The 115,343-nt window shown below is 49.6% G+C and carries 94 protein-coding genes; 65 read left to right on the top strand and 29 right to left on the bottom strand.

What is annotated here, in order from left to right:
- Positions 1–118 precede the first annotated feature (118 nt).
- Both chrA and AC6R03_RS17290 read right to left on the bottom strand, forming a co-directional pair.
- Positions 119–1,267 carry a chromate efflux transporter gene (gene chrA / locus AC6R03_RS17295; RefSeq protein WP_500631707.1) on the bottom strand — a complete coding sequence of 383 codons (1,149 nt, stop codon included), beginning with the start codon at positions 1,265–1,267 and terminating at the stop codon, positions 119–121.
- A gap of 232 nt (positions 1,268–1,499) precedes the next feature.
- The gene (locus AC6R03_RS17290) at positions 1,500–2,582 is read right to left on the bottom strand and encodes an ABC transporter ATP-binding protein (RefSeq protein WP_500631708.1); all 1,083 of its coding nucleotides are present in this window, start codon (positions 2,580–2,582) and stop codon (positions 1,500–1,502) included.
- A 344-nt stretch (positions 2,583–2,926) separates the two neighbouring features.
- Between AC6R03_RS17290 and AC6R03_RS17285 the strand changes: the two genes are divergently transcribed.
- The 4 genes from AC6R03_RS17285 (at position 2,927) to AC6R03_RS17270 (ending at position 9,328) form a co-directional block, all read left to right on the top strand.
- Positions 2,927–3,847 (top strand): carbohydrate ABC transporter permease, encoded by a 921-nt coding sequence (locus AC6R03_RS17285; RefSeq protein WP_487901735.1) that lies wholly within the window; start codon positions 2,927–2,929, stop codon positions 3,845–3,847.
- Positions 3,847–4,698, top strand: coding sequence for a carbohydrate ABC transporter permease (locus tag AC6R03_RS17280; protein ID WP_334551427.1), 852 nt, complete (start codon positions 3,847–3,849; stop codon positions 4,696–4,698). The genes AC6R03_RS17285 and AC6R03_RS17280 overlap by 1 nt, the downstream gene beginning before the upstream one ends.
- A 133-nt stretch (positions 4,699–4,831) precedes the next feature.
- Positions 4,832–6,058 carry an ABC transporter substrate-binding protein gene (locus AC6R03_RS17275; protein WP_487901734.1) on the top strand — a complete coding sequence of 409 codons (1,227 nt, stop codon included), beginning with the start codon at positions 4,832–4,834 and terminating at the stop codon, positions 6,056–6,058.
- Positions 6,059–6,193: 135 nt separating this feature from the next.
- Positions 6,194–9,328, top strand: a complete 3,135-nt coding sequence (locus tag AC6R03_RS17270) for a beta-galactosidase (RefSeq protein WP_500631709.1) — start codon at positions 6,194–6,196, stop codon at positions 9,326–9,328.
- Between the two features lie 81 nt (positions 9,329–9,409).
- Here AC6R03_RS17270 and AC6R03_RS17265 read toward each other — a convergent pair whose 3' ends face one another.
- Positions 9,410–10,741, bottom strand: a complete 1,332-nt coding sequence (locus tag AC6R03_RS17265; protein WP_500631710.1) for an MATE family efflux transporter — start codon at positions 10,739–10,741, stop codon at positions 9,410–9,412.
- 421 nt (positions 10,742–11,162) lie between these two features.
- Between AC6R03_RS17265 and galE the strand changes: the two genes are divergently transcribed.
- The 4 genes from galE to galM all read left to right on the top strand — a co-directional run bounded on the left by galE (position 11,163) and on the right by galM (position 15,625).
- Positions 11,163–12,182 (top strand): UDP-glucose 4-epimerase GalE, encoded by a 1,020-nt coding sequence (gene galE / locus AC6R03_RS17260; RefSeq protein ID WP_500633719.1) that lies wholly within the window; start codon positions 11,163–11,165, stop codon positions 12,180–12,182.
- An 85-nt stretch (positions 12,183–12,267) separates the two neighbouring features.
- On the top strand, positions 12,268–13,320 hold the full coding sequence (locus AC6R03_RS17255) for a UDP-glucose--hexose-1-phosphate uridylyltransferase (RefSeq protein WP_500631544.1): 1,053 nt from the start codon (positions 12,268–12,270) through the stop codon (positions 13,318–13,320).
- Positions 13,321–13,393: 73 nt separating this feature from the next.
- A complete protein-coding gene (gene galK / locus AC6R03_RS17250; protein WP_500631543.1) occupies positions 13,394–14,554 on the top strand; it encodes a galactokinase in 1,161 nt (386 codons plus the stop codon).
- A 9-nt stretch (positions 14,555–14,563) separates the two neighbouring features.
- Positions 14,564–15,625 (top strand): galactose-1-epimerase, encoded by a 1,062-nt coding sequence (gene galM / locus AC6R03_RS17245; RefSeq protein WP_500631542.1) that lies wholly within the window; start codon positions 14,564–14,566, stop codon positions 15,623–15,625.
- Between the two features lie 59 nt (positions 15,626–15,684).
- On the opposite strand, the gene AC6R03_RS17240 is transcribed toward galM, so the two are convergent.
- Positions 15,685–16,686 carry a substrate-binding domain-containing protein gene (locus AC6R03_RS17240; protein WP_500631541.1) on the bottom strand — a complete coding sequence of 334 codons (1,002 nt, stop codon included), beginning with the start codon at positions 16,684–16,686 and terminating at the stop codon, positions 15,685–15,687.
- Between the two features lie 150 nt (positions 16,687–16,836).
- Positions 16,837–17,394 (bottom strand): gamma-glutamylcyclotransferase family protein, encoded by a 558-nt coding sequence (locus tag AC6R03_RS17235; RefSeq protein ID WP_500631540.1) that lies wholly within the window; start codon positions 17,392–17,394, stop codon positions 16,837–16,839.
- A 236-nt stretch (positions 17,395–17,630) separates the two neighbouring features.
- Between AC6R03_RS17235 and AC6R03_RS17230 the strand changes: the two genes are divergently transcribed.
- Positions 17,631–18,815, top strand: a complete 1,185-nt coding sequence (locus AC6R03_RS17230; protein WP_500631539.1) for an NnrS family protein — start codon at positions 17,631–17,633, stop codon at positions 18,813–18,815.
- A gap of 101 nt (positions 18,816–18,916) precedes the next feature.
- Here the strand turns inward: AC6R03_RS17230 and dapD are convergent, their stop codons facing one another.
- Both dapD and AC6R03_RS17220 read right to left on the bottom strand, forming a co-directional pair.
- Positions 18,917–19,948, bottom strand: a complete 1,032-nt coding sequence (dapD, locus tag AC6R03_RS17225) for a 2,3,4,5-tetrahydropyridine-2,6-dicarboxylate N-succinyltransferase (protein ID WP_500631538.1) — start codon at positions 19,946–19,948, stop codon at positions 18,917–18,919.
- A 333-nt stretch (positions 19,949–20,281) separates the two neighbouring features.
- Positions 20,282–20,893 (bottom strand): peroxiredoxin C, encoded by a 612-nt coding sequence (locus AC6R03_RS17220; RefSeq protein ID WP_487901725.1) that lies wholly within the window; start codon positions 20,891–20,893, stop codon positions 20,282–20,284.
- A 200-nt stretch (positions 20,894–21,093) separates the two neighbouring features.
- On the opposite strand from AC6R03_RS17220, the gene AC6R03_RS17215 reads away from it, so the two are divergent.
- The 4 genes from AC6R03_RS17215 (at position 21,094) to AC6R03_RS17200 (ending at position 26,766) form a co-directional block, all read left to right on the top strand.
- Positions 21,094–21,999: a hydrogen peroxide-inducible genes activator gene (locus tag AC6R03_RS17215; RefSeq protein WP_500631537.1), complete on the top strand. Its 906-nt coding sequence runs from the start codon at positions 21,094–21,096 to the stop codon at positions 21,997–21,999.
- Between the two features lie 639 nt (positions 22,000–22,638).
- Positions 22,639–24,303: a malate synthase A gene (gene aceB, locus AC6R03_RS17210; protein WP_500631536.1), complete on the top strand. Its 1,665-nt coding sequence runs from the start codon at positions 22,639–22,641 to the stop codon at positions 24,301–24,303.
- Between the two features lie 187 nt (positions 24,304–24,490).
- Complete coding sequence (aceA, locus tag AC6R03_RS17205; protein ID WP_487901723.1) at positions 24,491–25,804, top strand: isocitrate lyase; 1,314 nt, start codon at positions 24,491–24,493, stop codon at positions 25,802–25,804.
- Positions 25,805–25,986: 182 nt separating this feature from the next.
- Positions 25,987–26,766, top strand: a complete 780-nt coding sequence (locus AC6R03_RS17200; RefSeq protein WP_500631535.1) for a TSUP family transporter — start codon at positions 25,987–25,989, stop codon at positions 26,764–26,766.
- Positions 26,767–26,873: 107 nt separating this feature from the next.
- Here the strand turns inward: AC6R03_RS17200 and grcA are convergent, their stop codons facing one another.
- Positions 26,874–27,251, bottom strand: a complete 378-nt coding sequence (gene grcA / locus AC6R03_RS17195) for an autonomous glycyl radical cofactor GrcA (protein WP_334551405.1) — start codon at positions 27,249–27,251, stop codon at positions 26,874–26,876.
- A 324-nt stretch (positions 27,252–27,575) separates the two neighbouring features.
- Here grcA and nfo point away from each other — a divergent pair, with 324 nt between their 5' ends.
- From nfo to AC6R03_RS17180, 3 genes are all read left to right on the top strand, one after another.
- Positions 27,576–28,469 carry a deoxyribonuclease IV gene (gene nfo / locus AC6R03_RS17190; protein ID WP_500631534.1) on the top strand — a complete coding sequence of 298 codons (894 nt, stop codon included), beginning with the start codon at positions 27,576–27,578 and terminating at the stop codon, positions 28,467–28,469.
- 256 nt (positions 28,470–28,725) lie between these two features.
- A complete protein-coding gene (gene ung, locus AC6R03_RS17185; protein WP_500631533.1) occupies positions 28,726–29,412 on the top strand; it encodes a uracil-DNA glycosylase in 687 nt (228 codons plus the stop codon).
- Positions 29,413–29,519: 107 nt separating this feature from the next.
- On the top strand, positions 29,520–30,071 hold the full coding sequence (locus AC6R03_RS17180) for a hemerythrin domain-containing protein (protein WP_500631532.1): 552 nt from the start codon (positions 29,520–29,522) through the stop codon (positions 30,069–30,071).
- A 64-nt stretch (positions 30,072–30,135) separates the two neighbouring features.
- On the opposite strand, the gene AC6R03_RS17175 is transcribed toward AC6R03_RS17180, so the two are convergent.
- Positions 30,136–30,318, bottom strand: a complete 183-nt coding sequence (locus AC6R03_RS17175; RefSeq protein WP_500626993.1) for a DUF3545 family protein — start codon at positions 30,316–30,318, stop codon at positions 30,136–30,138.
- A 707-nt stretch (positions 30,319–31,025) separates the two neighbouring features.
- Between AC6R03_RS17175 and AC6R03_RS17170 the strand changes: the two genes are divergently transcribed.
- The 10 genes from AC6R03_RS17170 (at position 31,026) to deoD (ending at position 40,778) form a co-directional block, all read left to right on the top strand.
- Positions 31,026–32,459 carry an alanine/glycine:cation symporter family protein gene (locus AC6R03_RS17170; RefSeq protein ID WP_500631531.1) on the top strand — a complete coding sequence of 478 codons (1,434 nt, stop codon included), beginning with the start codon at positions 31,026–31,028 and terminating at the stop codon, positions 32,457–32,459.
- A gap of 93 nt (positions 32,460–32,552) precedes the next feature.
- Positions 32,553–33,326, top strand: a complete 774-nt coding sequence (yaaA, locus tag AC6R03_RS17165; protein ID WP_500631530.1) for a peroxide stress protein YaaA — start codon at positions 32,553–32,555, stop codon at positions 33,324–33,326.
- 49 nt (positions 33,327–33,375) lie between these two features.
- Positions 33,376–33,543 carry a DUF5363 family protein gene (locus AC6R03_RS17160; protein WP_334568323.1) on the top strand — a complete coding sequence of 56 codons (168 nt, stop codon included), beginning with the start codon at positions 33,376–33,378 and terminating at the stop codon, positions 33,541–33,543.
- Entirely contained in the window at positions 33,543–34,316 is a 774-nt protein-coding gene (locus AC6R03_RS17155; RefSeq protein ID WP_500631529.1) for a TatD family hydrolase, read from the top strand. Before AC6R03_RS17160 ends, AC6R03_RS17155 begins: the two co-directional genes overlap by 1 nt.
- 205 nt (positions 34,317–34,521) lie before the next feature.
- Positions 34,522–35,784, top strand: coding sequence for a NupC/NupG family nucleoside CNT transporter (locus tag AC6R03_RS17150; RefSeq protein WP_334551393.1), 1,263 nt, complete (start codon positions 34,522–34,524; stop codon positions 35,782–35,784).
- Positions 35,785–36,049: 265 nt separating this feature from the next.
- Positions 36,050–36,220 (top strand): XapX domain-containing protein, encoded by a 171-nt coding sequence (locus AC6R03_RS17145; protein ID WP_334551391.1) that lies wholly within the window; start codon positions 36,050–36,052, stop codon positions 36,218–36,220.
- Positions 36,221–36,482: 262 nt separating this feature from the next.
- Positions 36,483–37,259, top strand: coding sequence for a deoxyribose-phosphate aldolase (gene deoC / locus AC6R03_RS17140; protein ID WP_500631528.1), 777 nt, complete (start codon positions 36,483–36,485; stop codon positions 37,257–37,259).
- Between the two features lie 87 nt (positions 37,260–37,346).
- On the top strand, positions 37,347–38,675 hold the full coding sequence (gene deoA / locus AC6R03_RS17135; RefSeq protein ID WP_500631527.1) for a thymidine phosphorylase: 1,329 nt from the start codon (positions 37,347–37,349) through the stop codon (positions 38,673–38,675).
- A gap of 66 nt (positions 38,676–38,741) precedes the next feature.
- Positions 38,742–39,962 carry a phosphopentomutase gene (locus tag AC6R03_RS17130; RefSeq protein ID WP_500631526.1) on the top strand — a complete coding sequence of 407 codons (1,221 nt, stop codon included), beginning with the start codon at positions 38,742–38,744 and terminating at the stop codon, positions 39,960–39,962.
- Between the two features lie 96 nt (positions 39,963–40,058).
- The gene (gene deoD, locus AC6R03_RS17125; RefSeq protein ID WP_334551387.1) at positions 40,059–40,778 is read left to right on the top strand and encodes a purine-nucleoside phosphorylase; all 720 of its coding nucleotides are present in this window, start codon (positions 40,059–40,061) and stop codon (positions 40,776–40,778) included.
- Positions 40,779–40,868: 90 nt separating this feature from the next.
- On the opposite strand, the gene AC6R03_RS17120 is transcribed toward deoD, so the two are convergent.
- Positions 40,869–41,474, bottom strand: coding sequence for a YtjB family periplasmic protein (locus AC6R03_RS17120; RefSeq protein WP_500626999.1), 606 nt, complete (start codon positions 41,472–41,474; stop codon positions 40,869–40,871).
- A 101-nt stretch (positions 41,475–41,575) separates the two neighbouring features.
- Here AC6R03_RS17120 and serB point away from each other — a divergent pair, with 101 nt between their 5' ends.
- Positions 41,576–42,577 carry a phosphoserine phosphatase gene (gene serB / locus AC6R03_RS17115; RefSeq protein ID WP_500631525.1) on the top strand — a complete coding sequence of 334 codons (1,002 nt, stop codon included), beginning with the start codon at positions 41,576–41,578 and terminating at the stop codon, positions 42,575–42,577.
- 107 nt (positions 42,578–42,684) lie between these two features.
- On the opposite strand, the gene AC6R03_RS17110 is transcribed toward serB, so the two are convergent.
- Positions 42,685–43,125, bottom strand: a complete 441-nt coding sequence (locus tag AC6R03_RS17110) for a CBS domain-containing protein (protein WP_334551382.1) — start codon at positions 43,123–43,125, stop codon at positions 42,685–42,687.
- 337 nt (positions 43,126–43,462) lie between these two features.
- On the opposite strand from AC6R03_RS17110, the gene queA reads away from it, so the two are divergent.
- The 10 genes from queA to AC6R03_RS17060 all read left to right on the top strand — a co-directional run bounded on the left by queA (position 43,463) and on the right by AC6R03_RS17060 (position 53,452).
- On the top strand, positions 43,463–44,527 hold the full coding sequence (gene queA, locus AC6R03_RS17105) for a tRNA preQ1(34) S-adenosylmethionine ribosyltransferase-isomerase QueA (RefSeq protein ID WP_500631524.1): 1,065 nt from the start codon (positions 43,463–43,465) through the stop codon (positions 44,525–44,527).
- A 55-nt stretch (positions 44,528–44,582) separates the two neighbouring features.
- Entirely contained in the window at positions 44,583–45,716 is a 1,134-nt protein-coding gene (tgt, locus tag AC6R03_RS17100; protein ID WP_334551378.1) for a tRNA guanosine(34) transglycosylase Tgt, read from the top strand.
- Between the two features lie 163 nt (positions 45,717–45,879).
- Entirely contained in the window at positions 45,880–46,209 is a 330-nt protein-coding gene (gene yajC, locus AC6R03_RS17095; protein ID WP_334568317.1) for a preprotein translocase subunit YajC, read from the top strand.
- A 20-nt stretch (positions 46,210–46,229) separates the two neighbouring features.
- Positions 46,230–48,086, top strand: coding sequence for a protein translocase subunit SecD (gene secD, locus AC6R03_RS17090; RefSeq protein ID WP_334551376.1), 1,857 nt, complete (start codon positions 46,230–46,232; stop codon positions 48,084–48,086).
- A gap of 14 nt (positions 48,087–48,100) precedes the next feature.
- The gene (secF, locus tag AC6R03_RS17085) at positions 48,101–49,048 is read left to right on the top strand and encodes a protein translocase subunit SecF (protein ID WP_334551374.1); all 948 of its coding nucleotides are present in this window, start codon (positions 48,101–48,103) and stop codon (positions 49,046–49,048) included.
- 100 nt (positions 49,049–49,148) lie between these two features.
- Complete coding sequence (locus tag AC6R03_RS17080) at positions 49,149–49,643, top strand: hypothetical protein (RefSeq protein ID WP_500631523.1); 495 nt, start codon at positions 49,149–49,151, stop codon at positions 49,641–49,643.
- 87 nt (positions 49,644–49,730) lie between these two features.
- Positions 49,731–50,063 (top strand): DUF1904 domain-containing protein, encoded by a 333-nt coding sequence (locus AC6R03_RS17075; protein WP_334551370.1) that lies wholly within the window; start codon positions 49,731–49,733, stop codon positions 50,061–50,063.
- 40 nt (positions 50,064–50,103) lie between these two features.
- Complete coding sequence (gene mepA / locus AC6R03_RS17070) at positions 50,104–50,967, top strand: penicillin-insensitive murein endopeptidase (RefSeq protein WP_500631522.1); 864 nt, start codon at positions 50,104–50,106, stop codon at positions 50,965–50,967.
- 155 nt (positions 50,968–51,122) lie between these two features.
- On the top strand, positions 51,123–52,460 hold the full coding sequence (locus AC6R03_RS17065; protein ID WP_500631521.1) for a cytochrome ubiquinol oxidase subunit I: 1,338 nt from the start codon (positions 51,123–51,125) through the stop codon (positions 52,458–52,460).
- The gene (locus AC6R03_RS17060; RefSeq protein ID WP_500631520.1) at positions 52,460–53,452 is read left to right on the top strand and encodes a cytochrome d ubiquinol oxidase subunit II; all 993 of its coding nucleotides are present in this window, start codon (positions 52,460–52,462) and stop codon (positions 53,450–53,452) included. Before AC6R03_RS17065 ends, AC6R03_RS17060 begins: the two co-directional genes overlap by 1 nt.
- Before the next feature lie 50 nt (positions 53,453–53,502).
- Here AC6R03_RS17060 and AC6R03_RS17055 read toward each other — a convergent pair whose 3' ends face one another.
- From AC6R03_RS17055 to rdgC, 3 genes are all read right to left on the bottom strand, one after another.
- Entirely contained in the window at positions 53,503–53,757 is a 255-nt protein-coding gene (locus tag AC6R03_RS17055; protein ID WP_334551367.1) for a YfhL family 4Fe-4S dicluster ferredoxin, read from the bottom strand.
- Between the two features lie 2 nt (positions 53,758–53,759).
- A complete protein-coding gene (trhP, locus tag AC6R03_RS17050) occupies positions 53,760–55,160 on the bottom strand; it encodes a prephenate-dependent tRNA uridine(34) hydroxylase TrhP (RefSeq protein WP_334551365.1) in 1,401 nt (466 codons plus the stop codon).
- Between the two features lie 162 nt (positions 55,161–55,322).
- Entirely contained in the window at positions 55,323–56,237 is a 915-nt protein-coding gene (gene rdgC / locus AC6R03_RS17045; RefSeq protein ID WP_500631519.1) for a recombination-associated protein RdgC, read from the bottom strand.
- Between the two features lie 232 nt (positions 56,238–56,469).
- Between rdgC and phoB the strand changes: the two genes are divergently transcribed.
- From phoB to AC6R03_RS17030, 3 genes are read left to right on the top strand one after another with little or no spacing between them, the layout of a single operon-like run.
- The gene (phoB, locus tag AC6R03_RS17040; RefSeq protein ID WP_334551363.1) at positions 56,470–57,159 is read left to right on the top strand and encodes a phosphate regulon transcriptional regulator PhoB; all 690 of its coding nucleotides are present in this window, start codon (positions 56,470–56,472) and stop codon (positions 57,157–57,159) included.
- 47 nt (positions 57,160–57,206) lie between these two features.
- Positions 57,207–58,505: a phosphate regulon sensor histidine kinase PhoR gene (gene phoR, locus AC6R03_RS17035; RefSeq protein WP_500631518.1), complete on the top strand. Its 1,299-nt coding sequence runs from the start codon at positions 57,207–57,209 to the stop codon at positions 58,503–58,505.
- Positions 58,505–59,485, top strand: coding sequence for a PstS family phosphate ABC transporter substrate-binding protein (locus tag AC6R03_RS17030; RefSeq protein ID WP_500631517.1), 981 nt, complete (start codon positions 58,505–58,507; stop codon positions 59,483–59,485). Before phoR ends, AC6R03_RS17030 begins: the two co-directional genes overlap by 1 nt.
- Positions 59,486–59,574: 89 nt before the next feature.
- Here the strand turns inward: AC6R03_RS17030 and ppx are convergent, their stop codons facing one another.
- Together ppx and ppk1 are read right to left on the bottom strand one after the other, a co-directional pair.
- Entirely contained in the window at positions 59,575–61,074 is a 1,500-nt protein-coding gene (ppx, locus tag AC6R03_RS17025) for an exopolyphosphatase (protein ID WP_500631516.1), read from the bottom strand.
- Positions 61,049–63,160, bottom strand: a complete 2,112-nt coding sequence (ppk1, locus tag AC6R03_RS17020) for a polyphosphate kinase 1 (protein ID WP_500627008.1) — start codon at positions 63,158–63,160, stop codon at positions 61,049–61,051. Before ppk1 ends, ppx begins: the two co-directional genes overlap by 26 nt.
- A 209-nt stretch (positions 63,161–63,369) precedes the next feature.
- Between ppk1 and AC6R03_RS17015 the strand changes: the two genes are divergently transcribed.
- Genes AC6R03_RS17015 through phoU form a run of 4 tightly spaced genes read left to right on the top strand, consistent with a single transcriptional unit; the run spans position 63,370 to position 68,836 of the window.
- Positions 63,370–65,583 (top strand): ABC transporter permease subunit, encoded by a 2,214-nt coding sequence (locus tag AC6R03_RS17015; RefSeq protein ID WP_500631515.1) that lies wholly within the window; start codon positions 63,370–63,372, stop codon positions 65,581–65,583.
- A 29-nt stretch (positions 65,584–65,612) separates the two neighbouring features.
- Positions 65,613–67,277 carry a phosphate ABC transporter permease PstA gene (gene pstA / locus AC6R03_RS17010; protein ID WP_500631514.1) on the top strand — a complete coding sequence of 555 codons (1,665 nt, stop codon included), beginning with the start codon at positions 65,613–65,615 and terminating at the stop codon, positions 67,275–67,277.
- Positions 67,278–67,279: 2 nt separating this feature from the next.
- The gene (gene pstB / locus AC6R03_RS17005) at positions 67,280–68,098 is read left to right on the top strand and encodes a phosphate ABC transporter ATP-binding protein PstB (RefSeq protein ID WP_334551352.1); all 819 of its coding nucleotides are present in this window, start codon (positions 67,280–67,282) and stop codon (positions 68,096–68,098) included.
- A gap of 24 nt (positions 68,099–68,122) precedes the next feature.
- Complete coding sequence (gene phoU / locus AC6R03_RS17000) at positions 68,123–68,836, top strand: phosphate signaling complex protein PhoU (RefSeq protein ID WP_500631513.1); 714 nt, start codon at positions 68,123–68,125, stop codon at positions 68,834–68,836.
- Here the strand turns inward: phoU and ppk2 are convergent.
- From ppk2 to AC6R03_RS16980, 4 genes are all read right to left on the bottom strand, one after another.
- Entirely contained in the window at positions 68,833–69,615 is a 783-nt protein-coding gene (gene ppk2 / locus AC6R03_RS16995; protein ID WP_500629225.1) for a polyphosphate kinase 2, read from the bottom strand. The genes phoU and ppk2 overlap by 4 nt on opposite strands.
- 36 nt (positions 69,616–69,651) lie before the next feature.
- Positions 69,652–70,482, bottom strand: coding sequence for a copper homeostasis protein CutC (locus AC6R03_RS16990; protein ID WP_500631512.1), 831 nt, complete (start codon positions 70,480–70,482; stop codon positions 69,652–69,654).
- A gap of 202 nt (positions 70,483–70,684) precedes the next feature.
- Positions 70,685–70,990: a YebG family protein gene (locus AC6R03_RS16985; protein ID WP_334551342.1), complete on the bottom strand. Its 306-nt coding sequence runs from the start codon at positions 70,988–70,990 to the stop codon at positions 70,685–70,687.
- A gap of 103 nt (positions 70,991–71,093) precedes the next feature.
- The gene (locus AC6R03_RS16980) at positions 71,094–71,984 is read right to left on the bottom strand and encodes a LysR substrate-binding domain-containing protein (protein WP_500631511.1); all 891 of its coding nucleotides are present in this window, start codon (positions 71,982–71,984) and stop codon (positions 71,094–71,096) included.
- A 160-nt stretch (positions 71,985–72,144) separates the two neighbouring features.
- Between AC6R03_RS16980 and recC the strand changes: the two genes are divergently transcribed.
- From recC to recD, 3 genes are all read left to right on the top strand, one after another.
- Positions 72,145–75,603: an exodeoxyribonuclease V subunit gamma gene (gene recC, locus AC6R03_RS16975; RefSeq protein ID WP_500631510.1), complete on the top strand. Its 3,459-nt coding sequence runs from the start codon at positions 72,145–72,147 to the stop codon at positions 75,601–75,603.
- Between the two features lie 373 nt (positions 75,604–75,976).
- Entirely contained in the window at positions 75,977–79,624 is a 3,648-nt protein-coding gene (gene recB / locus AC6R03_RS16970; RefSeq protein ID WP_500631509.1) for an exodeoxyribonuclease V subunit beta, read from the top strand.
- Between the two features lie 2 nt (positions 79,625–79,626).
- Entirely contained in the window at positions 79,627–81,726 is a 2,100-nt protein-coding gene (gene recD / locus AC6R03_RS16965) for an exodeoxyribonuclease V subunit alpha (RefSeq protein ID WP_500631508.1), read from the top strand.
- Between the two features lie 68 nt (positions 81,727–81,794).
- On the opposite strand, the gene AC6R03_RS16960 is transcribed toward recD, so the two are convergent.
- Entirely contained in the window at positions 81,795–81,971 is a 177-nt protein-coding gene (locus AC6R03_RS16960; protein WP_334551325.1) for a hypothetical protein, read from the bottom strand.
- A 274-nt stretch (positions 81,972–82,245) separates the two neighbouring features.
- Positions 82,246–83,583 (bottom strand): amino-acid N-acetyltransferase, encoded by a 1,338-nt coding sequence (gene argA, locus AC6R03_RS16955; protein WP_500631507.1) that lies wholly within the window; start codon positions 83,581–83,583, stop codon positions 82,246–82,248.
- Positions 83,584–83,773: 190 nt separating this feature from the next.
- Here argA and AC6R03_RS16950 point away from each other — a divergent pair, with 190 nt between their 5' ends.
- The 12 genes from AC6R03_RS16950 to AC6R03_RS16895 all read left to right on the top strand — a co-directional run bounded on the left by AC6R03_RS16950 (position 83,774) and on the right by AC6R03_RS16895 (position 95,925).
- The gene (locus tag AC6R03_RS16950; protein ID WP_334551322.1) at positions 83,774–84,190 is read left to right on the top strand and encodes a DUF2850 domain-containing protein; all 417 of its coding nucleotides are present in this window, start codon (positions 83,774–83,776) and stop codon (positions 84,188–84,190) included.
- 69 nt (positions 84,191–84,259) lie between these two features.
- The gene (mltA, locus tag AC6R03_RS16945) at positions 84,260–85,363 is read left to right on the top strand and encodes a murein transglycosylase A (protein WP_500631506.1); all 1,104 of its coding nucleotides are present in this window, start codon (positions 84,260–84,262) and stop codon (positions 85,361–85,363) included.
- Positions 85,364–85,503: 140 nt separating this feature from the next.
- On the top strand, positions 85,504–86,310 hold the full coding sequence (gene tcdA / locus AC6R03_RS16940) for a tRNA cyclic N6-threonylcarbamoyladenosine(37) synthase TcdA (protein ID WP_500631505.1): 807 nt from the start codon (positions 85,504–85,506) through the stop codon (positions 86,308–86,310).
- A gap of 14 nt (positions 86,311–86,324) precedes the next feature.
- On the top strand, positions 86,325–86,756 hold the full coding sequence (gene csdE, locus AC6R03_RS16935) for a cysteine desulfurase sulfur acceptor subunit CsdE (protein ID WP_500631504.1): 432 nt from the start codon (positions 86,325–86,327) through the stop codon (positions 86,754–86,756).
- A 133-nt stretch (positions 86,757–86,889) separates the two neighbouring features.
- A complete protein-coding gene (gene rlmN / locus AC6R03_RS16930; RefSeq protein WP_487901679.1) occupies positions 86,890–88,014 on the top strand; it encodes a dual-specificity RNA methyltransferase RlmN in 1,125 nt (374 codons plus the stop codon).
- A 345-nt stretch (positions 88,015–88,359) separates the two neighbouring features.
- Positions 88,360–89,358: a cytoskeleton protein RodZ gene (rodZ, locus tag AC6R03_RS16925; RefSeq protein WP_500631503.1), complete on the top strand. Its 999-nt coding sequence runs from the start codon at positions 88,360–88,362 to the stop codon at positions 89,356–89,358.
- A gap of 8 nt (positions 89,359–89,366) precedes the next feature.
- On the top strand, positions 89,367–90,485 hold the full coding sequence (ispG, locus tag AC6R03_RS16920; protein ID WP_334551312.1) for a flavodoxin-dependent (E)-4-hydroxy-3-methylbut-2-enyl-diphosphate synthase: 1,119 nt from the start codon (positions 89,367–89,369) through the stop codon (positions 90,483–90,485).
- Between the two features lie 31 nt (positions 90,486–90,516).
- Entirely contained in the window at positions 90,517–91,785 is a 1,269-nt protein-coding gene (gene hisS, locus AC6R03_RS16915; RefSeq protein WP_500631502.1) for a histidine--tRNA ligase, read from the top strand.
- Positions 91,786–91,846: 61 nt separating this feature from the next.
- Positions 91,847–92,461, top strand: a complete 615-nt coding sequence (locus AC6R03_RS16910) for a YfgM family protein (protein WP_500631501.1) — start codon at positions 91,847–91,849, stop codon at positions 92,459–92,461.
- Between the two features lie 8 nt (positions 92,462–92,469).
- Positions 92,470–93,630, top strand: a complete 1,161-nt coding sequence (gene bamB / locus AC6R03_RS16905; RefSeq protein ID WP_500631500.1) for an outer membrane protein assembly factor BamB — start codon at positions 92,470–92,472, stop codon at positions 93,628–93,630.
- A 149-nt stretch (positions 93,631–93,779) separates the two neighbouring features.
- The gene (gene der, locus AC6R03_RS16900; RefSeq protein WP_500631499.1) at positions 93,780–95,264 is read left to right on the top strand and encodes a ribosome biogenesis GTPase Der; all 1,485 of its coding nucleotides are present in this window, start codon (positions 93,780–93,782) and stop codon (positions 95,262–95,264) included.
- Between the two features lie 424 nt (positions 95,265–95,688).
- Entirely contained in the window at positions 95,689–95,925 is a 237-nt protein-coding gene (locus AC6R03_RS16895) for a zinc ribbon domain-containing protein (RefSeq protein WP_334551304.1), read from the top strand.
- Here AC6R03_RS16895 and xseA read toward each other — a convergent pair.
- Complete coding sequence (xseA, locus tag AC6R03_RS16890; RefSeq protein ID WP_500631498.1) at positions 95,912–97,243, bottom strand: exodeoxyribonuclease VII large subunit; 1,332 nt, start codon at positions 97,241–97,243, stop codon at positions 95,912–95,914. The genes AC6R03_RS16895 and xseA overlap by 14 nt on opposite strands.
- Positions 97,244–97,488: 245 nt before the next feature.
- On the opposite strand from xseA, the gene guaB reads away from it, so the two are divergent.
- On the top strand, positions 97,489–98,952 hold the full coding sequence (guaB, locus tag AC6R03_RS16885; protein WP_500631497.1) for an IMP dehydrogenase: 1,464 nt from the start codon (positions 97,489–97,491) through the stop codon (positions 98,950–98,952).
- A 110-nt stretch (positions 98,953–99,062) separates the two neighbouring features.
- Positions 99,063–100,616, top strand: a complete 1,554-nt coding sequence (guaA, locus tag AC6R03_RS16880) for a glutamine-hydrolyzing GMP synthase (protein ID WP_500631496.1) — start codon at positions 99,063–99,065, stop codon at positions 100,614–100,616.
- Positions 100,617–100,759: 143 nt separating this feature from the next.
- Here the strand turns inward: guaA and AC6R03_RS16875 are convergent, their stop codons facing one another.
- Together AC6R03_RS16875 and AC6R03_RS16870 are read right to left on the bottom strand one after the other, a co-directional pair.
- Positions 100,760–102,304 (bottom strand): alanine/glycine:cation symporter family protein, encoded by a 1,545-nt coding sequence (locus AC6R03_RS16875; protein WP_500629239.1) that lies wholly within the window; start codon positions 102,302–102,304, stop codon positions 100,760–100,762.
- Between the two features lie 323 nt (positions 102,305–102,627).
- The gene (locus AC6R03_RS16870) at positions 102,628–103,878 is read right to left on the bottom strand and encodes a D-amino acid dehydrogenase (protein WP_500631495.1); all 1,251 of its coding nucleotides are present in this window, start codon (positions 103,876–103,878) and stop codon (positions 102,628–102,630) included.
- Positions 103,879–103,981: 103 nt separating this feature from the next.
- Here AC6R03_RS16870 and AC6R03_RS16865 point away from each other — a divergent pair, with 103 nt between their 5' ends.
- Together AC6R03_RS16865 and AC6R03_RS16860 are read left to right on the top strand one after the other, a co-directional pair.
- The gene (locus AC6R03_RS16865; protein WP_500631494.1) at positions 103,982–104,875 is read left to right on the top strand and encodes a LysR substrate-binding domain-containing protein; all 894 of its coding nucleotides are present in this window, start codon (positions 103,982–103,984) and stop codon (positions 104,873–104,875) included.
- 111 nt (positions 104,876–104,986) lie between these two features.
- Positions 104,987–105,964, top strand: a complete 978-nt coding sequence (locus tag AC6R03_RS16860; protein WP_500631493.1) for an ion channel — start codon at positions 104,987–104,989, stop codon at positions 105,962–105,964.
- Between the two features lie 15 nt (positions 105,965–105,979).
- Here the strand turns inward: AC6R03_RS16860 and AC6R03_RS16855 are convergent, their stop codons facing one another.
- Both AC6R03_RS16855 and AC6R03_RS16850 read right to left on the bottom strand, forming a co-directional pair.
- Positions 105,980–106,936: an L-threonylcarbamoyladenylate synthase gene (locus tag AC6R03_RS16855; RefSeq protein WP_500631492.1), complete on the bottom strand. Its 957-nt coding sequence runs from the start codon at positions 106,934–106,936 to the stop codon at positions 105,980–105,982.
- Positions 106,937–107,222: 286 nt separating this feature from the next.
- On the bottom strand, positions 107,223–108,956 hold the full coding sequence (locus AC6R03_RS16850; protein ID WP_500631491.1) for a sodium:solute symporter family transporter: 1,734 nt from the start codon (positions 108,954–108,956) through the stop codon (positions 107,223–107,225).
- 217 nt (positions 108,957–109,173) lie between these two features.
- Between AC6R03_RS16850 and recQ the strand changes: the two genes are divergently transcribed.
- Positions 109,174–111,354 carry a DNA helicase RecQ gene (recQ, locus tag AC6R03_RS16845; RefSeq protein WP_500631490.1) on the top strand — a complete coding sequence of 727 codons (2,181 nt, stop codon included), beginning with the start codon at positions 109,174–109,176 and terminating at the stop codon, positions 111,352–111,354.
- A gap of 16 nt (positions 111,355–111,370) precedes the next feature.
- Here the strand turns inward: recQ and AC6R03_RS16840 are convergent, their stop codons facing one another.
- Both AC6R03_RS16840 and AC6R03_RS16835 read right to left on the bottom strand, forming a co-directional pair.
- Positions 111,371–111,853, bottom strand: a complete 483-nt coding sequence (locus tag AC6R03_RS16840) for a helix-turn-helix transcriptional regulator (RefSeq protein ID WP_500631489.1) — start codon at positions 111,851–111,853, stop codon at positions 111,371–111,373.
- Positions 111,838–113,199: a type II toxin-antitoxin system HipA family toxin gene (locus AC6R03_RS16835; RefSeq protein ID WP_500631488.1), complete on the bottom strand. Its 1,362-nt coding sequence runs from the start codon at positions 113,197–113,199 to the stop codon at positions 111,838–111,840. The genes AC6R03_RS16840 and AC6R03_RS16835 overlap by 16 nt, the downstream gene beginning before the upstream one ends.
- Before the next feature lie 979 nt (positions 113,200–114,178).
- On the opposite strand from AC6R03_RS16835, the gene AC6R03_RS16830 reads away from it, so the two are divergent.
- Positions 114,179–115,343, top strand: a 1,165-nt coding sequence (locus tag AC6R03_RS16830) for a competence protein CoiA family protein (RefSeq protein ID WP_500653678.1), incomplete at its 3' end; no start/stop codon positions are given.

Here is a 115,343-nt window from a genome sequence, read left to right as displayed (position 1 = left end):
ATGAAACAGAGGATTTCAAGGTGAAGCGAACGGTGTAGATGTGAGCCGTCTGGCATTGTGTTGTATGTAGCGATACATTTGCGAGCGCTTTGCACGCTCGCAAACCCTGTGAGAACGACTAGAGGGTCAGGTGGCCGACCACCGCGCCTAAAAGCATAAAGAGCACCACCATCCATACAATCGGTAGTTTGTATTGTTTCATCAAGTAAATACCGAGCACGACGAGCGCCAGATCCACCGAAGATAAAACCGCGCTACTAAACACAGGTTGATACAAGGCCGCCAACAATAATCCCACCACGGCGGCATTCACGCCTTGCAACGCGCCTGACACGGCGGGCCTTTGCGCCAACGATTGCCAGTTTTTCAGTACGCCTAAGAGCAGCAGAAACCCGGGTAAGAAGACCGCGAGGGTGGCCAGTAGAGCCCCAAAAATCGGCGCGTTCGGCAGTAAGGCGTAGCCGATGTAAGTGGCAAACGTGAACATCGGACCCGGGACGGCTTGTGCGGCGGCGTACCCGGTGAGGAAGAGATCTTGTGACAGCCTATCACCGACCAACTCTTGCAGCAGTGGCAGAACCACATGACCGCCACCAAAAACCAAACTACCCGCTTGGAAAAAGTCATTAAATAGCTGCAATGCATCAGAACGTGCTGCGACTAACGGTAAACCCATGAACAGCACAGCAAAAAATGCGAGAGGCCATAGGCTTGGAGTAAAGGCACTCGGCGGCGTTGACGTTTCGCGGCCTAAGAACTTTACGCCAATCGCAGCGGCCAGCAACAAAACCATCACTTGGGTGACAATGCTCGGCATAACGAGCAGTGCGATCGCAGTCGCCACGCAGAGGCTGACGCTTAGGCGAGTTTGGCAGAAGTTCTTGTACATCCCTAAGGTGGCATCGGCGACCACAACCACTGCCAGTAACTTCAGTCCGTGGACGATATGTTGAAACAACGTGGCATCGGTGACTTGGCTGCTGACCAATGCGAGCGCCAACATGATCACGATAGAGGGGGTGGTAAAGCCGATAAAGGCGGCAAGGGCACCAAGCAATCCGCCTTTTTTGTAGCCTAACGCGAAGCCGACTTGGCTTGAACCTGGGCCGGGTAGAAACTGACTGAGCGCGACGATTTGCGCGTATTCCTCATCACTGAGCCATCGGCGTTTTTCTACAAAGGTATGACGAAAATAACCGATATGGGCGGCAGGGCCACCAAAGCTAATCCAGCCTAGCCAAAAGAAGGTTTTGAAAATCGCTAGCATTGCTCAACGCATCCTTAGTGTGATTGAAAAACAAGGCATTATAGAGAGAGGAAGGTTGGCCTTGTCAGTAAGGGCGTCATGGTCTCAATGGAATATGTCACTTTTATGACAAAGATTGGCACTGAAAAGCTCAGTAACAAATTGGGTGAGTGAATACGAGTGACAAAGAGAGGGGATAACAAACAAGGCCAGCCAAAGGGCTGACCTGTTCAACGTGAGGAGTTAAAACGCCTTACTCTATGCGAATGCCTTGGCCATCGAATAGGTGACAATCGCTCTGTTTGCAGCTTAGCGCCATAGTTTGGAATTTAGTGACCTCTTGATCGCCAGGTAGGTGTACTTTGAACCCATCAACGCCACAAGATTGACCAAACATGTAGGTGCTGTTGCCCAACCGTTCGACTACTTCACTTTGGAACTCAATCTGCACTGGGTTGTCATTGTTGATCTCTAAATGTTCAGGACGAATACCGAGAGTGACTTTATCGCCAGCGTGCAGTGCGCGCTGCACCGCGGGCAGATGGAATACCTTGCCGTCTTGACTTACCAAGGTCAGGCCAGAGCTATTGGCTTGCTCGACTTGGGTTGGAATGAAGTTCATTTTCGGTGAGCCGATGAAGCCAGCAACAAATTCGTTTTGCGGTTTGTGGTAGAGCTCTAGCGGCGAGCCCACCTGCTCAACACGACCATCGCGCAGGACGACGATTTTATCGGCGAGCGTCATGGCTTCGACTTGATCGTGCGTTACGTAGATCATGGTGTTTTGCAGATCTTGATGCAGCTTGGCGATTTGCAGACGCATGTCGACGCGCAGTTCTGCATCGAGGTTGGAGAGGGGCTCATCAAAAAGGAACACTTTGGGGTTACGTACAATGGCGCGGCCAATAGCGACACGCTGACGCTGACCGCCAGAGAGCTCTTTTGGTTTACGCTGCAACAAGTGATCAAGCTGTAGCGTTTTCGCCGCGCCGTTCACTTGCTTGTCGATGTACTCTTTAGGGTGACCGTTCATTTTCAGGCCAAAGCCCATATTCTCTTCAACAGTCATATGAGGGTAGAGGGCGTAAGATTGGAATACCATCGCCACGCCTCGCTCGGCAGGATCAACGTCATTGACGATGTGGTTGTCGATACTGATTTCGCCTTCGGTGATCTCTTCTAAACCAGCCACAAGACGAAGCAGGGTCGATTTACCACAACCGGATGGTCCAACAAAAACCACAAACTCACCATTGTCGATCTCAAGATCCACACCATGGATGGTTTGAACGTCACCGAAACGCTTGATGACTTTCTTTAAGCTGATGTCAGCCATAAATACTCCTTGCCCATATGGCTTAAAAATTTCGTTTTATGAGCGAATGCGCTCGTTTAACGTGAGTTGTTTTTTGTTTCTGTCTAAAACATACGCTTTTCCGCGATTTTTGTTAGTTGCTCAATGGCAATAGTTGATCCTTGTCATGGTTTTTGGAGGAAAATAGGTGAATTTTGTGGAAACGTTTACAAAATCAATTTCTCTCCCTATATAAAATAAAGTGGATGGCTAATATGTATTCGTAGATGCGATAAAACTTCATCTTTTGGTTTCTTTTTGTCTACTTTATATAAGTGAAACTTTAACGAACAGAAACGACGAGATGTGACAAGGAGTCACACAAAATGGAGCAATCTGTGAAAACGATATACCCAGAAAATCGTCTCCCCTCAGCCAGACGTAAATCTCGGGTGAGTGCCAAGCTCTCCCCTTGGCTGTTCTTAGCGCCTGCGATGGCGATTTTTGCCGTTTATGTTATCTATCCGATTCTAGACAGTATTTGGCTCAGTTTCTTTGAATGGGATGGGCTAGGTGAAAAAACATGGGTCGGCCTAGACAACTATCGTGAGTTGTTTGATTCCGATGCGTTTTACACCTCATTGAAAAACAACTTCCTTTGGCTAGTGTTCTTTATGCTCGCCCCGCCGATTGGTTTAGCGATCGCGCTCTTTCTTAACCAACAGGTGAGAGGGATTCGTGTTGTTAAATCGCTGTTCTTCTTCCCCTTTGTTATTTCGCAAGTGGTCGTCGGTTTGGTGTTTGCTTGGTTCTATGACCCGTCGTTTGGCTTGTTCAATATTGTGTTGGGTGGTCTCGGTTTCGAGCCGGTTTCTATTTTGGCCAACGAAGATTACGTCACCTACGGCATCATTGCCGCCGGTCTGTGGCCGCAGATTTCTTACTGCATGATTTTGTACCTCACGGGGTTGAACAACTTGGACCCTGAGCAGCTTGAAGCGGCGCGTCTTGACGGTGCGAAAAAGTGGCGCATGTTGTGGTACGTGGTGTTGCCGCAGCTTCGCCCTGCGACCTTCATTGCGATTGTGGTCACCGTGATTGGTGCGCTGCGCTCATTTGACTTGGTTGCCACCATGACAGCCGGTGGCCCGTGGGGCAGCTCGACGGTATTGGCTTACCAGATGTATGAAGAGTCCATTTTTAACTACCGAATGGGTTATGGCGCGGCAGTTTCCGTTGTGTTGTTCCTCATCATGGATGTGTATATCGCGTACTTCTTATGGCGTATGTTGAGGAGTGAAAAATAATGTACCCACAACCGATTCAAAAATCTGGCCGTTTTGTCAATATCAGCTATCGCGTCGCGTTGCCACTGTCGATCGTGATGTGGTTACTGCCATTGATTGCGGTGATGATGACCTCGATTCGCTCGATAGAAGACATCAACACTGGTAATTACTGGGGCTGGCCAAGCGAAATCCAGTTTCTCGAAAACTACACTCAAGTCTTTACCTCAACCGCAATGGGCCAATACCTGATCAACAGTTTGATGATCACTTTGCCTGCGGTTGCTGGGGCGGTGGCGCTGTCGACATTAGCGGGCTTTGCCTTAGCGAAGTACAACTTCAAGGCAAACATCTGGATCTTCGCGATGTTCATCGCGGGTAACTTTGTACCCTTCCAGATCCTGATGATCCCAGTGCGCGATTTGACCATCAGCTTTGGTCTCTACGACACCCATTGGGCGCTTATTTTCTTCCATATCGCGTTTCAAGCCGGATTTTGTACCTTGTTTATGCGCAATTTCATCGTCGGTATTCCGGATGCCTTGATTGAAGCCGCGCGCGTGGAAGGGGTCACCGAATGGAAGATCTTCTGGCACGTAGTATTGCCCTTGGTTCGCCCAGCATTAGCGGCGTTGGCGGTGCTGGTTTTCACCTTCATCTGGAACGACTTCTTCTGGGCATTGGTCTTAGTGCAAAGTGATGAAGTCCGTCCGGTTACTGCGGGGCTTAGCTCACTGCAAGGTCAGTGGCTGGCGTCTTGGCAGCTGATGTCGGCAGGCGCGATCGTTGCGGCGATTCCACCTGTGGTGCTGTTTTTTACCATGCAGCGTCATTTCATCGCCGGCTTAACCCTAGGTGCGACCAAAGGATAATAGGATCAACAAATTGCTGGTGGGCGAAACCCCCATTTGGCTCACCAGCAGGTCTATGCAGTAACAGACTCTACACAGCAACAAAACAATAAATTGGACCAAGAGCCTTAGGCTCAATAACAAGGACCTGAATATGAAATACGTGAAACACCTTGCTGCTACCGCAATACTCGGTGCAACTCTTTCGACATCCGCATGGGCAGGCACTTTGGTGATCAACTCTGACGCCTCAGACCCTGCACCTAAAGAGGCGTGGGCTGAAATCATCAAGCGATTTGAGCAAGAGTACCCGGATGTCACAGTCAAATATAACCTCTACGATCATGAAGCGTACAAAACGACCATCCGCAACTGGTTGGTCACTTCGCCGCCGGATGTGGTGTTCTGGTATGCGGGTAACCGTATGAAAACCTTCGTTGATCGTGGCCTGTTTGAAGATGTGAGTGACATCTGGACAGACAACAACATGAAGCAAGACTTCACCGCTTCGGCGCCCGCGATGACGGTCAACGGCAAGCAATACGGTGTGCCTTACACTTATTACCAATGGGGTATCTACTACCGCCAAGACATCTTTGAGCAGTACGGTATTGCTGAGCCAAAAACGTGGGACGATCTACTTAAAGCCTCGGCGACATTGAAAGAGAATGGCGTGGCACCGTTCACCATCGGTACTAAATATCTTTGGACGGCGGCGGGTTGGTTTGATTACATCAACTTACGTACCAACGGCCTCGATTTCCATATCCAGTTGATGGACGGCAAAGTGCCTTACACCGATGAGCGAGTGAAGAAAACCTTCGCGAACTGGGCACAGTTGGTGGAGCCTGGTTATTTCCTAGAAAACCATGCGTCTTACTCTTGGCAAGAGGCGCAGCCGTTCCTCTACAACGGTCAGGCGGCGATGTATCTGATGGGTAACTTCATTACCCCTAACTTCCCGAAAGAGTTGGATGGCAAAATGGGCTTCTTCCAATTCCCGGTGATCGACCCTTCCGTTCCGATGGCGGAAGACGCGCCGATGGATACGATTCACATCCCATCAAAAGCGAAAAACAAAGAAGACGCACGTAAGTTCCTTCAGTTTGTTGCTCGTGCGGAAAACCAGCAATTGATCAACGAGATGTTGTTGCAGATCCCAACTAACAACAAAGCGAAAGCGAAAGCGGATCCGTTCCTAGACAAAGGGGTGGAAATGCTGGCGAACGCGGAAGGTACGGCGCAGTTCTATGACCGAGATACCGATCCTGCAATGGCGAAAGAAGGGATGAAGGGTTTCCAAGAGTTCATGGTTCACCCTGATCGCATCGACGACATTTTGCAAAAACTGGATAAGGTCAGCAAACGCACCTTCAAATAAGGTTTTGATACGCTGACGGCGAGTCTATTCCCCTGTACATAGACCTGCCAGAGTCAGCCGACTGAGCGCACTGCTCCACTCGTGGCCTCTCGAGTCAGTGCGCTCTTTTTTATCACTGAGATTAAGAGTGTTGTTATGAGAACTTTTGCCGATATTCTGGCAGCGCGAGAGTGGGAAAATCATCACGTCACCCACCATCATGTTCTGCCCGCACATGCCCCTTTCCATGCTTACCAAAACGAAGACGATGCCTTGCAAGGGAGAGGGTCTGCCCAGCAAATGTGCTTGAATGGTCAATGGCAGTTTATGCTGTTCTCGGCGCCGAGTGAGGTGCCAGAAGCGTGTATTGAGAAAAGTTTTGATGACAGCGCTTGGTCGCCAATCACGGTGCCATCCAACTGGCAGTTACAGCCGCAGGTTGACGATCGGCCAATTTACACCAATGTGAAATATCCGTTTGCGGACACGCCGCCAATCGTACCTAAGCACAATCCGACCGGCGTTTATCGCACCACGTTTGAGGTGTCGCCACAGCCCAATGAGTTAACGTGGATCACCTTTGATGGCGTTAACAGTGCCTTTCACCTGTGGTGCAATGGTGTGTGGGTCGGTTATTCGCAAGATGCCCGTTTGCCCGCCGAATTTGATTTAACGCCTTATCTTCAGGAGGGGCGCAACCAGTTGACGGTCATGGTGATGCGTTGGTGCGACGGTTCCTACTTGGAAGATCAAGATATGTGGTGGCTAAGCGGCATTTTCCGTGATGTCACCTTAACCCGAAAACCGCGACTGCACATTCAAGATGTGGAGATTCGCACTGAGTTGGCGCTAGGGTTTCACCAGGCCACGGTTGGTGTGACGACCACTTTATCGCAAAAAGAGGTCGCCAATCGCGTACGTGTGCGTCTGTTTGATGCTGAACAGCAGCTGGTCGCAGAGCAAGTCAGCACGGTGGGATTACAGTTTGTCGATGAAAAAGGGCCGTGGAGCGATAAAGCGCAGCATGCCCTTGACGTTCAAGCGCCGATACTGTGGAGCGCAGAGCGCCCTTACTTGTATCGCGCTGTTGTCAGCTTGCTTGATGAGCATGACACGGTGATAGATTGTGAGGCGTATTCGGTCGGTTTTCGTGAGGTACGTATTGAGCACGGTCAGCTGAAAGTGAATGGCGAAGCGCTGCTGATCCGCGGCGTCAATCGTCATGAGCATCATCCAGAGCTTGGTCATGTGATGACAAGAGAAGATATGCTCCGCGACATCCAGCTGCTCAAGCAGAACAATTTCAATGCGGTACGTACCGCGCACTATCCAAACCATCCTCTGTGGTATCAACTTTGCGATGAGTATGGTCTCTATGTGGTGGATGAAGCCAACCTTGAAACCCACGGCCAGTTTCCGATGTGCCGCTTGTCCGACGACAGTGAATGGCTACCGGCCTACCTGCGCCGTATCACTCGGCTGGTGGAGCGCGATAAGAACCATGCGTGTGTCATCATTTGGTCGCTTGGCAACGAGTCGGGGATCGGGAATAACCATCATGCGATGTATCAATGGGTCAAACAGCGTGACCCTTCTCGACCTGTCCAATATGAAGGCGGCGGCGCGATGACCGCCGCGACCGATATCCTATGTCCGATGTACGCACGGGTCGATTGGGATCTGCCAGTCGTCAAGCATCAGCCACAGGTCACGCCGCGTGTCGGGATTCGTAAATCGATTGCACTGCCTGATGAGACGCGTCCCCTGATTTTATGTGAATACGCTCATGCGATGGGCAACAGCCTCGGCAGCTTTACCCACTACTGGCAAGCGTTTCGAGATAACCCGCGCTTGCAAGGGGGATTCATTTGGGATTGGGTCGATCAAGGTCTAACTAAAATAGCGCCGGATGGCCAAACGTATTGGGCCTATGGCGGGGATTTTGGTGATGAAATTAATGATCGTCAGTTTTGCATCAATGGTCTGCTATTCCCGGATAGAAGCGCGCATCCCACCCTGCAGGAAGTCAAAAAAGCGCAGCAGTTTTACCAGTTCCGCCTGCTATCGACTCAGCCACTAGTGATCGAGGTAGAGAGTGAGTACCTGTTTAGCGCCAGTGACAACGAGATACTTGATTGGAGTGTCACTTGTGAAGGAGAGGTGCTGCACCGTGGTCAGCTTGATCTCAATTTGGCGGCAAAATCGATGCAAAGCTTAACCTTGAGCGAGCAGCCCATCAGAAGTGGTCGCTGCGCTCCGTATTACCTCAACCTAGAGGTGAGCCTTCGTCAAGAGACCGCTTGGGCAAGCGCCGGCCATGTGACGGCCATCGAGCAACTGGAACTCTCAGTAGAGACGGCGCTACCTAGCCCGAACATCAAGCCTGTTGGCGCTATCAATACCTCTGACAGCGCAAAAGCCTTGCTGGTCTATAGTGATGATTTTGCGCTCGAGTTTGACAAATCAATAGGCGCGATCGGCAGTTGGAAAGTCAACGACAGCGAAAAGCTGACCGCACCGATTATCGATAACTTCTACCGGGCTCCGCTTGATAATGATATTGGCACCAGTGAGGCCAACAAGCTCGACCCCAACTCTTGGTTTGCGCGTTGGCAGTCGATAGGGCTCGATTCCTTGACCCGAGAGCTTGAGCAGTTTGAATGGTATCAAGCTGAGCAAGGAGTTGTGGTGGTGAGTCAGCAGCGTTATTCCCATCAAGGTAAGGCGCTGATCCGCTCGACGTGGCGCTATACGGTGGCCAGTGATGGCAGTGTGAGTTTGGATGTCGATGTGACGCTTGCTCAGCATCTACCCCCACTGCCGCGTATCGGTTTAGAGCTGGCGTTGTACGATGGCGAGCATCACGAGTCTATAGAACAGGTCTCTTGGCTGGGCCGCGGCCCACATGAGAACTATCCGGACCGATTAGCCTCTGCGCACATCGGACGCTATCAACAATCGCTGGATGCGATGCACACGCCGTACATTTTCCCAAGCGATAACGGCTTGCGCTGTGATGTCACGCAGGCCAAAGTAGGTGAGTTGCTCATCGAGGGGCAATTTCATTTTGCCGTCAGTCGCTACAGTTTGCGCAACTTAGCCAGTGCCAAACATACGCACGAGTTAACCAAAGGGGACACCTGTTACGTGCGAATTGATGGTGCGCATATGGGCGTGGGCGGTGACGATTCGTGGACGCCTAGCGTGCATCAGGCTTATCTTCTGAGTGATAAACGCTATCGCTATCAGGTGACACTGTCGTTGAGCAACGCTCAAGCTGACGAGGTGTAGGGGATAAATATGAATAGGGATAGCGAGCGCTATCCCTGTTGTTTAACGACGGTCTGGTTACTGATGACAAATGGTCGATCACTAAAGGGTGTAGCGTGTCCACACTTTTGAGCGCCAGCGCCTTGCCATGATGATGCCGCGAAACCACTCGTCGAGTGCAATCGCCATCCAGGCACCGAGCACGCCATAGCCCCAGTAGACGCCAAACACATAGCTCATACCGACCCCGAATCCCCACATACTGATGATGCCCATTTTGACTGGGAATTTGATATCGCCAGCCGCTTTGAGCGCCGAGATAAAGATGAGGTTAAAGACTCGCCCCGCTTCGAGCACGATCGAACCGGCAATCAAGGTCGCGGTTAGGGCGGCGATCTCCGGCTCTGTGGTAAAGAGGGCGATGATGGGATCGCTCAGCAAGTAGACGATGACCGTCAACAGCGTGGAGACGCAAAAGCCAACCACAAAATACTTTTGCACTAGAGACAAAATCGAGTCAATCCAACCGCGGCCTATGTAGTAGCCCGCTTGAATCTGACTGCCTTGCCCGAGGGCAAGCGCAAAGGCAAAGGAGAGGCGAGCGATGTTCTGTGCGTAGGTGAAGGCGGCCAATGAGGCAGTACCCATCTGGACGATAAAAAAGGTGATGCAGATTTGCGCCATGTTGTAAGAGAGCACTTCTCCGGCATTCATGGCACCAATTTTGATGATGCGTGAGTAGATAACGCGAGGGATGGCTCGGTACTCGGCAAAAGGTATCTCGATGCCAGAGCGTTTAACCGCCGCCCAGAGGATCACGGTGCTGAGCACCTGACTAACGACAGTGGCAATTGCCACCCCTTGCACCCCATAGACCGGCAAGCCAAAAGGCTGATAGAGGGCGATGTAGTTACCGATGATATTGAGCACGCCGCACACCAAGTTGACCACCATCGGAGAGCGGGAAAAGCCGTTACTGCGCAAAATAGTGGTCAGCACGATGCCGAGGGTGACGTTAAAAGTCATCGCGCCGCTGATCAGCAGGTACTCTTGGGCGTATTGTTCGACCTGAGCTTCTAATCCATAGAGCGGCAGAAACGCGTAAGCGCCCCAGATAGACAGTCCACTCAGGCAGATACCGACCAGGGCAGAAAGAAAAATACTGGCGACGCTAACATGGGCGGAATCTTGTACACGGCCTGAACCATTGTATTGCGCAATCAAAATACCCGTGCCGCTGCTGACCATCGACGAGACGATGATCAAAAAGAACGACAGTTGAGAGATGACGCCTACCGCCGAAACGGCTTTATCAGAGAAACCACTGAGCATGAAGACATCGCTGGTATTGAGCGCTGTTCGCAGCAAGATCTCGACAAATAGCGGCCAAGTGAGTGCAACGATCTTCATGCGTTTATCTATCGTATTTGGCATGGGTGGTCCTAACTGTGGTGCCCCGGTGGCGAGTTTGCAGGGTGCGGTAGGGCTGGCAAAGGCAAAGTCGCAAATTGTCCGGTGCTGGGCTGGATATGCAAATCAGTTTCTTCGTTATGATTCTTACTTGATGAGAAAATGTCCATAATTTTTCGCTTCTGTGAAAACGTTTCACAAAGTTTAGCCAGGGATTGTGACCTTGATAGAGATATTGATGGCTTTGGCTTCCTTAGCCTGCTGCCCTCTTTCTGATGGGCTAAAGAAAAGGGTCGGATAGCAGTCAAATCCATTATCGGTGAGTAATTTGTGGAAACGTTTACACAATGAGAAATTGATCACGGAAACTAGGCGCAAATGATTGCTAGACTTTTGAGCAAGCAGAGTCATTTCTGAGCGATTGCGAACCAGAGCGAGGCAAACAGTGAAAGTATTAGTAACGGGTGGAATGGGTTACATCGGTAGCCATACATGTGTACAGATGATCGAAGCAGGCATGGAGCCTGTGATTATCGACAACCTCTGCAATGCCAATCAAGAAGTGTTGAACCGTATTGAAGCACTCACCAAGGTGAAGCCGATTTTTCATCAAGGTGATGTGCGCGATGAGGCGTTTCTCGATGGTGTTTTTGCTCAGCATGACATTGCCGCCGTGATTCATTTTGCCGGATTGAAAGCGGTCGGGGAGTCGGTAGCCAAGCCACTCGAATACTATGACAACAACGTGAATGGCTCCTTGGTGTTGGCGCGCTGCATGCGTAAAGCGGGCGTGAAAAGCTTAGTGTTTAGCTCTTCCGCGACAGTGTATGGCGACCCGGCTAGCGTTCCGATCACCGAAGAGTCACCGACAGGCGCGACGACCAACCCATACGGTCGCAGTAAGTACATGGTCGAGCAGTGCTTATCGGATCTCTTTGCGGCGGAAAACGATTGGAGCATTACCTTGCTGCGCTATTTCAATCCGGTCGGCGCCCATCCATCAGGCTCAATGGGAGAGGACCCACAAGGCATTCCAAATAATTTGATGCCTTTCATCGCTCAAGTTGCGGTGGGGCGGCGAGAGAAATTGTCGGTCTTTGGCAGTGACTACCCAACACCCGATGGCACCGGAGTGCGTGACTACATTCATGTGATGGATTTAGCGGATGGGCACATCGCAGCGTTGAAATCGGTAGGCGCGCGCGCTGGGTTGCACATTTTTAATTTGGGGACCGGCCAAGGCTCCAGTGTGCTTGAGATGGTCAATGCCTTTAGCCAAGCCTGCGGTCAGCCGATTGCGTATGAGCTGTGCCCAAGACGCCCAGGAGATATTGCCCAGTGCTTTGCCAGCACCGAGAAAGCAGAGCGAGAGCTGGGTTGGAAAGCGAGCCGCAGCGTCGCGGATATGACGGCCGATACATGGAAATGGCAGTCCACAAACCCTCAAGGTTACGGCGCGTCATAACGCGCAGCGAGCCGAGCTGGGCATGAGTTAGGCAAAGGTTAAGCAAACAGTTAAGAGTTTTTGTGTTTAAGGTTGAGTAAGTAAGATGTCGAATATTGAATTTAATCCTGTGGATCACCCACATCGTCGCTATAACCCATTGACTGGGCAGTGGATATTAGTCTCGCCTCATCGAGCAAAACGCCCTTGGAGTGGCGCGGATGAAAAGCCCGCGCAGGATGCATTGCCTCGTTACGATGCGCACTGTTTTCTTTGTCCTACCAACACTCGTATCTCTGGCGATGTGAATCCTGATTACCGCGGCACCTACGTGTTCAATAACGACTTTGCCGCTCTGATGGTTGATTCTCCTGACGCACCAGAATCTGAAAATCCGCTATTTAAAACCCAAGGTGTGCGAGGCTTGAGCCGCGTGATCTGCTTCTCTCCCGATCACAGCAAAACCTTGCCGGAATTACCCGTGGCTCAAATTCGTGGGGTGATTGACACTTGGAATGAACAGATTGAAGAGTTAGGCCAAGAGTACCTCTGGGTTCAGGCGTTTGAAAACAAAGGCGAGACCATGGGCTGCTCTCAGCCACACCCACATGGTCAAATCTGGGCCAACAGCTTTCTGCCGAATGAAATTGAACGCAAAGAGCGCCACCTTAAAGCCTACTTCGAAGAGCACGGGCGCAACTTGTTGGTTGATTATGTCCAAGCCGAGTTGAAAGACGGATCGCGCATTGTGGTCGATACTGAGCATTGGATCGCCGTAGTGCCTTACTGGGCCGCTTGGCCGTTTGAGACCATGCTGTTACCCAAAGCGCACATCCGCCGCATGAGTGAACTCAGTGATGTTCAGCGTGATGATCTCGCGCTGGCGATCAAAAAGTTAACCAGTCGCTATGATAACTTGTTCCAGTGCTCTTTCCCTTATTCGATGGGCTGGCATTACGCGCCATTTTTTGAACAAGGGACGGACATTGAGCACTGGCAACTGCACGCACTCTTCTACCCACCGTTGCTGCGCAGCGCCACGGTAAGAAAATTTATGGTCGGCTATGAGATGCTGGCAGAAAGCCAGCGTGACTTAACTGCAGAGCAAGCCGCGCAGCGTCTAAGAGACGTCAGTGACGTGCATTACAAAGAGGCCTAAGCCGAGTCTGTTAAGCGTGAACGCCGCACGTGGCGTTGACCCACCGAATGCTATTTTTTAAGAGAAGAACCTTATGTCTGAACTGATCCAAAATGTGAAGAGCTCGTTCGAGAAGGTGCTAGGCTATGCGCCATCGCACATTATTCAAGCGCCGGGGCGCGTCAACTTGATTGGTGAGCACACCGACTACAACGACGGCTTTGTTCTCCCTTGTGCGATTAACTATCAAACGGTGGTGGCGGCGTCAAAGCGTGACGATAACCTCGTGCGCGTGGTGTCGGTTGATTACGGCAACGCCGTGGATGAGTTCGATATCACCCAAGCCATCACCTTTACGCAAGACAAAATGTGGGCCAACTACATTCGCGGTGTGGTCAAGTGTCTGTTGGCGCGAGGGTACACCTTCAACGGCGCGGACATTTCGGTCAGTGGTAATGTACCTCAAGGTGCGGGTCTCAGCTCTTCAGCCGCGTTGGAAGTGGTCATTGGTCAGACGTTTAAAGAGTTGTACAAGCTTGATATTTCTCAAGCCGAAATCGCACTCAACGGTCAGCAGGCGGAGAATGAGTTTGTGGGGTGTAACTGCGGCATCATGGATCAAATGATCTCCGCTGAAGGGCAAGAAAATCATGCGATGTTGCTAGATTGCCGTACGCTAGAGACTCAATCAGTATCGATGCCTGCAGAGATGGCGGTGGTGATCATCAACTCGAATAAAAAACGCGGGCTAGTCGATAGTGAATACAACACTCGCCGCGAGCAGTGTGAAGATGCCGCACGTATTTTCGGTGTGCCTGCGCTGCGCGATGTCACTATTGAGGAGTTCAATGCCAAAGCATCCGAGCTCGATGCCATGGTGGCCAAACGTGCACGTCATGTCATTACCGAAAACGATCGCACTTTAGAAGCGGCACAAGCGCTGAGAAACAATGACATCAAACGCATGGGTGAGCTGATGGCCAAATCGCACGCCTCGATGCGTGACGATTTTGAAATCACCGTCAAAGAGATCGATGTGTTAGTCGAGATGGTCAAAAAGGTCATCGGTGACCAAGGCGGCGTACGGATGACCGGCGGTGGTTTTGGTGGCTGTATTGTAGCGCTTGTTCCGCCCGCGCTGGTGGGAGATGTTCGCGCCGTCGTTGAGGCGCAATACGAAGCGCAAACGGGGCTCAAAGCGTCGATCTATGTTTGCCAAGCCAAGCAAGGCGCTGGCCTGGTTACAGCAGAATAAGGAAAACCCATGACTCATGCTCTATTTGAGACCATGACGGCGCAGCCAGCCTATGATGGTGAGGCAGCGCAGTTGGTCGAATTGAACAACGCAGTGGGGACTCGCGTTGTGCTGATGGACATCGGAGCCACTTGGCTCAGTTGTCGTTTGCCTTTGGCGAGCGGGGAGCAACGTGAAGTGTTACTTGGTGTAGGGGCCATGGAAGACTTCCAGCGCCAACAAGGTTACTTGGGGGTAACCGTTGGACGTTATGCGAACCGTATCGCCAATGGTTTTTTTCAGATAGAGGGTGAGTCCTATCAAGTGTCGACCAATCAAGCGGGTAATTGTCTGCATGGCGGTGCCGAAGGGTTTGATAAGCGACGCTGGCAGATCGTTGAGCGCAGCGAACAGCACGTTTTGTTTGCGTTGCACTCGAAAGATGGCGATCAAGGCTTTCCCGGCAATGTCACTGTTTCGGTGCGTTATCTGCTCAGCGACGACAATGCGCTGCACATTGACTATTTGGCGACCAGTGATAAAACCACGCCAATCAATCTCACCAATCACGGTTACTTCAATCTCAATGGCACCACTAGCGGGCTGGATGCGCGCGCGCATACCCTCTCTATTGAAGCCGACTACTACCTACCTACCACCGAGGTCGGGATTCCTTTGGGTGATCTGGTGAGCGTCGAAGGCACCAGTTTCGATTTTCACCAACCTAAATCGGTTGCGGCAGACCTACTGGCTGACACGCAGCAGCAGCAAGCCAAAGGCTACGATCACAGCTTCTTTCTCGCCCCAGAACGAGAGGTAAAGGCGCCGATCGCAACCTTAACAAGCCAAGATGAGCGCGTCAGCGTCAGTGTCATCACCACGCAGCCGGCGATTCAACTTTATACTGGCAACTGGTTAGGCGGTGCGCCAAGACGAGAAGGGGGCGAATATCAAGATTATGCGGGCATTGCGCTAGAAACCCAGTTTTTGCCTGACTCGCCCAACCACCCAGAGTGGCCGCAACCAAGTTGCTTGTTAAAGCCGAAAGAGCAGTATCGTCAGCAGACCATTTATCAGTTTATGTGTCATTAATACAACCGCCCTCAATGGAGGGCGGTCTCATAAGGTTTATCTCGCGGACAAGGTGCTGCTTATGACAGCCGCTCTACGGAATTTCTGCGCACCACCGTGGGCGAAAAAATGATGGTGTCGCTCTCTTCCGGTTCACCTTTGGCGAGTGCAAGGGCGAGCCTTGCGGCCTTCTCGGCCATCATCTGAATGGGGTAACGCACTGTCGTCAGCCTTGGATGAACATAGCGAGCAATCAAGCCATCATCGAACCCCATCATCGAAACCTGCTGCGGCACAGCAATGCCATTTTCATCGAGTACCGACAATGCGCCCGCCGCCATGTAATCGTTGTAAGCGACGACGCCAGTGATGGTCAACGACTTGGTGAGTAGGTTGGTCATTGCGATTTCACCGCCATCACTATTGGGCTCACCGTACTCAATATACGCCTTGGAGAGATCGATCTTATGGTCTTTGAGCGCCGCTAAATACCCTTCAATACGTTGGCCCGAGTCTTCAATTTGATGCGAGGAGGCGATGCAGGCGATGTGTTTGTGGCCGTTACGAATCAGGTATTCCGTTGCGAGGTAGGCGCCTTTGTGGTTATCCAAAGAGATGCAACGTTCTGCGAGCGCAGGGATATGACGATTGATGATCACCATGCCTTTCACTTCTTTGGCATAGCCCTGAAGCTCTTCATCAGATAAGGCTTTTGAGTGGATGACTAACGCATCGCAGCGGTTATTGATCAAAAGCTCAATGGCTCGGCGCTCATCCTCTAAGCTGTGGTAGCCGTTGCCGACCAAGATATGCTTGCCATGCTCATGAGCAACGTTGTCGACCGCTTTGACTAACGTACCGAAAAACGGATCAGAGACATCCCCCACCAAAACGCCGACCGTATTGGTGCTTTGGCTCACTAAGGCTCTGGCTGCCGCGTTTGGGCGATAGCCCAGTTTGCTCATTGCTTGCGTGACGGCCGCGATGGAGGACTTGCTTGCTTTGGGGGATTTATTAATGACGCGTGATACCGTGGCGACCGACACACCGGCTTCTTTTGCGACGTCTTTGATTGTTGCCATCTTGAACCTCGTTTTCTGATGCGTTCATTAAACACCCATTGTGAAAATGACGCAATCATTGCGCGGTTTTAACGATGCAAATACGAGCCCTAGCGCTTGTTTTTACTGCTTTTAGGCTAGGTGTAAACGTTTCAAAATATCGCGCTTATTTCACCTGACGATAGCCACCAACGCATCGATATGCGGATGGTGCGCTTGGGTGACGCCCGCTAGGTTGCCATACTTCGGCTGGTGGCGATCATTTTCCAGTGGATGATGCCAGCCAAACGTTGAGTGGATAAACTGCTCGGCAAAGTTCTCGGAGATCTCCAAACAACCAGCCAACACGGTATCGACGTAGGTTTGCATGATGGGCATCAGTGAGCAAGGGGGGGCGGGCGCGTCTTTTATGTAGACCCAAACGCTGTCTTCGCGAGTAAGCGGTTGCGTCGTTTCAATATTGGCGTGGTGGATCGCCACGCGATGATAGCCGCGCTCACGGCGATCAAATTCGCTTATCTCGCCCGGTGAGATGGCGAGCAAAACGCCATTCACTAAGCCTTCCCCTCGATCAACCACCAAGGGGGAGAGGGTGTAACTGTCGTCCACTTTTCCCCAATAGCGTTTAAACCCGTGCACGACACTGGGAATAGCTGGAGCGGTTTTGCCTGTGAGTTGGCGTGAGGCGGAATTCATCAAACTGCCGTAACCGAAAATGTAGTGCGCCATGACTTTCTCCTCTGTTTTTTCTTTTAAGCTACCTTGCTCGCATACAAATGAAAAGCATCAATGTTGCGCATGTCCAGTTCGAGTTGATGTAACTAAGACATCGATATGTGTGTCATTTAGACATCAAAGATTGAGCTGATTACGTTTATCTTATTGATTCTATTAGATTGATTAAATGGTCTAATTATTGCTGTTAGTGGAGTCTTACTGATAGGGCCGCGTGTGGAGATTTAGGCTTGATTACGATTACAGATAAACAGCAGGAAGAGCGCATTACGCCCATTTGGCGCTTAGGGTTTCGTCCATTTTTTCTACTCGGCAGCGTCTACGCCATCGTGGCAATCGTTGGCTGGGTGTGGATGTTTCAGACTGGCCAGCCAGAAGCTCTGCAAGTGCTAGCTTTGTGGTGGCATGTGCATGAAATGGTGTTTGGCTTTGCAATAGCGATTGTGGCCGGTTTTCTGCTCACCGCGGTGCAAAACTGGACGGGAATCCAAGGTACAAAAGGTCCCTGCTTGATGCTACTGAGCCTACTTTGGCTTGTGCCGCGTGGCCTGTTTTGGGCGCCTGTGCCTCTGTGGATCACTGCCACTATTGAAGCGCTATTTTTGCTGCTATTGGCCTATGAGGTCGGAAGGCGAGTGGTCAAAGCGAAAGGGTGGCGAAACTTGTTCTTTGTGCCGCTTATTGTGTTGGCGCTGGTGGCGAACTTTGCAAGTTATGCCGTAGTCAAAGGCGTTGCGCCATTTGCGCCAAGTAGCGTCTGGCAGGCGATGCTGTGGTGGTTCACCTTGCTGTTATCGGTCATGGGCGGCAGAGTGATCCCTTTCTTTACGGCGCGGCGTTTTGAGTTTACGCAAAGTGAACGTCTAGTGTGGCTAGAGTGGTGTGCCAATGGGCCACTCATAGCCCTGTTCATATTGAGCTTCTTCCCTTTAACTATGGCGCAAGTTGGTGCGCTGCTGATGGGGTTGGCCGGAGCTGCGCAGTCGATTCGGTTATACCGCTGGCGACCTTGGCGCACGTTTAGTGAGCCCTTGGTGTGGTCGCTGCATGCTAGCTACGCGTGCATACCGCTGAGCTTGTTACTGCGCGCCGCAATGGACGACCCTTTTGCCACCCATACGCTGCTGCATTTGTTTGCCATTGGCGCGCTTGGCGGCGTCATTCTGGCAATGATTGCACGCGTTACCATGGGGCATACCGGTCGCTCGATTTATCAAGGGCCCAATATGTGCTGGGCTTTTTCTGCGCTGTTGTGCGCGGCGTTAGTGCGTGCGGTGCTGGTCGTGATATGGCCGGAGCATATGATCGGTTGGGTTAACCTCAGCGCAGGGTTATGGGTATTCGCCTTTGGGCTTTATGTGGTGAAGTTTGTGCCGATGTTACTCAAACCAAGAGTCGATGGTCACCCCGGTTGAGCGCATTCATACAAAGAGTGTGAGAATAAACAGAAGAGACGAATAGAAAAAGGGTTGGCATGGTGCCAACCCTTAATTGTCGTTGATGACCTAGTGCATCATTAGTTGTTGCTGTGCAGTTCTGAGTTAAGCTCTACCGCCGTTTTGTTGGCAAGGCACTCGATTTGACCGGTCACCGAGTTGCGGCGGAACAGCAGATCCGAAACGCCTGCGAGGTCACGAGCTTTCACCACTTCGACTTCGTTACCTTGTGAATCAAGCATGCGCACTTTAGAACCCGCCGTCACGTAAAGACCAGACTCAACCGTACAACGATCGCCCAGTGGGAAACCAAGACCCGCGTTCGCGCCAAGTAGCGAGTTCTCACCAATCGAGACCACGACAGTACCGCCGCCTGATAGGGTACCCATGATAGACGCACCGCCACCGATATCCGAACCGTCACCCACAACCACACCCGCAGAGATACGGCCTTCTACCATGCTCACACCTGTGGTACCGGCGTTGAAGTTAATAAAGCCTTCGTGCATCACGGTGGTGCCTTCACCGACGTGTGCGCCAAGACGAACGCGTGAGGTGTCTGCAATACGAACGCCCGCAGGCACAACGTAATCCACCATTTTCGGGAACTTGTCGACACAATCGACCGTCAAAGTACGACCTGCTAGGCGTGCATCCATTTGACGCTCAGCCAATTCTGGTAGATCGATTGGGCCTTCGTTGGTCCATGCGATGTTGTGCAGTAGGCCAAAGATGCCATCCAGCACCGTGCCATGTGGCTTAACTAGGCGGTGGGAAATCAGCTGTAGCTTGAGGAAACCTTCCGCTACGGATGCTGGTTTGTCATCTGTCGCAAGTACCACAAGGACTAATGGTTGAGCAGACTGCGCCGCTTTTTCTGCAAACGAGGCGTTCGCCACATCACCGTGAGCAGCAAAGGCAATGGCAAGCTCTGCACTTTGCGCCGCAGAGATTTCGATGGCCTGGTTACCTTGCTCGTAACCTGCCACGGTCGCTACTGCGTCAATCAGCGCATCCGCTGGGTTGAGCACTGGGTTTGGAAAAAACGCTTCGATGATTTTTCCGTCACGGTTTTTAGTCGCGCTACCAAACGCAAGTGAGAAGTAAGCCATGTTGAATCTCCATTGTCTAAATTAGGCATTAGCGGGGGTGCCGCTATCAATTGAATTCATCATAAAGAGACCGCCCCAGAACTTAAAGACCGAGGATCGATAAAGTCCGTAAGTCGATATTTTTTGTCTCTTTAGCGATATGTAGTCTCTTTAGCGATATATGGCTTCTTTAGCCATATAAGCTAATCCTGAATGTAAAAAGCCCACACCGAAGTGTGGGCTTACTTTGAGACTTTACTAAACTGATTGGCGTTGCGCTTATTGCGCATTATGCGTTGTCGCTTTATATCGTCCAACCATAGCGTCCAGTGAGCTTGGACGCCGGAGGCAAAATTACTTTTTGCCTAGGTCTGAAGAGTGCTCAGATAGGAATGCTGCCACACCTTTTGGTGATGCATCCATACCTGCTTTACCTTCTTCCCATTGTGCTGGGCATACTTCACCGTGTGTTTGGTGGAAGTTTAGTGCGTCTACCATACGTAGCATTTCGTCGATGTTACGACCTAGAGGAAGATCGTTCACAACTTGGTGACGAACAAGACCGTCTTCATCGATTAGGAACGAACCACGGAAAGCCACACCTGCTTCTGGGTGCTCTACGTCGTACGCTTTACAGATTTCGTGTTTCACGTCTGCAATCAGTGGGTATTTCACCTGACCGATACCGCCATCTTCGATAGCAGTGTTACGCCATGCGTTGTGAGAGAATTGAGAATCGATAGAAACACCGATCACTTCAACGCCTTTCGCTTTGAAATCTTCGTAGCGGTTATCAAAAGCGATCAGCTCAGATGGGCAAACGAATGTGAAGTCTAGCGGGTAGAAGAAAACAACCGCTTTCTTACCTTTTGTAAACTCTGCAAAGTTGAAGTTTTCAACGATTTCACCGTTACCTAGAACAGCTGCTGCAGTAAAATCAGGGGCTTGACGACCTACTAGTACCATTTTTATTGCTCCTAAAAGTATGGTTTGTTCCAAGCATTGGAGTGGTCTCCTTTGCTTAGTCCGTGTTTTTGCGAGACAAAGTGTAGTACAAATTGTAGTATTGAAATAAATGAATTAATTAGATTAAGTTAATCGAAAAAAGCGATAATGCCAAAAGGGTTAACTGGATCAATGCCTAGCTAGAAGTTATCAATAAATCTATGAATAAGTGGCCTAGCCTCAAGCAGTTACATTATTTGGTGACTCTGCATGAAACCCGTCATTTTAGCGATGCCGCTGAAAAATGCTTCGTCAGTCAATCAACCCTAAGTAAAGGCATTCAGAATTTAGAAGATCTGATTGGCTGCCCCCTCTACGAAAAGAAAGACAAAAAAAGCCCGTTAGTGTTCACCCATGTTGGCGAGCAAGTGGTCAAGCATGCACGTGAATTGCTTGCTCGTGGCCAAGATCTCGCGGAGCTTGGCCGTCTTTGCCAAGAAGATGAGATGCATGGGCAGTTAAAAGTGGGCTGCATACCGACGATTGCGCCCTTTCTTCTCTGTGACTTGGTGCAAGAGGTCAACACACGCTTTCCCAACTTGCATCTTCTATTACGTGAAGATACCACGACCAATTTGCTTGCCGCGCTGCGTCAGGGAGAGTTGGATGTGCTGATTCTCGCCATGCCAGTGGACATCGGTGAGATGGAAAGCAAAATTGTGGGCAGCGATCCATTTCGTATGATCATCAGCCGCCATCAAGCGGACGCGATCCGCATTCCGATTAAGTACGCTGATCTGCCGGACGAATCGGTCTTCTTACTAGAACGAGAGCACTGCCTGACCGAACATGCTGTCTCTGCCTGTCAATTAACCGACAAAGAGAAGATCAATCCGTTCTCTGCCACCAGTCTACATACGTTAGTGCAGATGGTGGCGAATGGACTCGGTACTACTTTTATTCCACAAATGGCCATCGACCACGGTCTTATCGACAACCAAAACTTGGTGGTGGTGGATGCCCCTGGGCAGCAAGCCCATCGTCATATCGGGCTGGTTTGGCGCCCAAGTTCGTCACGTGTGGCGACTTTTCATCGTCTAGCTGATGTGGTTTCACAACTGCTCTAGCAAATAGTCGTAAGGCTATTGCGTTCTGTTGTTGCGATTTCTCGCTAAAATGCACACTGCTTTTTCGGGTAAAGTTAGCATTTTATTCTGTTCGTAAACTTTGACGTGTAAAATTTCACAACAAAACTTTGATGAAGCTTTCATTAAATTGTGAAATTTCACACTGTCAATTTTACAGTCCAAACAAAAGGGGCTGTTTAATCTTTGTCCTTCTAGGGCGCTCAAAGTCATCTGAGACAGGCGTTACCCCTTTCTATAAAAAATCAAACGTTCGTTTGAAACGCGTTCACATGCCTAATTTTACTGTAATTAAATTACGTAACTTGTTACGAGTTTGACACAGAAATAGGGCCTTTATCTCGATCGGGATAAAACTTTGAATTTAACGTTTTGTTTACTTTAGGTCTTTTACTCTATCCAGGTTTGGTATAGCTTAAATGCAGGCCTAGTAAGACTTATGTCTAGATTGCAAACCCAGAGAAGGTTAGTGAAAGTAGAGCCGGACAAGAAAAAATAAGCGGATAAAAACAGCAGCGACACTGAGCAAGTCGGAATGCAAAAGTGTTGTTTAATAGTTACAAATGAACATTCGCTAAGAAACGTGAATCATACAAGAGAGCAAAAATAAGGGACATCACTATGCTTGCAAACACACCAGACAGAGACACCCTATCACAGGACCCAAATGGTCAAGCTCGTCGCAATAAAATGAGCGCCCAAGAAGGCATGCTTGAGGTTACTGGCTCCCTTTCGCCACAACATCAGGCAATTTTCCCTGTTGAAGCCCAAACCCTATTATCTCTGTTGTGTGAGCAGTTTGCGCCGCGTGTGGATGAGCTGCTGGCGGCACGTGAAGTACGCCAAGCGGCCATCGATGGTGGGCAACTCCCAGACTTTTTGCCTGAGACGCAAGACATCCGTGAAGGCAGTTGGAAGATCTTAGGGATTCCTGACGATCTGCAAGATCGCCGAGTAGAAATTACCGGCCCGACAGACAGAAAAATGGTCATTAACGCTTTGAATGCCAACGTTAAAGTGTTCATGGCCGACTTCGAAGACTCTATGTCACCTGCTTGGGATAAAGTGTTGGACGGACAAATTAACTTGCGCGACGCGGTAAGAGGGGAGATCAGTTACACCAACCCTGACAATGGCAAGCACTACCAATTGAATGACGATCCAGCGGTGTTGATTTGTCGTGTACGTGGTCTCCATTTAAAAGAGAAACACGTGACGTTTAACGGCCAAATTATCCCCGGAGCTCTGTTTGATTTCGCGCTCTACTTCTACAACAACTACCAAGCGCTTCTTAAAAAAGGCAGCGGCCCTTACTTCTACATTCCCAAGTTGCAATCCCACAAAGAAGCGCAGTGGTGGAGTGAGGTGTTCCATTTCACCGAAGATTACTTTGGTCTGGATACGGGCACCATTAAGGCTACCGTTTTGATTGAAACCTTGCCTGCGGTATTCGAAATGGACGAGATCCTCTTTGTGCTCAAAGAGCACATTGTTGGCCTCAACTGTGGCCGTTGGGACTACATCTTCAGTTACATCAAAACATTGAAAAAGCACCCAGATCGCGTGTTGCCAGACCGCCAAGTGGTCACGATGGACAAGCCGTTTTTGAACGCCTACTCACGCTTGTTAGTGCGCACTTGTCACAAACGCGGTGCCTTTGCGATGGGGGGAATGGCGGCCTTTATTCCAGCCAAAGATCCAGTACAAAACCAGCGCGTGCTAGACAAAATTCAAAACGACAAATCGCTAGAGGCGAATAATGGTCACGATGGCACTTGGGTCGCTCACCCAGGTCTTGCGGATACCGCAATGGCGGTGTTTAGCCAAGTGCTTGGCGAGCGCCGAAATCAATTGGATGTCACACGAGAAGACGATGCGCCTATCACGGCAGAGCAGCTACTTGCCCCGTGTGAAGGCGAGCGCACCGAAGAAGGGATGCGACACAATATTCGCGTCGCGCTGCAATACATCGAGGCGTGGATCTCGGGCAACGGCTGCGTTCCCATCTACGGCTTAATGGAAGATGCCGCGACCGCTGAGATCTCTCGCGCCTCTATTTGGCAATGGATAGCGCACGGCAAAACCCTTGATAACGGTCAAGTGGTCACCAAAGCCTTGTTTGAACAATACCTCTCTCAAGAGATCGAGGTGGTGAAACAGGAAGTGGGCGAAGCGCGTTATCAAGCGGGGCGCTTTACCGAGGCGGCTGACTTGATGGCCAAGATGACCACCAGTGATGAGTTGGGGAATTTCCTCACCATCCCAGGCTATGACTACTTAGATTAACCACGGATTTACCCATAACAATCGTTTACCTATAAGTATCGTTTACCGGTAACTATCGTTTTATTAATAACAATAACGTGAATGCAGATGGCGGGTAAGGTTGTACCGCCACACCATCTAATAAAAGAAACAAAAGGATCGTGCGCCGCCCCTACCGGCAAGCACTCTAAACAAGAGGGATAGACCAATGACAAACTTAACTCGTCGCCAACAAATCGAAGCTCTAGAAAAAGACTGGGCAACCAATCCACGCTGGAAGCATGTGAAACGTCCATACACGGCTGAAGAAGTGGTCGAACTACGCGGCTCTATGGTGCCGGCTAACACCATCGCTCAGCGCGGTGCAGATAAATTGTGGTCATTGGTCAATGGCAGCGCCAAAAAAGGCTACGTGAACTGTTTGGGTGCACTGACCGGTGGTCAAGCAGTACAACAAGCCAAAGCTGGGATTGAAGCGATTTATCTCTCAGGTTGGCAGGTGGCAGCGGACAACAACACCGCGTCTACCATGTACCCAGACCAATCGCTCTACCCGGTAGATTCGGTCCCTTCAGTGGTGAAACGCATCAATAACTCGTTCCGTCGCGCTGACCAGATCCAGTGGTCAAACGGTAAATCACCCGAAGATGAAGGCGGCATTGATTACTTCTTGCCTATCGTTGCTGATGCAGAAGCTGGTTTTGGTGGTGTACTCAACGCGTATGAGTTGATGAAGTCGATGATCGATGCGGGCGCCGCGGGGGTGCACTTTGAAGACCAGCTAGCGTCAGTGAAAAAATGTGGCCATATGGGCGGTAAAGTATTAGTACCGACTCAAGAAGCGGTGCAGAAATTAGTGGCAGCGCGCCTGGCCGCCGACGTCTCGGGCACGACTACCTTAGTGATTGCACGTACCGATGCGAACGCCGCCGATTTATTGACCTCTGACTGTGACCCATACGATGCGGACTTTATTGTTGGAGAACGTACACAAGAAGGCTTCTACCGAGTACGCGCTGGCATCGACCAAGCGATTGCGCGTGGTCTTGCTTACGCTCCGTATGCGGATCTCATCTGGTGTGAAACCGCTACGCCGTGTCTTGAAGAAGCGCGTAAGTTTGCTGAAGCGATTCATGCCGAGTACCCAGATCAACTGTTGGCGTACAACTGCTCGCCATCATTCAACTGGGAGAAAAACTTGGATGCAGAGACCATCGCCAAGTTCCAACAAGAACTGTCGGATATGGGCTACAAGTACCAGTTCATCACTCTAGCGGGTATCCACAACATGTGGTTCAACATGTTCGAACTGGCGCACGACTATGCGAAAGGCGAAGGCATGCGCCACTACGTGGAGAAAGTGCAGCGTCCTGAGTTCCAAGCGGCAGAAAAAGGCTATACCTTCGTTGCGCACCAACAAGAAGTGGGCACCGGGTACTTTGATAAGATGACCAACACCATCCAAGGTGGTCAATCATCAGTGACTGCATTAACCGGTTCAACCGAAGAAGATCAATTCTAGTAGTCCCCACCCTTATGAGTCTTATGTGGGATAACAAAATGCAGGCTGTTATCCCCATGACTCAACTGTTTAGGCATTTGTATTGACATGCTTTTGAGCGGCCATCGGTCGCTCTTTTTTGTTTTCCATCATCAAGTCACCAGTGGTACTCTGCGCATCTTACCCCTTATCAACTGATCGTCATGGAACTCACCTTAGATGTTTTCACCCTGCTGTTTTTTGTCGCGGCATTCGCTGGCTTTATTGATGCGATGGCAGGGGGAGGCGGGCTTATTACGCTTCCGGCTTTGTTGGCCGTAGGCATCACGCCAGCACAGGCGTTGGCGACCAATAAGCTACAAAGCTCATTTGGGAGCTTCTCCGCAACTTGGTATTTTGTTCGGCGCGGCATTGTTAATTTGAAAGCGATGCGCCTTGCGATTCTCTGCACCTTTGTCGGCGCTGCACTTGGCGCCCAAGTCGTGCAATACATTGATGCTGGCGTCTTAACCAGCTTGATTCCGCTGCTGCTGGTGGCGATCTCGCTCTATTTTCTTTTGATGCCAAAGACTAAGGAGCAATCGGGCGAGCCTCGACTCTCTGAAGCGATGTTTGCACTCTCGGTCGGTGGGGGCGTGGGGTTCTACGACGGTTTTTTTGGGCCGGGGACAGGTTCGATTTTTACGGTTTGCTTTGTCGCGTTAGGCCACTACTCCTTAGTGGATGCGACGGCAAGAACCAAAGTACTGAACTTTACGTCAAACATCGCCGCGCTGTTACTGTTCGTTCTGGCAGGTTTACCGATTTGGGAGCTAGGGCTAGTGATGGCGGTCGGCGGTTTTCTCGGCGCTAGATTGGGGGCGAAAGTGGTGATCGCGCAAGGTCAGAAGTGGATTCGCCCGCTGGTCATTATTATGTCGATGTTGATGGCGCTGAAGTTACTCTGGGAACAGCATCAGAGTACCATTTTGGCTTGGTTTTAGAGCGCAGAATTCAATCAAAGCACTGTGAATAGATTAGAAAAAAAAACAGTCGATTAGAGAATAAAAAACGGCGCGAGATGCGCCGTTTTTTTATGATGGTGTCGAGCTTACAAAGACTCGGTAAATGTACGAGCAATAACGTCGCGCTGCTGTTCAGGCGTCAGTGAGTTGAAACGCACTGCGTAACCAGAAACACGAATGGTTAGCTGAGGGTATTTCTCAGGGTGAGCAACGGCGTCTTCAAGGGTTTCACGCTTAAGAACGTTGACGTTTAGGTGCTGACCACCTTCGATCTTTGGTGCCGTTTCAATGGCTACTTCACGGCTTTCGTACTCACCCAATTCGTTAATCGCTACGACTTGGTCTGCTTCGTAGCCAGTGTTTGCCGCTACGCAGCGTGCTTCATTTTTCTCGCTGTCTAGTAGCCAGATTGAGTTAAGTAGTGCGTCGTTTGCTGCTTTAGTAATCTGAATGCCTTGAATCATTACTGTCTCCTAGTCCACTCTTGGGTGGTGAGTTGGTGTTAACTTTCGAATTTCGTTGAGCTACGTATTATATAGCGAATGTCCCTTATGATAGTATTGATTTAGGTCAAAAAACAACTAAAAGCATTAATTATTTTAAGGTTAATTCTTTGCGGTAAATCAATAAAACCTTTAAAAATAGTACTTTAAAAAATATTTTATAATATTAACTATTTTTGAATGTTATAAATGTTGTAAATTTACTACATTTTGCATGTGTTGATTGAGACGCAGACGATAAGTTGTTGTAATTCCATCCCCGAACTGAAAGTGTAAAGTGATTAAATGACAATCTCATCATCGAACAGTGATAGAAAATGGGTCGGCGCGCATGTTTCCGCCGCGGGTGGTGTCGATATGGCACCGATTCGCGCTCATGATATTGGCGCCAACGCCTTTGCTTTGTTCACCAAAAATCAACGCCAGTGGGCGGCGAAGCCACTCGACGCAGAGACCATCGCGCGTTTTAAAGCCAACTGCAAAAAGTACGGCTTTACACATGAGCAAATCTTACCGCATGACTCCTACCTGATTAATCTTGGTGCGCCTGAAGAGGAAAAGCTCGAAAAATCTAGAGTGGCATTTATTGATGAAATGTGGAGATGTCAGCAGTTAGGACTGAGCTTGTTGAATTTTCATCCTGGGAGTCATTTAAAGAAGCTTTCTGAGCAAGCGTGTTTAGCGAGGATCGCCGAGTCGATCAATCTCGCCCATCAAGCGGTGCCAGATGTTGTCGCAGTGATCGAAAATACAGCAGGCCAAGGCACGAACCTTGGTTGGCGCTTTGAGCATTTGGCGCAGATCATTGAACAGGTGGACGATAAAACTCGGGTGGGCGTTTGCCTCGATACTTGCCACACCTTTGCCGCTGGCTATGATCTTCGCAGTGTTGAGGCATGTGAAGCGACGTTTTCCGAGTTTGATCAAGTGGTCGGCATGCACTATTTACGGGCGATGCACATCAATGATTCAAAGTCGGCCTTGGGCAGCAAAGTGGATCGCCACCATGCGCTGGGCGAGGGGGAGATTGGCTGGCCATGTTTTGACTATATCGCCAATGATGCACGGTTTGATTCTATCCCTTTGATATTAGAAACAATTAAGCCTGATCTTTGGCCTGATGAAATTGCGCGTTTGCGCCGCATCGATCAAAAATCATCGGTAAATGTCTCAGCGTAACTAAAATTGGCACCAATCTTTCATAGTAAATAGTGATGTTACTCACAAGAGGGTGCCTATTATGCCTCATTCAGTTGTTACACCTGCGATCCGTTTTGCACGTTTACCTATGCCCAACCGTCATGTGAATGGTCAAGGACATCATCGTTCGCCGCAACCTAAGCGTTAAGTGGGGTTAGCTCGCCTAACAGAGGGCTTTGCTCTTATTATAACTTTTGCGACAATCCGCTGACTGATTGGACAAAAGGAACAGACAATGATCCCTTCACTCACGTGGCAAGATGTGATTGGTGAGCAAAAGCAGCAGACCTATTTTCAAGACACTCTCGCGTTTGTTGACGCAGAGCGTGCGGCGGGCAAAGCGATTTTCCCGCCAGCGAAAGATGTCTTTAACGCGTTTCGAGCGACCGAGTTTGGCGATGTGAAAGTCGTGATCTTGGGCCAAGATCCCTATCATGGTCCTAATCAGGCGCACGGGCTGTGTTTTTCTGTCCTGCCGGGTATCAAGACGCCGCCATCGCTCGCCAATATGTACAAAGAGTTGGCGCAAGACATCGATGGCTTTCAGATTCCTCAACACGGTTATTTGCAACGCTGGGCAGAGCAAGGGGTACTGCTTCTGAATACGGTTCTGACCGTGGAGCAAGGTAAAGCGCATTCGCACGCCAAAACCGGGTGGGAGACCTTTACGGATGCCGTGATTGATGCGATCAACCGCCATCAACAAGGCGTTGTTTTCTTGTTGTGGGGCGCGCATGCGCAAAAGAAAGGCCGTTTTATTGACCGTAACCAACATCATGTATTGACGGCGCCGCACCCTTCACCGTTATCGGCGCATCGTGGCTTTTTGGGCTGTGGGCACTTTTCGGCGACCAACGAACGGCTTGTCGCGCAAGGAAAAACACCGATTGATTGGCAGCTGCCTCAAACTGTTGAGGTATAAAGCCATACAAAAATAATGGTAAAGATGTTGTTTTTTCGAACAGCATCAAAATACGCTTTGCGTTTCTCTAATACACTGTTTACGTGTCGGTGTTAAGGAGAAACGCTATGATGATTGAACGGATAAGGCGAGAGCATGGATACATGGTGCGTTTGCTCGCCATACTTCGCCATAAATTGAACCAGTTAAAAGACGAGCGTCCCGTTAATTACGCGGTTCTGCGTGAAATCGTCGATTATCTGGCGACCCACTCTGAACGGGTCCATCACCCGAAAGAAGACATTCTCTATCACTACTACCAATCGCATTATGGTCAACACCATAAGATTGATGATCTTGAATACGATCATCAGGCGCTATCAGAAAAGACCCATGATTTTTTGCAAACGGTGGATATGGTCTTGCAAGATGCAGTGATCCCGCAGCAGGTCTTCATTGACCAGTTAGAGTCGTTCCTCAATATGCAAAAACAGCACCTCGAAATGGAAGAAAAGCAGGTCTTCCCGTACTTAATGGATGTCTTTACGGTAGAGGATTGGCAGGCAGTCGAAGCTCAGTGGAGTGTGTGCGAAGACGACCCAGTGTTTGGTGAGACGATAGCAGAGCAATACCAACAGTTGGCAGAGCGCATTCATCAAACTGAGCACGAGTGTACGTGATCCTTTGCTGTTCCTAGCGCGTGAAAAGCAGAAAGAGAGGCTCAAGGCCTCTCTTTCTTAATTCTTAGTATTCGATGCTCTCCACATCGTCAAAACCGATATCCATATCCATCAGCTCTTTCTTTAGCCGTTGACGATCTTTGATTGCTTCGATTTCTCGCCACTTACGTTTAACGGGTTTAGAGCGCGCTGCTCGTGCGCGCGGCGCCTCATAGTCCATAAAGTCATCAAAATTTAAGCCTTCCATAAGCTACCTCATTTTATCGTTATGACCGTCCTAAACGGGGTAAATTCTTAATACCACTCAACGTGGAGACTAACCATGATTCGTTTCTCATTTGTTACGTTTCGATGAAGTTTTTTCTGACTTTTCTTCACTGAATCACAAAAAACCGTGCTTGAGGTGGTTGAAATTTGTTCAAATGAGTTCACGCAAACGATTAAATGCGAAAAAAGTGGATGTTAAAGGCTTGTGGAGGTGATTAGGGTTGTGCGTGTCTCTTGCCATACAAGAGTGGCATTAAACCATACTTCATTTTTTATCTTGATGCTCAGTGCATCGAGAGCCTCGCAAGCTATGCGGAGTAAGGGGTTGTCTGTTGCTTTGGCGGCATTAATAGGTCGTCATTGGCAAGACTCTGTGCGTTGTTAATTTTTTATTGAGTTGTTTTGTTGTTGTGTGGTTTTTGTGCTTGTTTGTGTTAACTGTTGGTGATTTTACGGTGAAAAATAACAAGCTTAGTCTCACTGTTGCGTATTGATTTTTGTTTGCTCAGGTTGCATTATCGCGCCGTCAAAATTTCCGCTGAGATGTAAAGGACGTGCCTTTGGGGCGTGACACGCTGAGGTTGCAGACAATGATAATATTTAGTTTGAGCTACACTTTGACACTCAACAGCGCAACCCAACGTAGGCTCGGATGCCTAGCCAGCGAACACTCACTATGAGGATCCTATGACAGACTTAATTAATTTGATGAATGACCTGCTGTGGGGGTCTATTCTCGTTTATCTACTGGTTGGTGTCGGCGTTTACTTCACCGTAAGACTGGGCTTTATCCAGTTCCGCCACTTTGGCCACATGTTCTCAGTGCTGAAAAACAGCCGTAAAGCCGACCAAGCGGGTATCTCCTCTTTCCAAGCCCTTTGTACCAGTTTGGCGGCGCGTGTCGGCACGGGTAACATGGCGGGTGTGGCTGTTGCACTGACCGTTGGCGGCCCTGGCGCTATTTTTTGGATGTGGTTGATTGCCATGCTAGGTATGGCCACGTCATTTGCAGAGAGCACGTTGGCACAGCTATACAAAACGAGAGACGATGACGGTAACTACCGTGGTGGTCCTGCTTATTACATGGAAAAAGGCTTGGGCATGCGCTGGATGGGCGTGATGTTCTCCATCTTCCTTATTATTGCCTTTGGTTTGGTCTTCAATGCCGTGCAAGCAAACTCGATTGCTAGCGCGATGAATACCGCGTTTGGTTGGGATACCAAAGTCGTTGGCATTGCAGTGGTATTGCTGTCTGCTGTGGTTATCTTTGGCGGTATTAAGCGTATTGCAAAAGTGGCTGAGCTTATTGTACCGGTTATGGCGCTGGCTTACTTGCTATTGGCGATGTTTATCATGCTGACCAACCTTGAGAAGTTGCCAGGCGTGCTTTCACTGATTATTAAGAGCGCATTTGGTCTGCAAGAAGCGGCGGCTGGTGGCCTAGGTTATGCGATTGCTCAAGCGATGATCAACGGAATCAAGCGTGGCCTGTTCTCAAATGAAGCGGGTATGGGTTCTGCGCCTAATGCAGCAGCTTCTGCAACGCCTTATCCACCACACCCAGCGTCACAAGGTTACGTGCAAATGTTGGGCGTATTCATGGACACCATTGTGATCTGTTCAGCAACGGTAGCGATCATCTTGATGTCGGGTGAGTACCTAGGTACTGAAACGGCGGTGACAGGTATCGAGCTGACTCAGCGCGCGCTAAGCTCACAAGTGGGTGATTGGGGTGGGATCTTTGTTGCTGTAGCAATCTTCTTCTTCGCGTTTACCTCGATCATTGCAAACTACTCATACGCAGAAACTAACCTGATCTTCCTAGAGCACAATCACAAGGCGGGCCTTGGCCTGTTCCGTATCGTGGTTCTGGGTATGGTGATGTTTGGCTCTGTGGCAGCGCTGCCAGTGGTTTGGGATATGGCCGATGCATCAATGGGCTTAATGGCACTGGTGAACCTAGTAGCGATTATCTTGCTCTCTGGTACTGTGGTTAAGCTAGCAAAAGACTACAATCGTCAGCTTAATGAAGGCAAAGTTCCGACCTTTGATGCCAATGATTTCCCAGAGTTGAAATCTCAGCTTGAAGATGGCATCTGGGATCAAAAAGAAAAGAATTGATAGCTGAATACTATTGAAATGATTCATAAAGCCGTGCAGACATTGCACGGCTTTTTTTGTACCCTAAGTTAAACAATCAATAAGAGTAAAGTCATGTTAATCGTCGTTTCTCCAGCGAAAACCTTAGATTACGAATCACCCTTGGTGACCGAAACCTACACACAGCCTGAGTTAATTGACTACTCCAAGCAGTTGATTGAGGTGTGCCGTAAACTGACGCCAGCCGATGTGGCGAGTTTGATGAAGGTCAGTGACAAAATCGCCGATCTGAACGTTGGCCGCTTCCAAGAGTGGAGCGAGACATTCACACTCGACAATGCCCGCCAAGCGATTCTGGCGTTCAAAGGCGATGTCTATACAGGTCTTGATGCCCAGACACTCACTGAGGCGGATTTCGAGTACGCTCAGCTCCATTTACGTATGCTGTCTGGCCTTTATGGTCTGCTTAAGCCGCTTGACCTGATGCAACCATACCGTCTTGAAATGGGTACTAAGCTTGCCAATGAGAAAGGCAGCAACTTGTATCAGTTCTGGGGGAATGTGATTACCGACAAGCTCAATCAAGCGATCACCGAACAAGGGGACAACGTCTTGGTCAACCTGGCCTCCAATGAGTATTTTAAGGCGGTTAAGCAAAAGAACTTGGATGCGCAGGTGATTACGCCGGTGTTTAAAGACTGCAAAAACGGCCAATATAAAGTGATCAGCTTTTATGCCAAAAAAGCGCGCGGCATGATGGCGCGTTTTATTATCGAAAACCGCATCGAGAGTGTCGCGGATTTGACCCAGTTCAACACGGCGGGGTACACCTTTGCTGAGGATGAGTCGAGCGCGACTGAGTTAGTCTTCAAACGTGAAGAGCAGTAGTGAAGGCGAGTGGTCATCGTTGCTAGCATCGGGCAGGGGAGTCATGCACATGTGGAAGAGATTAAAACATTGGCTTGAGCGCTACGACGCTTGGTGCCACTCTATGGGCCTTACTCCTGGGCAAAAGCGCAGTTGCGTGCCGTACCGCTCTGATGATGCAAGGCAGAGCGACGCTGCCACTTCGTCCTCATCACCCACTTCAAAGGCGCAGCAGTAATGCGCCTTTTTGATACTCACTGTCACCTCGATTTTGCCCCCTTTAAGGCTCAATTAGGGGCAACATTGCAAGAAGCCAGTGAGCAAGGAGTCGAGCGTTTTCTGGTTCCTGCGATTGGCGAAAGCAATTGGAGCGATCTTATTGCGCTATCCCAACAGCACACGAACTTGTACATCAGTTTGGGGTGCCATCCCTATTTTGTTCACACCGACTCATTGATTGAGGTCAGTCGCCTCGAAGCTCAATGTGAGTCGGCAGGCTCAGTGTGTGTCGCGGTCGGAGAGTGCGGCTTAGACGCCATGATCGATGTCGACGCTCTGCGACAAGAAGCGGTGCTTGAGGCGCAGATCAGCGTGGCCAAGAACCTGCGGCGGCCCTTGATTCTTCACGGGCGAAAAACCTATCACCGCTTGTTGCAACTGCTTAAGCAGCACCGTTTTCACTACGGTGGGATTTTGCATGGGTTTTCCGGCAGCTATCAACAAGCGATGCAATTTGTTGAGCTCGGTTTCTACATCGGTGTGGGCGGAGTGATTACCTACCCAAGAGCGAATAAGACGCGTCAAGCGGTGACGCAGGTGCCCATCGACCATCTTGTTTTGGAAACCGACGCGCCCGACATGCCGTTGTCAGGGTATCAAGGCCAAGCCAATCATCCTAAGCGTTTACCCCAAGTGTTAACGACATTGGCGCAACTGAAGCAGAGTTGTGAGCAAACGGTTGCGGAAAACGTTTGGAAAAACAGCTTATTGGCACTGTCTATTTGTGAATGAATTCTAAATAAAATGTGCTTTTTATGATTTCTGTAAACTTTGGTTGTGACTATTGTCACACTTACGAGTGAATGAGTGGTGAATCTTATCAGAAACTGTGAAGGCGGCATTACTTTATCGGTGGACGGATGAGTATAATTGCCCGTGCTTTTGAGCTCCATTTTGTAACACGCCAACAAATAACTTAATAAGGAAGTCATAAACTATGAGCCTGTTTATGAGCCTAGTCGGTATGGCAGTTTTGATCGCTATCGCGCTTCTACTGTCTGATAACCGCAAAGCTATCAATCTAAGAACTGTGGGTGGCGCTTTTGCTATCCAATTCATCATCGGTGGTTTCGTTCTGTACGTACCATGGGGTCGTGATCTTCTAGCTGGTTTCTCAGCTGGTGTACAAAACGTGATCGACTACGGTAAAGACGGTACTGGTTTCCTATTCGGCAGCCTAGTTAACTTCTCAGTTGACGGTATCGGTTTCATCTTTGCTTTCCAAGTACTACCAACGCTAATCTTCTTCTCTGCGCTAATTTCTGTACTTTACTACATCGGTGTGATGCAGTGGGTTATCAAGATTCTTGGTGGCGGTCTACAAAAAGCACTGGGTACATCACGTGCCGAGTCTATGTCTGCAGCAGCGAACATTTTCGTAGGTCAAACTGAGGCACCACTTGTGGTTCGTCCGTTTGTACCTAAAATGACTCAGTCTGAGCTATTTGCAGTGATGTGTGGTGGTCTAGCGTCTGTAGCAGGTGGTGTACTTGCTGGTTACGCTTCAATGGGTGTACCTCTAGAGTACCTTGTTGCTGCATCATTCATGGCAGCACCAGGTGGTCTACTGTTCGCTAAAATCATCAAACCTGAAACTGACACGCCAAATGACGATCTAGGCGCGGACATCGACGGTGGTGACGACAAGCCTGCTAACGTTATCGATGCAGCAGCTGGCGGTGCGTCTGTCGGTCTACAGCTTGCGCTTAACGTTGGTGCAATGCTACTTGCGTTCATCGGCCTTATTGCTCTTATCAACGGCATCCTAGGTGGCGTTGGCGGTTGGTTCGGTATGCCTGAACTGACACTAGAAATTCTTCTAGGTTACATCTTCTCACCACTTGCATTCCTAATTGGTGTGCCTTGGGAAGAAGCGACGCTAGCGGGTTCATTCATCGGTCAGAAACTGGTGGTGAACGAATTCGTTGCTTACCTAAACTTCGTTCCTTACGTTGGTGATGCAGCTCAAGTTGTACCAGCAACCGGTGAAGTGATGTCTACTAAGACAGCCGCTATCATCTCGTTCGCGCTATGTGGTTTCGCAAACCTTTCTTCAATTGCGATTCTACTAGGTGGTCTAGGTGGTCTAGCGCCAAACCGTCGTCACGACATCGCTCGTATGGGTGTGAAAGCGGTCGCAGCAGGTACTCTGTCTAACTTGATGGCAGCAACCATCGCTGGCTTCTTCCTATCTTTCTAATTTAAGAAGCGATAGATTATATAGACGCCGTTTTATAAGACCCCGTAGTTGCATAGCTTGCTATGTACTACGGGGTTTTTTCGTTGTTTAAAGGTCTGGAGTGTGCCCAGACAACAAGATTCATAACGTTTGTGCAGTGGATAAAACTCAGCAATCGTTAAGCCGGATCTTTTTTGAGATACAAACCGTTTGCGCTCTGTGTGCGACTACAGTTTTGCGATAAATATCTATACTGTATAGGTGTAAAGAAAATAGGCCTAAACTGATGAATGATGTGATTCTCGCGACCTTAGCGGGCTTTGTTGTCGGAATCCTGTTTTCCGCCATCAAGCTGCCCATTCCAGCACCTCCAGTATTACCGGGAGTGATGGGAATTGTGGGCGTTTATCTTGGTGGTGTAACCTTTCAATGGATCATTGAAAGGTTTTTTAGTTAACGCTAATTAATACAAGGAGTATGATTAGCGCGGCAACATCGGTTGCCTGAGGCGTCACAAAGCGCCTATACACGTTAGACACCGCAATCGCAGATTGTTGTGCCATAGACCAAATTGGTACTGTGCGGTGACAAGGATAGCAATTGGTACATGTTCGCTGTATGTAGCAAGTCTTCAAGGAACCAAGTCCGTTCATTAATGATTACACCTTAATCATAGGGATTAAGGCGGTGAAATTTTTGAATATTGATCGGAGATAGAAATGAGCGATTTAAAAGCAGCTGCACTACGTGCACTAAAACTTATGGACCTAACTACGCTGAATGACGATGACACTGACGCGAAAGTTATTTCACTGTGTCATGATGCAAAATCAGCGGTAGGTAACACAGCTGCCATCTGTATTTACCCTCGCTTTATTCCTATTGCTAAGAAGACCCTTCGTGAGCAAGGCACACCTGACGTTCGTATCGCAACGGTAACGAACTTCCCACACGGCAATGACGATATCGAGATTGCGGTAGCGGAAACCAAAGCTGCTGTGGCTTATGGTGCTGATGAGGTCGATGTGGTATTCCCATACCGCGCACTAATGGCGGGCAATGAGGAAGTGGGCTTCGATTTGGTTAAGCAATGTAAAGCAGCGTGTGGCGATATCTTGCTAAAAGTGATCATCGAAACCGGTGAGCTGAAAGAAGAAGCGCTAATCAAGAAAGCGTCAGAAATCTGCATCAAAGCAGGCGCTGATTTTATTAAAACCTCAACAGGCAAAGTGCCGGTGAACGCAACACCTGAATACGCTCGCATGATGCTCGAAGTTATCCGCGATATGGGTGTGTCTGAGACCGTTGGCTTCAAACCTGCAGGCGGCGTACGTACCGCAGAAGATGCTGCCGCGTACCTAGCGATGGCCGATGAGATCCTAGGCGACAATTGGGTCGATGCGCGTCACTACCGCTTTGGTGCGTCTAGCCTGCTGACAAACCTACTCAATACATTAGAAGTAACAGACGAAACGGCGGATCCAAGCGCTTACTAAGCGACGTCGGTTTGTTCGGTGGCGCGTTGTTGCGCCACCTTACCTCTTTACCTTATTACCACCGCATTCAATGCGTGGGAGGCTCTAATGTACTTACCACAAGAAATTATTCGTAAAAAACGTGACGGTGAAGTGCTCACCGCAGACGAAATTAACTTTTTTATCCAAGGCGTTGCAAACGACAGCGTATCTGAAGGTCAGATAGCGGCGTTTGCGATGGCGGTTTTCTTCAATGAAATGACCATGCCCGAGCGCATTGCACTGACTTGTGCGATGCGTGACTCTGGCATGGTGATCGACTGGAGCCACATGAACTTTGATGGCCCGATTGTCGATAAGCATTCCACCGGTGGTGTGGGTGATGTGACCTCGCTGATGTTAGGGCCAATGGTCGCTGCCTGTGGCGGTTTTGTTCCTATGATCTCGGGGCGAGGCCTCGGTCATACCGGTGGCACACTGGACAAACTGGAATCGATTCCCGGCTACAACATCACGCCAAGCAATGAGGTGTTTGGTCAAGTGACCAAAGAGGCGGGTGTGGCGATCATCGGTCAAACCGGCGATCTAGCACCGGCTGATAAGCGTGTTTACGCGACGCGTGACATCACTGCGACGGTCGATAACATCTCCTTGATCACAGCCTCCATCCTGTCTAAGAAACTCGCAGCGGGTCTTGAGTCTTTGGTGATGGACGTGAAAGTTGGCTCGGGCGCCTTTATGCCAACGTATGAAGCGTCAGAAGAGTTGGCTAAGTCTATTGTCGCGGTGGCCAATGGTGCGGGCACCAAAACCACCGCAATTTTGACGGACATGAACCAGGTCCTCGCCTCGTCTGCTGGCAACGCCGTGGAAGTGCGCGAAGCGGTGCGCTTCCTAACGGGTGAATATCGTAATCCACGCCTTCTTGAAGTGACGCTGGCCTCTTGTGCAGAAATGCTGGTGCTCGGCAAATTAGCCGACGATACACAAGACGCGCGCGCTAAATTAATGAAGGTACTCGATAACGGCAAAGCGGCAGAGTGTTTTGGCAAAATGGTGGCAGGCCTGGGTGGCCCAGCGGATTTTGTTGAGAACTATGAGCAATACCTAGAAAAAGCGGACATCATTAAACCGGTTTACGCGCAAGAGTCCGGTGTCGTTTCGGCGATGGATACGCGCGCGATTGGAATGGCGGTGGTTGCCATGGGCGGCGGACGCCGCGTGGCCAGCGACAAGATTGATTACGCCGTGGGCTTTGATCAATTCATTCGCCTAGGTGAGATCGCTAGCAGCGAACAACCTCTTGCCGTCATTCATGCACGCAATGAGGCTCAGTGGGAAGAGGCCGCGCAGGCGCTGCGCAGTGCAATCAAAATTGGTGGTGAATACACCCCAACCCCTGAGGTTTACCGTCAGATTCGCGCAGAAGACATTTAATCGACGACATCATTACATTAGGCCCATTCAGGCACACAGTGGCTGAGTGGGCGAAAGGAATACGCAATGAAAAGAGCATTTATTTTAGTCCTAGACTCATTCGGTATCGGCGCGACGGCGGATGCGGATAAGTTTGGCGATGTGGGCTCCGACACACTGGGTCATATTGCGGAACAGTGTGAGCAAGGCCTAGCGGACAACGAGCAACGCCAAGGTGCGTTGCGCCTGCCGAACCTGTCTAAGCTTGGCTTGGCGATGGCGCATAAAGAATCAACCGGACGCTTTGCTCCGGGGCTTGATGATAACGCAGAGATTATCGGTGCCTACGGTCATGCGGCAGAGCTCTCTTCCGGTAAAGATACCCCATCGGGTCACTGGGAGATCGCAGGTGTACCCGTTCTGTTTGATTGGGGCTACTTTAGCGACAAATCGAGCAGCTTCCCGTCAGCGCTGACGGATCGCATTCTTGAGCGTGCGGGTTTAGATGGATTTCTTGGCAACTGCCATGCATCAGGCACGCAAGTGCTCGATGATCTTGGTGAAGAGCACATGAAAACCGGCAAACCTATCTTCTATACGTCGGCTGATTCGGTATTCCAAATCGCCTGCCATGAAGAGACGTTTGGTCTTGATAGATTACTTGAGCTTTGCCAAATCGCTCGTGAAGAGCTTGAAGACTACAACATTGGTCGCGTCATTGCGCGTCCATTTATTGGTCCGGGTAAAGGTCAATTTGAGCGTACGGGTAATCGTCGCGATCTCTCTGTTGAACCGCCATCTGCGACCGTGTTGCAAAAACTGGTTGAAGAGAAGCAAGGAGAAGTGGTCTCGATTGGTAAGATTGCCGACATCTACGCCAACTGTGGCATCACCAAAAAAGTGAAAGCCACGGGTATTCCTGCTTTGTTTGAAGCGACTCTTGAGCAAATCAAAGCCGCACAGGACAACACCATAGTGTTCACCAACTTCGTTGACTTTGATTCTGCCTACGGCCACCGCCGTGATGTTGCAGGTTATGCGGCGGCATTGGAATACTTTGATGGTCGCATCAACGAAGTGATGGCGCTGATGCAGGAAGACGATGTGCTGATTCTGACGGCGGACCACGGCTGCGATCCCACTTGGCCAGGAACCGATCATACCCGTGAGCACATTCCTGTGATTGTCTACGGGCAAAAAGTGCCGGCTGGGTCATTGGGTCGCCGCGAGTCATTTGCCGATATCGGCCAAACGCTTGCGAGCTATTTTGGCACTTCGCCAATGGATTACGGTAAGAACTTCCTCTAAAAGAGGCGGTTTTTCCCTGACTCTCACGCAGAGGTTGCAAGCGATAGCTGCTCACCTCTGCTTTATTTCATTCGTTTCAACTAAGGACATTGAATTATGGCAACTCCACATATTAACGCAGAAATGGGGGCATTTGCTGACGTCGTATTGATGCCAGGTGACCCACTACGTGCAAAATACATCGCGGAAACCTTCCTCGATGATGTCGTTCAAGTGTGTGATGTGCGTAATATGTTCGGTTACACGGGCACGTATAAAGGCCGCAAAGTTTCAGTAATGGGACACGGCATGGGCATTCCTTCTTGCTCCATTTACGCCACTGAGCTTATCAAAGACTTCGGTGTGAAAAAGATCATTCGTGTGGGTAGCTGCGGCGCGGTGAGCACAGATATCAAAGTGCGTGACGTCGTGATCGGCATGGGAGCTTGTACCGATTCGAAAGTGAACCGCATCCGCTTCAAAGGTCATGACTTCGCAGCGATTGCAGATTACAAAATGGTGCGCGCGGCAGAAGAAGCTGCAAAGGCACGTGGTATTGACGTTAAAGTCGGTAACCTGTTCTCGGCTGAGTTGTTCTACACGCCAGATCCAGAGATGTTTGATGTGATGGATAAGTACGGCATCGTGGGTGTGGAAATGGAAGCGGCAGGCATCTACGGTGTGTGTGCCGAGTACGGCGCGAAAGCACTGACCATCTGTACCGTTTCTGACCACATCAAAACTGGCGAGCAAACCACATCCGATGAGCGTCAAACGACCTTCAATGACATGATGGTGGTCGCACTCGATTCTGTACTGATTGGCGATACTCTGTAAGTATTCTTGCTTTGTTGTACAAAGAGCCCCGCAATCGCGGGGCTCTTTTTTTGAATGCTTACTTGTGGCTTAGCGTGTGGGTGAGGAGGGTTAACTCATCTCTTTGAGCAGTAAATTCTCTTGTTTCACTTTTGGCTTTCTGCGGATGATGAGCGCAAGCAGGAGGCCGGCAATAAAGCTCATCGCAACCATGGTGACCATGTAGCGGTCACTTTTTCGGTAGTAGTGATCGGAAAACGCTGTTAAGCGCCCTGTTTCGAACGTGATGCGCACAAAGCCAATCACCACACCGTCGTTGTAGATAGGCTCGACCAGTTGCTGTTTGCCAATGCTGGCGGTTTGCAGTGGGGTGTCCAGCCCCAATGTTTCCCGCACCGATTTGGCTTGATCGCTGGCCGCAAGACGAATGCCTTCGGCATCATAAATGGTCGCATCATACACCAAACGGTCGTTGGCCAATTGGTTAGCCAGTGCCAACAGCCGCTCTTGGTCGTCGTTTAAAATCATATCGCTGGAAGAGAGTGAGGCTTGCGAGATCAAGATCTTGGTCAATGTCTCAAGCTGGTTGGCTTGGATTTCCTCATTACCCTGAGTAATTTTGACACTGTTGACACCAATCGTCACCACCATTGCAATCAAGGCTAAGATCGCGACGGCGCGAATGGCCATCCGAAATGAGAAGAGTGAGGTGTCCATGAAAGCCCCGCGAGTTTAATTCCACCAATCGGCATATTGATACTTGCACAGATAAATTGCAATAGGTTAACGTGTGGAGAGAAATTCTAGGGAAGTGATACATGGACACGTTCAACACCGATATACACGCTGCTCTCTCGGTCAGCAAACCGCTTTCAATTCGTAAGCACATCCCACTGTGCAATCGTATACCAGAAACCCGACACACCAGCCGCTTTGATATCAATAAAGCCAATTGGATTGTTTTCGGTCACTACTTAAGCGCCAATCTCTTTGAAGATATCGATTTTTACACCGGGCAGTACAATGCGATTGTCGAAGTGTGGAAAGTCGGTCAATACGAAGTAGCTTTAATGGCCGGCGAGCTCACCACTGAGCATGAAGAAATTCTCCAAGCGATTGAGCTGGATTACGCTCGCCTGAACGACATTCCAGAGCTGAGCAAACCCGGATTGGTGGTGATGGACATGGACTCCACCGCGATTCAAATTGAATGCATTGATGAAATCGCCAAACTAGCCGGAGTGGGCGAAGAGGTCGCCGAGGTGACCGAGCGCGCGATGCAAGGAGAACTGGATTTTGAACAGAGCCTTCGTCAGCGTGTCGGCAAGTTAAAAGGGGCCGACGAGTCCATTTTAGGCTCGGTACGCGCTGAGTTGCCACTGATGCCTGATTTACCCGAGCTGGTGGCGACCTTCAAAGCGTTTGGTTGGAAAACCGCTATTGCCTCTGGTGGCTTTACCTACTTCTCGGACTACTTGAAAGAGACGCTAGCGCTTGATCATGCTCATTCAAACCAATTGGAGATTGTGCAGGGCAAGTTGACCGGCAATGTCCTTGGCGACATCGTCGGCGCACAAACCAAAGCGGACATCGTGGATAGGCTAGCCGAGCAGTATGATATCGAACCACACAACACCATAGCCATTGGTGATGGCGCGAACGATCTTGTGATGATGGAGCGGGCGGGGCTCGGTATTGCTTATCACGCCAAACCTAAAGTGGAGCAGCAAGCCCAGTGCGCGGTGCGTTATGTTGGCCTTGGTGGTGTGATCTGTATTCTTTCGGCGCTACTGGTGAAGCAAAAGCGCGTCAGTTTTTGACGGCTTGCCTCGGGCGCTCTTCAAGCCTAAGCCCGACCTTTAAAAAAGAGTGAGCCGCCAGTGCGTCTCACTCTTTTGTTTATCATCCCTATTTCATCGATATGGACTTATTCCATCTCCTCCGGCTCAGACTCTTCTTGCAGCTCAAGCAAATTGATGGCGATAGAAACAAAGTCACTGTCGGTAATGATGCCGACCAAGTGGCCTTTGTGCACCACGGGCAAGCAGCCCACTTTGTGTTTTTGCATGTAGACGGCGCTCTCTTTGAGCCCTGCTTGTGGATCAACCGTCATCACGCTGGTTTTCATCACTTCGTATAGCGGCGTTTGTAGCGTATAAGATTGGCTCTCTGGTAGGGCTTGTAAGCTTGATTCTTGGGCGGCTAACACATCGCGATGTGACACCACACCAAGCAGTTTTTTATTCGCATCGACAATGGGAATGTGGCGGATGTCCAGTGCGGTCATCATGTTCTTTGCGTCGCCAAGATTGTGAGAGCGGAGAAGCGTGTGTGGATTACGCGTCATCATGTCTTCGACCTTGATCATGGCTGCCTCCTGAGTTGTTATTTTTTACTCTTTAAATATAGTCACTTTCCGGCGTTGAATGTGAGAGCCCGACCTATTTTTATGCTCTTTGACGCAGCGAATTGATGCGGCGTGACAAGGTGCAAAACTTGCGCTTTTGCTTAACCTTATTCCGGCACGGATCGGAATAAATCCACTCTCTTTTCTTGCTATTGACCGTGCGGCGCATATACTAGTCGGCTGCGAAAAACTTGTCGTCTGTTTGTGACAGAATCAGAGCGAGCAAGCATTTGAATCTAACCCTGAATTGGGGCGCCTTCTTTGCGGCCTCATTCATGCACTGCGATAGACTAGTAATATGCAAGTATCCGATTTTCATTTTGACCTGCCTGATGAGCTGATTGCTCGCTACCCACAACCAGAGCGTACGGCGAGCCGTTTACTGCAATTGGATGGCAACAGCGGTGAATTGGTTGATGGCACATTTACCGATGTTCTCGACAAGATTCAGCCTGGCGACTTAGTGGTGTTTAACAATACTCGAGTGATTCCCGCGCGCCTCTTTGGGCGTAAAGCATCGGGCGGCAAACTTGAGGTGTTGGTTGAGCGAGTGCTCGACGAAACGCGCATTCTCGCCCATGTGCGCTGCTCAAAATCACCCAAGCCGGGCTCGACCATTTTTGTCGGCGACAATGATGAATTTTCTGCCCTGATGGTCGCGCGTCATGACGCCTTGTTCGAACTCGATTTTCAATCCGATCTCAATGTGCTCTCCATCTTAGAGCAGATAGGGCATATGCCGCTGCCACCTTACATTGATCGCCCAGACGAAGACTCAGACAAAGAGCGTTATCAAACGGTTTACAACCAAAAACCTGGCGCAGTTGCGGCGCCGACAGCAGGCTTGCACTTTGATCAGCCTCTACTGGATAAAATCGCTCAGAAAGGGGCAGAATTTGCTTACGTGACGTTGCACGTTGGGGCGGGGACATTCCAGCCAGTGAAGGTTGAGAACATCAATGACCACCACATGCACGCTGAATACGTCGAAGTACCACAAGAGGTGGTCGAGGCGATTGAAGCGACTCGGGCACGCGGCGGTCGAGTGATTGCGGTCGGTACCACGTCGGTACGCTCTTTAGAAAGTGCCGCGCAAGATGCGTTGAAAAAAGGCACGCCACTGGCGCCATTTTTCGGTGATACGGAAATCTTCATCTACCCTGGCTATGAGTACCAATTGGTGGATGCGCTTATCACCAATTTCCATCTCCCAGAGTCGACGCTCATCATGCTGGTGAGTGCATTTGCGGGCTACGACAATACGATGAACGCTTACCGCCACGCGGTGGAGAAGCAATATCGCTTTTTCTCTTACGGCGATGCCATGTTCATCTCCAAAAAGACTCAGAGCGCTAACGCGTAATTGGCGTTGGTGCGATATTAAACCGTCAGACTGTTTCTCTGACACTGGAGGCTTCGTGAAGTTAACATTTGAACTTAAGAAAAAAGATGGCGTTGCGCGCCGTGGTCAATTGACCTTTGAGCGCGGAACCGTGCAAACGCCAGCGTTTATGCCTGTGGGTACCTATGGTACGGTGAAAGGCATGACCCCTGAAGAAGTAAAAGGGATCGGCGCCGAGATCTTGCTTGGTAACACTTTCCATCTGTGGTTACGCCCGGGGCAAGAAGTGATGAAGCTGCATGGTGACCTGCATGACTTTATGAACTGGCAAGGGCCGATTTTGACTGACTCTGGTGGCTTCCAGGTCTTCAGTCTTGGCGATATTCGAAAGATCACCGAAGAGGGGGTTCACTTTCGTAACCCGGTGAACGGTGACAAAATTTTCATGGACGCTGAAAAGTCGATGGAAATTCAATACGATCTGGGCTCGGATATTGTGATGATCTTTGACGAGTGTACGCCATACCCAGCGACACACGATGAAGCGAAGAAGTCGATGGAAATGTCACTGCGTTGGGCGCAGCGTTCACGCGATCATTTTGATAAGCTCGAAAACCCGAACAGTCTATTTGGTATTGTTCAGGGCGGCGTGTACGAAGACTTGCGTGATGTGTCAGTGAAAGGTCTGACAGACATAGGCTTTGATGGTTACGCTGTGGGTGGTTTGGCCGTGGGTGAGCCAAAAGAAGACATGCACCGCATTCTTGAGCACACCTGTCCGCAACTGCCTGAAGACAAACCTCGTTACTTAATGGGGGTTGGCAAACCGGAAGATTTGGTAGAAGGTGTTCGCCGTGGCATCGACATGTTTGACTGTGTGATGCCAACGCGCAACGCTCGTAATGGCCACCTGTTTGTCACTGGCGGTGTGATCAAGATCCGTAATGCAAAACACAAAACGGATACGACGCCATTGGATCCACACTGTGACTGTTACACTTGCCAAAACTACTCGAAGTCCTATTTGCATCACCTAGAGCGCTGCAATGAGATTTTGGGCGCGCGTTTGAACACGATTCACAATTTGCGCTACTACCAACGCTTGATGGCAAGCATCCGAAAGGCGATTGATGAAGACCGCTTTGACGCGTTTGTAGAAGAGTTCTATGCACGTCGTGACCGCGAAGTGCCGCCACTGACGAAAGCATAACGATTGAAAGCCTTTGACCTATGGTCAGAGGCTTTTGCTAATAAAATAGGCAAACAGCGTGCATTTTTGAGAGGGTGATCTCTATTGTTTAATCTGACCCTTGAAAGTGTTTGGCTAAAGCCCAATTTGGATATCAATAAAATATAAATAGAGGATTATTTTAATGTTTATTTCTCAAGCTCACGCAGCCGCTGAAGGCGCACCAGCAGGTGGCGGTTTCGAAATGTTGATCATGCTAGGTATGTTCGCGGTTATCTTTTACTTCATGATCTACCGCCCACAGTCTAAGCGTGTGAAAGAGCACAAGAACCTAATGGCTTCTATGGGCAAAGGTGACGAAGTGCTGACGAGCGGTGGTCTAGTGGGTAAGATCACTAAGATTGCAGAAGACAACGATTACATCTCAATCGAACTTAACGCGAACAACGAAGTTGTGATCAAGAAAGACTTCGTGACTGCAGTGCTACCAAAAGGTACGCTGAAATCTCTATAAACAGCTAGAGGATCCTCGCTGTGCTTAACCGCTATCCGTTATGGAAGTATTTGATGGTGGTGCTAACCATCGCTATCGCTGCGTTGTACGCACTTCCGAATTTATACGGTGAAGATCCGGCAATTCAAGTGACAGGGGCGCGCGGCGCCTCTGTTGATCTGTCAACGCTGGACTCTGTCACTCAAGCTCTTGAAAAAGAGGGCTTATCTCATAAATCCATTGCTCTAGAAAATGGATCCATCCTTGTACGCTTTACGAGTACCGATACGCAAATCAGTGCGCGCGACGTCATCAGCGAAGCGCTCGGTAACGATACTATTGTCGCACTTAACCTTGCACCATCCACACCGGACTGGCTAGAAGCGATTGGCGCTGCGCCAATGAAGTTAGGTCTAGACTTGCGTGGTGGTGTTCACTTCCTGATGGAAGTGGATATGGACGCGGCGATGGAAAAACTCGTCGGCCAGCAAGAAGAAGCGTTTCGTAGTGAGCTTCGCGAAGAGAAAATTCGTTACCGCGCCATTCGCCCACTGGGCAAAGATGCGGTCGAAGTGCTGCTTCGTGATGGCGAGCAGCTAGCGCAAGCAAAACGTGTTCTCGAAGGTCTACACCCTGACATGTTGTTTGTGGAGTCAGGCAGCGAGAGCCGCTTTGCACTCAAAGCAACCTTTACCGAGCAACGCCTCACCGAAATTCGCAACTACGCGGTCGAGCAGAACATTACGATTTTGCGTAACCGTGTGAACGAACTAGGTGTTGCGGAGCCATTGGTTCAGCGTCAAGGTGCAAGCCGCATTGTGGTCGAGCTTCCCGGCGTACAAGACACCGCTCGCGCGAAAGAAATTCTCGGTGCGACGGCGACGCTTGAGTTCCGTGAAGTGGATGCGAGCGCTGACCTTGCTGCTGCTGCCAGTGGCCGCGCGCCAGCGGGCAGTGAAATCAAGCAAGATCGTGATGGTCGCCCTGTCGTGCTGAAAAAGCGTGTCATTCTTGGTGGTTCAAGCATCACGGATGCGAGCTCCAGCGTGGATGAGTACGGTCGCCCACAGGTGAACATCTCACTCGACAGTGAAGGTGGCAACAAGATGTCGGCGTTCTCGCGTCAAAATATCGGTAAGCTGATGGCAACGGTATTTGCAGAGTACAAAGACAGCGGTAAACGCACTCCTGAAGGCAAAGTGATTCTGTCTAAGCATGAAGAAGTGATCAACCAGGCGACCATTCAATCGGCACTTGGACGTAACTTCCGCATCACAGGTATCGATTCTGCCGCCGAAGCGCACAACCTTGCGTTGCTACTACGTGCGGGGGCTCTGATTGCGCCAATCTCGATTGTTGAAGAGCGTACCATTGGTCCATCAATGGGACAGCAGAACATCGATATGGGTGTCCAAGCGTGTATTTGGGGTATGGTCGCAGTCATGTTGTTTACCTTGCTCTACTACCGCAAGTTTGGCTTGATTGCCAACATGGCGCTGATGGCGAACTTGGTGCTTATTATCGGGGTAATGTCGATGATTCCAGGGGCAACCATGACGCTGCCAGGGATTGCCGGTATTGTCTTGACGGTCGGTATGGCGGTGGATGCCAACGTGCTGATTTTTGAGCGTATCCGAGAAGAGCTGCGTGATGGACGCAATCCACAACAAGCGATTCACCAAGGTTACGCCAACGCGTTCAGCACTATTGCGGATGCAAACATCACGACGCTGATCACCGCAATCATCTTGTTTGCCGTCGGTACTGGTGCCATCAAAGGTTTTGCGGTCACGCTGTCTATCGGTATTTTGACCTCCATGTTTACTGCTATCGTCGGTACCCGTTGTGTGGTTAACCTACTGTACGGCGGTAAGCGCATTAATAAACTGTCGATCTAGGGCTAGGAATACGTATGTTTCAGATTCTAAAAGCAGAGAAAACGATCGACTTTATGCGTTGGTCAAAGGCAGCGTTTGCGCTGTCTATTGTAATGATCGCTGCGGCGCTCTTCACGCTATCAACTAAATGGTTGAATTGGGGCTTAGACTTCACTGGCGGTACGCTGATTGAAGTGGGTTTTGAGCAACCGGCAAACCTTGAAGAGATTCGTGGTGCGCTTGATGCCAAAGGCTTCGGTGATGCTACGGTGCAAAACTTTGGTAGTGCCCGTGATGTCATGGTGCGTTTGCGTCCTCGTGATGACGCTTCAGGCGAAACTTTAGGCAACCAAATCATCAGTGCCATTAAAGAGGGCACGGGTGAAAACGTAGAGATGCGCCGTATCGAGTTTGTCGGCCCGAACGTGGGTGATGAGCTGACAGAAGCGGGCGGTCTGGCGATCTTGGTGTCGCTGATCTGTATCTTGATTTACGTCTCGGTGCGCTTTGAGTGGCGTTTGGCGGCGGGTGCGGTACTTGCTTTGGCGCACGACGTTATCATCACCTTGGGCATCTTCTCTTTGATGCAAATTGAGGTGGATCTTACCATTGTCGCGGCCTTGCTGACGGTAGTGGGTTACTCGCTCAACGATACGATTGTTGTCTTTGACCGTATCCGTGAAAACTTCCGCAAGATGCGTAAAGGCGAATCGGCTGAGGTCATGAACAACTCCATTACCCAAACGCTGAGTCGTACCTTGATCACTTCGGGCACGACTTTGTTTGTGGTTATCGCCTTGTTTACCCAAGGTGGTGCGATGATTCACGGTTTTGCCACTGCGCTATTGCTTGGTATCACAGTGGGTACTTACTCTTCTATCTATGTTGCCTCAGCGCTGGCATTGAAGCTGGGTATCACCCGAGAGCACCTGATGCCACCTCAAGTTGAAAAAGAGGGCGCTGAGTTTGATGAGATGCCTTAATGGCTCTCTTACATTCTCTGTGCTCGCTACCTCTATTTGAGTTACTCCAAAGCCGCTGATGTCAGCGGCTTTTTTGTTCCTACTCACCGAAGGAAGAGTGATGAGAATTCGATTGTTGCTAGTGATGCTGGTGAGTCCACTGGCCTGCGCCAATACGCTGTTGATACCGATATTGAATGGCGATGCAATACGCCAAGAGATCCAGGAAACTTGGCTGGCGTGTGAGCGCGATACTTGGTGTGAGATGGCGCTGGACTATCATAAAGAGCACTATATTGCTGAAGCCACCTTAGACGGTGCAACGCTTTCAATCACATTACTGTCATCGTTTTCACCCCATCAATGGAGTCAGCTGCAGTTACATCTTCGCCAAGATGGTTTTGTGCTCAACCGCGTCACCATCGATGATCAGAGTTTAGATATCGAGACAGAACTCGCGCTTGCGTCAAACCAAGAGGTCGAAACCAAAATAGTGCGGCTTCTGGGGCAAGCCTCGCCTCGGTCTACCCAGCGCCTAGTCTATCAACATCGAGATTGGCGAGCGATGATCGTCAGTCAGGATGGGGTTCTTCGCGTGACGTTCGAGCCACGATAATGTTAGAGGTCGTCGCATGCAGGAATGCGATGGGCATTGCTCAATATCTTGTTATCATGGAGCAAACTCAACAATAGGATCTTATCTATGCCTCATCTACGTTTTCGAGCGGTGGAGCCGCAAACGGTTCAAACCTTATCCTCAACACTGCTTGATGAGCTCCAACCACACATGGATTGCCCCAAAGAGGATTTCACCTTTGAATACATCTATACCACGTTTTTTTATGATGGAGAGGTCAGCCAAGCGTATCCGTTTGTCGAAGTGTTGTGGTTTGATCGCGGCCAAGAGACCCAAGATGCGGTCGCAAGCATCATTACTCGTCAGGTTCGCGGCGTGCTTGGCGAAGAGGTCGATGTGGCGGTAATTTTCACGGCGCTTGAAGCCAGCGGCTATTATGATAATGGTGACCATTATTAAACGCTGAGTGGCAACGGTGAATTGAGGGAAGGGACGAGTCATGCAAACAGGGACGATTTGGCGACTTAGCGCCTTTCCACCTATCGCCTTGATGATGAGCTTTGGCTCATCGGTCAGTGCCACGCCTTGGGAGGCCATTTCATCTCCATCTCAATCTCAGCCGCAGGCGATAGGAAGCTACGCCAATGGCTGCTTAGCCGGGGCTAAGGCGCTACCGCTTGAAGGGGAAGGGTATCAAGTGCTGCGCCGCCAGCGCGCTCGATACTATGCTCACCCCAGTGCGATTCGCTACATCGAACATTTGGCTGAGCAAGCTCATCGAACGTTGAACACCTCACTCTTGATTGGCGATCTTTCTCTGCCACAAGGCGGTCGTTTTTCGTCGGGCCATTCAAGTCATCAAACAGGGCTCGATATCGACATTTGGCTTAGGTTGGTAGATGCGCCATTGAGTTCTCCTCAGTTGGCCAAACCTGAGCCTCTGAGCGTGGTCAACCTTGAACAGTACCGCTTAGTGAAAGCGAGCTGGGATCGTCGTCATTTTGACTTGATCAAGCTTGCAGCCAGTGATGACGACGTCGCTCGAATTTTTGTTCACCCCGTTATCAAAGACACCTTGTGCCGCAGCGAAGAGAGCCAAGACAGAACATGGCTTCGCAAAGTTAGGCCTTGGTGGGGGCATCATTACCACATGCATGTTCGGCTTCGCTGCCCTGAGGGCAGTGATGCCTGTCAACCTCAAGCCGCGCCTCCAGCGGGAGATGGTTGCGGCGCAGAGCTTGCCAGTTGGAAACCACAGCCCAAACCTGCCATCAAAACGCCAACACCGAGCACGACAAGCAAAAAGAAAACGCCGAAAGTACCCCCCGGTCAATGTTTGGCATTACTAGCAGAACAGTCTTAAATCCTGTCATTCGTTTTCATGTTTTCTTCTAAAGAAGATAAAAACCGCGCTACTCGGGCGATATTCATGAATATCCGATCCAATACCCGCCGATATCCGTAAGAAATTTTCAGAATTTCGATTTAATTTGGGTTATTAGCTGTTGAGGTAGTGAGATGTTAGATACCCTCATGTTGTCGCGAATCCAGTTTGCGGCCAATATTAGTTTTCATATTTTATTCCCAACCATCACCATCGCTCTGGCATGGATGTTGGTGTTTTTCAAATGGCGTTACAACCGAACGCAAGCGCCAGTTTGGCTCGATGTCTATTACTTTTGGGTCAAGGTGTTTGCACTCACATTCGCACTCGGTGTTGTCTCAGGTATTACGATGAGTTTTCAGTTTGGCACTAATTGGCCGGGCTTTATGGAGCGTGTGGGTAATGTTGCAGGTCCTCTGCTGGGCTACGAAGTAATGACGGCCTTTTTTATGGAGGCGACCTTTCTTGGCGTGATGCTGTTTGGTCGAGGCCGTGTGCCCGACTGGTTCCATACTTTGGCCACCGTCTTGGTGGCGGTCGGCACGACCATGTCGGCGTTTTGGATTCTGGTACTGAATAGTTGGATGCACACGCCGGCTGGGTATGAAGTCATCGATGGTGTGGTGCATGTCACCAGTTGGAAGGACGTCATCTTCAACCCCTCTTTGCCTTATCGGTTTGCGCATACCCTATTGGCGTCTGGTTTGACCGCAAGCTTTTTGATAGCAGGCATCAGTGCCTATCAGCTTATTAAGCAACCTAGCCATCGTGCAGCCAAGCTTGGATTGAGAGTTTCACTGTTAGCGGCGGCGTTATTCATTCCTGTTCAGATTTTTGTCGGTGACTTGCACGGCTTGAACACCTTAGAGCATCAACCGGCGAAGATTGCGGCGATGGAAGGAGTATGGGAAACAGAGCAAGGCGCTCCGCTGCTCCTGTTTGCTTGGCCAAATGAAGAGCTGCGTCAGAACGAATTCGCGCTAGGGATCCCACATTTGGCGAGTTTGATTCTCACTCATTCGCTTGATGGGGAAATTGTCGGCCTCAATGACTTTGCACCCAATCACCCACCAGTAAAGCCGCTGTTTTTTGGCTTTCGGGTCATGGTTGGGGTCGGACTATTGATGCTAGCAGTAAGTTGGTTTGGTGGTTATCGCTTGCTCAGAGCTCGAGACCTGCCGAGGCCCTACCTCTATGTCGTGGTCGCCATGACGTTTTCTGGGTGGATAGCGACGCTCGCAGGTTGGTATGTCACAGAGATAGGACGTCAACCTTGGCTTGTCACTGGTGTACTGAGAACGGCAGAAGCCGTCACACCATTGGCACCATCGAATGTGATGATCTCCTTGTCGATGTATCTTGTCGTTTATGCTGCTCTTCTTCTGGCGTACATCCACACCTTGTTTTATCTCGCTCGTAAGGACGTTGATGCTCACAAAGTTACGGCAACAGTACAACAAGGGGTATGCTAATGTTGAACTATTTACCAGAAGTTTATCTGTTGATCCTTGGCTTCACCGTATTTATGTATGCAGTGTTGGATGGCTATGATCTCGGCGTAGGTATGCTCCTTCCTAGCAACGATGAAGATCAGCGAGACAGAATGATTGCGTCGATTGGACCGTTCTGGGATGCCAATGAGACTTGGCTTGTATTGGCGGTTGGGATACTGTTGATAGCCTTCCCTAGTGCGCACAGTCTGATTTTTACCGAGCTCTATTTACCGACCGCCTTCATGCTGATTGCATTGATCATGCGAGGTGTCGCGTTTGATTTTCGAGCCAAGGCCAAAGCGGACTATAAGCAGCGGTGGGATAATTGTTTTAAATTGGGATCATTGCTCGCGGCACTGACCCAAGGATACATGGTGGGAAGGTACATCATGGGGTTCGAAGCATCGGCACAAGCTTACGGGTTTGCGTTTCTCAGTAGTCTTTGTGTTGCGTGCGCCTATGTATACATTGGCGGTGCTTGGTTGGTTCTCAAAACGGAAGGAAGATTGCAAGCCAGAGCTGCGCGTTGGTCACGCAGAGCGGGCTGGATTGCTGCGTTAGGGATAATCTCGGTCAGCATTGTTAACCCGCTAGTCAACCAACAGGTAGCGCAACGTTGGTTCAGCTTTCCGGAAATTCTGCTGCTTGCCCCGGTGCCTTTGGTGGTTTTGACGACAATCTACTTAGTTGACCGCTACTTACGTCGAGTTCCGACCAGTGATGATTGGGGCGCGCGTTGGCCTTTTATTGGTGCTGTGGTGATTTATGCGCTGAGCTTTTTGGGGCTAGCGTACAGTTTCTTTCCTCAAGTGGTACCTGGAATTATGGAGGCTCGCCAAGCGGCCTCTTCAGATGAGACGTTGATCATCGTCGGCTATGGTGTGGTTGTGGTGATGCCGATGATATTGCTCTACACCTTTGCGGTGTATCGCATATTTAAAGGCAAAGCCACAGAGCTCAGTTATAAATAACGCTGACTAACATAAAAAAACGCCGCTTCGATGAGCGGCGTTTTTTGGTATTAGGCTAACCCTTGAATGATGACGAACTTTTCGAGCAGTTCCTCTTCGGTCTCAATATGGTTTGGGTCCGTGATAATGCATTTGGTGATCGGACACACAGACTGACAGGTGGGTTTGTCGTAGTGCCCTTTACACTCTGTACAGAGATCAGGGTCGATCTCGAATATGCTGTCACCCATAGAGATAGCGCCGTTGGGGCACTCAGGGTCACACATATCGCAGTTAATGCACTTATCCGTGATCAGCAACGCCATGGTTATTTACCTGTTGGGTTACGGGTATCCTGACCAGCATTAAGGTTACGCATCAATAGACCAAATTCCAGATCCAAATCCTGTGGGACTGGAATGAAGACAAAGTGGCCATTGCCTTTTGCGTCATCGATAGACTCAGACTTGCGGTTTTCCATCGCTTCAAGCGTGAAGACTACATTACCTTTAGGTGTCATAAGCTCAAGGCTATCACCCACAACGAATTTGTTCTTCACTTCCACTTCTGCCATGTCACCGCGACGTTTACCGGTGAACTCACCGACAAACTGCTGAGAATCGGAAACAGAGTAGCCGTAGTCGTAGTTTTGGTACGCATCGTGCGTGTGACGACGAAGGAAGCCTTCGGTGTAACCACGGTGAGCTAAGCTTTCAAGCGTGCCCATTAGGCTCTCATCAAACGGACGACCTGCAACCGCGTCATCAATTGCTTTACGGTAGACTTGCGCGGTGCGTGCACAGTAGTAGAAAGACTTCGTACGGCCTTCGATTTTCAGCGAGTGAACACCCATCTTCGTTAAACGCTCAACGTGCTGAACTGCACGGAGATCTTTCGAGTTCATGATGTAAGTGCCGTGCTCATCTTCGTAAGCGGCCATCTTTTCTTCTGGACGGTGAGCTTCAGAAAGCAGCACCACTTCATCGGTTGGTTTGCCACGACCAATCGTGGTTTCAGGGCGCTCGTCTTGAACTTCAACAGGCTGCGCCTGTGATGGATCAAACTTCTCAACGATGTCGCCGGTGTCGTTTTCTTTGCCTTGCTCAACTTTGTATTCCCAACGACATGCGTTAGTACATGTGCCTTGGTTTGGGTCGCGTTTGTTGATGTAGCCAGAAAGCAGACAGCGACCAGAATACGCCATGCAAAGTGCACCGTGAACAAAGACTTCGAGCTCTGTTTCAGGGCAGTGTTCACGGATCTCTTCGATCTCTTCTAGAGAAAGCTCACGAGAAACAATCACGCGTTCAACACCGTTGGCAGCCCAGAATTTTACCGTCGCCCAGTTCACCGCGTTCGCTTGTACTGATAAGTGGATTGGCATATCAGGGAAGGCTTCACGTACCATCATAATCAGACCTGGGTCAGACATTATTAAGGCGTCTGGGCCCATTTCGACCACAGGTTTAAGGTCGCGGATAAAGGTTTTTAGCTTTGAGTTGTGCGGCTGGATGTTGCACACCACGTAGAGTTTTTTACCCAGCGCATGCGCTTCATCGATACCGATTTTTAGGTTTTCGTGGTTGAACTCGTTGTTACGAACGCGCAGGCTGTAACGAGGTTGGCCCGCGTAAACGGCATCAGCGCCGTAGGCAAAGGCATAACGCATGTTTTTCAAGCTGCCTGCCGGTGACAGTAGCTCAGGAACAAAAGCTTTCTCAGTGGTCATAGTCATTTCTCTTCAATCTGATCTCAAGTCAGGCCGATTCCACCATATGGAATCAGGGGCGCAAATTTTACGTCAAATACGCTGTGGTGACTAGGAAAACATAAGAGAGGATAATGAAACGCCTTCTAAGCGAAGGCGTTGAAGAGACTTTGGGGCAGAAGATTACGTGTTCGGGTGCGGTAGTCCGCCAAGCATGCGGTAGAGATCCGGTAAGAAAGTGCTCATTTCGCCGCACATCAGTGAAAAGTCGGCATCAAAGCGCGCCGCTTGATCTTCACGAGGAATATCTTCGTTCTGATCTCTCAGTTCATCTGAAAACTTGAGGCGTTTGATGCTGCCGTCGTCGGCCAAAATAAACTCCAAGCGCTCCTGCCACCACAAGGCGAGTTTGGTGACTTGCTTATCTGCTTCAATGTGGCTACGAATTTCATCACTGGTAAGCTCTTGCTTCTTACAACGGATAATACCGCCTTCTTCCAGTACCGATTTTAGTTCGGCCTCGTCAAGCATTTGTAGGCCTCCTGGGAGATCGCCGCTCTTTACCCATTCTGTCATTGTAAGTTCGAGCGGTTTTTCCGGGATGGCAGGCACGACGGGTAAGCTTCCCATGGTTTTACGCAGTAGAGCTAAGACATCTTCGGCTTTTTTGTAGCTGCTCGCATCCACCAAAATAAAGCCTTCGCTCGGCAAAATCAGCACATAGGTGTGGTTGCTGCGGCTAAAGGCACGCGGTAGCAAATCCATCACGATGTCGTCTTTTAAGGTCTCTTTTTCTTTCTTTTTCAGTGGTCGACCTTCTTGCGCTTCCATGGCATCCACTTTAGCGTTCAGTGACTCTTTGATCACGGAAGCGGGCAACATTTTCTCTTCTTTCTTGGCGCAGATAAGAATGCGGTTTTCGGAAACGTGCGTCATCATGTCGCCGTGTTTCCCCATGGCGGTGACCCAACCGAATTTTTGTTTGTCTTGGCTGCCACATGGCGTAAAACGAAACTCTTGGAGCTGTTTTTCTAATTGGTCTGCATTGAACTCAATATCGCGGTTAAAGCGATAAACCAGACAGTTTTTAAACCACATATGATCTCTCTAGTGCTACAAGTAAGTCGGCAATAATAAGGAATTTCAACCAGATTGTCCTAGCCGAAATGCAAAATATGAAGATGAATCCAGAATAAAAGTTATATGAAAATTTGTTTTCAAAGGTCACAAAAGTGTCATAATTGCTAGTAATAATGCCTATGCATCAAGAGGCGGCAGGCTGCCCGCCCTAATCATTGAGTAAACTCAACGAACATAAGGTTAAATGATTATGTCTAGAAGGATTCTGGTTGTTGAAGACGAGGCACCAATTCGTGAAATGCTGTGTTTTGTTCTTGAACAAAAAGGTTACCAAGCAGTAGAAGCAGAAGATTACGATACTGCAGTAACCAAATTGGCTGAACCCTTCCCAGATCTAGTTCTGCTAGATTGGATGCTCCCTGGCGGCAGCGGTATTAATTTCATCAAACACATGAAGCGTGAAGAGCTGACACGCAACATTCCGGTAGTGATGCTAACAGCGCGTGGTGAAGAAGAAGACAAGGTTCGTGGCCTTGAAGTGGGTGCGGATGATTACATCACCAAGCCATTTTCACCGAAAGAGCTGGTGGCGAGGCTTAAAGCGGTGATTCGCCGCGTGACGCCCACTGCGCTGGAAGATGTTATTGATGTTCAAGGACTCAAATTGGATCCCGTTTCTCACCGTGTTACAGCGAACGATGAGCCTGTCGATATGGGGCCAACGGAATTCAAAATGTTGCACTTCTTTATGACTCACCAAGAGCGTGTCTACAGCCGCGAGCAGTTGCTCAATAACGTCTGGGGAACCAACGTGTACGTGGAAGATCGTACGGTTGACGTTCATATCCGTCGTTTACGCAAAGCACTCGAAGCCGCCGGGCACGATAAGTTGATCCAAACAGTGCGCGGTGCAGGTTATCGCTTCTCCACCAAAGCATAATCACATTAAACGTGTGAGGTCATAAGGAAAGCAAAACGGAGAGGTAAGTGGTAGAACGGTTAACTTGGAAAAAGCTGGCCTGGGAGCTGGCTTTTTTTTACACCCCTTGGGTACTCATTGGTTGGGTATTTGGCTATCTGCCGTGGCTGTTGTTAGCCGCGACGGCGATTCAGTTGCTGTGGCATCTGCACAATCAAATACGTTTATCTGCTTGGCTGTGGGACGAAAAGCGCCTGACGCCACCGTCGGGGTCTGGTAACTGGGAGTCGCTATTTAATGGCATTTACCGCTTGCAGCAGCGTCAGCGAAAAAAGCGCAAAGAGCTGACCAATCTTATCCGCCGTTTCCGCAACGGCGCTGAATCCTTACCCGATGCGGTCGTGGTGTTTCGCAGTGAGGGCAACATTGTCTGGTGCAACAAACTCGCCCAGCATCTGCTTGGATTTCGTTGGCCAGACGATTCGGGCCAGCCGATATCGAATCTAATTCGTACCCCTGATTTCATCAAATATCTCAATAAGCAAGATTTCTCTGTCCCTCTGGAAATGCGTTCACCGTTGAACGTCGAGCGAATGCTCGAGCTACGTATTGTGCCTTATACCGAAGGGGAGCACTTGATGGTGGTGCGTGACGTTACTCAGCTCAAGCAGCTTGAGGGGATGCGCCGCAACTTCTTCGCCAACGTGTCTCATGAACTTCGTACGCCGATGACCGTGCTGCAAGGGTATCTGGAAATGACGGAAGACCCAGACATGGTGGTCGGCCCGATGTGGAGTAAAGCACACGGCGTAATGACCGAGCAGCTAAACCGCATGAACAGTTTGGTCAATCAGTTGTTGACTCTCTCTAAGATCGAAGCGGCGCCCATGCATGAACTTGAAGATGTCGTGAACGTCCCCGTGATGCTTGATGTGCTTGAGAAAGAAGCGGCGAGTCTCAGTGGCGAGCAAAACCATCAGCTCCACTTTGATGTTGATGACACGTTACGAGTGCTTGGTGATGAAGATCAACTGCGCAGCGCTATTTCTAATCTGGTCTACAATGCCGTGAAATACACCCCAGCTGGTGCGACGGTCAATGTGCGTTGGTATGAAACGACACAAGGGGCGAGGCTTGAAGTGGAAGACAGCGGTGACGGGATCGAGAAACAGCATATTCACCGTTTAACCGAGCGTTTTTACCGAGTGGATAAGGCACGCTCGCGTGATACCGGCGGAAGTGGACTCGGTCTTGCCATCGTTAAACATGCGTTAACTCACCACGATTCGCATCTTGAAATTGAGTCGCAAGTCGGTGTGGGCAGTAAGTTCTCCTTCTTGTTGCCAAAACGTTTGGTGGTGAAGTAATGGGGCGCCAAAAAGCGTGGCCAATCATCATTACGATTGGCGTGGCGGTATTGGGGCTATTGACTGGCCCTGCTCGAGCGACAGGATTGCAAGAGTATCAAAAAGTACGCGGCGTTAGCGGAAGCCTGAGCAGTGTTGGCTCTGATACGCTTGCCGGTATGACCACCTTATGGATGGAAGAGTTTACGCTGATTTACCCCAGTATTAACGGTCAAGTCCAGGCGTCTGGCTCTTCCACCGCTCCCCCAGCATTAACTGAGCGAACGGCGCAATTTGGCCCGATGAGCCGCGAAATGCGCAACCGTGAAATTGAGGCCTTTGAGCGCGAGCACGGTTACAAACCCACAGAGTTACGCGTCGCCATCGACGCGATTGGCGTCTTTGTCCACCGCGACAATCCGATAGAAGGGCTTAATTTTTCTCAGCTTGATCGTATTTTTTCCGCAACCTTACGCTGTGGCGGTACGGAGAGTATCGAGTTTTGGACTCAACTAGGGCTTGACTACCAATGGGCAAAGCGTGCGATTCAAATGTTTGGTCGTAACTCGGTCTCCGGTACGTACGGCTATTTTAAAAACAACGCCTTATGTGGCGGTGACTTTAAAAATAACGTTAATGAGCAGCCGGGCTCGGCATCGGTTGTTCAATCGGTATCCTCGGCGATCAATACGATTGGCTACTCTGGCGTGGGCTATCAAGTCTCAGGTGTGAAGCTGCTGCCGATTGCCAAAGAGGGGGAAGATTACATTGCGCCGAGTTATCAAAATATTTTGACTGGTCGCTATCCTTTGTCGCGCTACCTGTATGTGTACGTCAACAAGCATCCTGACAAACCGCTGCCTCCTATCGAGCGAGAGTTCATTCGCTTTATTTACTCCAAACAGGGGCAAGCTTTGGTGAGCAAAGATGGTTATGTCCCTCTATCGCCTGAAATCGCGCAGCAGGAACTAGAAAAAGTCGGCCTTTCTCTACGTAATTAAAATGACGAAGACGTTGTCATCATAAGGTTAAACAAACGCCGCGTTCACTTGTAACGCGGCGTTTTTTCGTTTGATGATAGAGGCTGAGTCTAAAAGGTCAGTTCCCAGCCCACATTGTTCCAGTATTCTTGCTCGCAAAGCAGATCGGCATGGAGCAGTTTGTTGTGTTCCAACCACTGGGCTTCATCACAGTTCAAGGTCCAACTGTCGCCATCGACTTTCAGTGTCAGGGCTGGCAGAGGGTCATCGTTACGCTGACCGTTGAGCAAGATGGCGAGGCGCAGAATACGAATTAAACTGATGACGTGCTTTTTCTTAAACAGCGAAAACTCTTCCATTTCATTGAGCTTTAACGCTTTGCGCTGAAAGCGCGCTAACATGGCGAGAATGGTTTGCTGCTCTCGGTTAAAGCCGGGCATGTAGGTATGCTTGAGAATGTAAGCCGAATGGCGGTGGAAGGCTTGTAAGCTGATGCTAAGCCCTACTTCATGCAATAACGCGCTCCATTCGAGCAAATCAAACAGCTCAGAGTGTTTGTTAATGCCAAGCGCTTGGTGGGTTTGATCCAAAAACTCGCGGGCATGGCCTTTGACTTTGGCCGCATGCTCTAGATCGACCAGGTGTTTACTGGCAAGGTTTTCCGTGGTGCGCATGCGGATGTCGGAGCGCTTAAAGCGCGATTCCATTTCGTAGAGTAAGCCTTCTCGCAGTGCGCCCTCTGAAAAGTGCATTTCGTTGATTTTGAAATCTTTGAAAATGGCGGCAAGGATCGCCACACCCGCCGCAAACACAGGCTGACGTTCCGGTGTGAGGCCGGTGAGGTTGATGTCATCAATCGTCTCCCACTCACAAAGCCTATCGATGACCTTATCGAGTCGTTTGCTGTCGATAATACCATCTTCAAAGCCCATTCCGACCAGTACATCACGAATGGCCTTAATGGTCCCTGAGGAGCCAAACGCGACTTCCCAACCTTTTTTGCGATATTGATGGGCAATGGACTCCAACTTTTGCTCCGCCGCTAAGGTCGCTTTGGCAAAGTTCTTCTTCGACAGTTTGTTGTTTTTGAAATAGTGCTTGGTAAAGCTGACGCACCCCATCTGTTTACTGTTAACTAAATGCGGTTCGAAGCCTTGCCCTATGATCATTTCGGTACTGCCACCGCCAATGTCTACCACCAATTTGGAGTCAGACGCCGGTTGCGTGTGGGCAACCCCCAGATAAATTAGGCGTGCTTCTTCAATGCCGGGGATGATCTCGATGGGAAAGGGCAGCACGTCACGGGCTCGCTGCAAAAAGATATGCGCGTTGTTGGCTTGACGTAGGGTGTGCGTTGCGGCGATACGCACATTGCTCTCCTCAAACCCTTGCAGTCGCTCAGCGAAGATGGTCAAACATTCTAAGCCACGTTCAATGGCGGCGTTGTCTAAATTTTTTTGTGCATCTAACCCAGCTGCGAGACGGACTCGCTGCTTGTGTCGACTTACCAGTTGCAAGTCTTGGTCTACAACTTTTGCGACCACCATGTGGAAGCTGTTTGAGCCAAGGTCAATCGCGGCAACATCACGAATTTCCGGTGTTTGGGTCATGAGTGATTGAAAGCTCTTTCTGTTTCTTTGTCTGTTTTTCTACATTCTTAAGATAGTCGTAAATGGCAATCTGTGAGCGAATTTTCTTTCGGTTTCCGCGTGGCACATAGGTATTGCTCATCTCTTTGTCTATCCACCTCGCCTTTACTGTATCGGTAAAGTGGATGTTGATGATATCGATAATGCGCTGTTTAAGACGTTCGTCACGCACTGGAGCACCGACTTCGATCCGATAGTCGATATTCCGTGTCATCCAATCTGCCGACGAGATATACACTTTGGGGTCACCATCATTGTGCGTGATAAGAACACGCGGGTGTTCTAAGAATCGGTCGACAATGCTGATGATTTTGATGTTGTCGCTTACGCCATCAATACCCGGTACCAAGGAGCACATGCCACGAATGATCATCTTTATCTCTACGCCAGCGCTGCTCGCTCCGTAGAGCTTATTTGCCAGTCCGCGATCGACTAGGTTATTGACTTTAAGAGTAATGGCGGCCTTTTTACCCTCTTTCGCATTGGCAATTTCTGCGTCGATGAGGCGATAGAGCTGCTTGCGAGAGTTTTGTGGTGAGACAATTAGGTGATTGAAGCGCACCGGACGATACGGGTTCTCAATGTAGCCAAACACATTACGCACTTCGTTGGTGAGCTCAGGGTCTGCGGTGAGAAGCGAGAAATCGGTGTAGATACGGGCGGTTTTTTCATGGAAGTTGCCGGTGCCGATGTGCGCATAGCGGACGATGTCGTCATCTTCGCGGCGTGTAATCAAGAGCAATTTAGAGTGGATTTTTAATCCGGGCGCGCCAAAAATGACATGCACGCCGGCTTCGGTCAGAATCCGCGACCACTCAATGTTGGCTTCTTCATCAAATCGAGCCTGAAGCTCTACAATCACTGTGACACTTTTGCCATTGTGCACCGCGTCAATAATGGAGTTCATCAGGCGTGAATCTTTGGCAACGCGATAAATATTGATTTTGATGCTCAGTACTTTCGGGTCGAACGATGCCTGTCTCACCATTTCGCTGATGTGCTCAAAGGTGTGATAGGGGTAATAGAGCAAGATATCTTGCGCTTTGATGGCATCAAAGGCGTTGGCATACCCGTCGAAATCGGCGCATTTCATCGGCGGTAATGGTTTGTTTTCGAGGTAGTCACGGCCCACATTGGGAAAACCAATAAAGTCTTTAAAGTTGTGGTAGCGGCCACCTGGGATCAAACTGTCGTAGTTGGAGATTTTCAGCTTATCGCACAGAAAACTCAGCATTTCGGTCGGCATGTCACGTTCATAGACAAAGCGAACCGGCATCGCGGTTAAGCGCTGACTGACCCCTTCAGACATTTGCTCAAGAAGGCTGTGCTCGACTTCGTGACTGAGGTCGTATTCGGCGTCACGCGTCATTTTCATCGCGTAGCCGTTTAGCTCGTCATACTCAAAAAAGCCACTGAAGAGTTCATCCAAACAGTATCGGATGATGTTATCGAGAAGAATGATGGTTTTGCGCCGTTTGCCTTTTTGTTCTGGCACCATGACAAAGCGAGGCAAGTGGTCGGTGGGGATCTCTATCAAGGCATATTGATTGTGTTCGCCTTTGCGTAAGTCGACAGCGATGTAGGCGTATTCATCTTTTAGGAATTGCAGCACATCGATGTCGTCACGCATCAAAAGCGGGGTGATATGCGGAACCACTTCATTGCGAAAATATTTTTTTATCCACTTTTGTTGTGCGTCACTGAGCTGAGTTTCGTTGACTAAAAAAATCCGCCGACGCGCCATTTCGCGGATCAGCTCAGAGTAGAGCTCATCAAATTTATCATTCAGTTTGAGCGCTTTGCTCTGCATTTTACTCAGCAGGTGTTTGGGGTTGTCACTGCCTCCACGCTCTTGATTGATTAAAATTCGACGTTTGACATCGGAAAATCGAACTTTATAAAACTCGTCCAAGTTGTTGGAAAATATGCCTAAAAATCGAATTCTTTCGATGAGTGGCACTTCTTTATCTGCCGCTTCTTGGAGTACGCGTTCATTAAACGACAGCCAACTTAGCTCTTTTTCGATATACAGTTTTTCAGCACTCATAACCCAACCTTTGCAACGTGCCTTCTCTAAGGGGCGCTATAGAGTAAGGACTTAATAAGACCAAACTGGTAGCCAAGCTAAGATCTTTATATGACATTTTTATTGCAGGTTTTTATTACACTACTTTCAGTTGCTTAATGTGAGCTGTAATATAATTGTCACCTAATGGAAATATTATACACTTGGGTTAATTTAGGTAAGTGGGACAGATGGTTAAAGGCGATTTTTCGTTACGAGAACGTGACAGAAAACGACTTATTAAAGATAGAATCGTAAAACTGGCTGTCTCTGCGGGGGGCGTCGGCGTGCTTGCGGCGCTGGTGCTGATCTTTGTTTATCTGGCCATGATGGTCTTGCCTCTGTTTTCTGACGCCAAGATCACGCCCAATTTGGCGACTAAAACGATAGATGAGCAGTCTATCGTTGCGCTGGGCGTCGATGACTATGGTCACTCCGCTTATACCTTATCTTCTCTTGGTACACTCAAGTTTTGGGCGCTCAATGATGAGCGCCGCTCCGCGATTTATCACTATGACTTAGGGGCGCAGCACACCTTGTTTGCCTCTGGTCTTGGTGTAAACCCTTGGCATGCGATGGCGACGCCATCAGGGCAAGTGACGCTCTTTCGCCCTGAATTAAGCAGCAGGTTGGCAAACGGTGAGCGAGTACTCACACCGAGTGTCGATGTGGTTACGCCGCCGCTGGATTTGCTCATGGGTGAATCAGTCACTGACGCTCAGTTGCGCGCATTTGCTTTTGCAGACCGCGATGCCTTCACGCACGATACTTTCACTTTGGTCGGTTACTATGACGACAATCGCATCCGTGTCCGTTGGTTAGATTCCAATGAGGAACGCCAAGAATTTGAGTTTCCACAGCCTTTTATCGATTTAGATCAGCTTTTGCTCACCCCCAATGGTGACACGCTATATTTGCGCAGCGCATCTGAGCTGGTCATTGCCACCAAACAGCGTCAGGGGTTCTTGGTTCGTGAAGTGGTCGATTTAAGTGCAGGCGACGTCAAACATGCGGTGAGTGAGGTGCAGCTGTTAGCGGGCGCTTACTCTTTGTTGGTCAGCCACCAAGACGGCAAAGTGTCGCAGTGGTTTGATGTGCTCAAAGAGGGTGAGCGCCACTTGGTGCCGATTCGAGAGTTTCAACTCGCGCCGCAGTTACAGCTGCTGCTGCCTGATACCTATCGCAAAGGGTTCTACAGTTTTTATACCAATGGCACGGTTCAAAGCCACTACACCACCAGTGAAAAGTTGGTGCTGTTTAACCGAGCCTTTGATAAAGCGCCCACCTTAGCGGCGATGTCCAACAATGAACAATATTTGTTGACCCAAAGTGGCGACCAGTTGTCTGTCTCGCATCTCGATAATCCATACCCTGAAATCTCATTGTCTTCTCTGTGGCAAAAAGTGTGGTATGAAGGCTACCCAGAGCCAGAGTTTGTTTGGCAAACCACCTCGGCCAATGATGAGTTTGAAGCCAAATTCAGCTTGGTGCCGATCGCGTTTGGCACCATCAAAGCGGCATTGTTCGCCATGATGTTCGCGGTACCGATAGCGGTATTGGGCGCCATTTATACCGCTTATTTTATGACGCCAGCGATGCGCCGAGTCGTCAAGCCCTCTATCGAGCTGATGGAGGCGCTACCGACGGTCATCATCGGCTTTCTGGCGGGCTTGTGGTTTGCACCGATTGTTGAGAATTATCTCGCGTCTGTGGTGGTGCTGTTGATTGCTTTGCCGCTGTCTACCGTAGTGGCCGGGGCGCTGTGGCAAAGTCTACCCAAAATATGGAAGCGTCACTTTGCCAATGGCTGGCATGCGGTGATTCTTATGCCGGTGATCATCTTGCTGACGGTGGTGGTGCTTTCTCACACTAGCGGTTTAGAAGAGTGGTTGTTTGACGGCGATGTGCGTGCGTATTTGGCGCAGCACGGGATTGGTTTTGATCAGCGCAATGCTTTAGTGGTCGGGTTTGCGATGGGGTTTGCGGTGATCCCCACTATTTTTACCATTGCAGAAGACGCCATCTTCTCGGTACCGAAACACTTATCGGATGGGTCATTGGCCTTGGGTGCGACGCAGTGGCAAACCTTAGTACACGTGGTGTTGCTTACCGCCAGTCCGGGTATTTTTTCGGCCGTCATGATGGGGCTTGGCCGCGCCGTTGGTGAGACGATGATCGTGCTGATGGCCACCGGTAACACCCCGATCCTTGATTGGAACATATTGGAAGGAATGCGCACATTATCCGCGACGATCGCGGTTGAGATGCCGGAGTCGGAAGTGGGCAGTTCCCACTACCGATTGCTATTCCTAGCCGCGTTAATTTTGCTGATGTTTACTTTTGCAGTGAACTCGATAGCGGAGTGGGTGCGTCAGAGGTTAAGAGAGAAGTATCGTGCGTTGTAAGCGAGTCAAAACCGCTCAGGCGGTGAGCCATGATTAGTATAAAACCAGGTTATCAATGGCTGAAATCCGGCTCTCCTTGGATTTGGCTCACCGGCGGTGCGGTCAGCGTGAGCTTACTCTCGGTACTGGGCTTATTGCTGCTGATTGGTTGGAAAGGTCTCTCGTTTTTCTGGCCCTCTCCACTCTATCAATGGCAGACCTCTCAAGGTGAGGTGCTGGTGGGGCAACTCTACGCCACTGAATCGGTGCCCATTAATCATTTACAAGAGATGGCTATTGAATTGTCAGATGAGGTGGAAGAGCGAGGGTTGGTTGAGCGCTTGAGTATTAAAGTCGCCAACCGCGATCTCTATTCTGCCGATTTTGTGTCTGTACTTGAAACTGAGGTGTTAGATCGCACGACCCCTTCCGGGTGGGCGGTGATTGAGCGCACGCGCGGCGGTGATTTTTTTGGTCGACCCATCGCTTATCGACAAGCCGATGGCGAGATGAGCCAAAATGTGGATGTGGCGATTGGTCGTGGACTGGCGTTCGCGGAAGAGGTGCGGGGCAACATAGAGAATCTAGTCGAGAAGCAGATCAAAGTGCTCAGTGCGCAGGCAGATAAGCTACGCTTGGAGTATCGAAAGCGAGAACTCAACGGAAATTTGGACGATGCCTTTTTGCTGCGTTATCAGCTGCAATCCCAAGGTTTTAGCCAGCAGTTGATGGCGATGGAAGCGAGGCTTGATGATTGGCGTGATGAGCTTGATCTTCAAGGACTGGTCGTGGTGGATATGCAGGGTACACAGGTGACGATTCCACTGCGTGAGATGTTAGATGTGTGGTATCCCAATGATATGTCTCTGCTCGAAAAACTTGGCCAGTGGTCGGTGCAAGCTTGGAAGTTTCTGACCGATGATCCCAGAGAGTCCAACTCGGAAGGGGGCGTATTTCCGGCTATGTTTGGTACCGTGTTGCTGGTGATCATCATGTCGATTATTGTTATGCCACTGGGCGTGATTGCGGCAGTCTACTTACATGAGTATGCGCACAACAACGCGTTTACTCGAGTGATTCGTGTGGCGGTGATCAACTTGGCTGGGGTGCCTTCGATCGTTTATGGTGTCTTTGGGTTAGGCTTTTTCGTCTACACCTTAGGTGGCTCGATTGATGCACTCTTCTATTCTGAAAAACTGCCCAGCCCGACGTTTGGAACGCCAGGGCTACTTTGGTCAGCGCTCACCTTGGCAGTATTGACCTTGCCTGTGGTCATCGTGGCCACTGAAGAGGGCTTAAGCCGCATCCCGAACTCGGTGCGTCACGGCTCTTTGGCATTAGGCGCGACGCAGTTTGAGACCATGTGGCGCATTGTTCTTCCGATGGCAAGCCCTGCGATTATTACCGGATTGATTCTTGCTGTTGCTCGCGCCGCGGGAGAAGTGGCGCCGCTGATGTTGGTCGGAGCGGTGAAGTTGGCCTCCAGTTTGCCCGTTGACAGCCAGTTTCCCTTTTTGCACCTTGAGCGTAAGTTTATGCATTTGGGCTTTCATATCTACGATGTCGGTTTTCAGACCACCAATATCGAAAGCGCGCGTCCCTTAGTGTACGCCACCTCTTTTTTATTGGTCACGGTCATCATCGGGCTCAACTTAACCGCCATCAGTATTCGCAATAATTTACGCGAAAAATATCGAACCTTTGGACAAGATTAAGCATGTTTTCAGTGAACCAAACCTTAGGCTACCGAGCGCCGCTAGATGTGCGTAACCTAAGCGATGAACAAACGGCGATCGAGATTGATGGCCTCAACTTGTTTTATCGTCACAAGCAAGCGCTGAGTGATATTTCAATGCGCATTCCTAAAGGTCAGGTGACGGCGTTCATCGGTCCATCGGGGTGTGGAAAGTCGACCTTGCTGCGCTGCATTAATCGTATGAACGACTTGGTCGAAGGCTGCCGCGTCGAAGGCAAAGTGAAACTGCATAAAAAAAACGTCTACCATCCGGGTGTCGATGTTGCGACGTTGCGCCGCCGAGTTGGAATGGTGTTTCAGCGTCCTAACCCTTTTCCCAAATCCATTTATGAAAACGTGGTGTATGGCTTGCGTCTGCAAGGCGTCAAAAACAGCCGAATTCTTGATGATGCGGTTGAACGTTCGCTTCGCGCCGCAGCATTATGGGACGAAGTGAAAGATCGCTTGCACGAAAATGCGTTTGGATTATCGGGTGGTCAGCAGCAGCGTTTGGTGATTGCGCGCGCGATTGCCATAGAGCCAGAGGTCCTTTTGCTCGATGAACCGACATCGGCACTTGATCCTATCTCCACTTTGACCATAGAGGAGCTGATCAATGACCTCAAAACCAAATATACTGTGGTAATTGTCACGCACAACATGCAGCAGGCGGCGCGGGTTAGCGATCACACCGCATTTATTCATATGGGGAAACTGATTGAGTACTCCGATACCGACTCAATCTTTACCTCACCGATGAAAAAGCAAACCGAAGATTACATCACCGGACGTTACGGATAATCAAAGAGGAGTCACACACAGTTTATGAATTTTGGTCGTCATATTTCAGGTCAGTTTAATGTCGAACTAGAGTCGATTCGTACCCACGTACTTACCATGGGAGGCTTAGTTGAGCAGCAGCTCTCTTTTGCTATGCAAGCGCTGCATAAAGAGGACATCGAATTGGCGCGAAAAGTAGTACGTGACGATCACAAAGTGAACGCGATGGAGGTGTCGATTGATGAGGCGTGTACTCGGATTATCGCCAAGCGTCAGCCGACCGCAAAAGATCTTCGCCTGATTATGGCCATCATCAAAACCATTACCGATCTGGAGCGTATTGGCGACGTTGCCACCAAGATGGCTTACGTTGCGATTGAAAGCCCATCCTCCAAAGAGCGCCAATTTCAAGTTTCCCTCGAGCCTTTGTGTCGCCAAGCGATTGCCATGCTTCATCAAGTGTTGGACGCCTTTGCTCGCATGGATGTCGATGCCGCCGCAGAAGTGTATAAGCTCGATGATAAGTTAGATGCGGAGTACGAAGCCGTGATTCGTCAGTTGATGACTTACATGATGGAAGACCCGAAAAACATCCCCAACATCCTCCAAGTGATGTGGTCTGCCCGGGCAATTGAACGTGTGGGTGACCGCTGCCAAAACATTTGCGAATACATCATTTACTTTGTCAAAGGCAAAGATGTTCGCCACTTGGGCGAACAAAGCATTGATGATGCGTTGAATTCTGGACCTAAGCGTTAATACTTCTCTGGGACAAACGTCTGGTCGTCCATCGGCTTACGAATATAGCCTTCTTTGTTGATGTCCGGTAAGACGATCTCTGGATAAGAGATTTCTTGATAGTCAATTTGGCTTAAGAGATGGCTGATGCAATTGAGGCGCGCGCGTTTTTTATCATCTGAAGGGACGACCCACCACGGCGATTGTTTGGTGTCTGTGTAAGCAAACATCTTATCCTTCGCTTCTGAATATTCCGCCCAGCGGTTGCGGGACTCAAGATCCATGGGCGAGAATTTCCAACGTTTGATGGGGGTATTGATACGACCAAGAAAGCGCTTTTCTTGTTCTTCGTCTGAGACGGAAAACCAGTACTTTATCAAGATGATGCCTGAGCGCTGCAACATGCGCTCGAATTCCGGACAAGAGTGGAGAAACTCTTCGTATTGCGCTTCGCTACAAAAGCCCATCACTTTTTCAACACCAGCGCGGTTATACCAACTGCGGTCAAACAGTACTATTTCGCCAGCGCTGGGTAAATGCGCGACATAGCGCTGAAAATACCACTGCGTTTTCTCTTTTTCTGTTGGGGCAGGGAGCGCTGTGACACGACACACGCGCGGATTGAGTTTTTCGGTGATGCGCTTAATCACGCCCCCTTTCCCAGCCGCGTCTCTGCCTTCAAAGATCACCACGACTTTCAAACCTTCTTGCTTTACCCACTCTTGCAACTTGACCAGTTCAATCTGCAAGCGTTCCAGTTCACTTTCGTAAAAGGCTTTATCAAGTTTGTTCTTCGCCATGGTGCATCCTTTTAAGCTTTTATTATTATCAATATGTTAGCACTTATTCGGGACAATAGTGTTTGAATGGGCACATTTTACCGCTTTGACCACTTGGGCAATCGCATCTGGATCCGTGACTGGGATCTGATAGTCATCAATCTCGCCCATCGCCGCTTGAGAGTGTGAGCGCATTAAGCTTGGGCGCAGGGTTTTTCCTGATAGGTGCAGCTCGGTCACGCCGGTCTGGTTGATGAGCTCGTGCGCGTTGCTGGCATTCACTCCCGCTCCCGCCATAATCACAATGCGCTCGCGCGCTTGGGTCACTAACTGTTTTAGCACCGAAACACCTTCAGGGGCTGTCAACGCAAGGCCAGAGGTTAAGACTCGCTCACAGCCTAACGAGATGATGGTTTCCAAGGCTTCACCGGGTTCTTGGCATTGATCAAACGCGCGATGGAAGGTCACACCCAACTGATGGGCGTGCGCGCGTTCGACGAGTTGTGAGGTCATGTGGGTGTCCACTTTCCCATCGGCAGTCAGAGCGCCAATTACGACGCCTTGTAGGCCACTTTGCGCGGCGGTGTCGATGTCGTGCAACATGCACTCTAAATCCTGTTCGCTGAAAATAAAGTCGCCTTGGCGAGGACGAATCATGGCGTAAATAGGGATGCCTTTTGCGTTTGAATCTAAGTCTCTCTGGATACTTTCTTTCTGGGCAATATCTCTCAGGGCACGGTAACGGCCCGCCAGGCGCATCAATCCGGCACTGGGGGTGAGGCCGCCAAGCGCTAACGCGCTGCACAACTCAATTCGTGTCGCACCGCCCTTGAGGGCGTGATGAAGAGATTCAATGTGATCGATACAGACTTCAATGTGTGTGGTCATAGGCTCTGTTACCAAAGGGATTTACTTTATTGTAGCGAGAGAACGTGTTGGGTATTAGGGTAAAGTGCTGCAAGGATACTTTCCTTGTTTATGGGGGCCTTGTTTCTGGGGATGCCCTGTTGGTGAGCATGGTATTTATGAGGATGTATAAAAAACAAAGCCCCTGCAATCGCAGAGGCTTGGTAACGATAAAGAGAGGGCATTACGCCGCGTCGTCTTGTTCTTCTGGGGTGTTTTCCGTGTCTACGGCCACCACTTTTTTCTTCTTCGGAGTGGGCTTGCGCTTTGCCCCTAATGCATAGAGCACTTCTTCTTTATTTTGCGCTAGGAACATCGCCAAATCTTCTTGCTTGGCTTCATCTTCCATCAGTTCACTTTTACCTAGAAGCTCGAAAAGCTCGTCCGCCATATCGAGCATTTTGTCATAGGCGTCCGCTTCCGCTTTAGAGGTAAAAGTCATTTTCTCTTCTCCGTTGCGTTCTACCACGTACTTGACGATTACAGCCATGGTTGGTCCTCTAACTTAAATTGATAGGTTTTATTACTGGCTGTTTATACAGGTTTAAGTCACTTAAGTCTAGGTGTGCGTGTTCGCTATGAGAGACAGATGCTTAATTTTTCCACTGCTGACAAAAAGCAATAAAGGATTTGAGTAGCGGGCTTTGATACTTTTCTTTGTGCACCAATAACCAAAAGCGGCGTGTCATATCGAGGGGCAGCGGCAACTCAATCACTCGGCCATCATTGATCGCTGGTTGTGCCGATAAGCGCGATAGGCAGCCCAAACCTAAGTCAGCGGCGACACTGTTGATCAGGGCTTCGGTGGTATTGAGTTCAAATGATTCCTGCCATCGCTCTAATCGCGGCGCGATAACGCGCAGAAAGAACTCGCGAGAGCCAGAGCCCGCCTCGCGCAGCACCCAGCGGCTGTGTTCCAGCTCATCCATTGCTACTCGTTCGTGACGTGCGAGCGGTGATGAGGGCGAACAAATAACGCACATCTCGTCGCGACTAAATGGGGTAGAGTTTAGAGCCGGATGAAGCGTTTTACCCTCAATCAAGGCGATATCCAGTTCATAGTCGACCAGCTTTTCACAGATCAAAGCGGAGTTGGAGATCAATAAGCTTTGCTGCTCATGGCCCGTTGCGTCACGAAAGGAGCGCAGGAGAAACGGTGCTACTTGATTGCCGATGGTATCGCTAGCACCAATTCGCAGCTCGCCGTTTAACCCTTGAGTATCATCAAACAGATGTTCAATATCTCTGGCTCGTTCTAACAGTTCATCGGCCATCGGCAGTAGTTTGATGCCCTCTTGATTGATCAGCAGACGGTTATTCACACGATCAAACAACGAGTGTCCGAGCTGTTTCTCAAGCTCTGACAAGGTCATGCTAACCGCCGCTTTGGAGAGATACAGCGCGTCAGCAGCGTGGGTGAGAGTGTCATGCCGAGTGACAGCAAGGAACACCTTCAGTTGTTTCAGTGTGAGGTTTACAGCCATAATATTGATTCGATAAATAGAAGCGATAATGGCTATCATTGGCGAAATTAGACTATCGTGCAAGTCGAATGAAACCCGACTTCGTCAGCTTGTAAACGTCACTATATTCACTTACTTATGCTAATCTCACCCTATCGTCCTCTTATCGTGTGAGCGCCTTGTGTTTACTGTCTATCATTCCAATCAAGTCGATGTGTTGAAATCTTTGTTGGTGGAGCTCATTCGCCATCAGCCGCTTGAGAACCCGTTTGAAGCCGAGCAGATTTTGGTTCAGAGCCCCGGCATGTCTCAATGGCTGAAAATGGAACTGGCGAAAGCGTTCGGCGTGGCTGCAAACATAGAGTTTCCTCTTCCCGCGACCTTTATCTGGAACTTGTTTACCCAGGTCTTGCCCGATGTGCCGACTCGCAGTGCGTTTAATAAAGAGGCGATGACATGGAAGTTGATGCAAGTGTTGCCATCTCAGCTAGAAAGGGACGAATTTGAACCGTTACGCCGTTACTTGGCTGACGATCAAGACAGCAGTAAATGCTATCAATTGGCAGAAAAAATTGCCGACATCTTTGATGGGTATCTGGTTTATCGACCTGAGTGGATCGCCAGTTGGGAGGCGGGGCAAGGTGTCGCTGAAATACACGATGAACACCCTTGGCAACCCATCCTTTGGCAAGCGCTCTACGATCAGACTCTGGCGCTAGGGCAATCGCCTTACCATCGTGCCAACCTCTATCAAGAATTTATCGAAGCGCTTGAACATCGAACGGGTGGTTTTGACCATCTGCCTAAACGCTTGTTTGTGTTTGGTATCACTTCTTTACCGCCTCGCTATATGGATGCGCTTAAAGCCATTGGTGAGCACATTGATGTCCACCTCATGTTCACCAACCCGTGTCGCTACTATTGGGGGGAGGTCCGTGACCGTAAATTCTTAGCAAAATTGGCGGCGAAGCGGCGCAAACATCTGGTGTGGCAAGAGGATCACTCAGAGTGGCAAGGCGAGAGCGAACCGCTCAAAGGTAGCCTTGAAGAGAATATAATGGATGAGCTGCACACCGATGTGGTGGGGAACAGCTTGCTGGCCTCAATGGGCAAGTTGGGGCGCGACAATATGTATCTGCTCTCTCAATTGGAATCCCATGAGATTGAAGCCTTTGTGGATATCGAGCGAGACTCATTACTGCACGAACTGCAGGCCGATATCCTCAATCTTGAAGAGCATCAAGATGATACGTTGCTCGACACGAGCCACCATAAACGTCGCGTTTCGCTGCAAGACCGCTCACTGACCTTACATGCTTGTCATAGCCCAATGCGAGAAGTGGAAGTGTTGCACGATCAATTGTTGGCAATGTTTGAAGCGGACCCGTCGCTCAAACCGCGTGATGTGATTGTGATGGTGGCGGACATCAATGCCTACAGTCCGGCCATTCAAGCGGTGTTTGGCAATGCGCCGGGTGAACGATTCATCCCTTTTTCTATCTCGGATCGCAGTGCCAACCAAGAAAGCCCGATCTTGAACGCTTTCTTATTATTGACCATGCTGCCGCAATCGCGCTGTTTGGCCTCGGAGCTGCTTGAGCTGCTGGAAACACCAGCGATCTTGGCGCGATTTGGTCTCGACGATAACGAGTTTATTCGCGCTAAACAGTGGGTAGAGCAATCGGGGATTCGCTGGGGACTCGACGGCCACACCGCGCAAGAATTTGATTTGCCTAAAACCGGCCAAAATACATGGCAATTTGGTATCAACCGCATGTTGCTGGGCTATGCAATGCCTTCATCGGCAGGGCTGCTGAACACCGAACAAGGTGAACTGGCGCCGTTCAACGAAGTTCAAGGCCTTGGTGCCGAACTGGCGGGCAAACTGGCTCACTATATTGAAACCGTTGCTCACTATCGCGCTAAGTTAGCGCAGAGCCAGGGGGTGGATCAGTGGCGCGAAGTGCTGACTCAACTGTTGGATGATTTCTTTTTGGTGGATTTGGATGGTGAAGCGGCGCTCAAATCCATTCGTGATACGTTGGCGATGCTCAAAGAGCAGCTGAATGATGCCGCGTTCAGTGCGCCGCTCTCTGCTGCGATTGTGACGCAATATTTGCGTGACAAGCTCTCTGGTACGCGGGTTAGTCAGCGCTTTCTTGCCGGCCAAGTCAATTTCTGTACCCTCATGCCGATGCGCTCCATCCCATTTAAGACTGTGTGTCTATTGGGAATGAATGAAGGCGTTTACCCAAGGTCTGTGCCGCCGGAAGGGTTTGATTTGATGAATGGTCGCGCCAAGCATGGCGACCGTTCGCGCCGTGATGATGACCGCTACCTTTTCTTAGAGGCGCTGTTATCGGCGCAGGATACGCTCTACATCAGTTATGTCGGGCGCTCCATTCAAGACAACACGCCGCGCATGCCATCGGTGTTGGTCTCTGAGTTAATGGAATATTGTCATCAAAACTACTGTTTGGAAGGCGATTCAGGTTTAGGCTGTGATGAGTCCGGCTCGCGCCTTGTTCACCACTTGAGCACGTCTCATCCTATGGTGCCGTTCAGCGCTGAGGCGTTTATTGGCGAGCGGGCAAGTTACGCTCAAGAGTGGTTACCTGCCGCCTTGCGCCAGGGGCAAAAGAGTGGTGATTTTCAGCGTCAGTTGAGTGACTACCTACTCGGCGCGCACTTTCCACTCGAGTTGGATTTAGTCGAGCTGCAACGCTTTTGGCGCCTGCCTGTTCAGTACTTTTTCAACCGCCGCTTGAAGGTGACGTTTGAGCCTCCGCAACCTGTGATGAACGATGAAGAGCCCTTTGTGCTGGGCGGACTGGAAAGCTATCAGTTGCGCGATGAGCTGCTTACGACACTGCTGACCGCTCACACATTAGCTGATCGCGATCCTAGTCGCTTGATGGCGCAATGTGTGGCGAAGCATCGCGCCGAAGGGCGTTTGCCTATTGGCGCTTTTGGTGACATTGAGTTTGAAACCAACCGAGTGCAAAGTGAAGAGTTAGCGAAAACCTTGCACGGATTGTGTCAAGCGCCTTGTGAGGATCATGAAGTCACTCTCACGTTGGATGTGCTTGGCGATGGCAAACCCGTACAGCTGGTCGGCTGGTTGACTCAAGTGTACCAATCTGGGCTAGTGCGTTTTCGTACTGGGCGGATTCGATCTCAAGACTATCTCTCCGCTTGGCTTGATCATTTGGCTATGGCCGCCAGTGGTCGTGCGCTGCGCACTCACCTGATCGGCTATGACAAAAAAGAAGGGGCGCAGCATCTGGTCTACCCTGCACTAGAGTCTCGTGAGCAAGCGTACGCACTACTCAATGAGCTGGTGGGTCTTTACTACCAAGGCATGAGTGAGCCTTTACCTTATTTCCCCCGTACCGCTTTAGCGGCGATAGAAGCGGGCTTTAGTCGCGGAAAGTGGGTGGACGATGAAGACAAATCGCTGAAAAAAATGGCCGATACGTTCAATGATGGCTACATGTCGAGTGGCGAAGGCAACGACAGTTACATTCGTCGTATTTGGCCGCAATGGGATGAGGAACTGGCCGCTCGAGTGCGTACATTGGCTGCTCGCGTCATTCAAGCACCTCGTCTCGCTGCACAAGATGCTGCCGATGTGTCGTAGAGGGGCAGTGAAAATGAAAAGTAAAAATAGCAGAAGGTAAAGTGGCCGCCAGAAAATCATTATAGTGTAGGGCGTTCGCTGTACGGCCACAGGTCAGAGGGACCATGATTTGTTGGGTTGATGGGCAGACACACTGCCTCAACTCGTGCTGCGAATACTAACGACTCACTCTATAGGCTGCTGTGAGTAAGATCGCAGAACTCCCCGTATTTTTATGGGGTTAACAGATAAAATAGCGTTTTATTAACCGGATCACATTGAGTATTAGCACTAATATTGTCGAGCTGAATCGTGATAGGTGAAACATCCATGAATTCATACAATGTGCCATTGAGCCAATGTGTGAACTCGTACAGTTAAAGGGCAGAATTTTATGACCGCATCGTCTCGTTCCACTCTTTCTAGTGGTGGTGATATCACACCGACCGCACTCGATACGATGACTTTTCCATTGCATGGTGCTCGGCTGATTGAAGCCTCAGCTGGAACAGGAAAAACCTTTACCATTGCAGGGCTTTATTTGCGCTTGTTGCTCGGGCATGGCGACGAGCAGACTCGGCACGCGCATCCGCTCACTGTGGATCAGATTTTGGTGGTGACCTTTACTGAGGCTGCCACGGCGGAGCTGCGCGATAGGATCAGGGCGCGTATTCATGACGCGCGCCTTGCTTTTGCTCGTGGTCAAAGCAGCGACCCAGTGATCGAGCCTTTGCTTGAAGCGGTGACGGATCACGCCCAAGCTGCGCAAATATTGCTGCAAGCGGAAAGGCAGATGGATGAAGCCGCCGTCTACACGATTCATGGTTTCTGCCAGCGGATGCTGACGCAAAATGCGTTTGAGTCAGGCAGTCGATTTAGCAATGAATTTGTCACTGATGAAAGCCATCTAAAAGCGCAAGTGGTCGCAGATTATTGGCGGCGTAATTTCTATCCATTACCCCCCCAACTGGCAGGTGAAATTCGCCGAATTTGGCGGGCGCCGAATGAGCTGTTAGCCGCGATTTCGAACTATTTGACTGGTGCACCTTTGGCGTTAAGCGTGCCTGCAATGCGGGGCAGCTTAGCGGATTTGCATGAGCGTAATCTGGCTCAAATTGATGAACTCAAGGCACTTTGGCGAGCGCATCAAGACGAGGTGCAGGCGATCATCAACGAGTCAGACGTCAATAAGCGCAGTTACAGTAAAAAATCGCTACCGACCTGGATAGAGAGTGTTTCTGCCTGGGCTGCCCAGGCGACGACAAACTATGAGATACCCACGGCGCTGGAGAAGTTTGCGCAAAACGCACTGCTTGAAAAAACACCGAAAGGCCAAGCGCCTGAGCACCCGTTATTTGCACGTATTGAAGCCCACCTCGCTCACCCGGTGGATCTCAAAGCGCCGATGTTGGCTCATGCGATAGAGCATTGCCGCACAATGCTGGCAGCGGCCAAAGCTCAGAAGCAGTGGCTCTCGTTTGATGACTTGTTGACTCAGCTTTCTGCGGCGATCGACCTTGATGATACTGAGCTACTGCGTGAGCGGATTCGCACTCTCTATCCCGTTGCAATGATCGACGAATTCCAAGATACCGACCCGCTGCAATACAGTATTTTCAGTCGTATTTACCTTGATCGCCCTGAGTGCGGTCTGTTTATGATTGGCGACCCGAAACAGGCGATTTACGCGTTTCGTGGCGCGGATATTTTTACCTACATTAAAGCGCGCCAACAGGTGACGTCGCATTTCACTTTAGGCACGAACTGGCGCTCAAGCGCCGATATGGTGGCAGCGGTCAATCAAGTGTTTTCAGTGCCGAAAAGCCCGTTTATCTACGATCAAGATATTCCTTTTTATCCCGTCAACGCCTCTCCGGGTTCTGAGCGCAAAGGTTGGACTTTAAGCGGCACACGACAACCAGCGTTGACGTATTGGTTACAAGAAGCTGAAGAGAAACCGCTGGCCAAAGGTGAGTACCTTGAGGCGATGGCGAGTGCGACGGCCAACCAGATCCAGACAATTCTTCAGGCTGCGGCTAATAATGAGGCCATGTTGGTAGGCGCGAAAGGCGAGCAGGCGATTGAGGCCGGTGATATTGCTGTGTTGGTGCGCACTGGGAATGAAGGTCGGATGATCAAACAAGCGCTGGCCGATCAAGGCATTGCCAGTGTCTATCTCTCCAACCGAGACAGTGTGTTCAGTTCTGTTGTTGCCGCCGATGTGCAGCGTCTATTGCAAGCGGTGCTGACGCCCGAGTACGACAGAGCGTTAAGAGCGTGCTTAGCCAGCGAACTGTTTGCCCTTGATGCGGCCACACTCGATAGCTTGAACAACGATGAAAACGAGTGGGAAAACGCGATCAATGAGTTTAAAGGTTACCGCCAACTTTGGCAGCAACGCGGTGTATTGCCGATGTTGCGCAGCGTGATCAGCAAGCGTCATATTGCAGAGCGCCTGCTAGAAGAGCAAAACGGTGAGCGAACCTTGACGGATCTGATGCACATGGGTGAGTTATTGCAACAGATGAGTGGTGAACTCGACAGCGATCATGGCTTGTTGCGTTGGTTAGCGCAATCCATCAGCGATGCGGAGCAAGGGCTTAGTGGCAGTGATGAGCAAATTCAGCGCTTGGAATCGGAGCGTAATCTGGTGCAGATCGTCACCATCCACAAATCGAAAGGGTTAGAGTACGACTTAGTCTTTCTGCCGTTTGCATTGAGCTATCGTGAAGCGAGCGAGGCGAAGTATTACGATGCCGAGCAAGATGTGACCATGCTTGATATTACTGGGCAAAGCGCGGCTTTGGCGCTTGCGGATAACGAACGTCTTGCAGAAGATCTGCGTCTGATTTACGTGGCATTGACGCGTGCGGTATATGGCTGTTTTGTCGGCGCCGCACCACTGCGTAATGGTCGCTCGACCAAAGAGCCGACGGGCGTACACAAAAGTGCGATGGGTTATTTACTGCAAGATGGCCAAGAGGGGGGCATCTCAGATTTGACTAAGGCGCTTTGCCGGCAAAGTGAGGCGTTGGCTTGTGTTGCTGTGGCGGACCTGCCAAATTCGCACGCTCAGCCGCTGATGATTCCTCCACCAGAGATGCCGCCACTTGGCGCCAAAGCATTTACCACACCACTGGACCGCTATTGGCGCATCACCAGTTATTCCGGTCTCGTTAAACAATCGTCTAGTCATGCGGCGCAAGGGTTTGAGGATGTACTGCGCCTTGATGTGGACTCGGCGCAGGATCACGACGAAGCGTCACTCACTGAACCAGAAAAGTCGATTTTCACTTTTCCCCGCGGCGCAAGGCCGGGCACTTTCTTACATACGTTATTTGAAGACGTTGAATTTACCGAGTCTGCCCATAGCGATCACAATCGCGCCATCATCGAATCGCTATTGCAAGCGGAGCAGTTGGATGAGAGCTGGCTTCCTGTATTGCAATCGTTGGTCGATACCGTGCTAGCGACGCCCTTAGATGGTGATGCACTGCGACTGAATGAAAAAGGGCCATCTCAGCGTTTGGTGGAGATGGAGTTTTTACTGCCCATTACCGTTTTAGACGCGCCATCCCTGAATCGAGTGATCACGCGTCACGATACCCTGTCCGCGCGCGCCGGTGAGCTCGGGTTCCAAACAGTGCGCGGCATGTTAAAAGGGTTCATCGATTTGGTGTTTGAGCACCAAGGTCGCTACTACGTACTGGATTGGAAGTCAAACCACCTTGGCAGTGATGTCAGCGATTACCATGGTGAGGCGCTTAACCAAGCGATGGCCGATCATCGCTATGATCTCCAGTATCAGATTTATGCTTTAGCCCTACACCGTTTCTTGCGCAGCCGCTTGGTGAATTATGACTATCAACGCCATTTTGGCGGTGTCTATTATCTCTTTTTACGCGGTATGGATGGCCAGAGTGAACACGGCATTTTTTCGGCCAAACCGAGCTTAGCCATGTTGGAGGATTTAGATCGATTGATAGAGGGTAAGCCGATTGAAACCAAATTTAACCCAGCGGGCCAAGGGGAGTTGATCTAGACATGGCGCTACTTGTTTCACAGCTGCAACTCTTGGCAGCAAAAGGCGTGATTCGCCAGTTGGACTACCAATTTGCGCGTTTTATCCATCAGCAGTCTAACGATGACCACTTGGCGTTTATCGCCGGTTTGACCAGCGCAGAGCAGGCGAAAGGCAATATCTGTTTACCCCTTTTTGACGCCAATGGTCAAAAGGTGGATCTGGCACACAAGCTCGGTTTGTATGGCGAGGCAGCGCTGAACCTCAATCAGACCTTACATACATTTGATTGGGCTGCCCATTTAGGGAATTCGCCGTGGGTGGGGAGTGCGGGTGAGGCCCTGCCTTTGATGTTCGATGGTGAGCGACTCTACTTGCACCGTTTCTGGCATTATGAAACGACCTTATCCGAACGCTTATTGAGTTTTGGGTTACCTATGATCCTAAAGCCTGATGAGCAAGCGAAGTTGACCGAACTTCTTGATCATCTATTTGCGCGAAATTATCGCTATCTATTTGATGATTTGAGAAAAAATCAGTCAGTGACCCCCGTCATGATTCAGCAATTAGTGTGTGACCATTTAGATGTGGTTACGCCTGATGAGCTCGATTGGGTTGCCATAGGCCAAATACTCCAGCAGGCCAAAACCGTGGCCGAGTTATCTGCTTTAGATAAGCTCGTCCCCCAAGCGGTATGCGTCAGTTGGCAAAAGGTGGCGGCGGCGGTGGCGCTCACTCGTCGATTTGCTGTGATTTCTGGTGGACCCGGTACAGGCAAAACGACCACTGTGACCAAGTTACTTGCTGCCTTGATTGAGCAAGCAAAACAAGATCGCATTAATGGTCATGTGCCAACCATCAAATTGGTGGCGCCGACAGGAAAGGCCGCCGCGCGCCTGACTGAATCTATCGGCCAAGCGGTGGAGCAATTGGCGGTGAGTCCAGAGTTGAAAGCGGCCATACCGACACAAGCTAGCACCATTCACCGTTTGCTTGGCGCGATTCCAGACAGCGCCGAGTTTCGCCATCATCACGATAACCCTCTGCATTTGGACATTTTGGTCGTCGATGAGGCGTCGATGGTCGATCTCTCTATGATGCATAAGCTAGTGGATGCAATGCCCAAGCAGGCTCGGCTGATTTTACTCGGCGATAAAGATCAGCTTTCGTCAGTGGAAGCGGGCGCGGTATTGGGCGACATCTGCTCTTTCCATCAAGAGGGATATAGCGCCTTGCAGGGCAAACTACTCGCCCAACTGACAGGGTTTGATTCACTCGCGCATGGAGCAAGCGCCAGCCAATCAGGGATGGCGGACAGTCTCTGTATGCTGCAAAAGAGTTATCGATTTGATGCGCGCTCGGGGATTGGTCAATTGGCCAAAGCCATCAACTTGGGAGGCGTAAGCAAGGTTGAGCAAGTTTGGCGGCAAGGGTTTGAGGATATTGCCAAATACCCTATCGACACAGAGCACTATCAACAGCTGATAAAATCTCTGGTGGAAGAGTATCGCGGCTACCTTGCGCTGTTAAATGAGGCGAATCAGGCGCAGGAAGATCTCAATACGCTCGCTCGCAACGCGTTATCGGCATTTGCACGTTGTCGTTTGTTGTGCGCCGTTCGAGAAGGGGACTTTGGTGTGCAAGGGCTCAATGCCCGTATTGAGCGCGCTTTGGCTGCGCGCAAGCTGATTCAGGTACAAGATGAGCTTTGGTACCACGGTAGGCCCGTGATGGTGACGCGCAACGATTACGCGTTAGGCCTCTACAATGGTGACATCGGTTTGTGCATTCGTGATCCTGACGAAGAAGGGCACAAGCTGAAAGTCTTTTTTGAACTGCCAGATGGCAGCGTAAAGGCGGTGTTACCCAGCCGTGTACCCGAACATGAAACCGCCTACGCGATGACGATTCACAAATCGCAGGGCAGTGAATTTGATCATACCTTAATGATTTTGCCGCCGGAGTTCAGCCCTATCTTAACTCGAGAGCTCATTTATACTGGCGTCACTCGCGCTAAGTCACGTTTAAGTCTGTATGTGGATGAGTCGGTGATGGCAAGAGGAATAAAAGTGCGAACGGTTCGGGCCAGTGGTTTGACACAGCGCTTGAAGGAAAAAGAGTAAGGTGAGAGAAGGGATGAGCAATCGTCCCTGATTGCTGGCTGCGCTTGGGCAGCGTCGAGCGCCGTCGGTTACAGCGCTTGCGTAAATGAGATGCTGCGAATCGCGTATTTTTCTTGGTAATTGAGGATAAACGCCTTCAACCCTTCTGTGACTGGGAAGACACAATGTACGTCGAGCCCGGCTAACAGTTCGTTGTCTGCCATATCCCAAAAACTTTGAATCGAGTTACAGATGATGGTTTTCATCAAGTTATATGCTCTTAGTATCGTGTTTATCTACTTCAAGCAATCCGTGCGACTTACGCCGAGTTCTCTCAGGTCGTAAGTGAAGGTAAGTCCATGGAGCTCCCGAATCGGGAGCGCAAATATTAACCAATTCAATATATTAAATAAAGTGCTTATCGATAAAAATCGATAGCTCGGTGGCTAACCTATTAAAATGGCTAATAATTTAGTTTTGAAAATCTTGGCAACTGCCGTTTTCCCCTTCATTCCTAATGAGAAAAACGGCAGTAAAAAATCAAAGTTTGATGCTTAATATCTTTGATTTGCGTTGATAGTTGTACAAATTCTGTTTTTGAGATGGTAGGCACTCAACGCCCATTTCGAAGAAACCTTGCTCCCTAAACCAGTGCAAACTGTGAGTGGTTAGTACAAAAATCTTCTCAATTCCTTGTGCTTTGGATTGCAGTTTCATGTGGTTAAGTAACAGCAGGCCGCGGTTACCATCACGATATTCTGGATGAATCGCGACACAGGCCATCTCGGCCATTTTTTCCTGCGGGTAGGGGTAAAGCGCCGCACAGCCGATGATCAAGCCGTCTTTTTCTATGATGGTGAACTGATGAATCTCTTGCTCCAGTTGTTCACGAGAGCGTCTGACCAGTATGCCTTGCTCTTCCAGTGGCCTAATCAGCTCGAGTATCCCACCGATGTCATTGATGTCCGCCATTCGCACTTGCTCAGCGCTGGCATGAACGATCTGGGTACCGATACCATCAAGCGAGAAGAGTTCCTGAATCAGCGCGCCATCCACCTTATAACTGACCAAATGACTGCGTGGCACTCCAGCGCGGCAGGCTTTGGTGGCGGCACGCAAAAAACGCAGTGTCCCAGAGGTGTCGTCGCTGCTAGGGTTGGCTTCCGTTTCCAGTGAGGACAAAATGGCCTCGGCATCTTTAGGAAACAGCTCTGCCACGACATTGTCATTGGCATCAATGACCCCTTGCTCAGAACAAAAACCGATCAGCTTATCGGCTTTGAGCTTGATGGCGACTTGTGTAGCCAACTCTTCCGAGAGTAGGTTAAATGACTCGCCAGTCACTGAACTGGCGATCGGGCCAAGCAGCACAATGGAGCCATGGTCGAGCATGCGATTGATGCCTTCGACATCAATACGCCGAATGCGGCCACTGTGACAGTAGTCCACACCATCATCGACGCCCAACGGTTGGGCAATAATAAAGTTGCCGCTGACGACGTTGAGCTGTGTTCCCGCCATCGGCGTGTTGCTCATGCTCATGGAAAACTGCGCCGTGATGGCCAGTTGCAGTTGACCGGCGGCTTGCATCACGTAGCTCAAATGGGTTTCTTGCGTCACTCGTACTCCCTTGTGATAGGGGGTTTCGCTGTGATTGTGCTGCAAAATGTCGTTAATTTGTGGCCTTGCTCCATGGACGACGACGATTTTCACGCCCAGGCTATGAAGAAGAGCAAGATCACTGATAATATTCGGAAAATTTGCATCTGCGACGGCCTCGCCTCCGAGCATCACTACCATGGTTTTACCGCGGTGAGCATTGACGTAAGGTGCCGATTGTCTGAACCCTTTCACAAGGGCGGTATTTCGAATTTTCACAGAAGCGTCCAAAGTTACAAGTGAATTAGTATGTGGAAATATTGCAATTTTATTCTTGTTTCGGCAAGTGCTTTTCTTATCTCGAGCGGATTTTCTTGAGATGGAAAGCAAACAGTGACCTTGGCTAGACTCGCCAAAGTGCGCATTTTGGTCTAAGACTTACTATTAAGAGCAAGTTTGGAACCCATTCATGAAGAGTAACATCGACGCAAACGGCGCGATAAAAAACAAACTGAAAGAGCGCAGCTTCTTTTTGATGGCTGCCGGACTTGCGTTAGTGGTTGCGCTGCTGGGCACGCAGCTCTATCAATATTACTTACAGGTCACTTATCCTAAGTCTTTCCTTTACGGTACTTGGATTGAGCAAAATGTCGCGGGGTATGCGACGGATCGTTTCGTCCTCAATGAAAATGGTGTCGTGATCAACGGGCGGGTCGTGGATACCAATTTTGCCTTTGATGGTCAGTTCTTTGAATACCGTTTCGGTGATGACACCAAGCGCTTTCAGATCCTCAATCAAGAGTTCTCTGAAATGAAGTTGATTTCACAGCCTCATTATCAACCTATCTATCGTCTTGACGCCAAATACCAGCATAACATTCGCTAACGCTTTTTCGTTGCTATCGGCCAGGCACTTTGCCATGCTTAACGCCAACGACAATAAGGGAAAACCAACGTGCTCAAAAAAATCTTACCTCTGCTTGCGGCCGGTGTTTTGTTTGGCTGTGCTCAGCCAACCGATCGCGCTCAGCAGTATCTCGATGGCGAGTTGACCAATGTGCTCAATTCAGCCGATATAGTGGTGTCCGACAAACCACGAGATTTCACCGAATTTCATCGTCAGGCGGAGCAAGTGGTCATCAACTCACCAAGTATGGCTTCGCTCTATCAACCGCTTTATGACACGCTCAACGAGTGGGTTTTACTCAGTGGCGAGCCGACAGAGCTTGGCCAATACGGCATTCAGGCAGCGCAATTAGGGGGCGGGGATAAGCAGGGTAACGTGCTATTTACCGGGTATTTTTCACCAGTGATGGAACTTCGTCATCAACCGAATGATGTCTTTAAGTACCCAGTGTATGGCAAACCTGAGTGCAGCCAAGACTGCCCAACTCGCGCGCAAATCTATGCAGGCGCTTTGGAAGGACAAGGGCTCGAACTTGGGTATGCCGCGAATCTCATTGACCCCTTTTTGATGGAAGTTCAGGGCAGCGGTTTTGTCCATTTTGAAGATGACGACACGCTGGAGTATTTTGCCTACGGCGGTAAAAACAACAAAGCGTATGTGAGCATAGGTCGAGTTCTGATTGACCGCGGACTCGTGGCTCGCGAAAACATGTCGATGAAAGCGATCAAAGAGTGGGTGATGGCCAACGATGAAGCCACGGTGCGTGAGCTGTTAGAGCAAAACCCATCGTTTGTTTTCTTTGAGCCCCGCGCCGATGCGCCGGTGACCGGTTCGGCGGGTATCCCGTTATTGGCAATGGCGTCGGTGGCAGGGGATCGCTCCCTCTTTCCAATGGGTACGCCTATTTTAGCTGAAGTACCACTGCTCAACCCTGACGGCAGCTGGAGTGGTGCCCATCAACTTCGCTTGTTGATCGTACTCGATACTGGTGGCGCAGTGAAACAGAATCACCTTGATCTGTACCACGGCATGGGGCCGAGAGCCGGTATTGAGGCGGGCCATTACAAACACTTTGGCCGGGTGTGGAAACTCGGATTAGAAGGCAGCGCGACTGAAGCGCCTTGGGCCATGCCGCCAGAGAAGCGCGATTAGTGGCCGCTGGTTAGGGGGATCTTTCCCTTCGGCTAGTTAAGCGTTGGCTTGGCCAATTCTAGACATTTGAAACAAGAGTGCGTATAAATCGCACTCTTTCTATTTACTCATCACCAAATTTGTAGCGGAGAAGCCTTGCCATGCGCCAACTTGATACCCCCGCCTCGGACAGCTATAACCAACGTTTTGGCGGTACACGCCGACTCTACGGACAGAGTGAAGTGGAGATCCTGCGCGCTGCGCACGTGTGTGTTATCGGAATAGGCGGCGTTGGCTCTTGGGCTGTAGAGGCGTTGGCTCGCACAGGGATTGGTGAGTTGACCTTGATTGACATGGATGATGTCTGTGTGACCAACATTAATCGCCAGATTCATGCGATGTCAGGCACTGTTGGGCAGAGCAAAATTGAGGTCATGGCTGAGCGCGTCAAACTCATCAATCCAGAATGCAAAGTCAATTTAATTGATGACTTCATTACGCCAGACAATCAGCATGAGTACCTCAGCAAAGAGTTTGATTATGTGTTAGATGCGATTGATAGCGTCAAAGCAAAAGCGGCGTTGCTCGCCTACTGTCGCAGCAACAAAATCAAAGTGATTACGACGGGCGGTGCGGGTGGCCAGGTTGACCCGACTCAAATTCAAGTCGCAGACTTAACCAAGACCATTCAAGATCCGCTAGCGAAAAAGATCAAAGATACCTTGCGCCGACACCATAATTTCCCCAAAAATCCGCAGCGTAAGTTTGGCATCGATTGCGTCTTTTCCACTGAGCAGTTGAAGTACCCGCAAGCCGATGGCAGCGTGTGTGGGGTGAAGTCAACGGCAGAAGGGCCAAAGCGAATGGATTGCGCCAGTGGCTTTGGCGCCGCCACGGTGGTGACGGCCACTTTTGGTTTTGTGGCGGTCTCGCGTATTGTGGAAAAATTGATTCAGAAATATCGCTAATGAGTGGAAATGAAATGAGTGAAGCACCCTCCTCAGTGTTTGGCCAGACGATAACGGCGGACGATGTCATTCGAACTATGTCAGGATTAAAAGGCTGGGAAGATCGCTACCGACAAGTGATTCAGTGGGGTAAGCTACTCCCCGTGGTGCCTGATGCGCTGAAAAGTGAACAAGTGACGGTGTCAGGCTGTGAGAGCCAAGTGTGGCTGGTCTGCGAGCAGCACGACGGCGTGTGGACCTTTTGTGCCGATTCTGACGCTCGTATTGTACGTGGTTTAATTGCCCTCGTGATGGCGGCTTACAACCACAAAACAGCGCAGCAAATCCAACATTTTGATATGGATGAGTACTTTGAAAAGCTTGGACTTATCGCGCATCTAAGTCCTTCGCGCGGCAATGGGCTGAAAGCGATTGTGGAGCAAATTAAGCAAATCACCGCGGCGTAAATAGCATGTTCAATTAATAAACAAAGTGGAATTAACGCCTTAGGAAATACAGGGCTTTACAACGCTTGTTGTCGCTGAATAAAGGCTGTACAATTCGCGCCCTTAATTAATGTTCTGTCGTTTGTGAGGTTACATGAGCACTGAAAAAATCAATCTACTCGACTTCGATCGCAAGGGCTTGCGTGAATTTTTCGCTGAAGAATTAGGTGAAAAAGCATTCCGCGCCGATCAAGTTATGAAGTGGATCTACCATTTTGGTGTCGATGACTTCGACAACATGACCAACATTAACAAAAAGTTACGCGAGAAACTGCACGCGCGCTGTGAGATCAAAGCGCCGGTAGTCGCTGAGGCGCAACACTCTTCTGATGGCACCATCAAGTGGGCAATGAAGGTGGGCGATCAAGATGTCGAGACGGTCTACATTCCTGAAGACGATCGCGCGACCTTGTGTGTCTCTTCTCAGGTGGGCTGTGCACTGGAATGTAAGTTCTGCTCGACGGCTCAACAAGGGTTCAACCGCAACCTCAAAGTCTCAGAAATCATTGGTCAGGTATGGAGAGCTGCCCGTGAGATCGGCTTAGAAAAAGAGACCGGTCGTCGCCCGATTACCAACGTCGTGATGATGGGCATGGGTGAACCTCTGCTGAACATGAAAAACCTCATTCCAGCCTTAGAGATTATGCTAGATGATCTCGGTTTTGGTTTGTCTAAACGTCGTGTTACTGTCTCCACATCGGGTGTCGTCTCTGGCCTTGATCAGATGACAGGTAAGATTGATGTGGCGTTGGCGATCTCTTTGCACGCGCCGAACGATAAATTGCGCAGTGAAATCATGCCGATTAACGACCGATGGGATATTGAGGATTTTCTTGCGTCTGTGCGCCGCTACATTGCTTCTTCCAATGCCAACCGTGGCAAGGTGACCGTAGAGTACGTGCTATTGGATCACGTTAACGACGATATGGACCATGCGCGTGAATTGGCAGAGCTGATGAAAGATACACCATGTAAAATCAACCTGATTCCATTTAACCCGTATCCGGGCTCGCCTTATAAGAAGCCAAGCAACTCTCGCATTGATCGCTTCCAGAAAACCTTAATGCAGTACGATCACACCGTGACCGTGCGTAAGACGCGTGGGGATGATATTGATGCGGCGTGCGGACAGTTGGTCGGCGATGTCATTGACCGCACCAAACGTACTGCCATGTTAAAAGCGGCCAAAGGTGAAACCATCGAGGTGAAAGCCGTTTAACCGCATATTGAATACTTAAATGTACATGAATCCGGAGGCCAGAGCTTTGCTCTGGCTTTTTTATCGACAATTTGTAATCAGATGTTGCGTCTTAATGTCAATTTAAGGAAAAACCTTGAGCTGGCTGTGAATTATCACCTTTTGTCATGTTGTTTCATCTCTGATATAGATTAGAATTGAAAGTTAATGCTTTTGGTGGCTTCCTCACACTTTTGATGGCGTATATTGCCTCTTTGATGAGTTAGCTGCCCGGATACTTCGCCAATTCTGCCCCATTGCTACCAATAATGAATAACGAAAAGCACGCGCGGAAGAGGCCCTGCACTTAAAAGAGATGAATTCATAATGACTGCCGAACACGAAACGACAGAAACCAATCAACCACAAGAACATATTGAAGCGGGTACACTACTTAAGCAAAAGCGCGAGCAGTTAGGATTAACGCAAAAGCAGATTGCCGATAGGCTTCGTCTTCGCCTCTCCATCATCGAAAACTTGGAAAAAAATGACTTCGAATCTGACCAAGTCGCTACCTTTACCCGCGGTTACCTTCGTTCGTACGCAAAGGCAGTGGGGCTAAAAGAGTCAGTCGTATTGGCTGCGCTCGATCACAGCGGCACCGCTCAGCATAAAGAGCAATCGATGCAGAGCTTTTCACGTAAAACCAAGCGAGAGAAGCACGACAGCCGCATTATGATTCTGACGTGGGGTATTTTTGCCGTGATTGCCGGGATCTCTTCCTTATGGTGGTGGCAAAATCAGCAGGATGACATGTTGGATTTGGGCCAATCTTCGGCGCAGGAAACCACGCAGCAGAGTGCAGACCCAAGCAGCAGTGATACCTTGGACTTTGTTTCGCTTGATGAGGCGATGCCAGATGAGCCTTCGCAAGAGACTCAAGAAACGATGGAACCTATCCTTAGTGAAGATTCCGATGTGAGCAGTATTGAGACGATCGAAAACACGCAAACTGAGATGTCGTCAGAGACTGAAATCATCCGTGAAGAGAGTGCGCTAGAGTCCCCAGCTGAAACAGTGACCGCATCAGACTCAACAGAACAAGCTGATGCGCCGCAAGAGAGCACAACGGATACGGCGGTTGCAGTGACGAACCGTCTAGAGATGAGCTTTAGCGATGATTGCTGGGTTCAGGTGAAAGACGCTAGTGGTAAAACCCTCGTGACCGGCATCAAAAAAGGTGGCGAGTCGGTTGAGTTGGATGGTCAGTCTCCTTACAGCGTGATTTTAGGTGCACCAGAAAACGTTTCAATGACATTAGCGAGTGAACCTGTCGACCTTTCTGGGTATACTTCAGGCAAAGTAGCAAGATTCACCTTACCTTAGACATTACTATGCAACACGAATCTCCTATCAAACGTCGCCCCTCGACTCGTATCTATGTGGGCGACGTACCTATTGGTGACGGTGCGCCGATTGCGGTGCAGTCGATGACCAACACTCGTACTACAGACGTTGACGCCACCGTGGCGCAAATTCGAGCCCTTGAAAATGTGGGTGCGGATATCGTCCGCGTCTCGGTGCCGACAATGGATGCTGCCGAGGCTTTCAAGCAGATCAAGCAGCAAGTGTCGATTCCGCTGGTGGCGGATATTCACTTTGACTACCGCATCGCACTCAAGGTTGCAGAATACGGCGTCGATTGTTTGCGTATCAACCCAGGTAACATCGGTAAAGAAGATCGCATTCGTGCGGTCGTCGATTGTGCAAGGGATAAAAACATTCCAATTCGTATCGGCGTGAACGGTGGTTCTCTGGAAAAAGATATCCAGATGAAATATGGCGAGCCGACCCCAGAAGCCTTGGTGGAATCGGCGATGCGTCATGTTGATATCTTAGATCGCCTCAACTTTGATCAGTTTAAAGTGAGTGTCAAAGCATCCGATGTTTTCCTTGCGGTGGATTCCTACCGACTGTTGGCGAAAAAAATCGATCAGCCACTACACCTTGGTATTACTGAGGCAGGCGGCGCGCGTGCGGGTTCAGTCAAATCTGCGGTTGGACTCGGCATGCTGCTGGCAGAAGGGATTGGCGATACGCTGCGCATCTCGCTTGCGGCGAACCCAGTTGAAGAGATCAAGGTCGGTTTTGATATCTTAAAATCGCTGCGCATCCGCTCTCGCGGGATCAACTTTATTGCGTGTCCGAGTTGTTCTCGCCAAGAATTTGATGTGATTGGCACCGTCAATGCACTAGAGCAGCGTCTTGAAGACATTATCACACCGATGGATGTTTCAATTATCGGCTGTGTGGTCAATGGACCCGGTGAGGCGGAAGTGTCGCATTTGGGCTTGGCAGGCAGTAACAAGAAAAGTGCCTTCTATGAAGATGGCAAACGTCAAAAAGAGCGATTTGATAACGATGATCTCGTGAGTCAACTCGAAGCGAAGATCCGCGCTAAAGCCGCGTTGATGGATTCGCAAAATCGCATTGATGTAAAAGTACAAGAGTAATAACTCTCAACCAACGATTACGGTAATTATTGTGGCAAAAACAATTCAAGCAATCCGAGGCATGAACGATTGTCTCCCAACTCAATCTCCACTGTGGCAAAAACTTGAAGCCGCAGTAAAAAACGTAATCAGCGCTTACGGTTACAACGAAGTGCGCATGCCGATTGTTGAGATGACTCATCTATTTAGCCGCGCGATTGGTGAAGTCACCGACGTGGTTGAAAAAGAGATGTACACCTTTGAAGACCGCAATGGTGACAGCTTAACCCTTCGCCCAGAAGGCACTGCGGGCTGTGTTCGCGCCGGCATTGAAAATGGCTTGCTCTACAATCAAGAGCAGCGCCTATGGTACATGGGCCCAATGTTCCGTCATGAACGTCCGCAGAAAGGTCGCTACCGTCAATTCCACCAGTGTGGTGTCGAAGTGTTTGGCTTAGATGGCCCTGACGTCGACGCAGAGCTGATCATGATGACGGCGCGTCTGTGGCGTGAGCTTGGTATTGATAAACATGTGCGTCTAGAGTTGAACTCGATTGGCTCTCTTGACGCGCGTGCTGAATACCGCAAAGCGTTAATCGAGTTTCTCACTCAGCATATGGATATTCTGGACGACGATTGCAAGCGTCGCATGCACACTAACCCGCTGCGAGTTTTGGATACCAAGAACCCAGAAATCCAAGCGGTACTCGGTGATGCCCCTCGTCTGTCTGACTACTTAGATGCAGACTCAAAGCAACATTTTGCCGGCCTTTGTGAACTTCTCGACGCAGCAGGTATCGAATACACAGTCAATGAGCGTTTGGTGCGTGGTTTGGATTACTACAACCGCACGGTATTTGAATGGATAACGGAAAGCCTTGGTGCGCAAGGTACGGTGTGTGGCGGTGGTCGCTACGACGGCCTGGTTGAGCAACTCGGTGGCAAGGCAACGCCTGCGGTTGGTTTTGCTATGGGCCTTGAGCGTTTGGTTCTGATGCTAGAAACCCTTGAGTTGACCGATGTGCGTCGCAGCGTCGATGTTTACATGGTCACCGCGGGTGAAGGCACCATGATGGCTGGAATGAAGTTGGCTGAGCAGTTGCGCGAGCAAGTGCCAGGGCTGCGAGTGATGAATCACTTTGGCGGCGGCAACTTTAAGAAGCAATTCAAGCGTGCGGACAAAGTGGGCGCAGCGGTGGCGCTGGTTCTCGGCGAGAATGAAGTCGCAGACAGCACGGTCGTCGTGAAAGATCTGATTGGTGGTACACAAGAAACGATCAGCCATGCCGATGTGGCGAGCAAACTAGCGCAGTTGGTATAACCCGATAACAGGAAGTGGCGACCTTTATGCGCCACTTTTTTCGATTTTAAGAGGACAGGAAGTGGAACTCTACGATTCTGAAGAACAACAAGTAGAAGCGATTAAAGATTGGTGGAAAGAAAATGGCAAAGCGGTCATTTTCGGTGCCGTCATTGGTTTGGGTGGTCTGTTTGGCTGGCGTTATTACCAAGACTCCGTCACAGCAGCTCAGGAAGCGGCCTCTGAGAGTTACACCACAGTGATTCAAGAGTTGGCAGCCAAAGGCGCAGATGCAACTGCTAACGTGCAAGGGTTTATTGAGGCGAATGGCGAGTCGCAATACGCGGTATTGGCGGCGATGCAATTGGCGAAAGCTCAGGTTGATGCAGGTAATTTGGATGAAGCACTAGCACAGCTCGAGTGGGCAAAATCGGCCACTAAAGACCAAGCGCTGCTGAGTGTCCTTCACTACCGAATTGCGCGTATTCAAGCTCAGCAAACAGACTTTGATGCGGCGATCTCAGAGTTGGCTAACATCAACGACGAAAGTTGGATGGGGCGCGTAGAAGAGTTGAAAGGCGATATTCTTTTACTCAAGGGTGATGAAGAAGGGGCATATGCCGCCTACACCCAAGCTCAACAGTCTGGCGAGCCAAGTCAGGCTCTGCAAATGAAGCTGGACGATCTCGCTAAGTAAGGATGCGCATGAAGACAATGCTCAATAAAGCACTCTCTACGGCGCTTGTTCTTGGTTTGCTTGCAGGGTGTGCTGGAGAGGAAGACACCATTATCATGGCGCCGACACCGGTTGTGGACAATGAGTTCACGACCAAGAGCGCATGGAGTGCGTCGGCAGGGAAAGGTGTGGGCATGTACTACTCGCAACTTTCACCCGAATACGCCTACGATAAAGTGTTTGTTGCCAGTCGTGATGGTGTGGTGAAAGCACTCAACCCTGAAACGGGCAAAGCGATTTGGCAAGCGGATCTGGAAAAAGAGGGCTCTGCACGTTTATCTGGTGGTATTACCGCCGGTTATGGTCAGCTGTTTATTGGCAGTGAAAATGGCCAAGTGATTGCCCTTGATGAAGAAACCGGTGCGCTCAATTGGCAGACCGCTGTCAAAGGTGAAGTGCTTGCTGCCCCTGCAGTAGACAGTAACTTAGTGATTGTTCATACCAGTGACGGTGTGCTGATCGCTCTCGATCAAGAATCGGGCGAGAGCAAATGGACCATCAGCACTGAAGTGCCGAACCTGACTCTGCGTGGTAACAGCGCGCCAGTGACGGTGTCTGGTGGCGTCTTCTGGGGAACGGCGAACGGTCGTTTGGCGGCAGCGATTGTCGAGCTTGGTCAATTGATTTGGCAGCAACCCATTGGTACACCGCAAGGGGCGACCGAAATCGATCGTTTGGTGGATGTTGATGCTTCACCACTGATTTTGGGCAGCACGCTATACATTGTCGGTTACAACGGGCAGTTGACCGCGATTGATCTGCGTTCAGGTACACCAAGCTGGAAGCGCAACTACTCTTCATCCACTGATATGGCGAGTGAAGGCAGTCGTTTATTCTTGGTGACTGATAAAGACCACATTGTCTCGGTTGATGCGCGCAGCGGTACTGAGCTATGGAGCAATGATCAGCTTGAGCACCGTTTGCTAACGGCGCCAGTCATGCTCAACGGTTACGTAGTCGTGGGTGATAGTCTAGGCTTCTTGCACTGGATTGATCGACGTACCGGCGAATTTGTTGCTCAGCAGCAATTAGATGACAGCGGCTTCGCGGTCTCACCTATCGCTGTGCCGGGTGGATTTGTCACGGTTACTCGCAATGGCGATGTAAAGAAACAGACGATCAACCCATAATCATGTGATATAATTCACATTCGGCTCCTAGCTGGTTACTCAGTTGGGAGCCGTTTTATTGTTAACGCTACGTAGTTATAGGTAAAAATTGGTCTCGTTATCAGTCCTTACCTATAACTACATATGAGAAAAAGATTGTAGAGGTTGTTATGGTACCTGTTGTTGCTCTTGTAGGGCGTCCAAACGTTGGTAAATCGACGTTGTTTAACCGACTAACGCGTACGCGTGATGCGTTAGTGGCGGATTTCCCTGGCTTAACTCGCGACCGTAAATATGGCCAAGCGAAACTTGGTGAGCATGAATTTATCGTCGTAGACACTGGCGGCATCGACGGCACGGAAGAGGGCGTTGAAACCAAAATGGCCCAGCAGTCACTCGCCGCGATTGATGAAGCGGATGTTGTGCTATTCATGGTGGACGGCCGTGCGGGTCTGACCGTGGCGGACGAAGCCATTGCCCTTCATCTACGTAAGATTGAAAAGGCAGCGATGCTGGTGGTAAACAAAGTCGACGGTATTGATGCCGAAGCGGCCAGCGCTGAGTTTTGGCAACTGGGTATGGACAACATGTACCAAATCGCTGCCGCTCACGGCCGTGGTGTTGGTGCACTGATTGACCGTGCGCTTAACCCGTTTGCTGAGCAGTTGCTTGAAGAAGCCAACGGCGAAATTGAAGACCTCACTGACTTCATTGATGAAGAAGAAAAACTGGAATACAGCGAGGAAGAGGCGGAGCAAGAGTTTAAACGCCTACAAGATCAGCCGATTAAATTGGCGATCATCGGTCGACCTAACGTTGGCAAGTCGACACTCACTAACCGTATTCTGGGTGAAGAGCGTGTGGTTGTGTACGATATGCCGGGTACCACTCGTGACTCTATCTACATTCCGATGGAACGCGATGGCCGTGAATATGTCCTAATTGACACCGCTGGTGTGCGTCGTCGTAAACGCATCAATGAAACCGTTGAGAAGTTCTCGGTGGTGAAAACATTGAAAGCAATTGAAGATGCAAACGTGGTTCTTCTGGTCATTGATGCGCGTGAAAACATATCAGACCAAGACTTAAGCCTACTCGGTTTTGCGCTCAACGCTGGACGCTCGATCGTGATTGCGGTCAATAAGTGGGATGGCCTTGATATGGACGTGAAAGAGCACGTCAAGAAAGAGCTGGATCGCCGCTTAGGCTTCGTTGATTTTGCACGCATTCACTTTATTTCGGCATTGCATGGCACGGGTGTAGGTCACCTGTTTGAATCGGTTCAAGAGGCGTACAAGTCTGCCACCACTCGCGTGGGTACTTCTGTTTTGACTCGAATCATGAAGATGGCAACCGACGATCACCAGCCACCTTTGGTACGTGGACGTCGTGTGAAGCTAAAATACGCCCACGCTGGTGGATACAACCCACCGATCGTGGTGATTCACGGCAACCAAGTGAATGAGCTTCCAGACTCTTACAAGCGCTTCTTGATGAACTACTTCCGTAAATCGCTTGAGATTATGGGCACACCGATTCGAATTACTTTCCAGAACAGTGAAAACCCGTATGAAGGTAAATCGAGCAAGATGACCCTATCACAAGAGCGTAAACGCAAACGCTTAATGGGCATGGTGAAAAACCGTAAGAAGTAGCCCTATCTGAATAATCACATGATGGTCAAAACGCCTTAGCTTGCTAAGGCGTTTTTTTATGTCATCAATGGGCTCCACCAAAGAGCCTATCCCTCTTTTCCACTCATTTTCGAGTTACATACTGTGTATTTGGATGAGTGATCATTTTATTAAGTCTGGTTGTAGTGTGTATTTTTAATCTTTATTGGTTAATTGTGCTTTTTAAAATTGAAATGCAGCATATGTAACTTATGCTTTCGGTGTGTGGTTATATAAATGTTCTTTTAGGGGGAGATCGCTGATCACAGCGGCTTTTGCCGATGATCTTATTATGATCATTTATAGAAGCATAGAGCGATGAGAGCAAGCCAGTCGGTGTGATATTGAGTTGGAGATGGGATTTTTGTATATTAGTTTAAGCTAAATTAAAAAGGTAACACAGATCATGAACACCAATCTATGCCCAAGTTGTCAGCAAGAGCTGGAGTGGAATGGCCACTACCACTGCACACAGTGCCAACATGATTACAACAAGATCGGTTGGTGCCCACAGTGCGACAGTGAATTAGAGAAGCTGCAAGCGTGCGGCGCGGCAAATTATTTTTGTAATCAGTGCAACGAACTCAAATCGAAATCAGCGATTCGATTTGAGTTCCGTCCTATTGACTCTAAGAAATCGTAGAAAAGAGGGTGCCGTCGGCTAAACGGGTGACTAAGGTGTCACCTGATTTCATTTGCTTTGTGGAGGTCACTACATCGCCTTGTGCGTTTTGGCTGATCGAGTAGCCACGTTTTAATGTCGCCAGTGGGCTGACCGCATCTAACGTTTCCGCCGCTAACGCGAGTTGATGGCGTTGATAGGTCAAACGTTTATTCATCGCGTCGATCAGTTGTTGCTCTAAACGGATCATGCTTGCGTGTTGATTGGCGAGTTTATGTGCAGGGCTATGCAGGTTGAGTTTGTAGTGCAGTCGCTCGACTCGTTGCTCTGCACTGCGCAATCCATTATCCATCGCTCGCTTGAGGCGAATGTCGAGTTCATCTAACTGCTGGCTCTGACGTTGAAGTTGATGAGTGGGATGTTGACGTTCGAGACGATGCAGCAGGCCAGTCAGGTTGCGTTGTTGCTCAGACACTCTCTGGCGCCACGCACTGAGCAGTTTATGCTCACGGCTAGCGAGCGCTTGCTCTTTATGGCTGTTGTCGCGGCTCACTAGCTCAGCGGCTGCCGAGGGGGTAGGCGCGCGCATATCGGCGACGAAATCGGCGATGGTCACATCCACTTCATGTCCAACCGCACTGATAATCGGGATTTGACTCGCCGCAATCGTTCGCGCTACGACCTCGTGGTTGAAGCACCATAAGTCTTCTAGAGCGCCCCCGCCACGACCGACGATCAAGACATCACATTCGTTACGACTGTTGGCACAGCCAATGGCTTGCGCGATTTGAATCGCGGCATCGTCACCTTGTACTAATGTCGGGTAAATAATCACCGGCAGTGAAGGGTCACGTCGCTTCAGTACATCCAGAATATCGTAGAGCGCCGCACCGGTTTTCGAGGTAATGATGCCAACCCGTTTCGGATGCTCAGGCAGCGGCTTCTTGTTAGTCTGTGCAAACAGGCCTTCAGCAGCTAGCTTCATTTTAAGCGCTTCAAACTCTTGCTGGAGTCGGCCATCGCCTTCCGGCTGCATGCTTTCAATGATCAACTGATAGTCGCCGCGAGGTTCATACAACGAGAGACGCGCTTTGACTAATACTTGATTGCCGTTAGCCGGCTTGAACGTGACACGACGATTATTGCCGCGAAACATCGCGCATTTGACTTGAGCTCGGGAGTCTTTAAGGGTGAGATACCAGTGACCAGACACCGGGGCAGAGAAGTTGGAGATCTCTCCGACCAACCAAACGATACCCATTTCGTTTTCAAGCAGCAGGCGAACTTCTGCGTTGAGGCGAGAGACAGTGAAAATGTTTTGATTGGTGGATCTAGGCACAGCTAATCCCATGGACGTGGGTATGGAAATTAGCGGCAATATAATACATAGCAAGGGGGTGATTGCAAATAAAAAGTAGAAAAATGTGTAGCCAAGCGTTTGCGTTGACCGTATAATCCGTCCGCAATATCTAATCCAAATGCAACATTGTTCTCGCACACTCTAGTGTGAATAGGTTGCCCTCATTATGCGAAACGATGAGATTGGATTGTTCTTTTTACTCCTCTAATTGTGAGATATTGCAAATGCTAAGAATTGCCAAAGAAGCGCTGACATTCGACGACGTACTGCTTGTGCCAGCACACTCCACCGTTCTCCCAAACACAGCTGATCTTCGCACTCAGTTGACGAAAAATATCACTCTTAATATTCCGATGATTTCTGCGTCTATGGATACCGTGACGGAAGCCCGTCTGGCTATCGCTCTTGCGCAGGAAGGTGGCATTGGCTTTATCCACAAGAACATGTCGATTGAGCAGCAAGCGGCAGAAGTTCGTAAAGTTAAGAAATTTGAAGCGGGTGTGGTCACTGACCCTGTTACCGTTAACCCTGAAGCGACCATCGCGGATGTGGTTGCACTGACAGACAAGCACGGCTTTGCAGGCTTCCCTGTTGTCACAGAGAACAAAGAGCTGGTCGGTATTATCACCGGTCGTGACGTGCGCTTTGTTACCGACCTCACTAAGAAAGTCTCTTCAGTGATGACGCCAAAAGAGAGCCTTGCTTCAGTAAAAGAAGGGGCAACTCGTGCTGAAGTGCAAGAGAAGATGCACGAAGCGCGCGTTGAAAAAGTGTTGGTGGTTAACGATGAGTTCCAACTCACAGGTATGATCACCGCAAAAGACTTCCACAAAGCAGAACGTAAACCGAACGCGTGTAAAGATGAGCGCGGTCGTCTTCGTGTTGGTGCGGCAGTGGGTGCTGGCACGGGCAACGAAGAGCGTGTTGCGGCATTGGTTGAAGCGGGTGTTGACGTGCTTTTGATCGACTCTTCACACGGCCACTCTGAAGGTGTTCTTAACCGTATCCGTGAAACTCGCGCGGCATACCCTAATCTCGATATCATTGGCGGTAACGTAGCAACGGGTGCCGGTGCGAAAGCCCTTATCGATGCAGGCGTTAGCGCAGTGAAAGTGGGTATCGGCCCAGGTTCTATCTGTACCACTCGTATCGTAACGGGCGTGGGTGTCCCTCAGGTAACGGCCATCGCTGATGCATCGGAAGTGGCAAATCAACACGGTATTCCCGTTATCGCTGACGGCGGTATCCGTTTCTCAGGCGACATCTGTAAAGCTATCGTTGCTGGCGCATCGTGTGTGATGGTGGGATCGATGTTTGCGGGTACTGAAGAAGCCCCGGGTGAAGTGATTCTTTACAACGGTCGTTCTTACAAATCCTACCGTGGTATGGGTTCATTGGGCGCGATGTCTCAAGGCTCTTCTGACCGTTACTTCCAAACGGACAATGCCGCAGATAAGCTTGTCCCTGAAGGTATCGAAGGACGTATCGCGTACAAAGGCCGCCTAAAAGAGATCGTTCACCAGCAAATGGGTGGTCTACGCTCAAGCATGGGCCTAACGGGCAGCGCGACGATTGAAGACATGCGTACCAAAGCCGAGTTCGTTCGTATCTCTGGTGCTGGTATGGCGGAATCTCACGTCCACGATGTTCAAATTACTAAGGAAGCACCAAACTACCGTCGCGGTTAATTTCTTAGACAAGAAACCCTCGACGAAAACGTTTGCTTTTCCTTGAAGCATTGAAGAGAGGCGGGTACACTCGCCTCGTTTTCTTAACCCAGCTTAAAAAGACTGCTCAAATGACCAAAAATATTCATGACCAACGTATCTTGATCCTCGATTTCGGATCGCAATACACCCAACTTGTCGCACGTCGTGTACGTGAAATCGGTGTCTACTGTGAACTGTGGAGCTGGGACGTTGAAGAATCAGATATTCGTGAGTTCAATCCAGACGGTATCATCCTATCTGGTGGACCAGAAAGCGTTACCGAAGAGAACTCTCCACGTGCACCTCAATACGTATTTGACTCTGGCGTGCCAGTGCTCGGTGTGTGCTACGGCATGCAGACAATGGCAGAGCAGCTAGGTGGTAAAGTTGCCGGTTCCAATGAACGCGAATTTGGCTATGCGAAAGTCAAAGTGTCAGGTGAATCTTCACTATTTAAAGACCTAGACCTGACCCAAGATGTATGGATGAGTCACGGTGACAAGGTTGTTGAGATTCCAGCAGACTTCGTCAAAGTGGGCGAAACGGACACCTGTCCTTACGCGGCGATGGCCAACGAAGAGAAAAAATACTTCGGCGTGCAGTTCCACCCTGAAGTGACGCACACCAAGCAAGGCCTACAAATGCTTGAGAACTTTGTTCTTGGCGTGTGTGGCTGTGAGCGTCTATGGACCTCTGAATCCATTATTGAAGATGCGGTTGCGCGCATCAAAGAGCAAGTGGGTGATGACGAAGTTATCCTTGGTCTATCCGGCGGTGTTGACTCTTCGGTTGTGGCGATGTTGGTTCACCGCGCAATTGGCGACAAGTTAACCTGTGTCTTCGTTGATAACGGTCTGCTACGCCTAAACGAAGGTCAACAAGTGATGGATATGTTTGGTGATAAATTTGGCCTAAACATCATCAAAGTCGACGCAGAAGAGCGTTTCCTCACCGCATTAGAAGGCAAGTCGGATCCTGAAGAGAAGCGTAAGACCATCGGTCACGTCTTTGTTGACGTGTTTGATGAAGAGTCGAAGAAGCTGAAAAACGCGAAATGGCTAGCGCAAGGCACCATCTACCCAGACGTGATTGAGTCTGCGGCGTCAAAAACGGGCAAAGCGCACGTGATCAAATCTCACCATAACGTGGGTGGTCTACCTGAAGATATGGCGATGGGCTTGGTTGAGCCACTACGTGAGCTGTTTAAAGATGAAGTGCGTAAGATCGGTCTAGAATTAGGTCTACCTTACGACATGCTATATCGCCACCCATTCCCAGGACCGGGTCTTGGTGTGCGCGTACTTGGTGAAATCAAGAAAGAGTACTGTGATTTACTGCGTCGTGCGGATGCGATCTTCATTGAAGAGCTTCATGCTGCTGACCTTTACCACAAAGTGTCTCAAGCGTTCACGGTATTCCTACCAGTTCGTTCCGTAGGCGTTATGGGTGATGGTCGTAAGTACGACTGGGTTGTGTCACTGCGTGCAGTCGAAACCATTGACTTTATGACCGCGCATTGGGCACACCTACCGTATGACTTCCTTGGTAAAGTCTCTAACCGTATCATCAACGAAGTAGACGGCATTTCTCGCGTGGTTTACGACATCTCAGGTAAGCCGCCAGCGACGATTGAGTGGGAATAATTTTTCCGACTAATGTTAAGAACCAGCCTATCAGGCTGGTTTTTTTTCGTCTTTGGATGAGCTGCCAAGCAAAAAATAGAGGCAAACCTTGGTTTGCCTCTATTGATGACCGAAACGGTCGTCCACTGCTTTTTATTTATCGATTAGGTTGAAGGTTGCTCAACGCTTTTGGTTTTTGATTCCGCTTCTGCTTTCGGATCGAGTCCTGTTTTTCTGCGGTATTTTTCTTCCCAGTAGTCAGCGCCTTTGATGCCAAGTTTCACTGGGTTGAACGTGTACTCTTCAACACCTTGTTTTTGCTGCTCTTCGTAGTCATTCAGTGCTTTTAGGGCAGGTTTTGACATAAAGAAGATGATCAAAATACCGACAATGTTTAACCACGCCATCAAACCTACACCGACGTCACCCATCGCCCATGCGAGGTTTGCGGTTTTGACGGTGCCGTAGAACACCACGGCAATCAACGCGACTTTAAGGATGAACATCAAGCCGTCAACTTTGAAGTGGCGACGGATGTACGCAACGTTGGTTTCTGCGATGTAGTAGTAAGCCAGAATCGTCGTGAAGGCAAAGAAGAACAGCGCGATAGCGATGAACGGTTTGCCGATGCCTGGCAGTGCACTTTCAATCGCCATTTGAGTAAACACTGGGCCGTTCGCCGCGATATCAGCCGCGACATTCTGGATGATGAAGCCCTCTGCACCGTGAACGTTATACGCGCCAGTGATCAAGATCATGAACGCTGTGGCTGAACAAACAAGCAAAGTATCAATGTAGATAGAGAAAGATTGCACTAGTCCCTGCTGAGCTGGGTGCTCAACACTTGCCGCTGCCGCCGCATGAGGCCCTGTACCTTGACCCGCTTCGTTTGAGTAAACACCACGTTTAACACCCCAGCCAATCGCGGCACCCACACCTGCCATCGGCGTGAATGCATCACCGATGATCATTGAGAAGATGCGTGGCACTTCACCAATGTTCAGTAGGATGATGATGAAAGCGGTGACGATGTACGCCAATGCCATGAAAGGCACGACAATCTGAGTGAAGCTCGCAATGCGTTTTACACCACCAAAAATGATGAACGCAAGAATGATAGAAATCAGTGTGCCGGTGAAGATTTTCGCGAAACTGAAGGTGCCGATGGCCGTTTCGATCATGTCACCTGAGCCAAATGCTGCCTCGACTGCGTTACCGATGCTGTTCGATTGCACACCAGGAAGTAGGAAGCCACACGCAAAAATGGTCGCGACTGCGAAAATCCACGCATACCATTTCTGACCCATTGCTTTCTCGATGTAGTAAGCCGGACCACCACGGAATTCGCCGTTATCTTCTTCTTTATAGATTTGCGCCAGTGTCGATTCTGCATACGCGGTTGCCGCGCCAAAAAATGCGACTGTCCACATCCAGAAGACAGCACCTGGGCCGCCAAAACCGATCGCTGCAGCGACACCGGCAATATTACCTGTACCGACACGACCAGAGAGTGAAACGGCCAGAGCCTGGAATGAAGAGATGCCTTTAGAAGAACTTTTTCCAGACAGAAGCAAACGCCACATTTCGGTGAAGTGTCGAACTTGTACAAATCGAGTCATGATTGAATAGAACAAACCCGCGCCCAAGCACAAGTAAATCAGTGCCGGGCTCCAGATAATCCCATTCATAAAATCAACAAATGACTGCATATGAATTTCCCTGTTAGTTGTTGAGTCCCTTTAGCGACAAAACGGCATATCGCTTAAAGGGGGGTTGTGTTTAATTTCGAACAGCATATTAACCTTTTTGTAACCTTAATGTTAAATCATTTATCTATTAATCTTGTTTGGCGTGATTCCATCCACAAAATTCCAATCAGAAGAGAAATGATAGGTTAAAACTTCATCATTTAGTCTTCTCGTGCCAAAACTGAGAATGGTAAAACGCATCTGGTGGTCGATGCGTTTTATGGAAAAGTGCAAATTCTATTTGTTAAATATGCTGATAATGCCGGTTGATTTAGTGAATGCTACTATTTGCCGTAGCGGCTCATGCTCAGTTGCGGGTATTGATGACGATCTCCGGTGACAAGGTCGGTTAATATTTCGGCGGAGCCACACGCCATCGTCCATCCTAGCGTACCGTGACCAGTATTAGTGAAGAGGTTACTCAGTGGTGTTGGGCCAATGATCGGCGTGCCATCGGGCGTCATTGGGCGAAACCCACTCCAATATTGTGCATGCTCAAAAGAGGCACCGCGAGGGAATAGGTTGCTGACGACATGATTGAGCGTCGCCAGGCGTTTGGCCGTTAGCTTACCGTCAAAGCCAGCCAATTCAGCCATACCCGCCACGCGTATTCTGTCATCAAAGCGCGTTAGGGCGACTTTGTAGGTCTCGTCCATAATGGTGGAAGAGGGGGCATACTGATCATCGCTGACAGGTAAGGTAAGCGAATAGCCTTTGACGGGGTATATCGGGAGGGTTAGCCCTATTGGCTCTAACAATGCCTTGCTGTAACTGCCCATTGCGACAACGAAGGTATCGGCGGTGAAATCACCGGCATCGGTGTGAATGGCGCAGACACGTTGCTGAGACGCAGTTAGACGTTGAATACGGGTATTGAAATGAAACTGCACGCCAGCTTCTTCACACAGACGCTGGAGCTCTTGGCAAAAAAGGTGGCAGTCACCGGTTTCATCGTCCGGTAAATAGAGGCCGCCGACCAGCTCACCCTGCATATGAGCCAAACCGGGCTCTTGGTTAAGGCACTGATTAGCATCGAGCAGTTCAAAGCGAGTGCCTGCCTCGGCAAGCAGCGCCATGTCCTTTTCTACCGCTTGCAATTGCTGAGTATGACGAAACAGTTGCAGTGTGCCTTTCTGGCGTCCTTGATAATCGAGCTTGTGCGTTTGGTTGAGCCTTTTTAAGCTCTTCTGGCTGCGAGTTGCTATCGTCAACATGCGGGCTTTGTTCACTCGATAGCGCTCTAGCTGGCAGTTACGCAGCATTTGCGTCATCCAAATGAATAGCTCGCGGCTCACCATAGGTTTGATCTTTAGCGGCGCATGTTGCTCGAATAACCATTTGATCGCCTTGAGCGGAATGCCGGGAGCGGCCCAAGGAGAAGAGTAGCCATAAGAGATTTGCCCTGCGTTGGCAAAACTGGTTTCTTCGCCTGCGCGAGATTGACGATCGATAACCGTCACATCACATCCTGCTTGATTGAGCATCCAAGCGCTCGTGAGTCCGATGACTCCACTGCCCATCACCACAACCTTCACATCATTCTCCTCATTGGTATTTTGGCTAAGAATCTGCGATTTACATTTACGTAACAATCGATAAAAATTAAACACATCATTTAGAAAAACTAAAAGCGCGCTCATGACCCAGATGTTATTTCAAGGTGTTCATTTACTGTGCCAAGTCGCGCAGTACCCGACGATAAGCCAAGCAGCAAGTCGTCTAAACCTCACGCCGGGAGCGATCAGTCAGCAGGTAAAGTCCATTGAACAACATTTGGGTTTTAGTGTTTTTGAACGTCATCCGCGCGGGATTCGCTTAACCGAGCAGGGGAAAAAACTGATCGAGGGGGTAACGCCGCATCTGTTAGCCATTGAAGACGTGACCGCGCAAGTGAGATCCTCCGGCGAAGCAGCGCAGATTCGTCTGAAGCTAACTCCCTCTTTCGCGTTTAAATGGCTCGTCCCTCGTTTAGAGAGCTTTTATCGTTTACACCCGACGATTCAGGTTCACACCTTTGCCGAGGGCGCATTGGTGGATAGCCAGCATAAGGACTTTGATATTGCGATCGACTATGGTCCGATCCCCTACAAAGATGATCGCGCTGAACTGTTAATGGCGGAGTCACTGCTCCCTGTGATGAGCCCCCATTACTATCAGCAGCATTTTTCGTCGCATTCGTCCAATGAGGTGTGGTCGCGGGTGACGTTGCTGCATGATGCGATGCTTTGGCAAGGGGCCGTTAGAGATCATGAGTGGCGCTATTGGTCCAAGCAGCAAGGGATGGATTTTGACTGCCAACGTGGTCACTTTTTCAATCGCACCGATATGGCGATGTCGGCAGCAGAGGCGAACGTGGGTGTCGCCTTGGCCCGTATGGCGTTGCTGGGCGATGAAATCTCAATGCAAAGGTTAGTCGCACCTTATGAGCCCATTCCAGCAGGTGCGGGGTATTTTGTGTTGACCCATGTGGACAACGCACACACGCGGGTCTTCAAACAGTGGTTAAGAGCGCAGTGCGATGTGGGTGAGTAAACTACGGTGATGGCCACCATCGCCAATTAATCTGGCGCTGCGTCTTGTTGGCTCTACACTTAAAAAGTCAACGGGATAGCCTTTTGTTGGCAGAGTGAGGGAGCGGCATGTATGAATTCGAATGAGCGGTTATGCAGCTATCGTAATCCAGATGGTTGGTGCTGCGATCAAGTTAGTGGTGAGTCAGGACTGTGCTATTGGCATGATCCGAACATCGATAAAAGTAACGACGACATCAAACAGCAAGTGGAGCAATGGGCCGCAGAGGGCAAGCCACTGGATGGCTTTCAGTTAGCGAAAACCGATTTGACGGATGTAGACTTGGTCAATCGAGGCAGTAAAGACGGGTATCTTTGTCGTGAGGCCGACTTTTATCGAGCAGACCTCACCGATGCGCATTTTTTCGGCTTAGATCTTCGAGGCTCCTCTTTGATGAAAGCCAAGATGCTCGGCGCCAATCTGCACTGTGCGAAATTGGATAAATGCAATTTATTGGGCGCAGATATTGGGCGTGCCAAGCTAGAAAATGTCGAGTGGGGACGCTTCCTAAAACAAGAACTCGATGCCAGGCAAGCAAAGAAAAAGCACGATAGAACGCTCACCGCCAGTCTCTATCAGGAGGCGGAAGAGGTGTGTCGTAACATTCGTAAACAGTGCGAAAAACAAGGACTGTTTGAGATGGCGGGAGACTTCTTTAAACGTGAGATGCGTTTTCGTCGTTATCAGTTACCCAAATTCAGTACCAAACGGTGTATATCCAAAGCGGTCGATCTGTTTTGTGGCTATGGCGAAGATCCCGTCCGCGTAGTGCTGTTTTCGATCTTTTTGATCATGGTGTGCGCGATGGCCTATTTCTTTCTTGATACCACAGGGGCGCATCCGATTTACGAAGGGGTGACGGGCTGGCGTTTTTATCTGTTGGAGTTTTTTAACTCACTCTATTTCAGTGTGGTGACCTTTACCACGCTCGGTTACGGTGACATCTCACCGGTTGGTGTTGCGAGGTTTATTGCTGCGCTTGAGGCCTTTTTAGGCAGTTTCACCATGGCCCTGTTTGTGGTGGTGTTTGTAAAAAAAATGACCCGCTAGCGCAGCCTGTACTGATTACAGCTTGGATTGTGCACGGCCAAGGCGGTCGTGCACCGCGACCCACTCGTCACTGCGAGGTGGCGTTTCTACCCAAATCTCATCGCAGTGCCATTGGTCAGCATCATCAAGCGCGCGGTACAGATCGTGTGCGTACTGAGCCACGTTATCCGCCATTTTCATTGCGCGAACATTCAAATCCGTAGGTAACGGTGAGTAGTGCAGCAAAGCCACCTCTCCCTTTACTTCCGGTAGATGATCAATGTCGACCAACTTCACTGAGGTGTTAGGTTGATAATGGCTGGTCACGTTACCCGGGACGGCGACATTATGCGCTTGAGGCGAACACACTTCTTCACCTAATGTGTGTGACAATTGCGCCGCGCTAATGGGACCTGCGCGAAGGATTCGAAATGGACGTTGTGTGAGATCGACAATCGTTGACTCAAGGCCATGAGCACAATCTCCGCCATCAAGCACCGCAGCGATATGACCGCCTAGCGATTTGAGTACGTGCGACGCTGAGGTTGGACTCAGTTTCTTATAAGGGTTAGCGGATGGGGCGGCAACGGCCAGCCCGCTAGAGAGCAGCTCGTTAAACACGTCGTGCGCCGGCATGCGAACGCCAATGGTCTCTAGACCGCCCGTGACAACAGAATTAGCTTGTGGCGATTTCTTTAGGAGCAGGGTAACCGGACCAGGCCAAAAGACATTAGCAATGGTGTACGCTTCCTCTGGGATCTCCGTCGCCCAATCGGATAACTGCTGCACTTGGCCAATGTGTACGATTAACGGGTGATTTGCCGGTCTGCCTTTCGCCGCGAAAATCTTCTTTACCGCCTCTGGGTTGGTGGCATCTGCCGCGAGTCCATAAACGGTTTCGGTCGGAATAGCCACCAACTCGCCAGAAGCAAGAAGCGACTTCGCTTGTTCGATATCGTTTTGGTTTTGTGCGGAAAGATGTAGCGTTTTCAATGTCACTTCCTCAGAAAAACGGACGGTTACATAGGCATGTTTGCTCTAGTCAAATAAAAGCAAACGCACATTTTAGCTATCTTTTTCAAATTTGCGATGCTTATTTTCCTTTTTACATTGCTAGGCGAACCTCGTTTTGCGAAGTGCTTGATTCTGTGTAAGGTTTCCATCAAATCTTGCCACAACCCACAACCCACAACCCACAACCCACAACCCCAAAAAAGGTGCAGCCGAACTCTACACCGTGAGATAAGCACGTGATTGCTTAAATGGAGAGCGCCAGTAATTAACACTCAGCAGCGTGAGCTGACTCGAGTTTTCGCAAACGCAGAGACATCGACATCAAGGCAAAACCGCATACCAATATCGCTCCACCGATCGCGACGAAAATCGTGCCGTCGGCAAAGTTGTCAGTGGTGACAGCAAACAGCGCCACGATGATGCCCAGCGCCGTCATTGCTTTCCCCATAAAAATGCCGTTGGCGTGATCAATCGGCGTTTGTTCTTGCGTGGAAATCGGAGTGTGGATTCGCTCACTCACGGTGTGATTGAAATAGGGGCGTTTGGTCATCAAAGCGGTAGAAAGGAAAAAACCACCAGTGACAATAACATGTGCCAAGAGACTGCACACCACCATCATATCAACGCTTTCTCTATGATTGAGCGGGCCGATGAAAGGCTCAAGCCAATGAACATCGAACACAAAATGCATCCATGCGGAAACCAGGATGCCGACCAGAACCGTCGCCCAGCCAGACCAAGGCGGCGTACGTAAGTTGAGCATGGCCAATAGTGAGGGAATCGACATCGGCATGTGCAGCAAGGCAGAGAAGATCATCATGATGTCGAACAGACTGTAGTCTTCGATACGAGCAAACAACAGCGCTACGCCGCAAGCCAACAGACCGGTCAGGACTGTGGCGATTTTACCCAGACGCATCTGTTGCTCGCTGCTCGCGTGCGGATTGATTAGGGAAAGATAGACATTGTTGACCACAATGCCGGCGTTGCGATTGAGCGCAGTGGTCATCGGAGACACGGTCGCCGCTAACATCGCCACCATCACCAGCCCTAATAGCCCTTGTGGCATGTAGTGTTCGATATAGTAAAGGTAGGCGGCGTTGTTGGCTCCACCTCCGAGCTCTGGGTAGCTCAAGCCCAAATCAATATTGAGTGAAGCAACAAACCAAGGCGGGGCAAACCAAAGCAGCGGTGCGACGAGAAACAGCGCGCCAGCCAGCAACGCCGAGCGTGATGCTTCTTTCTCATTGCTGGTGGTGAGGAATCGATAGCTGCTGAGGGCATTATTCGTGGTTAGCGTTTGTTTCAGCAGCATGATGGCCACCCAAGTAATGAAAATCTGCCAGGTGTGCATGCTCTCGCCCATGACGGTGTTTGACAAAGATTCAACCGGTAGGCTAACGACGTGCTTGGCCGCAGTGGCCCCAACGACCATGGTGATAGTGACCAACAGCACCAGTTGGATCACATTGGTCGCAGAGACCGTCCAAACCCCTCCGGTGAGGGCAATAAAGGTGACCAGCAGAGAAATAGAGACGATAGTGATGTCGATACTAATGCCAAAGGTGGCCGACAAAAAGGCGCCCAATCCATTAAGCCAAATCGCTGCGCCAATCAGTGTGATGGGAAAACTCGACCAAGTGAAGACTTGCTCAGACAACTTGTCAAAACGCAGACGCACGACATCCATCGCCGTAGCAACCCTTAAGCGGCGGTAACGCGACGCAAAAAAGAGCGCTGAAACAAAAAAGCCTAACGCATTGCCCCAAAAGACAAACATGATGCTGAGACCATCTTCAAACGCTTTGGCTGCCGCGCCAGTAAATGTCCATGCCGAAAACTGCGTCATGAAGGCGGTGGCGCCCGCCATCCACCACGTCATTGCGCCATTGCCTTTAATAAAGCCGTCGGCATTAGAAGCGTGGCGTTTGAACGCGTTGGTCACGATCAGTAAGAAAACAAAATAGAGCGCAAGTACGAACCAGTCGAGATGTGTCACAAGGGAACCTAACTATAAAAGAGGGAGTGAAGTTTTTTAAAATTGCGTTTCACTTCATATTGTACGACAAGATTAACCTGCATTGGGAGAGTTGGATCATATTTGCTGAGTCAAGTAAGTGAATGAAACGGCTGCACGTAAGTATGGAAAGCGGTGATGTTACCCGCAGACACCTCAGTTATCTCCTCTGAATTGATGCGCTTATTGAGGTAGGATAGTGGCACTATTTTTCAGACTTTGGATATTCGCCGTGCATCGCCCGACCCCGTTAGAGGTACTCAATTCTGTATTTGGTTACGATCAGTTTCGTCATCAGCAACAATCGATCATCGAGACGTTGGTTGAAGGCGGTGATGTGCTTACCTTGATGCCGACCGGTGGGGGAAAGTCGCTCTGCTACCAAATTCCAGCCATTGTGCGAGAAGGCGTGGGGGTGGTTGTGTCGCCGTTGATTGCCTTGATGAAGGATCAGGTTGATGCATTAGCGCAAGTCGGTGTGGCCGCTGCCTACCTCAACTCCACATTAGATCGCTATGAACAGCGTGAAGTTGAAGATCAGATTCGACGTGAAGAGATTCAGCTTCTCTACATCGCCCCAGAGCGTTTGATGATGCCGCAAACCCTCGACTTGCTCTCCGAGTGCCGCGTATCGCTCTTTGCGATTGATGAGGCACACTGTGTGAGCCAATGGGGACATGATTTCCGACCAGAATATCAACAGCTTTCTGTTTTACATCAACGCTTTCCGAACGTGCCGCGCATTGCACTTACCGCAACGGCTGATAAGCGTACGCAGCAAGAGATCATCAGTCAGCTAGCGCTTCAATCGGCCCAAGTGTTTGTCCACAGTTTTGATCGCCCCAATATTTGCTACTACGTCAGTGAGCCAAGCAATGCAAAGAATGACTTGTGGTCATTCATCTCTGCGCATCACGCGAACGATGCGGGCGTCGTCTACTGTCTATCGCGTAAAAAAGTGGAAGAGACAGCAGAGTGGTTAGCGAGCAAAGGTCGAACCGCATTGGCGTATCATGCCGGAATGTCGGTTGAAAAGCGCAATGAGCATCAACAACGTTTTCTGCGTGAGGAAGGCGTGATCATCGTCGCGACCATTGCGTTTGGTATGGGCATCGATAAACCCGACGTGCGTTTTGTCGCTCACTTGAGTTTACCGAAAAGCTTGGAGTCCTACTATCAAGAGACGGGGCGCGCGGGCCGAGATGGCGAACCCGCCAATGCTTGGATGGCCTACGGGATGCAAGATATGGTGATGCAGCGCCAGATGGTAGAAAACTCAGACGGTAGTGACGCCTATAAACAAGTGCAAATTCAAAAACTGAATGCCCTACTTGGTTACTGTGAGTTGGTGACGTGCCGCCGGCAAACCCTTCTCGCTTACTTTGATGAGCAGATGAAGGAGCCGTGTGGCCACTGCGACAACTGCCTGACGCCGCCAACCACTTGGGATGGCACAGAGGCGGCTCAAAAGGCGTTGTCGACGGTATACCGATGTGAGCAGCGTTTTGGTGTCACATATCTTATCAATGTCTTGTTAGGCAAGCGCGACGATCGCATTGAACGATTTGGTCACGACAAGGTGTCTACCTTTGGGATTGGCACCGAGCTCAATGCCAATCAATGGAAAGGCGTCTTTCGTCAACTCATCGCGATGAATTACCTACGGGTGGAAGGTGAGTACAACCGTTTAGTGCTCACGCCGCAATGTCGTCCCATCTTAAAAGGCGAGCAGAGTGTCCAGTTGCGCGCACTGCGCAAAGCGAAGTCGAACCAATCGACGAAATCGAGCGCCGCAGACTCATTATCTCCTTCAGATACGGAGCAATTTCTTGCTTTGAAAGCCGTACGTGCTCGCTTGGCGAAAGAGCAAAACGTGCCAGCGTATGTCATCTGTCAAGATGTCAGTTTGAAAGCCATAGCCAAAGCTCGACCCCAAACATTGGATCAGCTTCGTCATATTTCAGGGTTTGGTGATACCAAAGTGAGTCAATATGGTGAAGCGCTGTTAGCCGTAATGGAAGACAAACCCGTTGAGCTGCGCCGCTTGAACGATACCGAGCAACAGTCGGTTGAGCTCTTTCACCAGATGGCGTCGGTTGCGAGTGTCGCTGCCCACCGTCAACTGGCCGAGACCACGATACAGAGTCACCTCAGCGCCGCCATTGAGAGTGGAGCGTGCCAACTCGAACAATTAGTGGAACTTAGCTCTGATGCGCTCAGCGATATTGAACAGAAAGCGACTGCGCTTAACAGCATCAATGAAAACAAGTTAAAGCCTTTGTTTGAAGCGTTCAATGAACAATACGACTATGGCACGCTGCGCTACGTACTCGGTCATATGAAGCATAAGCTAAGCCAACAAGCCGTTGAGGCTCAGTGAGCGTCATAAGCCTAATTTAGTCTGCTTGCTTATCATCTATCAGCGATTTTAACGTACTGACAGAAGTAGGGAGCAGTCCGACTTTTAAGCCAAATGGTTTGAACACCTTGTTGAGAATCTCTGTGTTGTAGCTGCCCCGATCATTCTCTATATCTGAGAGTGTTTTTCTTGAGACATCGACAAGTCTTGCGAACACATCCTGTTTGAGTCCCAGTATATTAATGCGTAAACTTTTCAACGCTTGGCCTTGTGTTAGCTCTCCAAGCAATAAGTGTTTGATGATTTTGTTTGCCTCTGTTTTGCGTTCTACTGCACTGACTGCTTTGGCGTTTTTTGAAGTTTTCGATCTCGTCGGAGTATTAAGTTGCGATCGTTCATTGGTCGAATGAGTTGCATTCGTCCCAGTCTTGTGCTGATTTTGATTTCGCTTTGCTCTTAGACGAGCAACTGTATCTTGTACGGACTCTTTATTGCTTGGCTGATTCATAGTAGCCCCCATTTAGTGAGCTTTTCTGATATATGATTAAGTCCAACGGCTGGCATCTCTAAGATTTGTTCTGGCACTCCTCGTAATGCTAGTCTCTGCTTTAAGTCAATGCATTGACTTGCAGTAACCTCTAGCTCTTGTAATAACACTTCTTTTGGCACGAGATCAGATAAGGTGTCCGCTATTCCTACGAAGTCGTAAGTGCCGCCAACCTCTAGTGGGGCTTTCCATTTTGTTGTTCTTGGGATGCCTTCAGGGTCAGCTTTCATTGGTGCAAAGTCGTAAACGGGAGCAAGCTTTATGACTCCATCACCTTTTAAGAATGAAGTGTTTCTGCCATGGTTATCACTATTACCAAACAATATGTTGAGCAGATCTCTCTTCACCCACTCAATGACGAAAGCTTGAGTATCAAACCTATACCCTTGGTGTTTAACCATATTGCTTTCAGTCATTTTTTCTATAAGAGTTCGGATTGTTGTTTCGTGATCAAGAGTGACTCCAGCGCCTTTGTTCAAAATGGAATACACAGATTCCATACCAAATCTTTCGATTTGTTGATCAATAACTTGAACATCAAATCGAGGAAGCCACAAGGAAGGGTAGTTTAATCCTTCCTCCAAGCGCATCCCGTCGGTGGAGATCGTTTCAACTCCCATTTCTGTTAGCTCGTGGTAGAAGTAGAACTCAGCTCTTAGAATATTACAGTCGATGGTGCTTCTTGAGCCTCTAGGGTACTTTACTAAGTAATGTAAGTCGTGGTTACTATTGTCATCTTGGTATGGGTCAATCCATATTTTTTCGCTGCCCGATCCATGATCGAAACCGCATCGGAGGATCAGTTTTGGCGCTTCACCTCCAGCCCCTGTTGCACCACCTGCGGCGGCCCCTCTTTGCTGTGCATAGTCGAGGAAATCACCAGCTCGATTTTTAACATCATCAACAGAGAAGTAGAGGTTGTCTGCTACTTCGTAGCGCTCAGGAAGAGAGTCTTTTACTCTTAAGTTACCAATAGGCGACATTGTGCCAAACTTGAGCAAAACATAGTCTTGTTCATCAGAACTAAGGTCGTCAATATCTAGGTGTTTGACCCAGTATCGTCTACTAGCACCACTAGGCATAATATCGTCTAGAAACGTTAACCATCCAGGTTTACCCATGTCATTAAAAAAGAATGAGACAGGGTGGTTTAGTGAAACAGCGTGAAAGTCATCTTTATCGTGATGTTCTAGCGCATAGTCGCTGAGGTAGTTGAGTTCAGTCACTCGGAAATTATGTTGGCTACTTTTAGGGAATGAGATGATACCAGTATCTATCCATTCACCTCTGATAAAAGCTTGTACGGTTAGTTCTTCCATTGACAACACCTCTACTTATCAATGAGTAAAACTTTACTCGTAAAGTCGTTTGTTTTCAAGCAATGAGTAAAATTTTACTCATTAATATGCAGATAGACTATTTATGAGTAAATGATTACTCATAGAGCGTAAGTCAAAATTATTGATGAGCAGAATGGATTGTTTTAGCTATGAAAGCTGCGATAGGGGCGAGTTAATTGCCAAATACCAGATGAGGATATCTTTAGATAGCGCATTTTTAGTACTAACTTTTAGTGCAAGTGGTACACGAACGAAAAATAAAGACAAAAAAAGGCGGTAAGTCAATAACTTACCGCCTTTTCAGACGTTTGGTGGAGCTGGCGGGAGTTTTACCGTTCTTTTCAATAAAAGCTTAACTAACAGTAAGTTATAGTGTGTCACTTCCTCTGTCAAGTTGGATGGCAAGATTGGCTCATTAATATTTGGACGCCAGTTCAACTCCCTGGTTGGTTGCGGTGAAGTCGAGCTCAATTGTGATTGTGTGATACAGAGTGCATAATATTCGGTCGGGTGGCAGTAATATATTGTTTTGATTGAATATGAGGTGTTACATGCCAATTTGTAATGAGAGCCATCGTCACTGGCCTTTTTTTGAATCATTGCCGAAAGATCAAGGAGGGTTTGGTCGTCATAAGTGTGCAGGGTGTGCTTACGAAAGGGGTTATCAGGCAGGACTAACAAGGGAGGAAGTCCTGAATCTAGATATAGACTCTCTTCCCGAAAGTCAGGCAGGATCAGTGAGACACAAGAGTCCCCATGCTGCATTTGCTCAGGGGTACTTTGACGGGGTTCATGCTTCCTACAATAACCCAGAATAGCTCACCTTGATTCATGTTTAGAGGTTGGTATTGAATGAGGAGTATAGATTTGCTGTTTGACTTTGGTCGGAAAGCCGATGATGTTGGTTCAATTTTGATTGTGTCTCATTATCGCATATTGATTCCTGAGTGAAATTAATATGGCAATAAGAACAGCATGGGCGCTTAGCTCAGAACGAAAGCTAGTGAATATTTCTCAACTGGATAGAGAGCAACAGCGAGGGAAAAAATGCAACTGCTTTTGTATATCATGTGGTTCGCAACTCGTTTCAAAAATGGGCGAGCAGAAAGCTGATCACTTTGCGCATAATTCAACGAGTAACTGCAGTATAGAGAGCATCCAGCATAAGCTTGCGAAAGCTATTATTGCGGAGAGCATTAACGAGAAAATCTCTACTGCGCCCAAAAACGCTCCCCTCCGATCTCTGAGCAACTCCGTTAAGATTAAAACCGTCGAGTTGGAAAGGAACTTACACAACGGTCAAATTATCGCTGATTGTTTCGTAAACAGTGATTCTGAGCCCTTCGCCATTGAGGTTTTTTATACTAACCGTAAAGATTCCAAACATACCGAGCTCTACCATGAATTGGGCATTTCTGCGTTAGAGATAGATGTCTCAAACATGAATCTACTCCTTAACAGAGAAGAGCTTAAACAGTTTGTACTGAACGATGCTCCTAGAAGGTGGCTGAAGGTAACCGATGAAAAAATAGGGGGAGCTTCTGAAGGTGTTCTAGAAGAAAGTGGCCGAATACACGAAGAGATTCTCGTTGAGCATATTGATGAGATGGTAGCCGAACGAGATCTCGGTGCCGTGATAGCAGCGAAGGGCGTATGTGGTGAATCTATTTATCATTGCACAAAAAAAATTTGCTTAATCACGGTCGAAAACAGAATAGAGCGTGTAGGTAATACCTTTATTGCAAAAGGCACTGTTAACAAAGGTATTTCTGTTGATGTTGTTTTTCCTTTTGGTAATGATCACGCTTTTGATTACGAATCTCCTACGCTGGTTGTCGACCTTGATGTATGGGGGGACCATCACAGACAATCTTGGCACGGAATAGGTAAGTGGATTGAGAAGCTCTGTCAGGAAGCGCATGTCGGTGCAAGAAAAAAAGAAGAAAGACGGTTGCGGCGTCTCCAGTTATTAAAAGAAGAGATAACAGTCAAAGAGATCTGTGAGCTGTATAAATCATCATCTTCGCTTGGAGGTTTCTATAGTTTATTGGCAGATAAAACAGGGCTAGATCTGTCTGAGCTATCGTTCATAGATAACGAGAAAATTTGGACAAACTGGGGTT

This window comes from Vibrio sp. R10-SG-ISO4 (assembly GCF_059834135.1).
This window is presented reverse-complemented; position numbering and strand designations above follow the sequence as displayed.

Excerpts from the sequence above, each read along its gene's own strand:
- chrA (WP_500631707.1), bottom strand. The coding sequence starts at position 1,267 with ATGCTAGCGATTTTCAAAACCTTCTTTTGGCTAGGCTGGATTAGCTTT.
- AC6R03_RS17290 (WP_500631708.1), bottom strand. The coding sequence starts at position 2,582 with ATGGCTGACATCAGCTTAAAGAAAGTCATCAAGCGTTTCGGTGACGTT.
- AC6R03_RS17285 (WP_487901735.1), top strand. The coding sequence starts at position 2,927 with ATGGAGCAATCTGTGAAAACGATATACCCAGAAAATCGTCTCCCCTCA.
- AC6R03_RS17280 (WP_334551427.1), top strand. The coding sequence starts at position 3,847 with ATGTACCCACAACCGATTCAAAAATCTGGCCGTTTTGTCAATATCAGC.
- AC6R03_RS17275 (WP_487901734.1), top strand. The coding sequence starts at position 4,832 with ATGAAATACGTGAAACACCTTGCTGCTACCGCAATACTCGGTGCAACT.
- AC6R03_RS17270 (WP_500631709.1), top strand. The coding sequence starts at position 6,194 with ATGAGAACTTTTGCCGATATTCTGGCAGCGCGAGAGTGGGAAAATCAT.
- AC6R03_RS17265 (WP_500631710.1), bottom strand. The coding sequence starts at position 10,741 with ATGCCAAATACGATAGATAAACGCATGAAGATCGTTGCACTCACTTGG.
- AC6R03_RS17255 (WP_500631544.1), top strand. The coding sequence starts at position 12,268 with ATGTCGAATATTGAATTTAATCCTGTGGATCACCCACATCGTCGCTAT.
- galK (WP_500631543.1), top strand. The coding sequence starts at position 13,394 with ATGTCTGAACTGATCCAAAATGTGAAGAGCTCGTTCGAGAAGGTGCTA.
- galM (WP_500631542.1), top strand. The coding sequence starts at position 14,564 with ATGACTCATGCTCTATTTGAGACCATGACGGCGCAGCCAGCCTATGAT.
- AC6R03_RS17240 (WP_500631541.1), bottom strand. The coding sequence starts at position 16,686 with ATGGCAACAATCAAAGACGTCGCAAAAGAAGCCGGTGTGTCGGTCGCC.
- AC6R03_RS17235 (WP_500631540.1), bottom strand. The coding sequence starts at position 17,394 with ATGGCGCACTACATTTTCGGTTACGGCAGTTTGATGAATTCCGCCTCA.
- dapD (WP_500631538.1), bottom strand. The coding sequence starts at position 19,948 with ATGGCTTACTTCTCACTTGCGTTTGGTAGCGCGACTAAAAACCGTGAC.
- AC6R03_RS17220 (WP_487901725.1), bottom strand. The coding sequence starts at position 20,893 with ATGGTACTAGTAGGTCGTCAAGCCCCTGATTTTACTGCAGCAGCTGTT.
- AC6R03_RS17215 (WP_500631537.1), top strand. The coding sequence starts at position 21,094 with ATGAATAAGTGGCCTAGCCTCAAGCAGTTACATTATTTGGTGACTCTG.
- aceB (WP_500631536.1), top strand. The coding sequence starts at position 22,639 with ATGCTTGCAAACACACCAGACAGAGACACCCTATCACAGGACCCAAAT.
- aceA (WP_487901723.1), top strand. The coding sequence starts at position 24,491 with ATGACAAACTTAACTCGTCGCCAACAAATCGAAGCTCTAGAAAAAGAC.
- AC6R03_RS17200 (WP_500631535.1), top strand. The coding sequence starts at position 25,987 with ATGGAACTCACCTTAGATGTTTTCACCCTGCTGTTTTTTGTCGCGGCA.
- grcA (WP_334551405.1), bottom strand. The coding sequence starts at position 27,251 with ATGATTCAAGGCATTCAGATTACTAAAGCAGCAAACGACGCACTACTT.
- nfo (WP_500631534.1), top strand. The coding sequence starts at position 27,576 with ATGACAATCTCATCATCGAACAGTGATAGAAAATGGGTCGGCGCGCAT.
- ung (WP_500631533.1), top strand. The coding sequence starts at position 28,726 with ATGATCCCTTCACTCACGTGGCAAGATGTGATTGGTGAGCAAAAGCAG.
- AC6R03_RS17180 (WP_500631532.1), top strand. The coding sequence starts at position 29,520 with ATGATGATTGAACGGATAAGGCGAGAGCATGGATACATGGTGCGTTTG.
- AC6R03_RS17175 (WP_500626993.1), bottom strand. The coding sequence starts at position 30,318 with ATGGAAGGCTTAAATTTTGATGACTTTATGGACTATGAGGCGCCGCGC.
- AC6R03_RS17170 (WP_500631531.1), top strand. The coding sequence starts at position 31,026 with ATGACAGACTTAATTAATTTGATGAATGACCTGCTGTGGGGGTCTATT.
- yaaA (WP_500631530.1), top strand. The coding sequence starts at position 32,553 with ATGTTAATCGTCGTTTCTCCAGCGAAAACCTTAGATTACGAATCACCC.
- AC6R03_RS17160 (WP_334568323.1), top strand. The coding sequence starts at position 33,376 with ATGTGGAAGAGATTAAAACATTGGCTTGAGCGCTACGACGCTTGGTGC.
- AC6R03_RS17155 (WP_500631529.1), top strand. The coding sequence starts at position 33,543 with ATGCGCCTTTTTGATACTCACTGTCACCTCGATTTTGCCCCCTTTAAG.
- AC6R03_RS17150 (WP_334551393.1), top strand. The coding sequence starts at position 34,522 with ATGAGCCTGTTTATGAGCCTAGTCGGTATGGCAGTTTTGATCGCTATC.
- AC6R03_RS17145 (WP_334551391.1), top strand. The coding sequence starts at position 36,050 with ATGAATGATGTGATTCTCGCGACCTTAGCGGGCTTTGTTGTCGGAATC.
- deoC (WP_500631528.1), top strand. The coding sequence starts at position 36,483 with ATGAGCGATTTAAAAGCAGCTGCACTACGTGCACTAAAACTTATGGAC.
- deoA (WP_500631527.1), top strand. The coding sequence starts at position 37,347 with ATGTACTTACCACAAGAAATTATTCGTAAAAAACGTGACGGTGAAGTG.
- AC6R03_RS17130 (WP_500631526.1), top strand. The coding sequence starts at position 38,742 with ATGAAAAGAGCATTTATTTTAGTCCTAGACTCATTCGGTATCGGCGCG.
- deoD (WP_334551387.1), top strand. The coding sequence starts at position 40,059 with ATGGCAACTCCACATATTAACGCAGAAATGGGGGCATTTGCTGACGTC.
- AC6R03_RS17120 (WP_500626999.1), bottom strand. The coding sequence starts at position 41,474 with ATGGACACCTCACTCTTCTCATTTCGGATGGCCATTCGCGCCGTCGCG.
- serB (WP_500631525.1), top strand. The coding sequence starts at position 41,576 with ATGGACACGTTCAACACCGATATACACGCTGCTCTCTCGGTCAGCAAA.
- AC6R03_RS17110 (WP_334551382.1), bottom strand. The coding sequence starts at position 43,125 with ATGATCAAGGTCGAAGACATGATGACGCGTAATCCACACACGCTTCTC.
- queA (WP_500631524.1), top strand. The coding sequence starts at position 43,463 with ATGCAAGTATCCGATTTTCATTTTGACCTGCCTGATGAGCTGATTGCT.
- yajC (WP_334568317.1), top strand. The coding sequence starts at position 45,880 with ATGTTTATTTCTCAAGCTCACGCAGCCGCTGAAGGCGCACCAGCAGGT.
- secF (WP_334551374.1), top strand. The coding sequence starts at position 48,101 with ATGTTTCAGATTCTAAAAGCAGAGAAAACGATCGACTTTATGCGTTGG.
- AC6R03_RS17080 (WP_500631523.1), top strand. The coding sequence starts at position 49,149 with ATGAGAATTCGATTGTTGCTAGTGATGCTGGTGAGTCCACTGGCCTGC.
- AC6R03_RS17075 (WP_334551370.1), top strand. The coding sequence starts at position 49,731 with ATGCCTCATCTACGTTTTCGAGCGGTGGAGCCGCAAACGGTTCAAACC.
- mepA (WP_500631522.1), top strand. The coding sequence starts at position 50,104 with ATGCAAACAGGGACGATTTGGCGACTTAGCGCCTTTCCACCTATCGCC.
- AC6R03_RS17065 (WP_500631521.1), top strand. The coding sequence starts at position 51,123 with ATGTTAGATACCCTCATGTTGTCGCGAATCCAGTTTGCGGCCAATATT.
- AC6R03_RS17060 (WP_500631520.1), top strand. The coding sequence starts at position 52,460 with ATGTTGAACTATTTACCAGAAGTTTATCTGTTGATCCTTGGCTTCACC.
- AC6R03_RS17055 (WP_334551367.1), bottom strand. The coding sequence starts at position 53,757 with ATGGCGTTGCTGATCACGGATAAGTGCATTAACTGCGATATGTGTGAC.
- trhP (WP_334551365.1), bottom strand. The coding sequence starts at position 55,160 with ATGACCACTGAGAAAGCTTTTGTTCCTGAGCTACTGTCACCGGCAGGC.
- rdgC (WP_500631519.1), bottom strand. The coding sequence starts at position 56,237 with ATGTGGTTTAAAAACTGTCTGGTTTATCGCTTTAACCGCGATATTGAG.
- phoB (WP_334551363.1), top strand. The coding sequence starts at position 56,470 with ATGTCTAGAAGGATTCTGGTTGTTGAAGACGAGGCACCAATTCGTGAA.
- AC6R03_RS17030 (WP_500631517.1), top strand. The coding sequence starts at position 58,505 with ATGGGGCGCCAAAAAGCGTGGCCAATCATCATTACGATTGGCGTGGCG.
- ppx (WP_500631516.1), bottom strand. The coding sequence starts at position 61,074 with ATGACCCAAACACCGGAAATTCGTGATGTTGCCGCGATTGACCTTGGC.
- ppk1 (WP_500627008.1), bottom strand. The coding sequence starts at position 63,160 with ATGAGTGCTGAAAAACTGTATATCGAAAAAGAGCTAAGTTGGCTGTCG.
- AC6R03_RS17015 (WP_500631515.1), top strand. The coding sequence starts at position 63,370 with ATGGTTAAAGGCGATTTTTCGTTACGAGAACGTGACAGAAAACGACTT.
- pstA (WP_500631514.1), top strand. The coding sequence starts at position 65,613 with ATGATTAGTATAAAACCAGGTTATCAATGGCTGAAATCCGGCTCTCCT.
- pstB (WP_334551352.1), top strand. The coding sequence starts at position 67,280 with ATGTTTTCAGTGAACCAAACCTTAGGCTACCGAGCGCCGCTAGATGTG.
- phoU (WP_500631513.1), top strand. The coding sequence starts at position 68,123 with ATGAATTTTGGTCGTCATATTTCAGGTCAGTTTAATGTCGAACTAGAG.
- ppk2 (WP_500629225.1), bottom strand. The coding sequence starts at position 69,615 with ATGGCGAAGAACAAACTTGATAAAGCCTTTTACGAAAGTGAACTGGAA.
- AC6R03_RS16990 (WP_500631512.1), bottom strand. The coding sequence starts at position 70,482 with ATGACCACACACATTGAAGTCTGTATCGATCACATTGAATCTCTTCAT.
- AC6R03_RS16985 (WP_334551342.1), bottom strand. The coding sequence starts at position 70,990 with ATGGCTGTAATCGTCAAGTACGTGGTAGAACGCAACGGAGAAGAGAAA.
- AC6R03_RS16980 (WP_500631511.1), bottom strand. The coding sequence starts at position 71,984 with ATGGCTGTAAACCTCACACTGAAACAACTGAAGGTGTTCCTTGCTGTC.
- recB (WP_500631509.1), top strand. The coding sequence starts at position 75,977 with ATGACCGCATCGTCTCGTTCCACTCTTTCTAGTGGTGGTGATATCACA.
- recD (WP_500631508.1), top strand. The coding sequence starts at position 79,627 with ATGGCGCTACTTGTTTCACAGCTGCAACTCTTGGCAGCAAAAGGCGTG.
- AC6R03_RS16960 (WP_334551325.1), bottom strand. The coding sequence starts at position 81,971 with ATGAAAACCATCATCTGTAACTCGATTCAAAGTTTTTGGGATATGGCA.
- AC6R03_RS16950 (WP_334551322.1), top strand. The coding sequence starts at position 83,774 with ATGAAGAGTAACATCGACGCAAACGGCGCGATAAAAAACAAACTGAAA.
- tcdA (WP_500631505.1), top strand. The coding sequence starts at position 85,504 with ATGCGCCAACTTGATACCCCCGCCTCGGACAGCTATAACCAACGTTTT.
- csdE (WP_500631504.1), top strand. The coding sequence starts at position 86,325 with ATGAGTGAAGCACCCTCCTCAGTGTTTGGCCAGACGATAACGGCGGAC.
- rlmN (WP_487901679.1), top strand. The coding sequence starts at position 86,890 with ATGAGCACTGAAAAAATCAATCTACTCGACTTCGATCGCAAGGGCTTG.
- rodZ (WP_500631503.1), top strand. The coding sequence starts at position 88,360 with ATGACTGCCGAACACGAAACGACAGAAACCAATCAACCACAAGAACAT.
- ispG (WP_334551312.1), top strand. The coding sequence starts at position 89,367 with ATGCAACACGAATCTCCTATCAAACGTCGCCCCTCGACTCGTATCTAT.
- bamB (WP_500631500.1), top strand. The coding sequence starts at position 92,470 with ATGAAGACAATGCTCAATAAAGCACTCTCTACGGCGCTTGTTCTTGGT.
- der (WP_500631499.1), top strand. The coding sequence starts at position 93,780 with ATGGTACCTGTTGTTGCTCTTGTAGGGCGTCCAAACGTTGGTAAATCG.
- AC6R03_RS16895 (WP_334551304.1), top strand. The coding sequence starts at position 95,689 with ATGAACACCAATCTATGCCCAAGTTGTCAGCAAGAGCTGGAGTGGAAT.
- guaB (WP_500631497.1), top strand. The coding sequence starts at position 97,489 with ATGCTAAGAATTGCCAAAGAAGCGCTGACATTCGACGACGTACTGCTT.
- guaA (WP_500631496.1), top strand. The coding sequence starts at position 99,063 with ATGACCAAAAATATTCATGACCAACGTATCTTGATCCTCGATTTCGGA.
- AC6R03_RS16875 (WP_500629239.1), bottom strand. The coding sequence starts at position 102,304 with ATGCAGTCATTTGTTGATTTTATGAATGGGATTATCTGGAGCCCGGCA.
- AC6R03_RS16865 (WP_500631494.1), top strand. The coding sequence starts at position 103,982 with ATGACCCAGATGTTATTTCAAGGTGTTCATTTACTGTGCCAAGTCGCG.
- AC6R03_RS16860 (WP_500631493.1), top strand. The coding sequence starts at position 104,987 with ATGAATTCGAATGAGCGGTTATGCAGCTATCGTAATCCAGATGGTTGG.
- AC6R03_RS16840 (WP_500631489.1), bottom strand. The coding sequence starts at position 111,853 with ATGGGGGCTACTATGAATCAGCCAAGCAATAAAGAGTCCGTACAAGAT.
- AC6R03_RS16835 (WP_500631488.1), bottom strand. The coding sequence starts at position 113,199 with ATGGAAGAACTAACCGTACAAGCTTTTATCAGAGGTGAATGGATAGAT.